We start from the raw sequence: 113057 nt of genomic DNA, 5'->3' as shown, positions 1-113057 counted from the left end.
AGACCGTAACCGACGAGCACTGGCTCAACGTCATCGACGTCAACTTGAACGGCACCTTCTGGTGCTGTCGCGCCTTCGGCAATCACATGCTGAAGGCGAAATCCGGCACCATCGTCAATGTCGGCTCGATGTCCGGCTTCATCGTCAACAAGCCGCAGGAACAGTGCTTCTACAACGCCTCCAAGGCCGCGGTGCATCACCTGACGAAATCGCTCGCCGCCGAATGGGGCGCGCGCGGGGTTCGCGTCAACGCCGTGGCGCCGACCTATATCGAGACGCCGCTGAACGCCTTCGTGAAGAACAGCCCCAGAATGTACGACGCCTGGATCGGTGGAACCCCGATGGCGCGGATGGGGCAGGTTGACGAGATCGCCTCCGTGGTGCTGTTCCTGGCGTCCGAGGCGGCGAGCCTGATGACCGGAAGCATCGTTCTGGTCGATGGCGGCTACACTTGCTGGTAGGCTTGCGCCCGGGGATCGTGCTCAACGGAAGATAGAGCGGTCATGCGGCAAGCCTATATCGGGGTGGACGTCGGCAGCACCAGCGCCCGGGCGGGCGTGTTCGACGAGTCGGGGAAGCTGCTCGGGTCGGCCCGGCATCCGATCCGGGTCTGGCACGAGCCCGGCGATATCGTGGAGCAATCGTCCGATGACATCTGGGCGGCCTGCGTCGCCTCCGTGCGCGGTGCGATGCGGGAGGCTGCGGTTGCCGCCGAACACGTCAAAGGCATCGGCTTCGACGCGACCTGTTCGCTGGTTGTGCTGGATGGGGAAGGCCGGCCGCTCACCGTCAGCCCGTCGGGCGATCCCGTACGCAATGTCGTGGTCTGGATGGACCACCGCGCGATGGACGAAACCGAATTCGTCAACGCGACCGGCGACAAGGTGCTGCGCTATGTCGGCGGCGCCATCTCGCCGGAGATGGAGATCCCGAAGATCCTCTGGCTGAAGCGGCATCTGCCCGCGACCTTCGAGGCCGCCGGGCATTTCTTCGATCTTGCCGACTATCTCTCATTCCGCGCGTCCGGCTCGCTGGCGCGCTCGACCTGCACGGTCACCTGCAAATGGACCTATGTCGCCGGCGAGGGCGGCTGGAGTGAATCCTTTTTCAAGCGGGTCGGGCTCGAGGCGCTCGCGGCCGACCGTTTTGGGCGGATCGGCAGCGAGATCGTGCCGCCCGGCTCGCCGCTCGGTCGCGGGCTGTCCGAGGATGCCGCGCGCGATCTCGGCCTGCTGCCGGGAACCGCGGTCGGTGCCCCCCTGATCGATGCCCATGCCGGCGGCGTCGGCGCGATCGGCGGCCGCGATGGCTCCGGCGCCGAGGTCGATGTCTGCCAACGGCTCGCCTACATCATGGGAACGTCGGCCTGCATCATGGCGACGACGGTCGATCCCTGCTTCGTGCCCGGCGTCTGGGGCCCGTATTTCGAAGGCATGGTGCCGGGCTTCTGGCTGAACGAGGGCGGCCAATCGGCGGCGGGCGCCGCGATCGATCACCTGCTCAAGTCGCATCCGGCGCATGCCGAGGTTGCGCTCGCGGCGAAGACCGACGGCGTCGACGTCATCGAATATCTCGAGAAGCGCATCCTGGCGCGCAGCGGCAATGCCGGTGCTGCGGCGCTGCTCGCGCGCAACGTTCACGTTCTGCCGGAATTCCTCGGCAACCGTTCGCCCTATGCCGATCCCGGCTCGCGTGCCGTGATCGCGGGGCTCGATCTCGACACCGACGTGGCGGCGCTGGAGCGGCTGTTCATCGCCGGCCTGTGCGGGCTGGCCTATGGCCTTGCCGACGTCATCGACGCCTTGCAGGCGCATGGCGTCAACGGCAAGACCATCGTGATCGGCGGCGGCGCGAGTCGCAGCCCCCTGGTGCGCCAGATCATGGCCGACACGACAGGCTACACGGTGGCACTGCCGCAGACCCAAGAACCCGTCTTGCTCGGCGCCGCGATGCTGGGCGCGGTCGCCAGCGGCGCGCACAACTCGATCAATGCGGCGATGGCCGGCATGTCGGCGCTTGGACGGTTGAGCGAGCCGACCAGGCCGGAGCTCGCCGAGTTCCACCGCAAGAAGCGCGGCGTGCACAAGCTGCTGCGAGAGCTTGACCGCGACAGCCGCGAGGCGATGAGGCGGGTGCCCGGCGAAGCGCCGACGTAAGGTTTGCCCCATGCTGCTGAGTTGCGGAGATGCGCTGATCGATTTCCTGCCGTCGAAGACGGCGGACGGACGTGAGGCCTTGACGCCCGCCGTCGGCGGCTCCTGCCTCAACATCGCGATCGGCAGCGCCCGGCTCGATGTTCCCACCGGCTTTGTCGGCGGCATCTCGACCGACACCTTCGGCAGGATGATCGCCGATCATGCCGCGGCGTCCGGCGTCGATCTTCGTCGCGCCACGCGGAGCAATCGCCAGGCCACGCTGGCCTTTGCGCGCGTCACCGGCACCGAGACGCAATACGCCTTCTATGACGCCGACACTGCGTCGCGGAACTGGACCTATCGGCGCGATGCGGTCGCGCTTGACGGCGTCACCTGCGTGCACACCGGCTCGACCACGCTGGTCCATGACAAGGGTGCGGCGGAGACGCTGGCCTTGATCGAGGATGCGCGGCCGAACGTGACGATCTCGCTCGATCCGAACTGCCGACCGAACCTCGTCAAGGACAAGGACGCCTATCGCGCGCGCATGCTGGCGTTCTGCGGCAATGCCGACATCGTAAAGATGTCCGACGTCGACTTCGCCTATCTGTTCGGTGACGAGGCCCATGCTGCGCGGGCCGAGACGCTGCTGTCGGGCGGCGCATCGCTCGTCGTCATTACGCGCGGCAATGATGGCGCTTGCGCCTGGCATCGCAAGGCAGGACCGATCGCGGCCGAAGCGCCGGTGGTCAACGTCGTCGATACGATCGGCGCCGGCGACAGCTTTCAGGCGGCGCTGCTCGCCGCGTTGCATCGGTTGGACCGGATCGCGCAGCCGCAGTTGCGCGACGTCTCCGCAGCCGAGCTGACCCGTGCGTTGTCCTTTGCCTGCAAATGCGCCGCTTTCACCTGCACGCGGCCCGGCGCCGATCCGCCGCGCAGCCGGGAGTTGCCGGCCGACTATTGGTAAGCCATGCAGGGCCTCAGCCGGCGCGGCCTCCCGCGCGATGCCGTCGCTTGACGCTTAGTCTCATTTTGCGTGCTGCGCCTGCGAAGGCAAATCTGCCCGGCGATGCGTGAAAGCGTCCGAAGCACCCGATATCGCTCGGATTTGATGCCAACCCGCGATCGCTGCATTTCGATCGTGCGAAGTCATGCTGCTTCGGCTTCGCATTGAGCGCATCGGTTGTCTTTGTGAAAGACCGCGCTAACATGGAATCCATCCATCGATACCTGTCTTCGTCCTTTTTTGATCGTCTATTGCAGCGCAACCAGGCCACGCAACGGGTTGCGGGCTCGCCAGGGCGACCGGGCCTCGAAGGGAAGTAGCAGACACGCATCCCTAATATTGCAACCAAGAAACAACGGGGGAAGATATGTATGTGAGAGGGATTGCGGCATTCGCCGCCGCGCTCGGCGTTGGCCTGTTGTCGGGCGCCGCCATCGCGCAGGAAGTCAAGCAGGAGAAGCAGTCGGTCCTCGGCAACGCCAATGTTTCTCCGGTGACCCAGGAGCAGCTCAACGCCGCCGACAAGAACACCAGGGACTTCCTGCTCACCAACGGCAACTATGCCCAGACGCGATTCTATCCGGGCAAGCAGATCAGCCGGGACAATGTGAAGGACCTGCACGTCGCATGGATCTTCCAGACCGACGTCAAGGAATCGCTTGAGACGTCTCCGATCGTCGTCGATGGCGTGATGTTTGTCACGACGTCGTTCAGCCATGTCTATGCGCTCGACGCCAAGACCGGTCAGCAGCTCTGGCACTACGCCCACAAGATGGGCCCGATCACGGTTTATTGCTGCGGTCCCAACAATCGCGGCGTCCAGGTGCTCGGCGACCGGGTCTATCTGGCGACGCTCGATTCCAAGCTGATGGCGCTGAACGCCAAGACCGGCGAGGTGGTCTGGACCACCAACATCGCCGATCCCGAGCTCGGCTACAGCGAGACGATGGCGCCGACCGTGGTCAAGGACAAGGTGCTGATCGGAACCAATGGCGGCGAGTACGGCATCCGCGGCTTCGTGCGCGCCTATGACGCCAAGACCGGCAAGCAGCTCTGGAATTTCCACACCATTCCGGAGAACTCCGTCGGTGTCTGGGCGACCAAGGATGCCACCGGCCGTGACATGCATCGCAATATCCAGGCCGAGAAGGACATGCTCGCCAAGATCGGCGATCCCTATGCCAAGCTCGGTGGCGGCGTGTGGCAGAACCCGTCGGTCGATCTCGCGACCAACCGGATCTACTTCGTCGTCGGCAACCCGTCGCCCGACCTCGACGGGTCGAACCGGCCCGGCGACAACCTCTACACCAATTCGCTGGTCTCGCTCGATCTCGACACCGGCAAGTATGTCTGCCACTTCCAGTACATCGCCCATGACGTCTGGGACCTCGACGCGGTCAGCCCGACGGTGCTGGTCAACGTCAAGGACAAGAGCGGCAAGACGATTCCCGGCGTCATCCATGCCGGCAAGACCGGGCACATCTATGTGCACGATCGCAAGGATTGCAGCCTGATCCGCTTCTCCGAGGCGATGGTGCCGCAGGAGAACATGTGGGTGCTGCCGACCAAGGAAGGCGCGCGCATGCTGCCCGGCGCCAATGGCGGCGTCGAATGGTCGCCGATCGCAACCGATCCGGGACAGGAGCTGGCCTACGCGATCAATCTGCACCAGCCGATGACCTACCACGTCGAAAGCTCGGCCTATCCGAACGGCAAGCTTTGGCTGGGCGGCGCCTTCAAGGTGATCCCGGGCGAGAAGCAGGCAGGCAACATCACCGCGGTGAACTACAACAACGGCAAGATCAAATGGCAGGTCAACACGCCCGAGCCGATGATCGGCGGCATCCTCGCCACCGCCGGCGGCCTGGTCTTCACCGGCGAGGGCAACGGCAAGTTCGCGGCCTACAATTCGTCGAACGGCAAGGAGCTGTGGAGCTTCCGCGCCGGCGCCGGCGTCAACGCGCCGCCGTCGAGCTACATGGTCGGCGGCAAGCAATATATCGTGGTCGGCGCGGGCGGTAACACCCAGCTCGACTACAAGCGTGGCAACAACATCATCGCCTTCACGCTCGACTGAGCCGGGCCTGATGCATCATCACGCGTGCAAACATTGACGGCGAGGCGGGACCGGTTCGGTCCCGCCTCTGTTTTGGTCGGATAAAAGGTCCAGCCACGTCATTGCGAGCGAAGCGAAGCAATCCATTGTGCCGCGTTTGTGGAAGCATGGATTGCTTCGTCGCTCCAGCGCAAAATTGCTTTGCAATTTTGTCGCGAGCTCCTCGCAATGACGGAGGTGGACCGATACTGCGCCTCAGGATGAGCCAATGTTCGGTAAATTGATGATTTGCGGCGTCGCGCTGTTGCTGATGGCAGCGCAGGCGCGCGCAGAGACGATTGAGGAAAAAGTACAGGTCTGCGCCGGCTGCCATGGCGAGAACGGCAAGCCCGTCGACAAGACCATTCCGACGATCTGGGGCCAGCAGGCCGGTTATCTCTACATCCAGCTGCGCGATTTCAAGCGCGGTGATCGCAAGAACGAGATCATGCAGCCGATCGCGGCGCAGTTCGAGCGCGACGATATGCTGGCGATCGCGGAATATTTTTCGCAGAAGCCGTGGCCTGACCTCGGCCAGCCGCGCGCGCCCAAGGACGTGGCGGAGAAGGCGGTCAGCGCCAGCCGCTCGGTCGGTTGCCCGGCTTGCCATCTCGATCGCTTCCAGGGCGACGGCACGGTGCCGCGGCTTGCCGGCATGGGACGGGATTATCTCGCCAAGACCATCGCCGATTTCCGCACCCGTGCGCGCGGCAACAATCCCGGCATGTCCGACCTGATGCTGGCAACGTCGCGCGACGACCTTGCCGCATTGGTGGACTATCTGGCGGGGCTGTGAGCGGCGGGCACTCGTCATGCCCAGGCTTGTCCCGGGCATCCGCGTCTTGGTATCCAGGCAAAAGAAGACGTGGATGGCCGGGACAAGCCCGGCCATGACGTCCGAGCAAGTCGCCTCAACGCGGCGTCAGCTCTTCGCGCAGCACTGAGAGGATGGTGAGATCGGCGGCGTGCTTGCCGGCCTTGTCGGCCAGCGCAGGGTCGGCGCCGTGCGCCAGCAGTGTCCTGGCAATCGCCGGATGATTGCCTTCGGCGGCGATCATCAGCGCGGTGCGGCCGCGCGCATCGCGGTCGTCGACCTTGGCGCCGCCTTCCAGCAGGTACGAGACGACCTCCAGTGCTTGCGCCTCCGGCACGGTCTCGTCAGGGCCGGCGGCCCACATCAGGAGCGTCAGATCGTTGGCGTAGCGCGCGTTGATGTCGATCTCGTGCGCGAGCAGCTGCTTGACGATGCCGAGCTGGCCGCCCGCCGCGGCGTAGACGACCGGCGGCTTGCCGGTGTCGTCTGCCTTGCGGCCGTCGGCGCCGTGCGCCAGCAGCATGCGCACCACCATGTCCCTGCCGGCATAGGCGGCGGCCGCGACCGGGGAGGCGCCGCTGCGTCCGGTGAGATTGACGTCGGCGCCGCGGTCGATCAGGCGCTGCACGATCGCGACATGGCCGCGCTCGGCGGCAAAATACAGCGCGGTCGATCCCGCGAGGTTGCGTGCATCGAGCGGCGCGCCGCGTGCCAGCAGCAGGTCGACCATGGCAAGATGGCCGGAGCGAGCGGCGTGGCTCAGCGGCCTTGCGCCCAGCCGGTCCCGCGCGTCGACCGAGGCGCCGTGATCGAGCAGCTCGGTGGCAAGGTTGATGCAATCGGCATTGGCGGCCGCAAATAGCGACAGCGAGATCTCGATCGCGCTGAGCTGGGCCTTGTCGGTTTCGTATTTGCGGATCAGCTCGCGGCATCGCGCCGGATCGAGCGCCGCGAGGCTGCCGTGCACGCTGCCGGCAACGATCAGCGCGGCGAGGGGGATGCGGCGATACAAGGCGTGGTCCTCCGTCATGCTGACAGCAGCGCCATTCGGTCGAGCGTCGCATGATCCTCCGTCGCTGCCAAGCCGCGCGGCCGGGAAGGGCCCGCCGCGCCGGCAGGCCATGCGCCGTCGCGGCTCCGTGGCCTTTCGCCATGCGTCCGAGCCGATGGACTTGCCGCTTGCAGCGCGGCACGATGCGGGCGTCGACCCTATCTGACGCGAGTCCTTGCCCAAATGAGCGACGATCTGTGTCTGCTGTCTGCCGTTGAGCTTCGTGGGCGCATCGCCCGCAAGGAGGTTTCGCCTGTCGAGGTTACGCGCGCGGTGCTCGCCCGTGCCGAGCGGCTGCAACCCGAATTGAACTGCTTCATCACGCTGTGCGGTGACGCGGCGATGGCGCAGGCGAAAGCTGCCGAGCGGCAAATCACGGCTGGCGAGCCGGCCGGTCTGCTCCACGGCATCCCCTTCACCGTGAAGGACATCGTCAACACCAAAGACGTCCGGACGACCTTCGGCGCGGTGCCGTACCGGGACAACGTGCCCGACAATGACGCCGTCGCGGTGGCCCGCCTCCGTGCCCAGGGCGGCATATTGATCGGCAAGACCACGACGCCGGAGTTCGGCAGCAAGTGCCTGACCGACTCGCCGCTGTTCGGGCGGACCCGCAATGCATGGAGTGCCGAGCGGTCCAGTGGCGGCTCCAGCGGCGGCGCGGCGGTGGCCGTCGCGAGCGGCATCGCGCCGCTGGCGGTTGCGACCGATGGCGGCGGCTCCACCCGGATTCCCGCCGCCTGCAACGGTGTGGTCGGAATCAAGCAGAGCAACGGGGTGATCCCGCATAGCCAGGTGCAGGACGCTTTCGGCAACCAGACCTATGTCACGCCGACCACGCGCACCGTTGCGGATACGGCGCTGATGATGCAGGCGATGGCGGGAGAGGATCCGTCGGACCCCTGGTCGATCGGGGTGCCGGTGCCTGACTATCTCGGGCTTGCCGCCCCGCGCGGCGACCTCAAGGGCCGGCGGGTGCTGTTCTGCGTGTCGCCGCCGCGGCGTCCGGTCACGTCCGATGTGGCTGACGCGTTCAAGGCAAGCCTCGACCGTCTGGCGAGCCTCGGCGCCGAGCTCGAAGAGTTTTCCGGCGACGGCTTTGACATCGAGCCGATCTGGCGTGCGATCAATCACACCGTCTGGCGCACCCGCTTCGAGAAGCTCGCGGCCGATCATCCGGATGATCTCAGCGCAACCTTCCTGAAGCAGCTCGCGCTGGCGGCCCAGGTCAGCGGTGTCGACTACCAGCGGGCGATGTTCGAGCGCACCGCGCTCTTCCGCCGGGTGCAGTCGCTGTTCGCGCGCGGCGATCTCCTGGCGATGCCGACCTTGACCCGGTCGGCGCTGCCGATCGACCAGGACCTGTTCGGCACGATCGAGATCGACGGCCGGAGTTTCGACAGCGTGCGGCCGCACTGGTTTCCCTGGACCATGCTGTTCAACATGACCGGGCATCCCGCCGTCAGCATCCCCGCAGGTTTCGGCCGCGACGGCCTGCCGATCGGACTGCACCTGGTCGGCCGCTTCCGGGCCGATGCCGAACTATTGCGCGTTGCAGCGTTGTTCGAGGCGGCGAGCGACTTGCTTGGTCGCTGGCCGGCCTGATGTTGTCGGCGCCGCCGGTCGCGGCGTCGCCGGTTTAGCCGGTCTGCCCGGTGCTCGCATTGGCGACGGCGCGCGCGACATTGGCGATCACCTCGTTGCACTTCTCGATGGGAGCACTTGCCCCGGTCAGGTAAGCCGTCACCACGATCGGCTTGCGGCCGGGCGGCCAGAACACGCCGATGTCGTTGTAGGTCCCGCGCTCGCCGGTGCCGGTCTTGTCGGCAACCCGCCAGTCGCGGGGCACGCCGGCACGCAGCCTTGCGTCGCCGGTTTTGTTTGCGACCATCCAATCGATCAGTTTCTGGCGCGAGGCCGCGGACAGGACATCGCCGAGCACGACGCGCTGCAAGTCCTTCAGCATCGCCACCGGGCTCGTGGTGTCGCGCGGATCGCCTGATACCGCCTCGTTCAGCGCCAGCTCCCAGCGATCGAGCCGGCTCACATTGTCGCCGATGGTGCGGAAGAAGCCGGTCAGGCCGGCTGGCCCGCCGATCTCGCGGAGGATCATGTTGCCCGCAGTGTTGTCGCTCCTTGTGATGGCGGCCTCGCAAAGCTCGGCAAGCGTCATGCCCGAGGCGACGTGCTCCTTGGTGACGGGCGAGTTGGCCAAGATATCCTTGGCCTCGAACCGGATTTGCTGATCGAGGCTGGATTCGCCGCGGTCGATCCGGTGCAGCACCGCGGCCGAGGCCAACGCCTTGAAGGTGCTGCACATCGGGAACCGCTCGTCGCCGCGCCGGCTCGCGCGCAATCCCGTCTCCATGTCGAGCGCGGCGACGCCGAGCCGGCCGCTGGTTGCCAGCTCGATGCGCGCAAACTCCTGCTGCAGCCGCTGCGCCGGCTCGCCTGGTCCTGCCGCTGCGCCTTGCCGCGGCAAAGTGCAGGACACCGCAAGGCCCAGCGCGCGCAATCCAAATGTCCGTCTCGTCAGCATGTCGAATCTCCCGTTGGCGGCGCGAACCTGCCGGGCGGCGTGACGGCGCACAAACAATCATTTATACAGCGAGACATGAGGAAAACTTGGTCATGACGCCGTGCGCCGGCATCTCCCGCTGAACGCGCTGCGCGCCTTCGAGGCCTCCGCGCGGCTGCTCAGCTTCACCCGCGCCGGGCTGGAGCTGCGCGTGACGCAGACTGCGATCAGCCATCAGGTCAAGCAGCTCGAGGATCTCCTGGGCACGAGCCTGTTCCGCCGGCTGCCGCGCGGGCTGGTGCTCACCGACGAGGGGCTGGTGCTGCTGCCGGTGCTGTCAGACGCGCTCGACCGGATCGGCGCCGCGATCGACCGCATCGAGGCCAAGGGCACGCGCGAGGTCGTGACCGTCGGCTGCGTCACGACGTTCGCGACCGGATGGCTCTTGCAAAGGGTCGACCGCTTCAAGCGCGCGCATCCCTATATCGATTTGCGTCTGCTCACCAACAACAACCGCGTCGACATCGCAGGCGACGGGCTCGATCTCGCGCTGCGCTTCGGCGACGGCTCGTGGCACGGCACCGAGGCGATCCATCTGTTGTCCGCACCGCTCTCGCCGGTGTGCTGCCCCGACGCGGCGGACCGGCTGCGCAAGCCGTCCGATCTCGCGCAGGAATTCCTGCTGCGGTCCTACCGCGCCGAGGAATGGCCGCTATGGTTTGCGGTCGCCGGCGCGCCGTGTCCGAAAATCCAGGGGCCGATCTTCGACAGTTCGGTCGCGATGGCCGAGGCCGCCGCGCGCGGCGTCGGCGTCGGGCTGGTGCCGATCGCGATGTTCGAAAATGAGCTGGCGACCGGCCGGCTCAAGCGTCCGTTCGCGGCCGAGGTCCCGGCGGGATCCTATTGGCTGACCTGGCTGAAGTCGCGCGAGGTGACGCCGGGCATGCGCGCGTTTCGCGACTGGCTGCTCGAGACGCTGCGGACGGAGGTGAATGAGGTGGAGGACGCCGTCGCGCCTGCACCGCGGCGGAAGATCAAGACAAAGGCCGGACCGAAGCCGCGGACCAAGACCAAGCGGCGTTAACGTCTGACGACGTGATTCAACTATCGTCGCCATTATTTCGGAATTATCGAATGATGCCGCTGATTTGCCCGACATGTCAAGTGCCGTGTCGGACGCCCGCAGCCGCCGGCTACTTTGCATGGGGTTGTTTTCGATATTTTAGGCGGTGCGCTCCCGCGCCGGCTGGCTATCGCATCTGGCGCGCGACCTACGCCAGATGGCACGCCACGGAATGCCCGTTCCTGCCTTCCAGCAACTCCGGCGCGCTCTGCCGGCAGCGCTCCTCGGCGATTGGACATCTCGTGTGGAAGTGGCAGCCCTTGGGCGGATTCATCGGGCTCGGCACGTCGCCCTTCAGGCGGATGCGGTCGCGCTTCGCCTTGGGATCCGGCACCGGCACCGCCGAGAGCAGTGCCTTAGTGTATGGGTGCTGCGGGTTGCAGTAGAGATCGCTGGCCTTGGCGAGCTCGACGATGCGGCCGAGATACATCACCGCGACCCGGTCGGAGATGTGCTCCACGACCGAGAGATCGTGGGCGACGAACAGATAGGTGAGGTTCAGCTCGGCCTGCAGATCCTCGAGCAGGTTGATGACCTGGGCCTGGATCGAGACGTCGAGCGCGGAGACCGGCTCGTCGCACACGATCAGCTTCGGCTCCAGCGTCAGCGCGCGGGCGATCGCGATGCGCTGGCGCTGGCCGCCGGAGAATTCGTGCGGGTAGCGGCGCATGTGCTCGGCCTTCAGCCCGACCTTGACCAGGAGGCTCGCGACGCGGTCCTCGCGCTCGCTGGCCGAGCTCACGAGGTTATGGATGATGAAGGGCTCGCCGAGGATCGCGCCGACCGTCATGCGCGGATTGAGCGAGGCGAACGGGTCCTGGAACACCAGCTGCATGTTGCGCCGCATGGCGCGCAGGTCGCCGCCGCCGAGGCCGGTGACGCTCCGGCCGTCGAACACGACCTCGCCCGAGGTCGGCTCGATCAGGCGCAGCACGCAGCGGCCGGTGGTCGACTTGCCGCAGCCGGATTCGCCGACGAGGCCGAGCGTCTCGCCGCGGTTGACCGAGAACGACACGCCGTCGACCGCATAGACCTGGCCGACCTCGCGCGAGAGCAGGCCGCCCAGCACCGGAAAATGCTTCTTCAGATTGGAAACGCGCAGCAGCGGCTCGGTCATGACGCGTCTCCGAGGTGGCAGGCCATGCGGTGGCCGGGCGCGATCTCGCGCAGCCGCGGCTCCTTTTCGGTGCAGATGCTCATGGCGTATTTGCAGCGGGCGGCAAAGCGGCAGCCGGGCGGCGGATTGATCAGGATCGGCACCGAGCCGCCGATCGCCTCCAGCCGCGTCTTGTGCGCGGCGTCGAGATCGATGCGCGGGATCGAGCGGATCAGGCCCTGAGTGTAGGGATGGCCGGGATTGCCGAACAGTTCGTCGACCGGCGCCTCCTCCACCACCTTGCCGGCGTACATCACGACGACGCGCTGCGCGGTCTCGGCGACGACGCCCATCGCGTGCGTGATCAGCATCACCGCCATGCCGAAGCGTTCCTTCATGTCCTGCAACAAGTCGAGGATCTGCGCCTGGATGGTGACGTCGAGCGCGGTGGTCGGCTCGTCCGCGATCACGAGCTTGGGACGGCACGCCAGCGCCATCGCGATCATCACGCGCTGGCGCATGCCGCCGGAGAACTGGTGCGGATAATGATGCACGCGGCCCGCGGCGTTGGGGATCTGCACCAGCTTCAGCATCTCGATGGTGCGCTCGAGCGCCTGCTTCTTGGTCACCGCCTCGTGGCGGCGCAGGCTCTCGGCGATCTGCTCGCCGATGGTCAGCACCGGATTGAGCGAGGTCATCGGCTCCTGGAAGATGAAGCCGATCTCCTTGGCCCTGATGTCATCGAGCTGGTGGCTGGTCAGCGGCACCAGGTCGCGGCCCTCGAAGATGATCTCGCCTTCGACGATCTTGCCCGGCGGCATGGCGATCAGCTTCAGGATCGACATCGCGGTGACGGTCTTGCCGCAGCCGGATTCGCCGACCACGCACAGCGTCTCGCCGCGGTTGATGCTGATGTCGACGCCGTCGACCGCCTGCAGGATGCCGTCGTCGGTGGTGAAATGGGTTTTCAGGCCCTTGATGTCGAGCAGCGCCATCAGATCACCTTGCGCGCGTCGAGCGCGTCGCGCAGCCCGTCGCCGATGAAGTTGATGGCGACCACCGCGATGAAGATCGCGCCGCCCGGAAACAGCGCCCAATGCGGGCCGATGTCGAGAAAGTCCTTGGCGTCATAGAGGATGCGGCCCCAGGTCGGCGTATCCGGCGGGAAGCCGAGGCCGAGGAACGACAGCGTCGATTCGGCGATGATGGCGGCGGCGACGTCGATCGTGCCGGCGATGATCACGGGTCCCAGCGCGTTGGGCAGGATGTGGCGCACCACCTGGCGCACCGGACTCGCGCCGAGCGCGCGCGCCGCCTCGACGAATTCCTTCTCGCGCAGCGACAGGAACTGGGCGCGCACCAGGCGCGCGACCGGCATCCAGCGCAAGCCGCCGATCACCAGCACGATCAGGATGAAGATGCCGCCCTCCGGGCCGAACATCGCCTTTAGCCCGTCGCGGAACAGATAGATCAGCATCAACAGCAGCGGCAATTGCGGCAGCGACAGGAACAAGTCGGTCAGCCACATCAGCGCGTAGCCGAGCGCGCCGCGCGACATGCCGGCGAGCGCGCCGATCAGCGTGCCGACGAACACCGAGACCAGCATCGCGGCGAGACCGACCGCGAGCGAGATGCGCCCGCCATAGATCATGCGGGCGAGCAGGTCCTGGCCGAGATCGTCGGTGCCGAACGGGTGCGCCAGCGAGGGGCCCTGCAGGCCAGCCACGACGTCCATGTCGCTGATCGAGACGCGCCAGACGAACGGGCCGATCACGACGGCCGCGATCAGCAGCAGCAGCAGCACGGCGCTGACCACGGCCGGCCGGTGCCGGCGGTAGCGCCGCCAGGTTTCGCGCCAGGGCGAATAGCCGCGCCGCTCAGCGGAAGGAGATGCGAGGGTCAAGCCAGCCATAGAGGACATCTGCGATCAGGTTGAACAGCACCACGAGACACGCGAAGACGAAGGTCACGGCCATCACGACCGGCGTGTCATTGGCGAGGATGGAGGAAATCAGCAGCGAGCCGATGCCGGGAATCCGGAAGATCTGCTCGGTGACGATGGCGCCGCCGAACACGGCAGGCATTTGCAGCGCAATGAGCGTGACGACCGGGATCATCGCGTTGCGCATCACGTGCTTGACGATCACCTTGGCCTGTCCGAGTCCCTTGGCGCGGGCGGTGGTGACATAGTCGAGCCGGATCACGTCGAGCATTGCCGAGCGCACGAAGCGGGTCATCGACGCCGCCTGGAACAGGCCGAGCACCATCACCGGCATGATCGCCTGCCGGATCATCTCCAGCAGCCAGGGAATGCCGCTGCCCGGCACGTCGGTGTAGACGAAGGGCAGCCAGTCCAGCTTCACCGAGAGCACCAGGATGAACAGGATGCCGGTGAAGAAGGTCGGCAGCGAGAAGCCGATGAAGGCGAAGGTGTTGGCGAGCTGGTCGAAGATCGAATACGGCCGGGTGGCGGCATAGACGCCGACCGGGATCGCGATCAACAGCGCCAGCAGCTGCGCCGAGCCGATCACGTAGAGCGTGGTCGGCAGCCGCTGCAGGATCAGCGTGTCGACATTGATCCGGCTGACAAAGGAGAAGCCCCAGTCGCCCTGCGCCATCGCCGCGAGCCAGTGCAGGTAGCGAAGATAGATTGGGTCGTCGAGGCCGAACTTGGCGCGCAACGCGGCCTGTACCTCGGGCGGCACGTTCGGATTGGTCGCGAGCTCGCTGAACGGATCGCCCGGCGCGAGCGCCAGCACGACGAACAGCACGAGCGAGATCCCGAGCAGGCTCGGGATCGCGATCATCAGGCGACGCAGGATATATTGACTCATCGAGAGATCATCTAACTGACGCTCGCACCTTGAGCACGTTGATCTTGCTTCCAGTCGAAAGGCGAGCTTCACCTCGCCCCGCGTGCGGGGAGAGGTCGGAATTCAAGCACGGCTTGAATTCCGGGTGAGGGGGAGTCTCCACGAACTCATCTTTCACGGTGTTTGCTGCGAAAGCCCCTCACCCCAACCCTCCAAGAGCGAGCTCCCGCTCGTCTCGACCCCGTAAGAACGGGGAGAGGGAGAAGATGCACCTACTCAAACTCCGAACCTGTCCCCGTGTCTCAGGTTTCACGATACCAGTCTTGCAGATTGTCGGTCTGGTTGGCCCAGCCGGAGAGCGCGGGCCGCACCGTGTTGGAGCAGGCTTCCACCGCGAGGCGGTGCATCACCGGGATCACCACCGTGTCCTGCCACATCAGATCGTTGCACTTGATGTAGAGCTCGGCCCGCTTGATCGGATCGGTCTCGGTATCGGCCGCCTCGATCGCGGCGTCGAAATCCTTGTTGACCCAGCGCGGGAAGTTCTGCCCTTGCCACTTGTTCTCCTTGGTCGCGACATTGCGCGACAGATAGCGGCGCATGTGCAGGCCCGGGTCGGGTTGTGTCATCGGGATCTGGAACATCTCGATGTCGGCGTAGAACTTGGAATAGGTGTCGGGGTTGGCGACGTCGGAGGAGAAGAACACCGAGGCCACCACCGACTTCAGCTCGACGTCGATGCCGGCCTTCTGGCAGGCCTGCTTGACGATCGCCTGGGTCTTCTGCCGCGGGCCGTTGATCGAGGTCTGGTACAGCAGCTTCAGCTTCTTGCCGTCCTTCTCGCGGATGCCGTCGGAGCCGACCTTCCAGCCGGCCTGTTCGAGCAGCGCGCTCGCCTTCTCGACCGAGAACTCCCATCTGGTGTTCTTGGAAACGAACTCCTCGGGGCCGTTGAGATAATTGGCGGTGGCGCGGCCGGCGCGGCCGTAGATCACCTTCTTGACGGAGTCGCGGTCGACCAGCAGCGCCAGCGCCTTGCGCACCGCCGGATCCGACAGGATCGGATGCTTGGTCTTGATCGACGAGCGTTCGCCGTCGACCTCGGTGTTCGGGTCGGTGAAGTTGATGGCGATGAATTCGATGTCGCCGCCGACGGCATAGAGCGTCTTGCCCTTGCCGCCCTTTTCCAGCCGCAGCAGCACCTCGTCCTCGACCTGGATGTTCCAGGCGAAATCATATTCGCCGGTCTGGATCACCGCGCGCGCCGCCGACACCGCATCGCCGCCGCCCTTCATTTCGATCGTGTCGAAATAGGGCCGGTTCGGCATGTGGTAATCGGGATTAATTTCGCCGCGCACCAGATCGCCCGGCTTGAACTCGACGAACTTGTAGGGGCTGGTGCCGACCGGCTTCAGATTGTTCGGCGCCTCGCGCGACTTGCTGCCCTTGTACTCCGCGAAGAGATGTTTTGGGATGATGCAGCCATAGGCGCCGACGAACGCATTGGCCCAGAACGGCGTCGGATCCTTGAACTTGATGCGGACCGTGAGGTCGTCGACCTTCTCCACGGTCATGCCGGAATAGGTCCCGCTCGAGACGGCTGCGGTCGCGGGGTCGGTGGCATATTCCCAGTTGAACACGACGTCGTCGGCGGTGAAGGGTTTGCCGTCATGCCATTTGACGCCGGGCTTGAGTTTCCAGACCACCGACTTGGCGTCTTTGGAAAGCCCGCCGTTCTGGATCGAGGGGATTTCGGCGGCGAGGATCGGGTTGAGATGGCCGTCGACGTCCCAGCTTGCCAGCGGTTCGTAGAACAGCCGCGAGCCGTCCTGGTCCTTGGTGCCGGTGGCGAAGTGCGGATTGAGCAGGGTGGGGCCCTGCCACCACAACAGCTTCAGCGGACCGCCGCCGCCGCGCTTGGTCGGCTTGTAGGGATTCGGGCTCTGCGCCATCGCGACGCCGCCGATCGCAAGGATCTGGTTGGCCATCGGCGCGGTGAGGCCGACGGCAATCATTCGCTTGACGAAGGCGCGGCGATCCATCCGCCCGTCCTTCACGTCGTCGATCATGCCACGCAGATTCCTGTCGAACATTGTCCCCTCGGTCCGGCTCAATTGGTTATTGCGGCTGGCCGTGGAACCGGCCGCCGTGTTGGCGGCAGGATGGCACACCGAATGACCGCGAAGGTCAACGCCTCCCGCCCTTCAGCGCCTAGGTCTTTTGGCTATCGCTTGTGCAGAACCTCCCCTTGCCGCACACCGGTTCAGCAGATCGGCGCCAAAGCACGCCCTTGCGCGCCGCGCAGTGCGGAAAATTTGTTCGTTATCCTTTGTTCCGAGATGCTTTTTTGCCACGCAGCAGCGTATTCGCGCGAACTGGCTGCCGGTTCGCGTGAAGAAAGCGCGTCAAACAAAAATCCAGAGCCCCGTTCCGGTCCAATCGGAGCGGGCCCTAGCCGGACCTCGTTGCCAAGAACAGGTCCGGCCCGCACACGCTGCTCTCAGGCGATCGACATGTTCAACGGCGGCGCAACATTCGCCGGCAGCGGACTGACATAGGGCGTTCTTGTGGTCCGCTTCTTGAGGTCGGCCTTGGCGGCCGCGATCAGCTCCGGCTCCATCAGCGCCTTGACGCCGAGGCCGGCCATCGCCTTGGCGGCCTGCACCATCGCCTTGTGCGCGGCCGGCGTCTTGCCCTGCGCCACAACCTGCCAGGTGTGGAACGGCGTGCCGATTGCAACCGTCGGTGCATGGACCTGCACGGTCGGCACCACCCAGCTGACGTCGCCGACGTCGGTCGAGCCGATCAGCGGATTGCGCTTGGCGTCGATCGGCACCAGGAAGTCGGCGAGCGGCCGGTCGGTCGGCTCCATGCCGATCGCGTAATAGACCGAGGCGATGTCCTTGTCGGTCAGGGTTGCGCGGATCCTGCCGGCGAAATCCTTGTCGGCATCGTCGAAATGCGGCGGGCCGAGCTCTTCCATGATCCGGTGCAGCGTCTGTTCCAGCGGCGTGTTGGGCAGGATGTTGGAGACCGCGGAGATGATCTTCATCTCCACCTTGGTCTCGGTCATCAGCGCCGCGCCCTGCGCGATCTTGTGCACGCGCTCGACCAGCTCGTTCATGCCGGGCAGGTCGCGGGCGCGGATCGAATAGCGCACCCGGGCATGGGCCTGCACCACGTTGGGCGCGATGCCACCGGTGTCGAGCAGCGCGTAGTGCACCCGCGCGTCGCTCGGCATGTGCTCGCGCATGTAGTTGACGCCGACATTCATCAATTCCACCGCATCGAGCGCGCTGCGGCCAAGATGAGGCGAGGCTGCCGCATGCGAGGTGCGCCCGGTGAAGATGAAATCGGCGCGGGTGTTGGCGAGCGACGGCGTCACCGCCACCTCCCAGAAGCTGTGCGGATGCCAGGTGATGGCGATGTCGGCGTCCTCGAACGCGCCACAGCGCACCATGAAGGCCTTTGCCGCGCCGCCTTCCTCGGCAGGACATCCGTAATAGCGCACGCGGCCCGGCACTTTGTTGGCCGCAAGCCAGTCCTTCACCGCGGTCGCGGCGAGCAGCGCGGAGGAGCCGAGCAGATTATGTCCGCAGCCATGGCCGTGGCCGCCGCTCTCGACCGGGCGATGCTCGGCGATTCCGGCCTCCTGGCTGAGACCGGGCAGGGCGTCATACTCGCCGAGGAAGGCGATCACCGGGCCGCCTTCGCCCCATTCGCCCATCACCGCGGTCGGGATGTCGGCGACGTTCTCGGTGATGCGAAAACCCTGATGGCGCAGTTCGGCCAGATGTTCGGCGGATGAGCGCGCCTCGGTGTAGCAGACCTCGGGCATCGCCCAGACCCGGTCGCTCAATTCGATGAAACGCGGCTTGATCGCGTCGACGCCGCGCCAAACATCACTACGGTTGTCCATTTGCTCCGATCCCTTAACGCTAGAGCATGATCCGGAAAAGTGTGAAGCGGTTTTCCGAAAAGATCATGCTCAGACAATGAGCCAAAGCGCGATGATCTCATCGCTCTTTGGGCAATCTGAAGCGCGAAACGCTAGCAGCTTGTCGCGACGCCGCCTAGCGCGCGCCGGAAGACCTGCTTTTCCGAATGTCACGTCTTGGTGTGCAGAAATGTTTCTGCGTCAGGCGGCGCTGAGCCGCTCCAGGCCTTTCCAGTCGAAGGCGATGCCGTGCCCCGGGCGATCCGGCGCGATCGCCATGCCCTGCTCCAGAACCAGCGGGTGCTCGATATAGCGGTCGAGGCCGAAGCCGTGCGCCTCGAGATACGACCGGTTCGGGCACGCCGCCAGCAGATGCACGGTGATGTCATGCGCGCCATGGCTGGTGACGGGAATATTGAAGGCCTCGGCGAGCCGGGCGATCTTCATGAAGCTGGTCACGCCGCCGCAATTGGTGACGTCGGGCTCGGCATAGGACAGCGCGCCGCCGGCGATATACGGCTTGAACTCCCACAGGCTGCGCAGGTTCTCGCCGGCCGCGATCGGCACGCCGCCGGCCTGCACGATGCGAGCGTGTCCCGCGACGTCGTCCGGAATCGTCGGCTCCTCGATCCAGGTCAGGTCGAAGGGTTGCAGGGCGCGCGCGGCGCGGATCGCTTCTTCGACGGTCCATTTCATGTTGGCGTCGGCCATCAGCGGAAACTCGTCGCCGAGATGGCCGCGCATCGCCTTCACGCGCGCCACGTCGGACGCAAGGCTCGGCCGGCCGACCTTCATCTTGATGGCGCGAAAGCCCTTGGCAAGATTGTCGTCGGTCTGCTTGAGCAGGCCATCGAGCGGCAGATCGAGGTCGATGCCGCCCGCATAGCAGGGCACGCGACGGTCGAAGCCGCCGAGCAGCCGCCACAGCGGCAGCGATGCCCGCCGCGCCTTGAGGTCCCACAACGCGATGTCGAGCGCGGACAGCGCCAGCACCGCCGGCCCGCCGCGGCCGCCATAATGCAGCGCCCACCACACCTTGTGCCAAAGCTGCTCGGTGTCGTCGGCCTCCATCCCGCGCGCGATCTCGGTGATTTCGCGGCCCAGGATATCGGCGATGGCGCCGCCATTGCGGCCGACCGTGTAGGTGTAGCCGGTGCCTTCCGCGCCGTCGGCATCGCGGGCGCGGATCGTGACGAGCTCGAACGCCTTGATCTCGCCATGCGTGCTGTCGCTCAGCACCACCGGGAGCGGGATCTTGTAGAATCCGATGCTGAGGTCCTTGAGGATGGCCACGCCGGAACTCCTTGTCATGGGACGAATGCAATGCGTGACACACGATCTCAAAAGCCCCGGCTGCCTGCAACCTTGCGCCTGCGAATGTCTGCCTTGAGCGATCGGCGTGCCTTCGGAGATGCAAAGCATATGACCGCCATGCAGATCGGCGGTCATAACGGACTGGGACCGTGCGGGTGTCGTGGCGACGAGCGATGCCGCGTGCTGGACGTCGACGCTGCGGCTGAGCGGGCTTCGACGCCCGCATTGCGGTCGCATTGGCTCCAATGAATGGCCATGGAAAAATCAGACGTCAGCCAAACTTCGCGCGTAGGTTTTATCGCTTGCTGACCTCGAAAAGGAATCGACCATGCGCAATCTCACAGCATTCGTCACTGTTGCCGCGCTCGTCCTCGGAACGCCCGCCTTGGTGCAAGCGCAAGGCACGCAACCCAATGCGCCGCCGCAGTCATCTGATCAGTCCACCGTCATCCGGAGCATACAGGTCGTCGACATCAAGGACCTCAAGCCCGAGATGCGATCGAAGATCGAGGATGCGATGGCAAAGACCAAGGAAGACGACATCCAGTCGCTTCGGAAGTCGATTGACGCGACACCGCAGGCGGTCTCCGCGCTCAAGGCCAAGGGCCTGACTTCGTCGCAGGTCGTCGCTATCAACATTGCCGATGGCGTGCTGACGATGTTCGCCAAAACAGCCTGACCAGGGTCAGCGAATGTCGGTATCGGTGGTTGGACCTCCCCGCGGCCACCGATGCCAACAACTCCCGCAGCCGGCGCTGCGGGAGTTTTCATTTCTGATAGGCGCGGCCCGTCCAATGGACCCTCACCGGGGAGAGCGATCAGTCAGGCTCGTTGGGCCTGGTACGTTCCGCGCGTTTCAATTCGCGATCGATCAGCGTGCAGACGCGCCGCCGCGCCAGCAGGTCGAGCCGCGCGCGCGTGGTGCCTTGCCTGGTCTTGCCGTTGATGTCGAACGACCAGGCCCAGAGGTCGGGTTCGATGTTGGTGAGTGTGTATTGAATGTCCCGATGACGACCGATCAGCTTCTTCATGCCGTTTCTTCTTGTTGGCTGAAGATTGCATAGCCAGATCGTGAAGGCGTCTGTATCCGGTCGAATACTGAGTCGGGTGTCCGCAGGGCGGAATTTTCCAAATCACTGATTTGGGGTCGCTGTGCAGTGGCTGCGTGCAACTGACGAGTGCGCACGAAGATTCGCAGTCGTCCTGGCGAAGGCCAGGACCCATTACCCCAAGTGCGCAATGTTGCGCGACGCTAGGGCCACGATCTCGTTCACTGTCAAATGCGGTGGTTATGGTCCTGGCTTTCGCCAGGACGACAATGACGAGTCCTGCCTGCAACATCCGCCGCAGCGTACGGGTCCCTGCTTTCGCAGGAACGACGGGTGGAGAAATCTCAGCTCAGCGTCACTACAACAGTCATCCCAGCCCTCACAAATTTATCACCCCGCGCCGCGCGGCATGGGCGACGGCGTCGGTGCGGCCGGTGGCGTCGAGCTTGTCGAGCAGCGAGCCGACATGAAACTTGGCGGTGTGGACGGAAATCCCGAGCCGCTGTGCGATCATCTTGTTGGACGCGCCTTCCGCCAGCAGCGCCAGCACGTCGAGCTCGCGCGGCGTCAGCTCGAAGTCGCCGCCCGCGGCCTCGCGGTTGCGTGCGACGACCGCAGCCGTGGCCTGTTCGCCCGGCGCGGCGAGCCGCAGGCCGGCGACGCTGCCGAGCAGGGTCGCCAGCCGGTCGGCGAGGACGGCGTCGTCGACCTCGAGCGCGATGACGATGTCGTTGGCCGGCTCACCGCTCACGTCTCGGGCCTCTCGCCGACTGTCACCTTGAAGTTCAGCGGCTCGCCGCCGCGATGCACGGTGAGCTCGACCACCGTGCCGACGCTCTGCGGTCCGAGGCCGCGCGACAGCGCGCGCACGCCGTACAGCTTCTCGCCATTCACGGCAATAATCACGTCGCCTTGCCGGATGCCGGCGGCGGCCGAGGGGCCGGCCTTGTCGACGTTCATCACCATCGCGCCGAGGCCGTCGTCGAGACGGACCGGCTGCAATCCGACGCCAAGATATCCGCGTGCGATGCGGCCGCTCTTCTCGAGCTGGCCTGCGACCCGCTCGATGGTCGTCGCCGGGATCGTCAGCACGCGGCGCGGGCCGAGCACGGCCATGCCGAACGGCTCGCCCGCGGCGTTCAGCGCGAGGCCACCCTGCTGGCTGTGCCGCAGCCGGACGTCGAGCTCGATCCGTGCATCGATTTCGCCGCCGCGCAGGCTGCGCCAGGCCGGGCCGGACAGTGCGACCATGCCGAGCCGCGCGGTCGGCGCGCCGCGGTCGGCGGCGACGATCACCGCGAGCGATCCCAGCGCGGGGTTCTCGGTCGAGAGCTTGACGGGGGCGACATCGCCTTCGACGTGCAGCAGCGCGACGTCGGTGGTGTGGTCGCGTCCGACGACGGTCGCTGGCCTGCGGCTGCCGTCGGCGAACTGGATTTCGATCTCGCCCTCGTCGGCCAGCGCTTCGTCGGCGGTGACGATCAAGCCCGCCTTCCAGACAAAGCCGGAGGCGCGCGCGCGATGCGAATGCACGGAGACGATAGCGGGCGCAGCGCGTGCAATGGTCTCTGCAAGGGCGGATGACAGCGATGACAGGATATTCGGTTCGGTCATGGGAAACTCCGTTGGCTTCCCTCAATCTGGGATGTCGCGGCTGACGGCGATACTGGCCGGATGGGCAGGGCGTGGCCGGGCCGCCCGGAACTGCCGCTCAGCTCAGCCGCTGCAGGGTCGCCTTCGGGCTCTCGCCGAACTTGGCGCGGTAGGCGCTCGCCATCCGGCTCAGATGGGTAAAGCCGAGGTCGAATGCAATATCGACGATGCGCTCGCCCGGCCGCGCCGTCTTGAGGCGGGCGTTGAGATGGGCGAGGCGGATGTCGAGCAGCATCTCGGACACGGTGGTGCCGAAGTGACGGCGGAAGCCGAGTTGCAGCGCGCGGATGCCGGTGCCCGCGATCTCCGCGAGCTCGGCGAGGTCCATCGGCTCGGTCGCGCGGCTCTCCAGATAGGCGCGCACGCGTTTCAAGGCGGCCGGCTGGGCCTCGGTGCGGCCGTTGAAGACATCGATCGCCGAACTCAGGCTGTGCCGCTGCTCGTTGAGCAGCACATTGAGAAACGACTCGCGCCAATCGGCCGCCGCGACCGCCGACAAAGCCTTGCGCGGCCCGAGCTGCTCGGCGGCCGTGACAAGCTGCTCGATCTTGGCCGAGAGCGTCTGCCCGAGTGGCCCGCTCAGCGCGACGGCCGGATCGAACTCGACCGGCCTCACCGCCACGCCGCCAAGCGCCGCGGCGCGATGCTCGACCAGCTTGCGGTCGAGCAGCAAGATCAGCTGAGCGCAGTCGCCGCGCCAGGTCATCTCGGTCGGAATGGTCGGCGACAGCAGCGAGGCCGTGTGCCGTGGTCCGGTGGTGAGCTCGCGCGCGGCGGTCCGCACCGCGGCCGAGCCGGACAGCGGCATCTGCAGCAGGAAGAAGCGGTCGAGGCAGCCGGGATTGATCGCGACCGATCCGCCATAGGCGACATAGTTGACGGAGAAGCCGTCGAAGTCGGCGCAATTGTGATGCGCGGAGAAATCGCTCGCGGAATGATCGACCGGCGTCAGATCGTGCGGACAGAAGATGCGGCCGATCGCTTCCGCCGCGTCGTCGACGCGCGCCGTCGCGACGCGTGCGAAATCCTTGAGCCTTGCGCTTGCCGGATTTGCGCTTGCCGAAACCTCGTTGCCAACAGCAGTCACGCCGGCCGTCCGGAGTTGTTTGAGGTCTAAAACATCAGGCAGCCTAGAGCATCCCGCGGCAAAGGGGAACGCCGTTTCGTCGTGCAATCTGCCTGATCGGCGGTCAGGACGATGCGACGGCATTGGGCAGCAGCTGGCCGGCGCAATGCTCCCGCATTGCAGCATGAAGGTGCCGGGTGTGGATTCGTTTATCGGCTAGACAGCCTCACCGGCCGGCGACAGGCTCCGTGCCGGCACTGCGCATCAAAACTGGAGAGGCTGACATGGGCACGCTCGAAAAAGGCATTACCCGAACCGGCACCGGCTACGGCGGCAAGACCTGGAATATCCTGGGCCAAATCTACTATCCGAAGGCGGTCACCGACTCGACCTTCGCGTTCGAAACCAACAGCGATCCCGGCCAGTTCGTGCCGGTGCACATCCACCCGACCCAGGACGAGTTCATCCTGGTGCAGGAAGGCGTGCTCGACCTCAAGCTCGACGGCGTCTGGGTGCAGGCCAAGGCCGGCGACCTCGTGCGCATGCCGCGCGGCATCCCGCACGGCTATTTCAACAAGTCGGACAAGCCGGCGCGGGCGCTGTTCTGGGTGTCGCCGATGCAGAAGCTCGAGGCGCTGTTCGAGAAGCTGCACAATCTGCAGGACCCCGCCGAGGTGGTGCGTATCTCCGCCGAGCACGAGGTGGACTTCCTGCCGCCGGAAGCCAACGACTAGAGCATTTTCCACATGATGTGGATCATCTGGTGTATCCAGCATGCCTAGAGTAGTTGGCACACATCTGCGGCGCAAACGACTTGACGAGTTTGCCGATGAGTTTGAGCAGGGCTTGGACCGTGCGGGTGGCGCCTTTGCGCAGCGCAGCTTTCAACCGGGAGAAGGCCTGTTCGATCGGATTGAGGTCGGGCGAGTAGGCCGGCAGATAACGCACGCGGGCGCCGACAGCCTCGATCGCCTCGCGGACACCGGCGATCTTGTGAGTGCGCAAGTTGTCCATGAAGACGATGTCGCCCTTGCGCAAGGTCGGCGCCAGGACTTGCTCGACATAAGCCAGGAACGAGGGCCCATCCATTGCACCGTCGATGACATAGGGCGCCGTGAGGCCATCGATGCGCAGCGCGGCGACAAGCGTCAGCGTCTTCCAGTGACCATGGGGCACGCCAGAGACGAGGCGCTCACCGCGAGGAGAGCGCCCATAGTGCCGGACCATCTTCGTCGTGACCGCAGTCTCGTCGATAAAGATGAGGCGCGGTGCACGCAGCTTGGGCTGCTCGGCTTTCAGCGCGGCACGCTCGGCAGCGACGTCAGGTCGATCCTGCTCGGCGGCGTGCAGTGTTTTTTTTGAAGGTGATGCTGTGACGGTCGAAGAAACGCCAGATCGAACCGATGCCGGCCTTTTGCTTTCTCTGAGAGCGCAGACGCGCGCGGATCTCCTCGAGCGTCAGGTCCGGCTCCGCGGCGATCAGCTCGATCAGCCACTGCTTGTGCTGCTCCAACGGCGAGCGGCTGTGCCCGGTGCCGGGCTTGGCCTCAACGTTTCCGGTCTTCCTCCAACGATCCATCCATCGGATCGTAGTCGAAGCGCCGAGATTGAGAATGCGCGCAGCCTCACGTGCGCTTTCGCCGGACTCAACAAGCTCAACCGCACGCACCCTGAGGTCCTTGGAGTATCCCTTCGCCATCGCATGCCCCGCATGTTGTCGCGGGCAACACCGAATCTGATTTGCGTGCCCGTGGGAATCCCCTTTGACTGTTCCGATTCACCTCAACTGGAAACCGCTCTAGCCCGGCGGTCAAACAGACAATACGCACACGAGGCGGCAATCGCCGGAGCTGGACTCAGGCGATGACGGGGACGCGTGCGCTTAACGAAATTGGACCTGTTCATTCAATTCGGAGCGGTTTCATGGTCAAGCAGAAGCATGTGTGCGTCATCGGCGCCGGCATTTCCGGGCTCGCCGCCGGCAAGGCCTTTGCCGGTCGCGGCCACAAGGTGACCATCATCGAGCGCAGCGGCGATCTCGGCGGCGTTTGGGAGCCGGCGCGCTCCTATCCCGACGTGCAGACCCAGAGCCCGAAGGAGCTCTATCGCTACACCGACAAGGCGATGCCGGAGTCCTATCCGGAATGGCCGAAGGGTCCGCAGGTTCATGCCTACTTGCGCGACTATGCCCGCAGCCACGGGCTCGACGGCGCGATGCGGTTCGACACCAAGGTCGAGACCATGACGCGTCGCACTGACGGCAGGCCGGGCTGGACGCTGGCGCTGCGCTCGACCGACGGCGCCACCGGCCACGAGGATTTCGACTTCGTCGCGGTCTGCACCGGGCAATTCAACGAGCCGCAGGCCCTGCCGCTGGCCGGCGAGGACGGCTTCAAGGCGCAGGGCGGGCAGATCCTGCATTCATCGCAATACGGCGATCCAACGCTTGCCAAGGGCCGCAAGGTGGTGGTGCTCGGCGGCTCCAAATCGGCGACCGACATCGCGGTGAATGCGGTCAATTCCGGCGCCAGCGAAGTCACCATCGTGTTTCGCGAGCCGGTCTGGCGGATTCCCTATTTCGTCGGCGGCCTCGTCAACTTCAAGCGCATCCTCTACATCCGCGCCCAGGAGGAGATGTTTGCCAGCTGGGGCATCGGGCCGATGGCGCGCCTCGCGCATGTCGTGGCAAAGCCGTTCGTGTGGGCGAACTGGCGCGGGCTCGAGAGCATGCTGAAGATGCAGCTCAAGCTGAAGCAATGCGGCATGGTGCCGAAGGAGCGGATCGAGGACGGCGTCAACTGCTCGGTGCCGATCGCAACCCCCGGCTTCTATCCGATGGTCGCCGACGGCCGGATCAAGGCGGTGCGCGGTACCTTCGACCATTACGACGGCAAGACCATCGTGATGAGCGGCGGCCAGCGCGTCGCGGCCGACGTCGCGGTGCTCGCGATCGGCTACAAGCTCGGCGTGCCGTTCCTGCCCGAGGAGTATCAGAGCAAGCTGGTCGAGCCCGACGGGCAGTACCGGCTCTACCGGCTGATCGCCAATCCCGATCTGCCCGACATGGGCTTCGTCGGCTTCAATTCGAGCTTCTGCACCGTGCTGTGCGCCGATCTCGCTGCGAACTGGCTGGTGCGCTACGCCGACGGCCAGCTGGCGCGGCAGCCGAGCGCGGCCGAGATGCACGACAACATCGCGATGATGCTGAACTTCAAGCGCGTTGAGCGTCCGGCAGCGGGCGTCTATGGCGGATTGTGCGTCGCGCCGTACCACTTCAAGCATTTCGACGAGCTGCTGGCGGACATCGGCACCAAGGCGTCGCGCCGCAACCCGCTCGTCGAAAAGTTCACGCCGCCGGACGCCGACGCCTATGCCCGCTTCCTCGCGACTGCGCCAGCATACAGAGCGGTGGCGTAGAGCATCACGGGATGGGGGCGAGCAGCAAGGGCGCTGCGCTCCCTCTCCCCGTTCTTACGGGGAGAGGGTTGGGGTGAGGGGCCGTCCCCGCATCTGCGGTGATGGCTGCGTTTGTGGAGACTCCCCCTCACCCGGAACGCATCTAATGATGCGTTCCGACCTCTCCCCGCACGCGGGGCGAGGTGAAACGGAGGCCGCTAATCGCGGCCGGCGTCGAGGAAGGCCTGCGCCAGCCGCTCGGGGTTGGAGAAGCACAGCTCGTGGCTGCCCGGCACCTGGACCAGGCGGAACAGCCCGAGCTTCTCCGACAATCGCGGATGCCAGGGCAGGCTGTGCGGCATCGCGGTGTCCTCCGTGCAATTCACGTAGGATTTCGCGATTGGCATCTCGGCGGGATTGCTGCGCAGCGCGATCTTGTCCTGGAAGGTCTTCAACGGGTGCGGGTTGAGCTTGTCATAGGCGCGCTGCGCCGTCTCGAGATCGGCGTCGTTGATGAAGGCCTCGCGCCAGATCGGGAACGGCAGCACCACCGAGCCGTCGCCCCGCTCGGCATGAATGGCGTCGAACAGGCCGCGATAGTGCGGCGGCACCATGTCGTTGAGGCATTCGCCATTGTTCGGGACAAAGGCGTTCCAGTAGACGAGGCGGCGGATGCGGTTAGCGGCGGCGTCGGCAACGCCGGTGATGACCATGCCGCCATAGCTGTGGCCGACCAGGACGATGTCCTTGAGGTCATGCTCGGCGAGATAATCCACGATCGACTGGATCGCCTCGGCGAGGCCGGAGTCCTTCCGGTCGCCGGGACGGTTGCCCCTGATGGTCGGGGTGTGGACGGCATGGCCGGCCTTGCGGATGGCGGCCGCAACCGGCTCAAACTCGGCGCCGGTATGCCAGGCGCCATGGACGAGAACATAGGTCGACATGTTGTACCTCCCTGTCTGGATTGCCGCGTCCGGACGGCCCGGGATACGCGCAGGTTTCATCCGCTTCCTGATGGATATTGACCTGGATATTGACCTGGACCCGCGGAACGCGCTTGGCTGTGAGCGAACCGGACTGGGCTCGGAGTGAACTGATGCAGCAAATCGCCGCCGCGGATCGCTCGCGCAGGCTGAGCTGGAATACCGCGGACACGAGGCCCGGCGAGCAGTTCGCGTATTACCGCGAGGCGATCTGCCAGGCCTTCATGAACCTGACGCCGGAGCCGCCGGCGACGCCGGGCTTCCTCGCCCGCGTCGAGACCGTTGGGCTCGGGGATGGCGCGGTCAACCGGGTCAGCTTCCCGGAGCATGTCGTGCGGCGCTCCGCTGCCGACATCGCCGCGTCCAGCCGGCGCTGCTACTACCTCAATCTGAAGCTTGCCGGCCGCTGCCGCATCCAGCAGGCGGGACGCGAGATCAGCCTGTCGCCGGGGCAGGTCGGAATCTTCGACAGCGGCCAGCGCTTCGCGCTGCTGCACGACCGCGGCCCGGCGCTGCAGGTCGCCTCGTTCTGGGTGCCGGCCGAGGCGCTCGATGAACGGCTGCCGTCGGCGCCCGAGGTCGCGCCGGCGCGGGTTTCGGATGATCCCTTCGTCGGCCATCTCATCGCCGAGACGGCGCAGGTTCTGAACACATCCGCCCTCCGTGCTTCGGATGCGGACAACGCGCGGCTGTTTGGCGTGCTGCTCGATCTGGTCGCGCTCAGCCTGTCGCGCAGTGGTCGCGCAGGCGTCGGGGAGAGCGCAAGCCTTGCCGATGCGACCTGGCTTGCGCTGCGCCGTGCCGTGGACCGCAGGCTGCGCGAGCCCGGCCTCGGCGTTGCCGCCATTGCGGCTGCGATCGGCATCAGCGAGCGCTATGTCCACAAACTGTTCGAGCGCGCCGGCACGACATTCGCCAGCCATGTGATGGACCGCCGTCTCGACGGCGCCGCGCGCGATCTGAGGGATCCCGCGCTCGCCGGGCGCGCGATCGGCGACATCGCGTTCGACTGGGGCTTCTCCGACCTGTCGCATTTCACGCGGCGCTTCAGGCACCGCTTCGGCTGCACGCCGCGCGACTGGCGCCGCGGCTGACCAACGCTTCGGAAATCGCCATGACGCAGCCGTTCACCTACCAGGTCAGCCCGATGCGGGTCGTGTTTGGGGTCGGCACCGTCGCGCAGCTGGCGGACGAGCTCGACCGGCTCGGCATCAATCGCGCGCTGGTGCTGGCGAGCCGGCGGCAGCAGGCCGAGCTCGGCGATCTTGCTGACCTGACCGGCGGCCGTGTGGCCGGATTGTTCGACGGTGCAGTGGTGCACACGCCGGTCGCGGTGACCGAACATGCGATGGAGATCGTCCGCGAGCTCAAGCCGGACGGCGTGGTTGCGATCGGCGCCGGTGCCGCGACCGGCCTCAGCAAGGCGATTGCGCTGCGCACTGACCTGCCGCAACTGATCGTGCCGACCAGTTATGCCGGCTCCGAGATGACGCCGGTGCTCGGCGAGACCGTCGACGGCGTCAAGACCACGCAATCATCGCCCAAGATCCTGCCCGAGACCGTGATCTACGACGTCAACCTGACGATCTCGATGCCGGCAAAATTCTCCGCGATCTCCGGCCTCAACGCGATCGCGCACGCGGCCGAGGCGCTGTACGCGCGGGACGGCAACCCGATCACCTGGCTGATGGCGGAAGAGGCGATTGCGAAGCTTGCCTCGTCGCTGCCCAACGTGATTGCGCGTCCGCGCGATCTCGAGGCACGCGCGGACGCGCTCTATGGTGCCTGGCTGTCCGCCGTCTGTCTCGGCACCGTCGGCATGGCGCTGCATCACAAGCTCTGCCACACCGTCGGCGCGCTGTTCGACCTGCCGCATGCCGAGACCCATGCGGTGCTGCTGCCGCATACCATCGCCTACAACACGCCGGCCGCACGCGAGGCGATCGGCCGTGCCGCGAACGCGCTTGGGGCGGCCAGCGCCGCCGATGGCCTGTTCGATCTGTCGGCAAGGCTCGGCGCGCCGCGCTCGCTCGCCGAGATCGGCATGCCCGAGGACGGCATCGCAAAGGCGGCCGCGCTCGCCACCAAAAATCCTTACTGGAATCCGCGGCCGATCGAGGAGAGCGGCATCCGCGACCTGCTGAAGCGCGCGTGGTCCGGCGCGCGCCCGCAGGCCGGATAGATCAGACGCCGATCGCGTTGCGCGCGATCACGTCGCGATAGAACGCCGCGCTCAATTTCGGCACCCGGGCCTGGGTCTCGAAATCCACCCGGTAGAGGCCAAAGCGCTTCTCGTAGCCGAAGATCCATTCGAAATTGTCCATCAGGCTCCACAGGAAATAGCCGTGGACCGGGACCCCGTCGGCGGTCGCGCGCTGCAATTGGGCGAGATAGTTGCGCAGGAACATGATGCGGTCGAGATCGTAGATCTGCCCGTCCGGATGCACCTTGTCCTCACCGGACGTGCCGTTCTCGCTGATATAGATGCTCTTGATGTTCCACAGCTTGGCGGCGATCCGCGGCGCCCAATAGATCGTCTCCGGCGCGATCCGCAGCCATTCCGAGCTCATGTGCGGGAAGGAAGCCGGCATCGGCAGCGGCTTCCAGCCGGGGGCATGCTCGGTGGCAAGGATGTAGCATTGCGGCGCGTAGATGTTCAGCCCGACGAAATCATTGGGCTGCGAGATGATCTTCAGCTCATCCGCGGTGAATTTGGGCGCGTCCGCGCCGGCATATTGCAGGAATCCCTCGGTGTACCTGCCTTCGAGGACGACACCGAGAAAACCTGCATTGAGCTCGCGGGTCGCGGTCTCGGTGGCGCGGATGTTCTCCGGCGTGTTGAAGGCGGGCACGCAGGCGGTGATGTTCTCGGCCGGCCCGACCCGCGTGCCGGCACGGCCTTTGGCGCGGATCGCCTGCACTGCAAGGCCATGCGCAAGCGCCACATGATGGCGCGCCTGGTTCACCTCGCCCGCCGGCAGCTTCAGCCCCGGGGCGTCGACGCCGAGCGCATAGCCGAAGGGGAGGAAACGTCCGACCTCGTTGAGGGTGAAGACGTTCTTCACGCGGTCGGTCAGTCGCTGCGCCACATAGCCGGCATAGTCGCCGAACGCCTTCGAGGTGTCGCGGGAGCGCCAGCCGCCGACGCGGTCCTGCAACGCCTGCGGCAGGTCCCAGTGATAGAGCGTGGCGTAGGGCTCGATGCCGTTCGCCAGCAGCTCGTCGACCAGACGGTTGTAGAAGTCGAGGCCCTTCGGGTTCGGCGTGCCGGTGCCGTCGGGAAATACCCGAGGCCAGGCGATCGAAAACCGATACGCCTTGGCGCCGAGATCCTTGATGAGGCGAACGTCCTCCTTGTAGCGGTGATAGTGGTCGTTGGCGCGGTCGCCGGTCGAGCCGTCCTCGATCTTGCCCGATGTGTGGGTGAAAGTGTCCCAGATCGATGGGCCGCGGCCGTCCTCATTGACCGCGCCCTCGACCTGGTAGGACGAGGTTGCGGTGCCCCAGACGAAGCCCGTGGGAAAGTTCGTGCCGTCCGGCCGCGACGCGCGGTTTGCAGCCTCGGCAGGGCCGGTCAAACCGAGCGCCGAGAGGCCTGCAAGGCCCGCAAACTGCCGGCGCGAGAACTTTCCGAACATTGCTGTCTCCCGTCGCCGAACGTTGCGGCTGGAATGCGGGCCGTAGGTTAACCTTCCATCCCGCCGTTGAGCAACAAGGGTCGGTGGGCCAAAGCGCCGTGGCGAACGGCGCACCAATCAATGCGAACCATTGTGATGTCAATGTCGCGGAGTTGTCAGTTTTGTGGCGACATTTTCTCTACTAGATTGCCTGCTACGTCATTCCGCAATGACATCCGAATATCCCCGAGATTCCCGTGAGCTGCGCGCGATGAACAAGCCTGCAACCCATGTCCGAACGGCGCTGCTGCGTTGTCTTGCCACTGCGATCGGCTTGGCTTTGGCGATGGCCGCAAGCGCGCATGCCGAGCAGACATTTTCGTTCGACCGCACGCCCGGAAAGCTGCCGAAGACGGTCGTCCCGTTGCATTACGCGATCGAGCTGACGCCTGATATCACGGGCCTCGCTCTGCCGGGCGTCGAGACCGTCGACATCGAGGTACGCGAGGCGACCGCGCAGCTGACGCTGAACGCGGTCAACACGACATTCGCAGAGGTCACGATCGATGACGGCGCGCAGCACGCGGAGGTCGCGACCGACGCCGCCGCGCAGACCGCAACGCTGACCTTCGCCAGGCCGCTTGCGGCCGGCCGCCACAAGCTGCGTATCGCCTTCACGGCGCAGATCAACAAATTCGGCACCGGCCTGTTCTCGGTCGACTACCCGACCAGGACCGGGATCAAGCGGATGATCTCCAGCAAGCTGGAGCCGGCCGATGCGAGGCGGATCTTCCCGTGCTGGGACGAGCCGTCGTTCAAGCCGAGCTTCGCGCTGACCGTCGTCATTCCGCGCAATCTGCTCGCGGTCGGCAACATGCCCGTGACCAGCGAAGAGCCGGTCGCCGGCGATCTCAAAAAGGTTGCGTTCGCGCCGACGCCGAAGATGTCGAGCTATCTGTTCGTGCTCACGGTTGGCGAGCTCGAGCGCGTCACAGCGGATGCCGGCGGCGTCACGGTCGGCGTGGTGACGACGGAGGGCAAGGGCGGGCAGGGCCGGTTCGCGCTCGACAGCGCGGTGAAGCTGCTCGCCTATTACAACGACTATTTCGGCGTCAAATATCCGCTGCCGAAGCTGGACCTGATCGCAGTTCCGGGCGGGTTCGGCGGCGCGATGGAGAATTGGGGCGGCATCACCTTCTTCGAGAGCCGGCTGCTGTTCGATCCCGCGACGTCCGCCGAGACCGCGCGGCGTGGCATCTTCGCCATCATCGCGCACGAGATGGCGCATATGTGGTTCGGCGATCTCGTCACCATGGCGTGGTGGGACAATCTCTGGCTCAACGAGGGCTTTGCCAGCTGGATGGCAACCAAGGCGTCGGAGCAGTTCTATCCAGAGTGGCAGGGCTGGCTGAACGGCTACGGCGCGAAGCAGTTCGCCATGGCGCTCGATGCGCGGCGCACCTCGCATCCCGTGCAGCAGCCGATTGCCGATCACAGCGAAGCGGTGACGGCGTTCGACGCCATCACCTACGGCAAGGGGCAGGCGTTGATCCGCATGCTCGAGACCTATCTCGGCGAACCGGCGTTCCGCGACGGCATCCGCAAATACATGGCTGCGCATGCCTACAGCAACGCGACAACAGCTGATCTCTGGCAGGCGCTCGAGAGTAGCGGCGGCAAGACCATCACCGGTATCGCCGCCTCGTTCACCGAGCAGGACGGCGTGCCGCTGGTCGTGGCCGAGGCGGCCTGCGATGGCATGGCGCAACGTCTGACCCTGCGGCAGGATCGCTTCGTGATCGCGCCGGCCAACAATCCGCCGCTGCCGGCCCGCAACTGGCAGATCCCCGTTGCGGTCGGACCGGCGCATGGCAAACCGTTCGACGAGATATTGTTGAAGGGGAGCACCAATATCACGGCCGGCGCCTGCGGCGATGCGATCAAGGTCAACCTCGGCGACGTCGGCTACTTCAGAGTCGAGTACGGCCCGAAGAACCGTGCGGCGTTGCTGAACGCATTCCCGCAAATGCAGGTCACGGACCGTCTCAATGTCGTCACCGACAGCTGGGCGCTGGTGCAGGCGGGCCGCGCGGAGGCGCCGTCCTATCTCGCGCTGCTCGATGCGCTCGATGCCGGTGACCAACGCGCGGTGTGGGACCAGGTGATCTCGACATTCGCGGCGCTGAACCGGCTGTCGCGCGGCCGCACCGAGCGGCCGGTGATCCAGGCCTATGCCCGCGCCAAGCTGCGCCCGGTGTTCGATCGGGTCGGATGGGACGGCGCCGGTTCAGGCGACGATGACACTGCGTTGTTGCGTGCAAGCCTGATCTCGACGCTTGGCGATCTCGGGGATGCAGCTATTGTGGCGGAAGCGAAGCGGCGCTTTGCGGGATTCGTCGATGATCCCAATTCGCTTCCGACCGCATTGCGCGATGCCGTCACGCATGTTGTCGGTGTGACCGCCGATCGGGCGACCTACGGCCAGCTGCTGGCGCTAGCGCGCAACAGCACGGCGACCAATGAACGGCTGCGCTATTATCTCGCGGCGGCAAGCGCCCGCGATGCCGAATTGGCGCGGGCGACGCTGGCGTTGACGCTGACCAACGAATTGCCCGACACGATCGTGACGGGGATGATCAACGCGGTTGCGTCTTCAGGCGAGCAGCCGCAGCTCGCCTGGGACTTCGTCCGGACTAATTTCGATACGTTGCTGGCAAGGCAGGGGCCGAACTTCCGCGACCAGTTCGTGCCGAACTTCATGACCAATTTTACCGATGAGGACCATGCGGCGGAACTGGCCGCGTTTGCTCCGTCGCAATCGACCACCGGCGGACGGGTGATGGTGGCGCGATCCGTGCAGGCGATCGCGATCTCGGCCGATCTCGCCGCGCGCGTGCTGCCCGCCGCCGACGGCTGGATCAGGGCGCGCAAACCGTGAGATCGCGAAGCAGTTTCCGGCGGCGCGCGATGCGGCTATGCTCCGTGCGCGGCATGCAATCAACGATGCGAGGCTGAGATGGTCAAAGGTTCCGATTTGCTGGTCGCGGCCCTCGAGAATGAGGGCGTGGAGCGGGTATTCGGCGTCCCCGGCGAGGAGAACCTCGACGTGGTCGAGAGCCTGCGCAAATCCTCGATCAAACTGATCGTGACCCGCCACGAGCAGGCCGCGGCGTTCATGGCGGCGACCTATGGCCGGCTGACCGGAAGGCCCGGCGTCTGCATGACGACGCTTGGCCCCGGCGCGCTCAACCTCACGACAGGCGCCGCCTATGCGCTGCTCGGCGCGATGCCGATGGTGATGCTGACCGGCCAGAAGGGCATCCTGAGCAGCCGGCAGGCCAAGTTCCAGATCGTCGACATCGTCAACACGTTCCGTCCGCTGACCAAGCTGTCGCTGCAGATCGTCAGCGGCGCGACCATTCCGACGCTGGTTCGCGACGCCTTCCGAATTGCGACGCAGGAACGGCCGGGGCCGGTGCTGCTCGAACTGCCGGAAGATATCGCAGGCGAGGAGACTGCGCCGGTCGAAATGATACCGCCGCATCCGATCGAGATTCCGATCGCGCACGCGGCTGCGCTCGATCGCGCCGCCGACATGATCCTGAAGGCGCAGCGCCCGCTGATCATGCTTGGTGCTGCGGCATCGCGTCCGCGTTCGACTGCCGGGATCGGCGATTTCGTGCGGCGCACGAAAATCCCGTTCATTACCACGCAGATGGGCAAGGGCACCGTGTCCGGCGGCACCAATCAGTATATGGGGACCGCCGCGCTGAGCGAGCGCGACTACGTGCACGAGGCGATCGACCGCGCTGACCTCATCATCGCGATCGGTCACGACACGGTCGAGAAGCCGCCCTTCATCATGGGCCCGAAGGGACCGCAGGTGATCCATGTCAGCTACATGCCGGCAACGGTCGAGCAGGTCTATTTCCCGCAATGCGAGGTGATCGGCGATGTCGGTCCGAGCCTCGAATTGCTGGCCGATCGGGTCGAGGGGAAGCTGCCGCATGCCAGCGCGCTGCTCAGCCTGCGCCAAAGCATTCTGGCCAAAATCACCGATCGCGCCACCGAGGGCCGCTGGCCGCCGACGCCGCAGCGCATCGTGCACGATGTGCGGCAGGTCATTCCCGAGGACGGCATCGTCGCGCTCGACAACGGCATGTACAAGATCTGGTTCGCGCGCAATTACCGCACGCTGCTCGCGAACTCGCTGCTGCTCGACAACGCGCTCGCGACCATGGGCGCCGGCCTGCCGTCGGCGATGATGGCGGCGATGCTGTATCCGAACAACCGCGTGCTCTCGGTCTGTGGCGATGGCGGCTTCATGATGAACTCGCAGGAGCTCGAGACCGCCGTCCGCCTCAAGCTCAATCTGGTGATCCTGATCCTGGAGGATTCCGCCTACGGCATGATCCGTTGGAAGCAGGCGGTCGACAATTTCCCGGATTTCGGCCTGACCTTCGGCAACCCGGATTTCGTCAAATACGCCGAAAGCTACGGCGCCAAGGGTTCGCGGATCGCGAGCACGGATGCGATCGTTCCGACCCTGGAACGGGCGTTTTCCGGCGGCGGCGTGCATCTTGTCGTGGTGCCGATCGACTATACCGAGAACAAGCGGGTGCTGGTCGACGAATTGCGCGAGAAGGTGCAGCAGATCGATGTGTCGTAGAGCATGATCCGGACCCGAAGGGCCGCGTTAGCGCAAAGTGCGAAGCGGCTTTCCTCGCGACAAACGCAAAGCGTTTGCGCGGAGATCATGCTCAAACAAGACGCTGAAGCATTGCTGCGGTGGGCAAGGAACGAAAAGCCCTCGGCTTGATTGAACGTAAGCCGCCATGGTAGCACGCCACTGCATCACCATTGCGCAGATGGTCGGCGATACCAGATCTGAGAGGTCACGTGACTGCACCAAATCCTGCCGCCGGCAAACCCATCGATCCCGCCGCGCTCGCCAATGTGCCGCGGCTGGTCACGGCCTATTTTGCCGGCAAGCCCGACGCCGGCGATCCCGCCCAGCGGGTTGCGTTCGGCACCTCGGGCCATCGCGGCTCGTCGCTGAAGAATTCCTTCAACGAGGACCATATCCTCGCCACCACGCAGGCGATCTGCGATTACCGGCGCGAGAAGGGTCTCACCGGGCCGCTGTTCATCGGCATCGACACCCATGCGCTGGCTGAGCCGGCGCTGGCCAGCGCGGTCGAGGTGTTCGCGGCCAACGGCGTCGAGATCATGATCGACGCGCAGGGCGGCTACACCCCGACGCCGGTGATCTCGCATGCGATTCTGAGCTACAACAAGGGCCGTAGCGCGGGCCTCGCCGACGGCGTCGTCATCACGCCGTCACACAACCCGCCGGAGGACGGCGGCTACAAGTACAATCCACCGCATGGTGGTCCGGCCGACACCGACGTCACCGCCGTGGTCGAGAAGAACGCCAACCGCTACATCGAGGCCGGCCTCAAGGGCGTCGCGCGGCTGTCCTATGATCGCGCGCGCAAGGCGGCGACCACGCATCTGCACGATTATATCACGCCCTATGTCGCCGATCTCGGCAACACCGTCGATCTCGCGCTGATCAAGTCTGCCGGCGTCAAGATCGGCATCGACCCGCTCGGCGGCGCGGCGGTGCACTACTGGCAGCCGATCATCGCGCGCTATGGCATCAACGCGTCAGTCGTCAACGAGGCGGTCGATCCGACCTTCCGCTTCATGACCGCGGACTGGGACGGCAAGATCCGGATGGACTGCTCGTCGCCTTATGCGATGGCGAGCCTGATCGGGATGCGCGACCGTTTCGACGTCGCTTTCGCCAACGACACCGACGCCGACCGCCACGGCATCGTGACCCGCTCGAACGGGCTGATGAACCCGAACCACTTCCTTGCCACCGCGATCGCCTATCTGTTCGCGCACCGGCCGCAATGGAGCAAGGACGCCGCGATCGGCAAGACCATCGTGTCGAGCTCGATCATCGATCGCGTGGCGAAGAAGCTGGGCCGCAAGCTGGTCGAGACGCCGGTCGGCTTCAAATGGTTCGTCGACGGGCTCGGCAGCGGCGGCTTCGGCTTTGCCGGCGAGGAGAGCGCGGGCGCTTCGTTCCTGAAGCGCGACGGCTCGGTGTGGACCACCGACAAGGACGGCATCATCCTCGGCCTCTTGGCAGCCGAGATCATCGCCAGGACCGGCCGCGATCCGAGCGAATTGTTCGGCGAGCTGACCGCCGAACTCGGCGTTCCCTATTACGAGCGCATCGATGTGGCGGCGACGCCGAAGCAGAAGAACGCGCTGAAGGCGCTCGGGCCCGAGCAGCTCAACATGACGCAGCTCGCCGGCGATGCCGTGCGCGCGGTCAGGACCAAGGCGCCGGGCAACGACCAGCCGTTCGGCGGCATCAAGGTCGAGAGCGAGGCGGGCTGGTTCGCCGCGCGTCCCTCCGGCACCGAGGATGTCTACAAGATCTACGCCGAGAGCTTCCGCGGGCCGGATCATCTGAAGCAGATCCAGGGCGATGCGCAGGCCGCGATCGCCAAGGTGTTCTGAAAGGCGCGGGCCGGGCAGAATTCATGCGAATATTGTTGACCGGCTCCTCCGGCTGGCTCGGCCGTTTCCTCGCGCCGCGGCTTCGACAGGCCGGCCATGATGTGGTCGGTCTCGACGTCGTCCCGGGCGAGGCGACCGATGTCACAGGCTCGGTAGCCGAACGATCGGTGGTCGAGCGTGTGTTCGCGGATTACGGCATCGAGGCCGTGATCCATGGCGGCGCGCTGCACAAGCCCGACATCGCGCGGTTCGCGCCGCAGGCCTTTGTCGACGTCAACGTCACAGGCACGCTCAATTTGCTGCAGGCAGCAGTGGCTGCCGGCCACGACCGTTTCGTCTTCACCTCGACGACCTCGCTGATGATTTCGCAGGCGATCCGCGACGAGGAAGGCCATGCTGCGGTGTGGCTCGACGAGACGACAGGACCGCTTGAGCCGCGCAACATCTACGGCGTGACAAAACTCGCCGCTGAAGGGCTGTGCCGCCTGTATAGCCGCGAGCACGGGCTGAACTGCGCGGTGCTGCGCACCAGCCGCTTCTTCCCGGAGGATGACGACACCATCCGTGACATCCATGGCGAGAACATGAAGGCGACCGAGCTGCTGTACCGCCGCCTCACGGTCGAGGACGCCGCCGATGCCCATGTCGTGGCGCTCGACAAGATCCGCGGCTTCGAGGTCTTTGTGATCAGCGCGCCGACGCCGTTCAAGCGTGGCGATGTCGCCGACCTGAAGACGGACGCGGCCGGGGTCATCGCGCGCACATTCCCCGATGCGCCGGCGCTGTTCGCGCGGCGTGGCTGGCGCCTGCCGAAATCGATCGGCCGGATCTACGATGCCGGCAAGGCCGAACGGCTGCTCGGCTTCCGCGCCGGCACGGATTTCGCAGCGGTGCTCGGCGCCTTGCGCAGCGGCGTGCCGCTTCCCTTTGCGCACGATCCCGATTATGTCTCGCCGTCAACGAGGCTCGCAAATGGCTGATTTCCACGGCGTCTTTCCGTACCTGGTGTCCCCGGTCGACCCTGCCGGCCATGTCCGCACCGAGGTGCTGGGCCGGCTCTGCGACGATCTGGTCAAGGCCGGCGTCCACGGCCTGACGCCGCTCGGCTCGACCGGCGAATTCGCCTACCTCAACAATGCGCAGCGCATGCAGGTGGTGGCGACCACGATCGAGGCCGCGCAGGGCCGCGTGCCGGTGGTCGCCGGCGTCGCCTCGACCTCGACGGCGGATGCGGTGGCGCAGGCCAAGGCCTACCAGAAGCGCGGCGCGACCGGCATTCTCGCGATCATGGAGGCGTATTTTCCGGTCGGTGATGCGCAGGTGGAAGCCTATTTCCGCGCCATCGCCGACGCCGTCGACATTCCGGTCGTGATCTATACCAATCCGAATTTCCAGCGCTCCGACCTCACGCTTGACGTCATCGCGCGGCTCGCCGGGCATCCGCGCATCGGTTACATCAAGGACGCGTCGACCAACACCGGGCGGCTGCTGTCGATCATGAACCGTTGCGGCGACAGCCTGAAAGTGTTCTCGGCCTCCGCCCATATTCCGGCCGCGGTGATGCTGATCGGCGGCCATGGCTGGATGGCGGGCCCGGCCTGCATCATCCCGCGGCAAAGCGTCGAGCTCTACAATCTGTGCCGCCGCACCCGCTGGGATGAGGCGATGGCCCTGCAGCGCAAGCTGTGGCGCATCAACGAGGCGTTTGCCCGCTTCAACCTCGCCGCCTGCATCAAGGCCGGGCTCGCGAGCCAGGGCTACGACGTCGGCGATCCCGTGCCGCCGCAGGCGCCGCTCACGGCCGAGCAGCGCAAGGTGGTCGAGGCGGCGTTGCGCGATCTGGCCTGAAGCCGTCGGGGACTGCGCGGCAAAATGCCGGGCAATCCGCCTTGGCCATGCCGGAAACCTCCGCTTGGTCAGCGCGTTTGTTGCGTGGAGCACAGCAATGAATCGGCGTACCGTCCTTGTACTGGCCGTGATCGCGGCCATTCTGCTGATATTCGCGGCCGGCAGCATCCGTCAGGCGCCGTGGAGCGGCCCGGCTGCCCGCGCGGTCGCCGAGCGCGGCGCGCTGTCGGATGCCGAAAAGGCCAATGTCGAGATCTTCGAGAAGGTCTCGCCGTCGGTCGTGCAGGTGGTGACGCAAACCGCCGCCAATCCGCTGAGCGAGGAGCAGGAGGGCGGCGCGGCGTCGGGCACCGGCATTGTTTGGGACAATGACGGCCACGTCGTCACCAACAATCACGTGGTGCAGAACGCAAGCCAGGTCGCGATCCGCTTTGCCTCCGGCGAAGCGGTGCGCGCCGAAATCGTCGGCACGGCGCCGAACTACGACCTGGCGGTGCTGCGCATCCGCAGCGCGCGCAAGCTGCCGCCGTCACTGGCGCTCGGCAGCTCGGCCGATCTCAAGGTCGGCCAGTTTGCCTATGCGATCGGCAACCCGTTCGGGCTCGATCAATCGATGTCCAGCGGCATCATCAGCGCGCTCAAGCGCCGGCTGCCGACCTCGAGCGGGCGCGAGATCTCCAATGTGATCCAGACCGACACCGCGATCAATCCGGGCAATTCGGGCGGCCCGTTGCTCGATTCCGCCGGCCGGCTGATCGGCGTGACCACGGCGATCCTGTCGCCGTCGGGCTCGAATGCCGGCATCGGCTTTGCGATCCCGGTCGACATCGTCAATCGCGTGGTGCCCGAGCTGATCCGCAACGGCCGCGTGCCGACGCCGGGGATCGGCATCGTGACCGCGAATGAGGCGGTCGCCACGCGTATCGGTGCCGAAGGATTGATCGTGGTGCGCACGACACCGGGGTCGCCGGCCGAGCGCGCCGGGATACGCGGGGTCGACATGTCGACCGGTGAGCTCGGCGACGTGATCACCGCGGTCGACGGCAAGCCGGTGCACCGGCTCTCCGATCTGGCCGACCAGCTCGAGCAGATCGGGGTCGGCAAGAAAGTGCGGCTCAGCGTGAACCGCGACGGCTCGGCGCGCGATGTCGAGGTCGCCATCGTCGATATCGGCCGGGCGCAATGATGTCGTCACTGGCCTGACGCGTGCCACCGGATTGTGCTTCCGCGCGCCGCGCGACGACACGCCTGTCCTCTGGCCGGCGCTGTGGTTGTCAGGCCGCCAAAATCCGCTAAAACCGCCGCCAAATTCTCTGGAAATTCTTGGAAGCTCGAAGGACCCTCTGATGAACATTCTTCCCGGCAATATGCGTTTTGGTGCGGGCCAGCCAGTCAAGCGTCTGGAAGACCAGCGGCTGGTCACCGGGAAGGGGCATTTCATCGACGACAAGCCGCAGGACGGCGCGCTCTGGCTGCACGTGCTGCGCTCGCCGCACGCCCACGCCAACATCAAGGCGATCGACGCCAGGGCGGCGCTGGAGATGCCGGGCGTCAAGGCCGTCTATACCGGCGCCGACCTCGTCAAGGACGATATCGGCACGCTGCCGACGCTTGCGATCTTCAAGCGGCCCGACGGCTCGCCGATGACCGTGCCGCCACGGCGCCTGCTGGCGCATGATGTGGTGCGTTACGCGGGCGAGGGCGTCGCGGCTGTGGTCGCGACCTCGCGGGTGCTGGCGCAGACCGCGGCCGAGGCGATCGAGATCGATTACGAGGTGCTGCCCTCGGTGGTTGATCCGGTCGAGGCGATCAAGCCCGGTGCGCCGGCGGTCTGGCCGGAGGCGCCCGACAACATCGTGGCCGCGATGAGCTATGGCGATGCCGCCAAGGTCGAGGAAGCCTTCGCCAACGCCGCGCACAAGGTGTCGCTCGACCTGGTCAGCCAGCGCCTGGTGCCGTCGGCGATGGAGCCGCGCTCGACCATTGCCGAGATCGAGAAGAAGACCGGCCGGCTGATTCTGCACGTGCAGTCGCAGACTCCGGGTTCGACCCGCGACCTCTTGGCGGAATCGATCCTGAAGCGGCCGAAGGACAGCGTGCGCGTGCTGGTCGGCGACATCGGCGGCGGCTTCGGCCAGAAGACCAGCCTGTATCCGGAAGACGGCATCGTCGCCTACGCCGCGACCAAGCTGAACGAGAAGATCCGCTGGCGCGGCGACCGCACCGACGAGTTCGTCGGCGGCACCCATGGCCGAGACCTGACCTCGACCGGCGAGTTCGCGCTCGATGCCAAGGGCCGCGTGCTGGCCTACCGGGTGCGCTCGATCGGCGGCACCGGGGCCTATTCGTCGGGCACCGCCAACATCATTCCGCTGGTGCTCGGCCCGTTCGTGCAGACCGGCGTCTACGACCTGCCGCTGGTGCATTTCGAGGTGAAGTCGGTGATGACCCACACCGCGCCGGTCGGCGCCTATCGCGGCGCCGGCAGGCCCGAGGCGGTGTTCATCGTCGAGCGGCTGTTCGACGCCGCCGCGCGCCAGATCGGCATGGACCCGCGCACCATCCGTAAGGTCAACTACATCAAGCCGGCGCAGCTGCCCTACACCAATGCAGTCGGGCAGGTGTACGATTCCGGTGCCTTCGCGCACATGCTGGAGCGCGCGTCTGATTTGGCCGACTGGAACGGCTTTGCCGCACGCAAGAAGGCGGCGAAGAAGAAGGGCCTGCTCTACGGCCGCGGTCTCACCAGCTACATCGAATGGACCGGCGGCCGCGCCCACACCGAGAACGTCTCGCTGCACGCGACCGCCGAAGGCCGCGTCATCCTGCACTCCGGCACGATGGCGATGGGGCAGGGCCTCGCCACCACCTACACCCAGATGATCGCTGATACGCTCGGCATCGCGATGGACAAGATCGACGTGATCCAGGGCGACACGGACCTCGCCACGGGCTTCGGCAGCGTCGGCTCGCGTTCGCTGTTCGTCGGCGGCACCGCGGTTGCGGTCTCCACCAACGACATGATCAGCAAGGCGCGCGACAAGGCCTCCAATTTGCTGGAAGCCTCCGTTGAGGACATCGAGTATCGCGACGGCTTCCTCACCGTGGTCGGCACCGACAGGCGCATCAGCCTGTTCGAGATCGCGGCGAAGGAAAACGGCGCAAAGCTCTCGGTCGAGAGCGAGGGCAATGTCGACGGGCCGAGCTGGCCGAACGGCACGCATATCTGCGAGGTCGAGATCGATCCGGAGACCGGCGTCACGCGGGTGGTGCGCTACACCACGGTCGACGACGTCGGCGTCGCCGTCAATCCGATGCTGGTGACGGGGCAGGTGCATGGCGGCGTTGTCCAGGGCATTGGCCAAGCACTCTACGAGGGCGTGGCCTATAGCGAGGAAGGCCAGCTGCTGACCGCGAGCTATCAGGACTATTGCATCCCGCGCGCGGACGACATTCCGCCGATCACGGTGACGCTCGATGGCTCCGCGCCGTGCAAGACCAACCCGCTAGGCGCCAAGGGCTGCGGCGAGTCCGGCGCGATCGGCGGGCCGCCCTGCATCACCAACGGCGTGATGGATGCGCTGAGCGAGGTCGGGATCACCCAGCTGAACACGCCGCTGACGCCGTCGAAGATCTGGCAGGCGATCCGCGACGCGAAGGTGGGGGCGGCATAGGCCGCGCTTTCTCCTCCACCGTCATTCCGGGGCGCGCGTTGGCGCGAACCCGGAATCTCGCGCTACAACATCGAGGTTCCCCGGTGCGCAATTGCGCACCTGAGGTTCATCGCTCTGCGATGCCCCGGAACGACGGTGCCCTATAACCCCAACACCATCTTCGCGATGATGTCGCGCTGGATCTCGGATGATCCGCCGAAGATCGTATAGGCGCGGCCGTTGAGATATTCCGGCACCACCGGCAGCAGTTCTTCGGGGATCGCCGGCTCGTGGTTGAGCCGGTAGAACGGACGCGCCGGCTCGACGGCAAGCCCGTCCTGGCCGATCACGTCGACGCCGAGCCGCGTCACCGCCTGGCGGATCTCGCTGACCCTGAGCTTGATCAGCGACGACACCGCGCCCGGATTCTGCCCGGTCTGCAGCGCCGACAGCACCCTGAGCTCGGTCATCTCGAGCGCGTCGATATCGACCTCGACCTCCGACATCCGGATCGCAATATCGGGATCCTCGATGGCGCGGCCGGTGACCTCGGAGTCAGCGAGATCGGTGATCGTCTTCAGCGCCTCGCGCAGCTTGGCCGACGCGATGCCGGAGCCGCGCTCGAATTCGAGCAGATACTTGCCGTAGGTCCAGCCCTTGCCTTCCTCGCCGACGCGGTTGGCGACGGGCACGCGGACGTCGTCGAAGAACACCTGGTTGACCTCGTGGTCGCCGCCGATGGTCAGGATCGGGCGCGTGGTGATGCCCGGCGTCTTCATGTCGATCAGGATGAAGCTGATGCCGTCCTGCTGCCGCTCGCCGTCATTGGTGCGCACCAGCGCGAACATGCGGTTGGCGTGATGCGCATGCGTGGTCCAGATCTTGGTGCCGTTGATGATGTAGTCGTCGCCGTCGCGCACCGCGCGGGTCTTCAGCGAGGCGAGGTCGGAGCCCGAGCCCGGCTCGGAATAGCCCTGGCACCAGTAATCCTCGCCGGAGAGAATTCGCGGGAGGTAAAAGTTCTGCTGCTCGGGCGAGCCGAACCCGATGATGACGGGGCCGACCATCTTCACGCCCATCACGTTGACATTGGGCACGCCGGCGCGCGCGCATTCGGCCTCGAAGATCCAGCGCTGTGCCGGTGTCCAGTCCGGTCCGCCATGCTCCACCGGCCAGCCCGGCGCACCCCAGCCCTTCTTGTGAAGCGCGCGCTGCCAGGCCATGCCGATGTCGGGATCGGAGAACACCGACGGCGTCAGCGCGGTGGCGCGCTTCATCTCCGGCGTCAGGCTGCCGGCAATGAAATCGCGGACTTCCTGCTCGAAAGCGCGTTCCTCGGCACTGAAGGTGAGATCCATGGTGCGCTCTCCGTTAGGCGTGGGCGCGGCCGCTGAGCGCGGCGTGGCGGCGATAATGATGGGCGCTGTTGCCGAACAGCGTATCGAAGGCGAGCAGCCGCTTGAAATAGGCGCCGATGTCGAGCTCCTCGGTGACGCCCATCGCGCCGTGCAGCTGCACCGCCTGTTCGGCGACGAAGCGCGCGCATTTGCCGATCTTCGCTTTGGCGCCGGACGCCGCACGGCTGCGGGCCACGGGCTCGGCATTGGCCATCAGCGCGGCGCGCAACGCCATCGAGCGCGCCTCGTCGACCTGCATCGCCACGTCGGCGAGGCGATGGCGGATCACCTGGTTGGCCGATAGCGGCCGGCCGAACTGCTTGCGGATCTTGGTATATTCGAGCGTGGTGTCGAGCAGCGTCTGCATGATGCCGACCGCCTCGGCGCCGAGCGCGGCCATCGCGCGGTCGACCACGGTTTCGATCGCGGGTAGCGCATCGCTGCCGTCGCCGAGCAGCGCATCGGCGGGCAATTGCACATCCCTGAGATCGAGATTGCAGCCGCGCCCGCCGCCGAGCCGCGCGTAGTCGCGCAGCGTGAGCCCGGGCGTTTTCGCCGGCACCAGGAACAGGCCAAGCTTGCCGGATGCACCATTGGCGTTGGCGATACGGGCCGAGACGATGATCTGGTCGGCTGAAGCGCCGTCGAGTACGGCGATCTTGCTGCCGTTCAGGCGCCACCCGTCGGCGGTCTTGCTGGCCGTGGTGTCGACATGAGCGAGATCGAAGCGCGCGGCGCGCTCGGAATGCGCGAAGGTGAGCGTAAGCTTGCCCTCGGCAACATCAGGCAGGATCGCCTGCTTCTGCGTCTCGGTGCCGCATTCGGCAACCAGCGCGGCGCCGATCACGACCGTGGAGAGGAAGGGCTCGGACACCAGCCCGCGGCCGAACGCTTCCATCAACAGTCCGACCTCGATCGCGCCGCCGCCGAGCCCGCCATGGGCTTCGCTGATCGGCAGCGCCAGCCAGCCGAGCTCGGCGAACTGTTTCCAGATCGCGGGCGAATAGCCCAGCGGATCGTTCGCCGCTTTCTTGCGATGATCCGGGGTAAAAGTTTCCGCCACGAAGCGGTCGGCACTTTCGCGCAGCAGGCGCTGCTCGTCGCTGAGGGTGAGGTCCATCTGGCTTGCTACACGTTGGCGGTTTTCTTGACGGAGGGATGCAGACCCGCGGGGTCCACCACCATGCCGAATTCCTGAAGGTTGTGGGCGTGGCAGAGCTGATGCAGCGCGAAGGCCTGATCGATCGCGGCAGGCTGCCCCATGATGTCGATCGAGCGGTTCACCGCCTCCTTGGAAAGCTTCAGCGCAAAGGCGGGCTTGGCGGCGATCCGCCGTGCCAGCGCCAGCGTGAACGACGAGAGATCGCCGCGCGGCACCACGTGATTGACCATGCCGAGGCGATGCGCCTCGTCGGCACTCCAGACATCGGCGGTGAACAGCATCTCCTTGGCCTTGCGCGCGCCGAGCTCCCAGGGATGCACGAACCACTCGACGCCGCAGACGCCCATCGTCACGACGGGGTCGCAGAACTCGGCATCGTTGCTGGCAACGATCAGGTCGCAGGCCCAGGCCAGCATCAGTCCGCCGGCGATGCACTTGCCGTGCACCTCGGCGATCGTCGGCTTTGCCAGATTGCGCCAGCGCCTTGTGATCTGCAGGTAGATCTCCTGCTCGCGCGCGAAGCGGCCATGGGCGTTCGGCTCGGCGAAGCCGCCCCAATTTCCGACTGGCGGGAAATCGACCCCGGCCTGGTTCTTGGCCCCTGGCCTGAGATCGTGACCGGCCGAGAAATGCGGGCCGTTGCCGGCGAGGATGATGACCTTGACCGCGTCGTCCTGCACCGCTCGGTCGAAGGCGGCGTTGAGGTCGTAGGTCATTTGCAGGTTCTGGGCGTTGCGGGCCTCGGGGCGGTTCATCACGATCCGCGCAATCGCGGGCTCGGGCCGTTCGACAACAATCGTCTCGAATTGTTCAGACGCCAATGGATCCTCCCGCGATCGATTTTTTCGCCATGATGAACGGCGCGGGCAAGGATAGGCAAGCGTCATCATCCGCAAAAGAAGCCGCGAAATCCGCCGCACGGGATTATCCGGCGAAAATCTGTTACGCTGACGCAGAATCCACCCGGGGAGGACCATCTTCATGCGCAAGCTTTGGACCGTGCTCGCAGCGCTGGCGACATTGAGCCTGACCAACTGCGGCTACAACGCGATCCAGACCAGTGACGAGCAGGTCAAGTCGAGCTGGTCGGAGGTGGTGAACCAGTACCAGCGGCGCGCCGATCTCGTGCCCAACCTGGTCAACTCCGTGAAGGGCTTTGCGCAGCAGGAGAAGGACGTGCTGCTCGGCGTCACCAACGCGCGCGCCAAGGTCGGCAGCATCCAGGCAACGCCGGAGGTGCTCAACGACCCGGCCGCGTTCCAGAAGTTCACGCAGGCGCAGGGCGAACTGACCAGCGCGCTGTCGCGGCTGCTGGTCGTCACCGAAAACTATCCGCAGCTGAAATCGGACGCGCTGTTCCGCGACCTGATGGCGCAGCTCGAGGGCACCGAGAACCGCATCACGGTGGCGCGCAATCGCTACATCAAGGCAGTGCAGGACTACAACGTCGGCATCCGCACCTTCCCGAACAATCTGACAGCGATGGCGTTCGGCTACAAGGAGAAGCCCAACTTCACGGTCGACAATGAAAAGGAAATATCGACCGCGCCGAAGGTCGATTTCAATAATCCGTCACCGGCTCCCGCGCCGTCGAAATAGCGCCGGCGCGCGCGCATCGCGATGACCGCCGCACGCGTCATCCTGCTCGCCTTCCTGCTGGGCTTCGTGTGCCCGGCATGGGCCGAGGTCGCAGTGCCTCCGCTCACCGGCCGCGTCGTCGACCAGACCGGGACGCTGTCGGCGAGCGATGTCGCCTCGCTCACCGACCGGCTGAAGGATCTGGAAGCCCGCAAGGGCAGCCAGATCGCGGTCTTGATCGTGCCGAGCACGGGCGAGGAAACCATCGAGCAGTTCTCGATCCGCGTGGCCGAGGCCTGGAAGATCGGGCGCAAGAAGGTCGACGACGGTGCGCTCCTAGTCGTCGCCAAGAACGACCGGCACTTGCGCATCGAGGTCGGCTATGGCCTCGAAGGCGTGCTGAGCGATGCCGTCACCCATCGCATCATCGACGAAGACATCACGCCGAAATTCAAGGCCGGCGATTTCGCTGGCGGCATCTCGGCCGGCGTCGACCGGATGATCCGCCTGATCAATGGCGAGCAATTGCCGGCGCCGGAGCCCGAGCATTGGCAAGGGCCGAACCTGGTCGACTTCGCCAATCCGGTGACGATCTTTATCGTCATCATCGTGGCCGGCGTGTTGCGCGGGATACTGGGGCGGTTGTTGGGCTCGGTCGCGACCGGCGGTGTCGTCGGCGTCTTCACCTGGATGGTAGCCGGCTCGCTCGCCACGGCGCTGGTGGTCGGCCTGTTCGCCGCCGTCGCGGCGCTGATCTTCGGCGGATTGAACTTCGGCGGTCCGACGGCAGGCTCGGGACCGTACCGGCGCGGCGGCGGGTATTCCGGCGGCGGGGGCTGGAGCAGCGGCTCGAGCTCGAGCGATAGCGGCGGCTTCAGCGGCGGAGGCGGCAGCTTCGGCGGCGGCGGCGCCTCGGGGAGCTGGTAGGCATGGGCATCAAGCGCATCGGCAAGCATCTGCTCGAGCACCGCTGGCGGGTGCGGCGTGATTTTCCGCCGCGCGTGCTCGACGCCATCGAGCGGGCGATCAAGGCCGGTGAGGCCACTCATTCCGGCCAGATCCGTTTCGTCGTCGAGGGCGCGCTCGACGGCGTGCCGCTGTTCCGCAATCAGCCTGCGCGGGAGCGCGCGCTCGACGTGTTCTCGCATTTGCGGATCTGGGACACCGATCACAACAATGGCGTCCTGATCTATCTGTTGCTCGCCGACCGCGACGTCGAGATCGTCGCCGACCGCGGCATCGACGCGAAGGTCGGCCATGCCGGCTGGGAGGCGATCTGCCGCACGATGGAAACGGATTTCCGGGCCGGCCGGTTCGAGCAGGGCGTGATCAAGGGGATCGAGGCGGTGTCGCGCGAGCTGGCAAAGCATTTCCCGCCACCGGCCGGCCCGAACGAGCTGCCGGACAAGCCGGTGGTGATTTAGGGACTGAGTGGTCGGGTGCTCTTCATCCTCCCCTGGAGGGGGAGGATCGACGCGAATGCAATGAGCGGCGAGGTGGGGTGAAGGTCTCTCCGCGTGAACGCTACCCGAGGGGAGAGATCACCCCACCTCGGTTCGCATTGCGCTACGCTTCATGCGAACCGATCCTCCCCCTCGAGGGGAGGATAAGACGACCGCCTTTTACGCCTTCACCGATGCCCGCGCGCCGACGCGGTTGAACCAGGCGACGATGTTGGCGTTCGACTGGTCCAGCGGCTGGCCGACCTGGTTGCCGAAATCGAGCCAGCAATAGAGCAGCATGTCGGCGAGCGTGAAGCGCTTGCCGCAGATGTAGTCGCGGCCGTCGGCCATCTGGTCGTCAAGCCATTTGATGCGGTTGGCGGCGATCATCTTCAGGCCGGGCGAGGCTTCGGGCGCAACGGGAATGCGCTTCTCGAAGAATTTCAGCGCTTCGCCGAAGCGGTAGCCGTTGGCGAGCGGCTCGGCGATGTTGAGATCGACGCGGCGCGTCCACATCCGGCATTCCGCGCGCTCTTCCGGCGTGGTGCCGATCATCGCGGGCGAGGGGTGCTTCTCCTCGAGATATTCGCAGATCGCCGTGATCTCGGAGAGGTAGTTGCCGCAGTCGAGCTCGAGCGCCGGCATCTGGCCGTGCGGATTGCGTTTCAGGTGTTCCGTCTCGCGGTTCTCGCCCTTGCGCAGGTCGACGGCCTGTTTGGGTATCTCGATGCCCTTCTCCGCCATGAACATGCGCACGATGCGCGGATTGGGTCCGATCGAGTCGTAAAGCTTCATGATCCTCGCTCCCTGTTTCTTCAACGTTGTTGTTGCCGCTGTTGAACAGGCCGGGCGCGGATTTGTCAAATGTGAAGGCGCTCGGTCGCCCGAACGTCATTGCGACCCGTTGGCTCGCAACGACGGGGAGTCACTGAGCTCAATCGTCGAGCTTGTTGAGGTCGCGCACCGACTGCATGATCGGCTCGAAATTCGAGCGCGCATCGAGTGCATCGAACAGTTGCGCGGTGTCCTCGAGCAGGCCGTGCGAGCGCTGCAGCGCGATCCGCACATCGTCCTGTGGCGTGTCGGACAGCCGGCCATGTCCCGACAGCAGGATCTTCGAGTTGAGGCCCTTCAGCCGCTCCAGCGACTGGATATAGTCGGCGATCGAGCCGGAGCCGAACACGCCGCCCATCACGCCGCCGGGCATCAGCGTGTCGGCGGCGAACAGCAGGCCCTTGTCCTGGTCGAACAGCGTGATGCAGGCCGAGGTGTGGCCGGGCGTGTACATCACGTTGAGGCGGAAATTGCCGAGGTCGATCAGGTTGCCTTCCTCGAGCCAGATGTCGATATCGATCGGCACGTTCGGCTCGTTGAACATCTTGCGCAGCATCGAGAAATCGTCGCGCAGCATGATCTTGTTGGCGGCGAGCCGGTGCGCGGCGACGTAGGCGCTGCCGTGGAAATGGTACGCCGCGCCGATGTGGTCGAGATGCTCATGGCTCAGCACCACCATGTCGACCATCTCGGGCGTCACCCCGAGATGGTTGAGACAGGCGACGAGCGACGGATAATTGCTCGACAGTCCGACGTCGATCATGATGGTCCGTTTGCTGCCGCGCACCAGATAGGCGTTCGCCGCACGGTTCTTGAAGCGGATCTGATAGACGTCGTCGGCGGCCTGGATCAGCGTTGCGACCTCGGCGTCGAACAGCGTCTTGAACGGGCTTGGCTTGCGGTCGCTCATGGGGTTGCCGCCGTCCGGTAAGTGACCGCGTTGGATGCGCGCAGGCGCTTCGAGAGCGCATCCATCACCATCAGCGCGAACGCCGGCTGCTGGCTGACCAGATAGACGAAGCGGGCGTGGTTGATCCGCATCACCCGCGTTGCGGGCGCGGAGGCGATGGCGGTCGCCGAGCGCGCCGAGCCGTCGATCACGGCCATCTCGCCGAAGAACTCGCCCTTGCCGAGGCTGACGATAACAGTCTTGTTTCCGCGATCGATCTTGGCGATGTCGACCTTGCCGTCGAGCACGACAAACAGCTCGCGGCCGGTCGAGCCTTCCTCAAAGATGACGTCATCGACACCAAATTCCTTGATGCATTTCTCGATCGTCATGGCGCTCTCCTGCCTTCTGGCTGGAAGATGACGGTATGTTAATCGGGAAAGCGCCGCGCGCAAACGGAAGCGGCGCAGATTGCCGCAGGGCAGCATCGCCTAAATCCGGCCCGGAAAACTCCCTAAAATTTAGGTAATGGCGGAGCGGGGTAACCATTTCGCAAGCAATAAAAGTCACCGAATTGTCAACCTAGTCTGGAGACTTTGAACGTGAGTGAGCAGCAGAGCGAGCCGGTCAGCGGTCAAACCGGCGCCGAAATGGCGGCGAAAAGCGAGCCCGTGATGGCCGCGACCGGTGTCGAAGCTCCCCGGCTTGCGCCCGAGCAGGAAGAGACGTCGCCAAAGGCGGACGCGCCCCGGATGGACGCGCCCAAGGTTGAACCCTCGAAGGTTGAACCCTCAAAGGTTGAACCGCCCAAGATCGAGTCCATGATCGAGCCGAAGGTCGAGGCCAAGGTCGAGCCGACCAATATGGACGTGCCCAGGGTCGCGACCGGCAAGCGGGAAGAGCCGCATTTTCCGGGCAAGCTGATGATCATGGCGCCGGGTGACCGCACCTGGGACCATGAGGCGACCGCATCCAGGCCAGGCGCCGAACAGGCGGCCAAGGCGGCAGGCAAGCCGGCCGGCACGCGCCGGATCGGCGCGATGGCCGCGGTGATCGCGCTGGCGACCGTGGCCGGCGCCATCGGCGGTGCGCTCGCGACCGCGGGGCTCGGCCATCTCGCCGCCCCCGCTGCTGCCTCCGTCAGGGATGTGGCTGCCAAGGACGCCGCCGCCAACAAGGAGGCGGCCGATGCCGCGCTCGCCCGGATCGAATCCGAGGTCGCCGCGCTGAAGGCCAGCGTCGAGCAGACCGCCAAGGCCGGCCAGGCCCAGTTCAGCAAGACCAATGACCGGATCGAGAAGGTCGAGAAGGCCCAGGCCGACCCGATGGCCAAGCTCAACAAGCTCAGCGAGGCGGTCGACAAGCTCCGCGCCGCGCCGCAGACCACCGTCGCCGCGGCGACGCCCGCCCGCGAGGTCACGGGCTCGATCACCCCGGCGACTGCCGCGGCGGCGCCGGCCGCCCCCAGGCCAGAGGTCGGCCGCCTGCCGGTGGTCGACGGCTGGTCGCTGCGCGACGTCGGCAATGGCGGCGCGCTGATCGAAGGCCGCGGCGGCATCTACGAGGTTTACGCGGGCGACCCCGTCCCCGGTCTCGGCCGCGTCGATGCCATCCGCAAGCAGGACGGCCGTTGGGTGGTCGTCACCAGCAAGGGCCTGATCGTTTCGCGCTGATCTCCGCAACCCGACAACACCAAGGCGCTTCACCACGATGTGAAGCGCCTTTTTTTCTTGAATAGGGTTTGCCGCGCGGTGTTAGTGGGGGCATGAGCCGCGCGCTGAAATGCCTTCTGGTGATGTCCGTTCTGCTCTGCGGCGCCGCGCCTGGACGTGCCGCCGAGGATCGCGCGCTCGAGCGCGGCGCGGCGGTTATCGATCCCGCCATTCTGCGCGAGCTCGATCACGGCCGCTTCAACCTCGGCCGGATGCTCGCGCCGAAGCGTTCCGCCGACACGCCGCTGTCCAGCCGTGATCTGTTCGGGCTCGCCGCGATGGTTCCGGTGCGCGAGGCGCTGGATCGCGAGTTCGATCGCTATGTCGCAAAGCATAAAGCAAGCCTGCCGAATGAGAGCATCGGCATCGGCGACGGCTTCGCGTTTCAGCTGTTCGATCGCGCGCTACTTGAATCCTCCGACGTCCGCTTCGTGCTGTCAGGCATCGTCAACCGCATGGACCGCGCCTATGTGGCGCCGAAAGATTGCGGCGAGATCCGGTTGATCTACCGGCTGACCCGTACCGATGTGTCGCCGATCGGCGAGAAGGCGGTGTCGCAGCGGCTGCCGATGACGCTGAACCTCGTGCTGAAGGCGAAAGGCGACGGCAACGACGCATCGCTCGGCTGCCGCGAAATCGCGCGGCGCTGGCTCGCGACCGGCAGCGCGCCGCCGGCGATGGAGAAGTTGCTCGGCAAGGATGGTCCGCTCGACCTGATCGATGCGCGCAATATCGATCGTATCGAGACCAATCTGCAGATCGCGCACGCGCCGAAATCCGCGGTGCGCGATTTCCGCACCGACTATCTGCTCAAAGTGTTCGATTATGACGGCGTGGCAAAACGGTTTGCCGAAGCGCCGCTGGAGAACCAGATCGATCGCGACCGTATTCTGGCGGACGGGGCACTGAGGCGCGACTTCAAGGCGTGGTTGCTCGATCCCAAACATCTTGCCGAGCTCGATCGCGGCACCTTGCTGATCCCCGATCGCTTCCTCGCGACCGTAGCGGTCGCGCCGACGCCGACTGGTTTCGATGTCAGCGAGCTGGAGCCCGAATTCGGCATGGTGCAGGGTGAGGGCACGGCCGGCAATGCGGTGTTCTCCGATGGTGACGTCGTCGGCGCCCTGCAGAAGGCTGCGGCCGACGGAACGAAGCTGCAAAACATCCAGTCGCTGGCCGGCTTCGAGCGGCGCCTCAACGATGTCACCTGCGCGGGCTGTCACCAGACCCGCGGCATCGGCGGCTTCCATTTCCCCGGCGTCGACTGGATGGCGGCAAAGCCGTCGAACTCCACCGTGGTGCCGGCCTCGCCGCATTTCTTCGGCGACCAGCCTCGCCGCCGCGATATCCTCGCAAGCTTCCGCGACGGCAAGGCGCCGGACTTTTCGCGCGGCTTCTCCAACCGGCCGCAGCAGCGCGGCAGCGCGGAACTTGCCGGCACCGAATACAGCGACGGCTGGGGCGCGCATTGCTATCTGCCGGGCGCGAGGCCCGCCGAGACCGACCGCAGCTTCCGCGGCTGGACCTGCGCCGACGGCCTTGCCTGCCAGGTTGCCGGGAAGGCCTCGCGCATCGGCATGTGCTTCGTGAAGGGCCGGTGATTTCCGCCGGAACCGAAGCCGCTGCGCGTCATTATTCGATGCTACATTCCACGTTGCGACCATGCCCCGAACAGCCCAGCCTTGAGCGGAGACCGGCCGATGAGTGCTCCCGAGGACGACAAGCAGCGCGACCGCGAGATCGCGGCCAACGAGGCCGAGCGTCAGGCGGTCAGCGCCGTCCGCGTCAGCAGCTGGGCGATCGGGCTCGCGGTCATCCTCGGCATCATCGTTGTGGTCCTGGTCTGGGCCTGGATGAAAAGATAGCTTTCTAGGCGTTGGATGCCTGCGATGGAATGCTCGCTGACCTAGTAGATGGGGTAACGGGCCGGCCGCCCGCTCGCTACGGCGCAATTTGGAAGCGCGCTCGCGAGCGGCCTGTTGGTTGGAAGGCGGTCGTCCCTCAAACTGATGGTGTTCAACGGAGTCGGGCAAGCCCGCTCCAAGCATCATTAAGGGACGACCATGTACCACTATGCAGGAATTGACGTGTCTTTGGAATGCTCGAGCGTTTGCCTTGTCGATGGGACAGGCAAGATTTTGCGCGAGACGAAGGTTGCGAGCGAGCCGGCGGCGCTGATCGCCTGGTTCCGGTCGCTGGGTCTGGTACTGGAACGGATCGGGCTGGAGGCAGGCCCCTTGTCGCAATGGCTGTATGCGGGTCTGCGAGACGCAGGGCTTGCGGTCGAGCTGCTGGAAACGCGGCACGTTCGCGAAGCCTTCAAGTCGATGCCGGTGAAGACGGACCGCAACGATGCCCGCCGGATCGCGCAGTTGATGCGGCTCGGCTGGTTCCGGCCGGTGCACTGCAAGTCGGTCGCGGCGCAGGAGACCCGCGCCATCCTGACGGCGCGCAAGCTGCTGCAATCCAAGCTTCGCGATGTCGAGAACAGCCTGCGCGGCATACTTCGCGGTTTTGGCCTGAAGGTCGGTGCGACCACCGAGCGCACGTTCGCCGGACGCATCCGCGAGCTCGTGACCGGCCATCCCGGACTGGAGTTGGTCGCGGCGGCGCTGCTCCAAGCCCATGCGGTGCTGCTGCGGGAGTTCAAGAGCCTGGACAAGCACACCCAGAAGCTCGCCAGGACGCATCCATCCGCCAAGCTCCTGATGACAACGCCGTCCGTTGGTCCGATCGTGGCGCTCACCTATGCCGCGGCGATCGACGACCCGAAGCGCTTCCGCTCCTCGAAGGCCACGGGAGCCCACTTTGGGCTCACCCCGAAGAAGTACCAGTCCGGTGAGACCGACTACACCGGCCGCATCAGCAAGATCGGGGATGCCTCCGTGCGCGAGGCACTCTACCAGGCAGCTCACGTCATGCTGACCAAGCCGGTCAAGAATTGCTCGGCATTGAAGAGCTGGGCGATGCGGATCGCCCGGCGCGCAGGCATGCGCAAGGCCAAGGTAGCGCTGGCTCGCAAGCTCGCCGTGATCCTGCATCGCATGCTCGCCGACACCAAACCGTTCAACCCGATGACCAAGGCCATCTAGCCAGGAGCAGCAATCGGTTCCGGGCGGGCCACGACACCAGGCTCTCCCCGAGCGAAGTCCCTCCGCTGGGACGATGGATCCGGTCAGGCCGCCATCCGGGAAGTGGCTCACGACCACGCAATCCGTAGATTGGCCGGCCGGCTCCTCAATGCACCCCATCAGGCGACGGCCTTCGCGCCGATCCCGTACAGAAGCAAGTGCCCGGCGAGTGGATGACGCGAAAAGGGATTGACTAACCAAGGCCCGTTACAGAAGCCCGGATGGAGCGAAGCGAAATCCGGGATTGCGTGATCCGATTGCGAGACTTGTCCCGGATTTCGCTTCGCTCCATCCGGGCTACTCACGAAGGTGGTTAGTTCGCTACGCCACCGCGCCCGACGCGCGCAGCTTCTGGATCGTGGCCTCGTCGTAGCCGGCCTGGCGCAGGATCTCGTCGGAATGCTCGCCGACCTCGGGCGGTTTGCGCGGCTGCACCTTCCTCGCGCCGTCGATGAAGATCGGGCTGTTGACGGTCAGCATGGTGTCGTTCTCGAAGCGCACCAGCACCTCGTTCTCGATCATCTGCTTGTCGTTCGGGATGTCGTCGAGGATGCCGACGACGCCGAACACGAGACCGTTGCCGTCGAGGATCTTGCGCCATTCGGCGAGGTCCTTGCCGGCGAACACCTCGTCGAAGATCTTGATCAGCTCGACCGAGCGCGCATGGCGGTCCGCCTTGGTGGCGAAGCGCGGATCGGCGACGAGATCCTCGCGGCCCATGCAGCGCGCCAGCGTTGGCCATTGCCGGTCTTCGTTGAGCAGCGACAGGATCAGCCAGCGGCCGTCCTTGCACTTATAGTGGTTGGTGACCGCGTTCAGCGCCTCCTCGCGCGGCTTGCGCTTCTTGAACTTGGCGCCGGCGAGCTTGGCCTGCGCCAGCACGCCATTGGCCCAGACGCCGTTGGCCATCAGATTGGTCGAGACGTGCGAGCCCTTGCCGGTCTTCTCGCGCTGGAACAGCGCGGTGACGATCGCGCCGTAGAACGCCATCGCGCAGGGGTGATCGCCCATGCCGGCGACGGAACGGGCCGGCGTGGTCTCCTCGTCGGCGCGCACGAGATCCATTAGGCCGGAGCGGGCCCAATAGGCGTTGGAGTCGAAGCCGGGCTTGTTGGCCTCTTCGCCCTTCTCGCCATAGCCGGTGAAGGACGCGTAGATCAGCCGGTCGTTGAGATGGGCAAGATGGTCGTAGGTGATGCCGAGCTTTGCGCGCACCTGCGGCGGCATGTTGGTGATGAACACGTCGGCCTCGGCGACGAGCTTGTACAGCACCTGCTGCGCGTCAGGCTTGGTGAGGTCGAGCGCGAGGCTCTTCTTGTTGCGGGCCTCCAGCATCCACGCGAAATTGTGCTCGCTCGATGGATAGCCGGGCAGATTGGGCAGATTGCGATAGGGATCGCCGGCGCCGGGCGGCTCGATCTTGATGACGTCGGCGCCGAAGTCGGACAGCACGGTGGCGGCCGCGGGTGCCGCGATGAAGCTCGCGCAGTCCAGGACCTTGAGCCCGTCAAAAATGCCTTTTTCCATCGTGCCGTCGCTCCCGTGGCGCTTGTTGGTGTTTTTCCGGTAGCTGGAATTATCGCAAGCAATGATCCCGATCGGACCGCCATTTGACCCATCTGGGGGGCACGATGCAACCAAGTCATTCCGGACCTGGCGCCCATGCACCATGCCGGAATGACATGTCGGTGATGAGTATTACTCCACCCCCGCCATCAGCGCCGCATTGCCGCCCGCGGCGGCGGTGTTGATGGTGATCGTCTGCTCGGTGGCGAAGCGCGCGAGGTAATGCGGGCCGCCGGCCTTGGGGCCGGTGCCGGACAGGCCGCTGCCGCCGAACGGCTGCACGCCGACCACCGCGCCGATCATGTTGCGGTTGACATAGATATTGCCGACCTGGAGGCGGTCGATCACGTGCTCGATCGTGTCGTCGATGCGGGAATGGATGCCGAGCGTCAGCCCGAACCCGGTCGCCTCGATCGCACTCAGCACCTCGCCGAGCTTGTCGGCGCGGTAGCGCACCACATGCAGGATCGGGCCGAACACCTCTTCCTTCAATTGCCCGGCCGCCGACAGTTCGAAGATGTGCGGCGCGACGAAATTGCCTGATGGCGCCTCGCCGGCGAGATGCACGCGCGCCTCCTGCTTCATTTGCGCGATATGCGCATCGAGCCGCTGCTTGGCGTCGGCATCGATCACCGGTCCGATATGCGTCGACGGTTCGGAGGGATCGCCGATCTTCAATTCGCGCGCGGCGCCCGCGATCATCTCGATCATGCGGTCGGCGACGTCGTCCTGCACGAACAGCAGCCGCAGCGCCGAGCAGCGCTGGCCGGCGGAGCGGAACGCCGAGGTCACGACGTCATCCGCGACCTGCTCGGGCAGCGCGGTGGCGTCGACGATCATGGCATTGATGCCGCCGGTTTCGGCGATCAGCGGCACGATCGGGCCGTCCTTGGCGGCGAGCGTGCGGTTGATCGACCGCGCGACCTCCGTCGAGCCGGTGAAGACGACCCCGGCGATGGTGGGATGCGCCACCAGCGCGGCGCCGACCGCGCCGTCGCCCTGGATCAGATGCAGCGCCGATGGCGGCACGCCGGCCTGATGCAGCATGGCAACGGCTTCGGCTGCGATGCGCGGCGTCTGCTCGGCCGGCTTTGCGATCACCGCATTGCCCGCCATCAATGCCGCCGTCACCTGGCCGAGGAAGATCGCGAGCGGGAAATTCCACGGCGAGATCGCGACGAACGCGCCGCGGCCGTACAGCTCCAGCACATTGCTTTCGCCGGTCGGGCCCGGCATCGTCTCGCCTTCGCCGAACAGCTTTTGCCCCAGCGCGGCATAGTAGCGGCAGAAGTCGATCGCCTCGCGCACTTCCGATACCGCATCATCGAGCGTCTTGCCGCCCTCGCTTTGCAGCAGAGCGAGGAAGTGGGCGCGGCGCTGCTCGAGCAGCTCCGCGGCCTTGTCCAGGATCGCCGCACGCTTTATGGCCGGCGTGGCGTTCCAGGCCTTGAAGCCGCGGCGCGCCGCGGCAACGGCGGCATTCGCCTGCTCGGTGGTTGATGGCGTGACGGAAGGCGAAGCCTTCCGTTCGGCCGCGATCGCCGACGTCAGCGCGCCGAGCGCCTTGCGTTCGCCGAATTCGATGCCGTGCGAGTTCTCGCGCTGCGGCCAATAAAGCTCGGCCGGCAACGGAATCGCGGAGTGCGACGCCTTGTCGTCGGTGCCGACGATCTCGGCCGGGCGGCGCAGCAGGTCCACGATGGACACGCGATTGTCGGCGGCCAGCGCCACGAAGGACGAGTTGGCGCCGTTCTCGAGCAGCCGCCGCACCAGATAGGCGAGCAGGTCGCGGTGGCTGCCGACCGGCGCATAGGTGCGGTGGGCGATCTCGGGCCTGTCCTCGCCGAGCTGGGCGTAGAGCGCTTCGCCCATGCCGTGCAGCCGCTGGAATTCGAAGCTTGAGGGATCGTCGGCGAGTTCGAGGATGGTTGCGACCGTCAGCGCGTTGTGGGTGGCGAATTGCGGAAACAGCCGAGGCCGCAGCGCCAGCAGCTTGCGCGCGCAGGCGACGTAGTTCAGGTCGGTCATCGCCTTGCGGGTGAACACCGGATAGCCATCGAGCCCGCGCTCCTGCGCGCGCTTGATCTCGGTGTCCCAATAGGCGCCCTTGACCAGGCGCACCATCATCCTGCGATCCAGCGCGCGCGTCAGCGCATCGACATAGTCGATGACGTCGGCGGCGCGCTTCTGATAGGCCTGGATCGCGAGGCCAAAGCCGCTCCAGCCGGCGAGCGAAGGGTCGGCGAATGCGGCGGCGATGACGTCGAGCGACAGCTCCAGCCGGTCGGCCTCCTCGGCATCGACGGTGAAGTTGAGGTCGAACGCCTTGGCGCGGCGCGCGAGATCGACCAGTTGCGGCACCAGCTCGGTCATCACCCGCGCGTGGCTCACCGCCTCGAAGCGTGGATGCAGCGCGGAGAGTTTCACCGAGATGCCGGGCCGGTCGGGCAGGGGCTGATCGCCGGCCGCCTTGCCGATCGCCTCGATCGCGCGGGCGTAGGATTCGAAATAGCGATGGGCATCGTCGGCGGTGCGCGCACCCTCGCCGAGCATGTCGAACGAATAGCGCGAGCCGCGCGCCGTGTGCGATTGCGCGCGCGACAGCGCCGCCTCGATGGTCTCGCCGAGCACGAAATGGCTGCCCATCAGCCGCATCGCCTGCCGTGTCGCGGCGCGCACCGCCGGCGCACCGAGTCGCTTCGTCAGCCGCCCGATCGTGCCCTGCGGCGTCTCGCCGGGCTGGATCACGCGCGCCGACATGCCGAGCGCCCAGGCCGAGGCGTTGACCAGGAACGCGCTCGATCTGGTCTCGTGGTTGACGAAGTCGCCCTGACCGAGCTTGTCCTCGATGAACTGGTCGGCGGTACGCGCGTCCGGCACCCGCAGCAGCGCCTCCGCCAGCACCATCAGCGCCAGCCCTTCCTTGGTCGACAGCGCGAACTCCCGCAACATGTCCTCGACCCCGCCGAGCGGATCGTCATTGGCCCGGATCGCCTCGATCAGGCGCGTCGCGGTGCGGTCGATCCGTGCCTCCGCCTCCGCGCCGAGCGTCGCGTCCTGGCGCAGGCGGGCGGCGATGGCGCTGTCGTCTGGCGCATACGGCGCGCTGAACGGGGGCGGGAGCGGCAACGGGTCTGGCATGGCGGTTCCTTGAGATTGTGTGGGAACACGTACGCGCTAGCGAACCGTAGTTCGATAGACAAATTAGCAGATTTGCCTTAGAAAATCAGGATCAATTCGAGAATTACCATAGATATGACAGAAATCGACAAGACTGACCGCAAAATCCTCTCGATCCTGCAAGGGGATGGCCGGATTGCCAATGTGGAGTTGGCGGAAAGGATCGGCCTGTCGCCGACCTCGGTCGGCGAACGGTTGAAGCGGCTGCAGCGCGACGGCTTCGTCGAGGGCTATGGCGCCCGGCTCAATCCGCACCGGCTCGGGCTTGGCCTGCTGGTGTTTGTCGAGGTGCTGCTCGACAAGACCACGCCCGATGTATTCGAGAAGTTCGCCAGGGCGGTCCAGACCGCGCCGGAAGTGCTCGAGTGTCACATGGTGGCCGGCGGCTTCGACTATCTGGTCAAGGCGCGGGTCGCCAACATGACCGCCTATCGCAGGTTTCTCGGCGAGACCCTGCTGGCGCTGCCGGGCGTGCGGGAAACGCGAACCTACGCGGTGATGGAGGAAGTCAAGCGCGACGCGCCGCTGCCGGTCTGATCCACAGCCATGCGCCGGATGTCTTGGCATCGCGACACGCCCGCGATAATCCTTTGGTCGAGTTGGGGCGGTGGTTCATGAAAGACGCTGATCAGCCGATACGAATGAAGCGGGCCGGATTTGCCGGCGCGCTTGCTGTGCTCATGCTGTCGTTGCCGTCGGCCATGCCGGCCCGCGCGGCCGAGCTCAGCTCCGGCATCCTGCAGCTCTACACCTCGGTCTCGATCTATCCGCCGTCGGCGACGGGGATGACCGTCTGTTACGGCTTCGTCTGCCGGCGTCGCGAGATGCTCGACTTCAGCGCAGCCGACCGGGCGGCTCTGGCCAAGATCATGGCCACGGGCCGCGCCAATGCCGCCGCCGAACGCGCGGCCGTGCAAAAGGCCGTGATCTGGTTCGACCGGCGCATGGGGCCGATCCTCGGCACCGACAAGCGCGTGGCGAAAGCGGATTTCCGCGCCAACGACGACAAACACAATTATGATTGCTGGGACACGACGCGGAACACGACCAGCCTGATGCTGGTGATGCAGGCGTGGAACCTGTTCAGGTTTCATGACGTTGGGGATCCCCACTACCGCGGATTTTCGTTGGTGCAAACGCCGCACAACACCGCCGTTCTCGTCGAGCGCGCGACCAAGGTGGAATGGGCGGTCGATCTCTGGCCCCGCGGCTATCTGCAACCGCCTGATGTCATGACCGTCGCCAAATGGGTGACGGAAGATTGAACGGCTGAGCGTCGCAGCTGCGCGTTCCGCGCTGTTCCATCCTCATTGATCGCAGGGATAGCGTTCCGCGCGACGCTGGGAACCGAATGCCAGGATTCGAACAATAGCTTCGCACGATATGGTTCCAAAAAATACGTTCAGGGCCGATCACCATAAGAACCAAGTGACGCGTTAACACCGGCAGCATTCGGTCAACCCGAGGCTACCATATGCGTTCACGTTCGATCTGCATTGATGCCGCCACCCGCGGCGTTCGTTTCCCACAGCTGCTGGCGCTTGCGCTGCTACTTTGGCCCGTGCTCGCCGGTCCGGCCCGCGCGGGCGATGTCGAGGATTGCAGCGGGCCGCCGACGGACAAGGCCGAGGCGGCGTGCTCGGGCATCATCAACGATACCGCACGCTCCACGGAGGACCGCACCAAGGCCTTCACCGGCCGCTCGCGATTTGGCATCGCGCGCGGCAAGATCGATCAGGCCCTCAGCGATGCCGATGCAGCGGTGCAGCTGAATGGACAATTCGTGCCGGCGCTGATCGCGCGCGGCTATGTCCAGCAACGCAAGGGCAGCTTGGATCAGGCCCGCGCCGATTTCGATCGCGCGATCGAGCTCGAGCCGAAGAACCCGTTCGGCTTCCTGGCGCGCGGCAATCTGCGCGCCGACCAGCACGCCTGGAGCGATGCGATCTCGGATTACGACCAGGCGATCACGTTGCGGCAGGATCTTCCCGCTGCCCGTGTCGGGCGCGCGCGGGCCTATGTCGAAACCGGACAGCCCGATGCGGCGGTGGCCGACGCCAACACCGCGATTGCCGTCAACGCCGGCACGCCGAATGCATTCTACTGGCGGGGTCAGGCCCATCGCCGCAAGGGCGACATGGATAAAGCGATCGAGGATTTCTCGCGTGCGATCGCGCAGGCGCCGCAGGCCGAGCGCAACGCCTATTTCGCCCGTGCCCAGCTCTACAGCGCCAAGGGTGACTATGCCCGCGCGATTGCCGACTTCGACCGGTTGTTGGCGGTGCTTCCCGACAACAAGGAGATACAGCAGCAGCGCCAGCAGGCGGTCACGATGCAGGCCGAACTCGCCAAGGCAGCAGGCGGCGCCGCGCCGCCGCAGGCCGCACCGGCTCCAGGCGCGCCGCCGGCGCGGCCAGCCGGGCCGGCGGCGGGTAACCAGCAGGTCGAGCAGGCCAAGCAGCTCGTCGCACAGGGCAACTACGCGGGCGCCGTTGCCAATCTCACCCAGGTGCTGGGCGGCGATCCCCGCAACGAGGCTGCGCTGCGCCTGCGTGCACTGGCCTATTCAAAGCTCGGCCGGTCGGCGGACGCGCGCAACGATCTAAATGCCCTGCTCAAGGTCAAGCCGGACGATCCGCAGCTGCTGGCGGCCCGCGCGCTCAATGCCGCCGGCACGCGGCAGTTCGATCAAGCGATGGCCGACGCCGGCCGTGCCATCACGCTCGATCAGAACAATTCGTTGGCTTATCTGGCGCGTGGCCTCGTCAAGGCCGGCACCGGCAAGGTGCAGGACGCGCTCGCCGACTACGATCATTCGATCTCGCTCAATCCCAAGGAGACGCTCGCTTTCACCGAACGTGGGCTCGCCCATATCGGCCTCAATCAGCTCGACAAGGCGCTGCTGGATTTCGATCAGGCCCTGGCGCTGGTGCCGACCAATCTGATCGCCAAATCGTGGCGCGGCCTCGCGTTGATGCTCAAGGGCCGCGCAGATGAGGGACTGGTCGATATCGACGCTGTGCTGGAGCGAAGCCCGAACAATCCGACGGCACAGCTCGGCCGCGGGCTCGCGATGCTGACTTCCTCCCAGTACGACCGCGCCATCGCCGCCTTCGACCAGATCATCACGCGGGCGCCCAACGATGCCTTCCCGCATGTGCTGCGCGCCCGGGCCTATCTCGGGCTGAAGAAGCCGGACAACGCGATGAAGGATCTCAACTTCATCCTCTCTGCGCGGCCCGATTATCAGCCGGCGCTGACATTGCGCGGCATCACCTGGTCGGCGTTGCGCAACTACGACAAGGCGGTCGAGGATCTCGACCGGGCGATCGCGCAGAAGGAGACGGTTGAGGGCCTGTTCGCCCGCGCCAAGGCGCATGAGGCGCTCAACCATGTCGACAAGGCGACCGAGGACTTCCGCAAGGCCACGCAGCTCACCCCGTCAAGCGTGTTCGACGTGCTGGCGCAGGCCGAGTCGAAGCGCAAGGTTCAGCAGCTGTCGAAGCGGGTGCCGTGCGGCAACGGCCAGAGCGGCACGTGCCTGTGATGCTGCAATGCGCAGCCGCGCGCTTCCCGGCGCAAAAGGCAGTCGTCGGCGCGCGAGCGGTGGCCGCCGAAATAGTTCAACGCCATATAGTTCAACGCCATGGCGCGCGGGCATCGTGCCCGCCCCGCCGAACGTCACGTTGTCTGGTGTGTGGATCGGCCCCCACTCCCGGATGGCGTCCGAGAGTGCGCCGCCGGATCTGGCGCTGTGACGCTAGACCTTGAGATTTTCGGCTGACGTCTTGCCGCGATTTGCAATCTCTTCGTATTCAACCGACTGACCTTCGTTGAGGGTCTGAAGGCCAGCCTTCTGAACTGCTGAAATATGAACGAAAATGTCCTTGCCGCCCGATGCGGGCTGGATGAATCCATAACCCTTGGTCGGGTTGAACCACTTCACTGTACCTTTGGGCATTCCAGTCGTCTCCGCGGAATCAATCGAAAACAGACCAGTCGGTCCCCGCAAAAACCGGCTTGTCCGCAACGACAGGATAGCAGTTTGAAAAAAGCTGGGTAGATCAAACGACGGTGTGTTTTTGACCGGAAACAACCCGCTTTGCGGGGGTTTTACGCCGGATTGCCCGTTTCGTGGTCAATTGATGCGCTGCAAAAACGGATCGGTTCCGGTGTACCGAACTGGATCGATCGTCCCGCGCGCTGCCTTTTCGGCCGGCGCGCGGGGATCGACCGGCGGCGTCTCAATAGGTCGCGGAGAGGTATTCGACGATCTTGCCGACGTCGGCTTCGTCGATCGGCGCACCGTAGACCTTGATCATCTTGGTCACCTCGGCTTGCCAAAAATCCTTCTTGAACTTCTCGCCCTGCGGTTGGTTCTTGATGTAGTCGGCCGAGTGGCAGGCGGTGCAGTTGTTTTGCACCACCTCGAGGTTGGGACCTGGCTTGAAGGCCGCGGTTTCCTCGGGGACCGTGTAGTTCACGGGCGCGGCGATGGCGGCGCCGATCGACAGCGCGGCGATCGCGGCGAGGGATGGAAGCAGCTTGCTGGTCATGATGCTTCTCCTCACGCTGCGGTGACGCGCACGGTTTCGACGACGTTGCGCAGATAGCCGGCCGGATTCCACAACGGATCCATCGGCTGGGTGTCGCCGGCATTGTTGGTGGCGCGCACCTTCAGCTCTGCGGGACCGGCCGCGAGCTTCACCGGCAACTTCCATTCGCGGAAGGCGTATTTGCCGAGGTCCTTGCCGAGCTTGGCCGGCGTCCAGCTCTTGCCGCCGTCGGTCGAGACCATCACCTCCTTGATGCCTTTACCGCCGTCGAAGGCAATGCCGCGCAGCATGGTGCGGCCGGCCTTCAGCTTGGCGCCGTCGGCAACGCTGGTGATGAACGAGCGCACCGTGAAGCGATTGATCGGGATCGTCGCCTTCGGTGCGGTGCCGGGCTCGACCGCATTGTTCGGCGTATCCGGTATCCGGTAGGCGGACTTCATCCAGAAGCCCTCGAACACGTTGTCGATCACGGTGATCTCGTTGAGGTGCTTCACCCAATAGGTGCCGTAATAGCCGGGCACCACGAGGCGGAGCGGGAAGCCGTTGAGGAAGGGCAGGTCCTCGCCGTTCATGCCCCAGGCCAGCATCACCTCGCCGTCGCGTGCGTGGTCGATGTCGAGTGCCTTGACGAAATCCGGCGTCTTGTCGCTGACCGGACCATCCATGCCGTTGAAGGTGACCTGCTTGGCTCCGGCCTGCGCGCCGGCCATGTCGAGCACGGTCTTCAGCGGCACGCCGTGCCAGCGCGCGCAGCCCATCGCGCCGTTGCCGAGCTGGCCGCCGGCGACGCGCGGACTGAAGAAGCCGCGGCTGTTGCCGGAGCACTGGTTGACGGCAACGATATCGGTCGCCTTCAGCTTCCTGATGTCCTTCAGCGACAGCTTCAGCGGCTTGTCGACCTTGCCCTTGACCTCCAGCGTGAACTTGTCCGGATCGAGATTGTAGGGGAGGTCTGCCAGATGATAGCGCACGAAGAACGCATTGCTCGGCGTGATCGGGCCGTCGTTGAAGACCGCAAACGGCGTTTCCAGCTGCGGCGGGCGGGCGGTCAGGCCGATCATCGGGCGCTTTTGCGGGTAGCGCACCAGCGGGCGCTCGCCATTGCCAAAGGGCAGCGTCACGGTGTCGAGGGCGAATGCACCCCTTGATCCCAGCCCCGTCACCAAAGCGGCCAATCCGGCGCGCTTCATCAAGTCTCGTCGATCGAGCATTCCGCTTCCTCCGAAGCCGTTCTGTCGTGAGCCGGTCATCACCAGGCCCAGATTGCCTTGCGCGCCTTCGCATCGCGGAATGCGCGCTGTCCAAATGTCGCACCGGGGAACGGCAAGTCAATTGAGCTTTCGCAGCGTTGCGTCGCAACAACGAAAAGCCCCGGTCGCGTGGACGAACGGGGCGTTTCCATCCAAGTAGAACGTTCGATCAGTAGCAGACGTTCACGGTGCGATAGCGATAGCCATAGGGCGTCAGCACCAGGCGGGTGGCGTAGCAGCCGGAGTCGACGAAGCCGACGGCAATGCCCGGGCCACCCCAGAAGTGATGGTGATGCGGATGCCAGAAGAACGGCTTGGCGGAAGCTGCGGTCGGCGCCAGCGCGGCGGCGCCGAGGGTTGCGGCAGTGGCGAGAGCGAGCGTGACTTTGCGAAACATGGTCTTCTCCTTCAGGTGCGCGTTGAGCTCTGTCGCGGCGCGGTTGCAGTGTTACCCATCGCCAGTCAGTCGCATCCGGCACCGGGCACGTTCGAGCATCTCTGCTGAACGCACCGGCGGGTGTGCGGCAGGTCACATTGGGCTGAAGCGGAGATGAACCGGTCAGGCCGCGACGGCACGCCGGTCGTCGACCAGCGTCGACAGGAGCTGCGTCTTTTCGACCGTGCGCACGGTCATCGGCTCGTTGCGGCCGCGGATCGCGACCTCCTGCGCCGGCAGGGCATCGTCGGCCAGCCCGGCGGTGATGCGCACCTCGTCCGAGATGATCGCCTCGCAGGCCAGCGCCTTGGTCATGTCCTGCAGCCGTGCCGCGACGTTGACGGCATCGCCGAGCGCCGTGAACACCATGTGGTCGCGATAGCCGATATCGCCGACGATCACCTCGCCGCCATGGATGCCGATGCCGAAGCGGATCGGCTCGCGCAGATCGTGGCTCAGGAATTGATTCAGCTCGTCGATATGGGTTGCGATCAGCGCCGCCGCGCGCAACGCCTGGCGGCAGGCCACCTGCCGGTCGGTGGCAAGCCCGAACAGCGCCAGCATGCCGTCGCCGATGAACTGGTTGGGCCGCCCGCCGGCCTCCAGCACCGCCTGCGACACCGCGCCGAGGAAGCGGTTGACGATGAACACGGTGTCGAACGGCAGCCGCTTCTCGGCAAGCTGCGTCGAGCCGCGCATGTCGACGAACATGCTGACCAGATAGCGCTCCTGGCCGACCCGTGCCGGATTGGCGGCGTGCGCGTTGGCCGATGTCGTGCTCGGCAGGAACAGCTGGAAGAAATTCAGGTCGGCGGTCGGCCGCAACTGGCAGGCCAGCCGGATCGACGGATCGTCATTGCCGACCCGGTGCAGCACGAAGGCTTCGCGCGGCGAGGGCTCGGGCAATCCGGCGTGGTCGCCGATGATACGGATGCGGCAGGTCGAGCAGCGTGCGCGGCCGCCGCAGACGCTCGCATGCGGCACGTTGTAGCGCAGGCTTGCTTCCAGCACGCTCAATCCCTTCGGTACCCGCAGCGTGCGGCCGTTGCCGTAGGACAGCGCGATCATGCCGCCGCGGCGCTCCAGCAGGGCCCGCGCGCCGCGCGCCAGCAGCACGAGGCCGAGCAGGCCGAGATAGCCGATGGTCAGGCCGTCGGTGATCTTCTCGAGCGTGCTCCCCTGCGCCGCCGTGCCGAGCTTCTGCACCGAGAGCTCCTCGCGCCGCCAGTCGGGGTCTTGATAATCCGCGACCGTGGCGCGGCCGCCCTGGTAGATGCCGAGCATCGCCAGGGTCGGGATCAGCACGGCTCCGGCGAGCAGGAACGGCGCGGCGCGCTTGAAGAACGGACGCAGCCGCAGCCAGAAATACAGGCCGATGCAGCCATGCACCCAGGCGATCACCAGCACCGCCAGCATCTGCCACAGCCGGTTCGGCGAGGCGATGAAGAAGGTGTACAGCTCCTGGGGGTAGAGCTTCTCGTGCCCGTACAGGGTCTGGCCGAGCCGTACGCCGACGACGTGGGCGACGATCAGCATCGGGATGCTGAGGCCGAGCGTCAGCTGCAGCGGCTCGATCGCCTTCCAGTGGAACTCGCGGCGCTGATAGAGTGCCCAGATGCCGAGCCCGGTATGCACCAGGCAGGCGCTGTAGAACACGATCGCGACCGGCAGGAACTGCCAGAACTCGGTGTGGTAGTAGACCCCGATCGCCAGCGCCTGCGTCGAGATATTGCCGAGCGCGTGGTTGAGGAAATGGCTGGTCAGGTAGGCGAACATGATCGCCCCCGTGACGATGCGGACCTGCCGCAGGCCGATACCGCGGGCCATGTCCTGCAAGTGCTCGCGCGAGGGGGAGGCCATGTGATTCATGATCGGCAAGTCTAGTGGTTAATTCCCGCGCTGAACACCACCGCGGGTCCGGACCAGCCGTGAGAGCGGGCCGCGCGGCACGTTGACACTCCGTTAAGAGTCGAACAAAAAGCGCGCCGTGACGATAGCCCAAGCCGAACCTGGAGCCGATAACAACAGCGTTAAGCCGGCCCGTTCGCGCGCGCCGGACTGGCGGGGCGTCATCGCCGTGATCGTTGCCATGACCGCGATGCGGTTGGTCTACGCCCATGCGCTCGATCTGCGCACCGACGAGGCCTATTACTGGACCTGGTCGAAGGAAAACGTGCTGTCGTTCCTCGACCATCCCCCGATGGTCGCCTGGTTCATCCGCTTCGGCACCGCGATCCTCGGCGACACCAATCTCGGCGTCCGCCTCGGCGGCATCGTCGCGATGCCGGCCACCCAGCTCCTGCTCGCCGACATCGTCCGCCGCGTGACGGCCAACAACGTCCGCGCCGTGATGCTGGCGCTGCTGCTGCCGGAGGCGGCGCTGTATTACGGCCTCTTGATGGCAAAGGTCGCGCCGGATACGGCGCTGATCCCGTTTTCGGTGGCGATGCTGTGGTCGCTGGTGCGGCTTGCGCAAAGCGGTGACGGGCGCTGGTGGCTCGCCGCGGGGCTGTTTGCCGGGCTGGCGCTGCTGTCGAAATTCACCGCGATCATGTTCGCGCCGGCGGTGCTCGCCTTTGCGCTGGTGCCGGATTGGCGCTGGCGCTGGCTGCGCAGCCCGTATCCGTATCTTGCCGCGCTGATCGCGATCGTTGTGTTCTCGCCGGTGCTGATCTGGAATGCCGAGCACGACTGGGCCTCGTTCCGCTTCCAGGCGGTGCGCGCCACCGCCGAGCGCGCCTTCACGCTGCGCACCGTCGGCGAATTCGTCGGCATGCAGTTCGGCCTGGTCGGCTTCGTGCTGCTGCCGGTGACGCTGTTCGGCACCGCGCTGACGGCATGGCGCGGCTATCGCAAGCGCGAGCCGGTTGCGATCCTGCTGGCGACCGCGGTCTTGGCGCCGTCCATCTACTTCCTCTGGAAGTCCTTGACGCTGCGGGTCGGCGACACCTGGCCGATGTTTTTGTGGCCAGCCGGATTTGCGGCGGTCGCGATCAACGTCACGCGGATGCCGTTCGAGGGCTGGTCGGTCGGGCTCGTCAAATCGACGGTGTATTGGGCGCGGACCGCGATCACATCAGGCATCGTGTTCGTCGTCTGCGTCTTCCTCTACTACATGTTCGCGCCGTGGAATCTGATCGGCCGCACCGATCCGATCGGCACCGAGGCGGGCTACGATGTGGTGGCTGCGCGCACGCTGGCGCAGGTTGAGGCGACCGGCGCGACCTGGGTCGCGACCACGGATTATCGCACCTATGCGATGCTGCGCTGGTTGCTGCGCGGGAAGGTGACGGTCATCGAAATCAACGAACGCGGCCGCTTCCAGGGCTTTGCCGATCCCGGCATGAGCAAGATCCGCGATCACGCCGGCATTTATGTCGGGCGCGAGCCCGAGAACAATCTGCCGCTGTGGAGCGAGACATCAGCGGTGCGCCAGCCGCTGGAGCGCGTGACGCGCAGCTGGCGCGGCATGGTGATGGACACCTATGCGCTGGAGAAGATCAGCGGCTGGACCCCCGATCTGTCGCCGCCGCCGGACACCACCTTCTTCCGCTGGCGCGTGCTGGCCTCCTCCTTCTCCCCGCTTGCGGGGACGAGACGATCAGAGCTCGCTCTGCGAAGGTCGGGATGAGGGGGAGTCTCCACGGGGACGGCGAGAGTTGGTCTCGCGGAGACTCCCCCTCACCCGAAATTTGCGCTTCGCGAAAATTCCGGCCTCTCCCCGCAAGCGGGGCGAGGCAAGCACCTCATTCCTCTTCCTCGCGCTTGCGGATCAGGTCTTTCGCGAGATCGGTCAGCGCCGGGCGCGGCAGGGCGTTGAAGGGAAGCGGGCGGGTGACATCGATCGCGGCGAGGCCGAGCCGGGCGGTCAACAGGCCGTTGAGCATGCCTTCGCCGAGGCGTTGTGACAGTTTTGCAGCGATGCCGTGACCGAGCATCTGCTGGATCAGGCTGTCGCTGGCCGCCATGCCGCCGGTGATCGCGAGATGCGCGATGACGTGGCGCAGCAGGCGGATCATGCCGAGCGCGCCGGGCCGGCCGCCATAGAGCCGCGCCAGCTGCCGGATCATCCGCAAGCTCGCCACGAACACGAACAGCACGTCGAACAGCGCGCGCGGGCTGACCGCGGTGACGACCGAGACGCGCTGCGCGGCGGTCGATACGAGCCGTCGCGCTTCCTCATCGAGCGGTGTCATCAGCTCGCGCTCGGCGAGGCGGATCATGTCGGCGCCGTCGATGATGTCGTCGGTGTGGCTCTGCAGCGCGCTGCGGGCGCGAGCGAGCTGCGGGGTCTGGTGCGCGAGCTTGAGCAAATCGGCAACGATCGCGCGGCTCGCTGCCCGGTCGTCGCTGATCAGCACCTCGGCGGCGCGCAGATGCAGCTTCTCGATCGTCGCAAGCCTTGCCAGGCCGACGAGCTCGCGCGTGGTCACGACGGCGAGCGCAACCGCGGCGATGACGGCGAGTCCCAGCCCGAGGACGCCGAGGCCTTCATTGCGTGCGAACAGGTCCTCGACCAGGTTGAGGACGCCAAGCCCGGTGCCGAGCACCACGAGGCCCGCGACCGCGCTCCAGAACAGCGTGCCCCAGCGGAAGCCGCGGCGCGCCGGCACCAGCGGCGTATCGACCGGGACCGGGAGCTGCGCGGGCTCGGCCTCGGGCACGATCTGGATCGTGCCGCGGGTGAGGCGGCTGCCGTCATCCGGATCCATCACGACCACGCCGGGATCGTCGAGCTTGAACGTCGCCGGCCGCCGCGGGGGCGTCTTCTCGTTCATTGCAGTTTGTCTCCGATCAGGAACTGGAGGGCGCGGTCAAGGCGGATGTGAGGCAGCACCGGCTCTGCATCGCCGTTTCGTTCCAGCTTTGGCGGACGGAAGCGCAGGAAGCGGTAGTCTACGGCCTCGGTGTCCGAGCTTGAGAGGCCGCGGAAACCGCCGTTGAACAGCTCCTCCGGATTATCGGGCAGGTCGCCCGGAAAGGTCGCAACTTCCGTCTCGCCGTCGAGCCGCTCGCCATTGGCGACCTCGCCCGGCGCCGGCGTGCCGAGGATCGACGGCAGCCGGTCGCGCCCGCGCTGGACCTGCGCCTCGCGCGTGGCGCGCACCGCGGCGAGCGCGACGACGTCGATATCGGCGCCGGCATATTCGGCGCGCTCGGCGGCCTTGGCCACGATCCGCCGCAGCACGGCCTCCAGCCGGTCGTGGCTCTGGTGGTGCAGATGGTCGGCCTTGGTGGCCGCGAACAGGATGCGGTCGATGCGCGGCCGGAACAGCGCGCTCAGGATCGTGCTGCGGCCGATCCGGAAGCAGTCGAGAATGCCGGCGAGTGCGGCCTCGAGATCGTGCAGCGCCTCGGGGCCGGCATTGAATGCGGCGAGCGCATCGGCCAGCACGATCTGGCGGTCGAGCCGCGCGAAATGGTCGCGGAAGAACGGCCGCACCACGACGTCCTTGTAGGCTTCAAAGCGCCGCCGCATCATCGCCCATAGCGAGCCGTCACCCGCGCGGCCGCCTGCGGGCACGTCGAGCGGCGCAAAGGTGAGTGCCGGCGTGTCGGCGAGATTGCCGGGCATCAGGAAGCGGCCGGGCGGCAACAGGCTCATCGCGAAGCGCTCGTCGCGGCAGGCGCGCAGATAGTCGGTGAACAGGCGTGCTTCGGTGAGCGCGGCCTGCTCGTCCTCTTTGGCTTCGGGCTTCAGCGTCGCGAGATGCGCGTGCCAGGACGCCGCGAGTTTTGCGCGCAGCGGCTCGCGCGACAGCGCAAGGCTCTCCGCCGACCATTGCTCGTAGCTCTTGTTGAGCAGCGGCAGGTCGAGCAGCCACTCGCCGGGATAGTCGACGATATCGAGGGTCAGCGTGCGGTCCGCGCCATTTTGCCGCTGATACTCGATCACGAGACGGAGCTCGGAGATGTCGGTGGTCGAGCTCGGCCAGCGTCGCTCCTCGACCAATGTCCGGACATGGTTCTCATAGGCGAAGCGCGGCACCGCATCGTCGGGCTGCGGGGCGAGATAGGCGCGCGCGATCCGCCCCGAGGCATAGGCCTCGAACACCGGGAAGCGGCCGCCGCGGGTCAGGCCGTGCACCAGCGCGGTGATGAACACGGTCTTGCCGGCGCGCGACAGGCCGGTGACGCCGAGCCGCACCGTCGGGTTGAAGAAGCCCTCGCCATAGTCGAGCAGCGCCCGCGCCGAGAGACGGGCTTCCTCGACGATATCAGTGAAGCTGGGGGCCATGGAGGGTTAACGAAAACCCGGCAGGAGGGACCAAAAGGGGCGGGCGATCACCCGCAAGGTGGCGATTATCGGGCCAAAATCAAGCTTCACATTTCCGGCGCCTTTGCAGGCGAGGGGTTGTCGGGGGGCAGGGGAATTGAATGCGTCAGACCACCCGCGCTACCCATCGTCCATCGGCCCACGGGAAAGCCTGCATGACGGTCTTCCGCCTGAAGCAACTTGCCTCGACCTCGATCCACGCGGCCGGCGCCGCGCTGTGGAACTACGACCGTGCCGAGCTGATCGCCGACGGCGTCGTCCATCTCGTCGGCGTCGCTTTCGGGCTGGTCGCCGCCACCGCGCTGATCGTGCTGACCGCGGTCTATGCCGGCCCGTTCGACATCGCCGTGGTGTCGGTCTATGTCGCCGGCCTGCTCGCGATGCTGGTGTTGTCGGCGACCTATAATCTGTGGCCGGTGTCGCGCGCCAAATGGGTGCTGCGGCGCTTCGATCATTCCGCGATCTATCTGCTGATCGCCGCGACTTACACGCCGTTCATCGTGGAACTGAAGGACAGCACCTTCGCGATCGCGCTGCTGGTCGGGGTGTGGTGCGTGGCGATCGTCGGGATCTGGCTCAAGCTGCGCTATCCCGGCCGCTTCGACCGACTCTCGATCGGGCTTTATCTCGCGATGGGCTGGAGCGGCATCATGCTCTACGACCGCGTCGTGAAGGCACTGCCGGCGATGGCGCTCGGCTTCGTGCTGGCCGGCGGCATCCTCTACAGCCTGGGCGTGATCTTCCACTCCTGGCGGCGGCTGCGCTTCCAGAACGCGATCTGGCACTGCTTCGTGCTGCTCGGGGCCGCCTGCCACTACACGGCCGTGTTCGACGTCGTGTTGGCGAGCTGAGCGGTCCGCCAGCGTTACGCACAGGGCCGGGCCGGCCTCGCGAAAAGATCATGCATCGGCAAAAGATGGGATATCATGATCCCTCTGTTTGAACATGAGACCGGCTCTCCGGATCATGCGCTGAAATCAAGATATCGGGAGGATGGCCATGCAGGTGGCAGGTAAGGTTGTGGTGGTCACCGGCGGTGGCAATGGCATCGGCAAGGCGCTGTGCGAGGCGTTCCATGCCGCGGGCGCATCGAAGGTCGTGGTCGTCGACCTCGATCATGGCGCGGCCGAGAAGGTCGCGGCCACGGTCGGTGGTGCCGCCTTCAAATGCGACGTCGGGCAGGAGAAGAACATCCTGCATGTGATCGACGAGACCGAGCGCATGTTCGGCCCGATCGCGCTGTTCTGCTCCAATGCCGGCATCGGCGGCGGCTTCGATCCGCTGTCGGTGAACGCCGGCGGCACCTCGGACGAGCCGTGGTCGCGGAGCTGGGCGATCCATGTGATGGCGCATGTCTATGCCGCGCGGCATCTGGTGCCGCGCATGAAGACGCGCGGCGGCGGCTATTTCCTCAACACGATCTCGGCCGCGGGCCTCTTGTCGCAGGTCGGCAGCCCGGCCTATTCGACCACCAAGCACGCCGCGGTCGGCTTTGCGGAAAACCTCGCGATCTCGCACCGCGCCGACAACATCAAGGTCTCGATCCTCTGCCCGCAGGGCGTCGACACCAACATGCTGCGCTCGATCCCGAAGGGCCCGCAATCCGGCGACGGCGATCTTTCCGCCGAGCAGGTGGCGCAGGATGCACTCAAGGGCATCGAGCAGGAGACCTTCCTGATCCTGCCGCATCCGCAGGTGCTCGGCTACATGCGCAAGAAGACCGAGAATTACGACCGCTGGATCGGCGGCATGGCCAAGATCCAGGCCAAGATGCGGGAAGCGCACGGGAAGTGAGACCTGTAGCCCGGATGGTGCGAAACGTAATCCGGGTCGAACGTGCGCGCGTGAATCCCGGATTTCGCTGCGCTTCATCCGAGCTACGATATCGGCCGCGCAACTGAGGCGCCTCACTCCTTTGCGATCTGTGCGATCCTGTCGCGCAGATAGGCATCCATCAAATCGGGTGCCGAGGCGCCGAACATCCTGATGCGGCCGGTGTGCAATAGCAGCAGGAGGCCGGTCGCATGCGCGAAGCAGTCCACCATCACCGTGTTCGCCTTCGACCTGGAGGCGCCGAGCGCCTCTGCGGCTTCGGCGATCGGATGCAGCGCCGCCTCCAGCGCGGCGTTCAGCGCGTGATCGCGGTCATGGCCGAGCCCGGCCGGCTTCATGCCGCCGCGGAACAAGTAGAAGCCGAGATCGAGGTCGCGCGGGTTCTCCGCGTAATAGCGGAAGAAGCCCATGCCTGCTGCGTGCAGCTTCTGCTTGGCGCCGCGCGTCGTCGCGACCGCCGCACTGACGGCTTCGCCGAGCGAGGCCAGCGATTGCCGCAGCACCTCGGCGTAGATCGCCTCCTTGGAATCGAAATGGAAATACAGCGCCGCCGGCGTGTAGCCGGCCCGCGTCGCGATCGCACGCAGGCTCGCGCCCTCGAGGCCTTCCTCCGCGAACACGCTGCGCGCCGCGTCGAGGATCAGCTCCCGCTTGTGGCGGCTGACCGCTTCCTTCCTGCTCTCGCGCATCTGCATGGCCCGGCAAATCCGTTCTTGACTCAATTCTAACAGCGTTAGATAATTTAACAGTGTTAGAATAAATGAGCAAGGGAGAAGCGCCATGCTGATGACGGCTGCGGACTACCGGGAATCCCTGCGCCGCTACAAACCGCGTGTGTTCATCAACGGCGCGGCCGTTGCGAGCGTCGCGGACGAGCCGTTGCTGGCGCCCGGCGTGGCAGGCGTCGGCGTGACCTATGATTTCGCGCTACAGCCCGAGCATGTGCCGATCATGACGGCGCGGCAGGGTACCTCGGGCAAGACCGTCAACCGCATGCTCCACATCGATCGGAGCTCGCAGGACCTGCTCGACAAGCTCGAGGCGGTGCGGCTGGTGTGCAGGACGTCGGGCTGCGCGCAGCGCTACCTGACCCATGATGCGCTGAACGGTCTCTTTCAGGCGACCAGGCTGACCGACGATCGCCACGGCACCGATTACAGCCAGCGCTTCCTCAACTATCTGCACGAGGTTCAGGACCAGGATCTGACGCTCGGCATCGCCATGACCGATGCGAAGGGCGACCGCTCCAAGCGTCCCGGCCTGCAGGCCAATGCGGACGTCTACGTCCATATCAAGGAGCGCCGGCCCGACGGCATCGTGATCCGCGGCACCAAGGCGATCGTGACCGGCGCGCCTTACATGCACGAATTCCTTGTCATGCCGTGCCGCACCCATGTGCCTGTCGACAAGGATTTTGCCGTCTGTTGCGCCGTGCCGGTCGATGCGCCCGGCGTCACCATCGTCGCGCGTCCGGCCGGCCGGCCCGGCGATGCCGCGGCGAAATTCTCGGCGAAGTACGGTCAGTCGGTCGGCGTCGTGATGTTCGACGACGTGTTCGTGCCGCATGACCGCGTGTTCCTCGCCGGCGAGACCGAGGAGGGCGGCTTCCTCACCACCTCCTACGCGACGCATCACCGGCATTCCTGCATCGGCGCCCGCGCCGGCTTCGGCGATCTCCTTATCGGCGCCGGCGCGCTGATGATCGAGGCCAACGGGCTCGATGCCGAGAAGCATGCGCATATCCGCGAGGCGATGGTCGAGCTGATCACCATCACCGAGAGTTTCTATGCCTGCGGCGTCGCCTCCTCGGTCTACTGCACGAAGGATCCGGCGGGCTCGGTGATGCCGGATGCGGTGTTCTCCAACATCGGCAAGCTGCTGCTGGCGACCAAGATCTACGACATGCACCGCGTCGCGCATTACGTCTCCGGCGGGCTGATCGTCGCGCTGCCGGGTCCCGACGAGGATCACAATCCGGAAACGCGCGCCTCGCTTGCCGCTGTCATGGGCGGACGTCCCGATATCCCGGCCGAGCAGCGCGCCGAGGTGGCGCGGCTGATCGAGGACCTCACCGTCTCGCACGAAGCCGGCTGGTATTCAGTGATCTCGTTGCACGGCGGCGGCTCGCCGGAGGCGATGAAGCGCGAGATCTGGCGCAACTATCCGGTGATGGAGAAGGCCGAGCTGGTCGAGAATTTGCTCGGCCGCGACCTCGTCGACCAGGGACAACGGGTGTCGAAGCAGCCCGGACGCTGCTGCGCCTCCGGCTGCGAGGTGCCGACGCCGTCAGCGGCGCCCATGCTCGGCGATCCAATGCCCTCGTAATAAGGTTGCGAATATATGTCCAGTCGTCATTGCGAGGAGCGGCAGCGACGAAGCAATCCATATCTCCACTTGCCGAAAGATGGATTGCTTCGCTTCGCTCGCAATGACGTGGCGAGATTGCCGCTCAGCTCTTCTGCGTGTAGAGCAGCGGCACCGCGGAATCGACCATCACCTCGATCAGGCTGGTGCCTTGATGCGACAGCGCGCGCTGGTAGGCGCCGGCGAGCTCGGCTGATTTCGTCACCCGCACGGCGTCGCAGCCCAGGCCTTCGGCGAGCTTGACGAAATCGATGCCGGGCAGATCGAGGCCCGGCACGTTGCGCACCTGCATCACCTGGCTGAACGAGCGCATCGCGCCGTAGCCGGAATTGTTCAGCACGACGACCGTCAGCGGCAGCTTGCGCTGCGCCGATGTCCACAGCGCCTGGATCGAATACATCGCCGAGCCGTCGCCGATCAGGCAAACCGTGCGTCCCTGACGTCGACCGAGCGCCATGCCGACCGCTGCCGGCAGGCTGTAGCCGAGGCCGCCGCTCGCCATGGTGTAGAAGCTGTCCTGGCCGTGCATCGGCATCGCCTTCTGCATCAGCGGGCGATGCGACGGTATTTCCTCGACCAGCGCATCATACGGCCCCATCGCGGCCGAGAGCGCATGCAGCGCGTATTCGGCAGGGATCGGGTCGCCGGCGGCCGGAGCCGGCGGCAGGACACGGCCAGTCGGCGCGGTGCGTTTCGTCTCAAGCAGCATCTCGAGCAGCGCTGTCAGCGCGGGCTTCATGGTCGCGACGATGCTGTGGCCGGTCGGCGTCATCGCGGCGGCGTCCGGATCGTCGGTGATCTGGAAGATCGTGGTCGAACCGTCGAAGATCGCGGCATGGCCCTCGACATGGAAGGTGAAGACCGGCGCGCCGACCACGACGACGAGATCGTGATCGCGCAGCGCATCGGAGAGCTGGCCCGGCGCGGCATGCAGGAAGCCGGCAAACTGCGGATGCCGTTCGGGGAACGAGCAGCGCGCCGAGAACGGGCTGGCCCAGACCGAGGCTTTTGATTTCTCGGCGACCTTCACCATGAGATCGACTGCCTCGGCCCGATCGACGGCCGGGCCGACGACGAGGGCAGGGCGCTTGGCCTCGCCGAGCGCGGCCCCCAATGCCTGCATCGCCGACAGGTCGGGGCCGATCTCGCGGCTGACTTGGCGCGCGTCGAGCGGCTGCGTCGCATGCGCCCAGTCGTCGATCGGCACCGAGACGAAGGTCGGCCCGCAGGGCGGCTGCATCGCGACATAATAGGCGCGCGCGATCGCGGCAGGCACGTCCTCGGCGCGCGCCGGCTCGACCGCGAATTTCACGTAAGGCCGCGGGAATTCCGAGGCCCGCTCGGCATAGAGGAAGGCCTGCAGCGGCATGATCGAGCGCGCCTGCTGGCCCGCGGTGATCACCAGCGGGGTCTGGTTGCGATAGGCGTTGTAGATGTTGCCGAGCGCGTTGCCGACGCCGGCCGCCGAATGCAGATTGACGAAACCGGCATTGCGCGTCGCCAGCGCGTAGCCGTCGGCCATGCCGACGACGGATGCCTCCTGCAGGCCGAGCACGTAGTCGATGTCGTCGGGCCAGTCGCTCAGGAACGGCAGCTCGGTCGAGCCGGGATTGCCGAACACCTTCTTGATGCCCCATGCGCGAAGCAGGCCGAAGGTGGCATCCTTGACGGTGACAGTCTTGCCTTTGCTGGCGGCGGGTTTGCGCGAGGACATCGGGCGGCTCCCATTTCTGTCTTGTTACGTTCCGTCATTGCGGGCGGCAAAAGCGGAAAGGCAATCCACCTGTCGATGGATTGCCTGACGATGTCAAGCCGCTGCGCGCATAGTTGCCGCGGCAACGGCTGCAAATTTGCGTAGGCGGCTATCCCGTCATCCTGAGGAGCGCGCTTGCGCGCGTCTCGAAGGATCGACGGCCACGGCGGGGCCGTTCATCCTTCGAGACGCGCTACGCGCTCCTCAGGATGACCGGGTGACTACCTAATTGGCCTTCTGCAGCGCAGCGGTCTGCTTGGCGAGCTGCTTGTCGAAATCCTGCTCCAGCCCGGCCACGTAGGTGGCATTTTCGCCCGGCTTGACGAACGGGTTCGGCGCGCCGTCCTTCATCTGCGCCCGCTTGGCCTGCATGGCGTAGACCTCCGGATGCGGCCCGAGCAGCACGTCGACCTTCATCGCCTTGACCTTGGTGAAGGTCGAGCGGTAGTCGTCGACGATGCCGGGATAGGTCGGACGGCCGACCAGCCGGTTCAGCGCCACCGTTCCGCTGCAGAAGAACAGCACGTTGCGCGCCTGGCTGCCATCCTTGACCGTGATCTCCCAGCTGGTGCAGCCGGGCGAATGGCCGGGGGTGGTGTGCGCGGTCAGCGTGACATCGCCGAGCGTCACCTTGTCGCCTTCCTTGACGGTGCGGTCGACCTTCACCGGCGTAAAGGCGAGATCGGCGTTGTTCTCGTCGCCCGGATAATAGCCGCCCTCGAGCAGGGGCTTGTCGCGCTCGCCGGCGATCAGTTGCGCGCCGGTCTCCTTCTTGATCTCGGCAAAGCCGCCGGTGTGGTCGAGATGGGCGTGGGTGTTGAGGATGATCTTGATGTCGCCCTCCTTGAAGCCGAGCTTGGCGATGTTGTCCTTGATCATGCCGGTCGACTGCTGCATCGCCGTGTCCATCAGGATCAGCCCTTGCGACGTCTTGATGATGTAGACCGCGATCCCGTCAGTGCCCACGTAGTAGATATTGTCGATGAGCTGGAACGGCTCGAACGGCGCGGTCCATTTCTTCATGACAACAGCCACGAAGTCCTTGAGCGTCTGTGCCTGCGCACCGGTTGCGATCAGCGTGAGCGCGCACAGCGCGGCTGCGATCGTCCTCATGGTTGCCTCCCTGTTTGTTGTTGTTCGTGCACGGGCGGCACTATGCGTGCTGGCGACGCCGGCCGCAAGCTGCGGACGGCAAGCCGCAGGGCTGACGGCCGTCCGTCCGGCGCATTCCTGTTCTGCGTTCAGCTCGCGTATTGCGCGATGCCGTGACCGAACGACCAGTTCTCCTTGGCGACCTCGACGAGGTTGATGACAACATCGTCCGGCCGTCCCTGCAGCTGGCTCTGATAGTCGTCCACGATCCGCTTGTAGAACGCCTTCTTCATCTCGACGGTACGCCCGGCATTCATGGTGATCTGGATGAAGATGAGATCGTCGCTGTAGGTATTGCCGAGATAGTTGTCGGCGTAGTTCAGGTCGCCACGGTCGTGCTCGGTGATGACCTGAAACTTGTCATTCTCGGGCACGTTGATCACCTCGCGCATCGCCTTGTAGACGATCTCGCCCAGCGTCTTGCGATATTCGGCGGACTTGCCGCGCTTCAGGTCGATGCGAACGAATGGCATGGTGGTCTCCTGTGTTGTGCGAGGCTCGGCCGGATCGGCCCCGTGTGATCGAGACGCTGCGGCGGTGCGAAGGCTCTCGCGTCGTCCGCTTGCGCCGGCGGCGTCGGGGAATTCAGCGGGTCGCCTTGAAGGCCTCCCAGCGCGCATCTCGCTCTTTTTGGTATTTGGGAGTTCGCTCGCCCACCATGTCGGCGCGATGAACCGGCTCGCCGCAGGACTCGCAGACCGGACCGAGCCCGGCCGGCTTGCCGCAGACGCGATGGGTGTAGTTCATTGCGCGGCCTTCCCGCGGTGACTTGCACCAGGTCTCGCCCCAGGCGCGCAGCGCCATCAGCACCGGAAAGAACGCGTCGCCCTTCTCGGTGAGGTGATATTCGTGGCGCAACGGGCGTTTGTTGTAGACGCGCCGCGTCAGCAGGCCGTCCGCTTCCAGCTTTTTCAGCCGTGCCGTGATCATCTGCGGCGTGCCGCCGGACTGCGCCTGAATCTCCTCGAAGCGATGATTGCGCGCGAACAGTTCGCGCAGAACCAGTACTGTCCAGCGGTCGCCCACGACGGTTTCGGCGCGAGCGACAGGACAGAGCGTTTGGTCAGCCGTGTTGTCCTTCATTTTCGTCATCACGTTTTCTTCATCAGGCTTGAGACTATGATTTTCATAGTAATATGACCCGACATCATCGCAAATGCAATGGGCCGTCGATGGCCCGATCTGTCATCGCCAAGGAGTGAGCCATGACCACCGAACCGGGGCCGACAGCGGCCAAAGTCGATTTGAAGCTCGAGGTCGTCGTCATCCCCGTCTCGGATGTCGATCGCGCCAAGCGCTTCTATCAGGACCTGGGCTGGCGGCTTGATGCCGACTTCGTCAGGCCCGACGGCTCGCGCGCCGTGCAGCTAACGCCGCCGGGTTCGCCGACGTCGATCCATCTCGGCTCGGGACCCGCGCTGCCGCGCTTCCTGATCGTCAATGATATCGAAGCGGCGCGCGCCGAGCTGATCGCGCGTGGCGCCGATGTCAGCGAGGTGTTTCACCGCGGCGCGGAAGGCCGCATCAAGGGGCCGGACCCGGAGCGGCCGAGTTACGGGTCGCTCGCCACGTTCAACGATCCCGACGGAAACGTCTGGCTGCTGCAGCAGGTGACGCAACGCCTGCCCGGGCGATTCGACGGCAACAGTACGAATTTCTCCTCATCGGCTGATCTTGCTGCCGCGCTGCGCCGCGCGGCTATGGCCCATGGCGAGCACGAGAAGCGAACCGGCGGCCACGATGCGAACTGGCCCGATTGGTACGCCGAGTACATGGTCCGCGAACAGGCCGGCAAGCCGCTGCCCGAGTGAACGGAGCTCGTCATTGAAGCAAATCCAACCGGCCGCCTGATAGCCAAGGAGCGATCGATGTCCCAGATCACCTATCCACGCGAGCGGACCGCGCTGCTCCTCGTCGATCCTTACAATGATTTCCTCTCTGAGGGCGGCATGGTCTTTCCGCGCATCAAGCCTATCGCCGACGAGGTCGGGCTGCTCGACAATCTGCGCCAGCTCGACGGCGCGGTCCGGGCCGCCGGCATCCAGGTGGTGATCGTCCCGCACCGTCGCTGGGAGCCGGGCGATTATGAGGATTGGGATCATCCCAATCCGACTCAACGCTTGATCATGCAGCGCCATAGCTTTGCGCGCGGCGAATGGGGCGGGGAATGGCATCCGGACCTTGCGCCCAAGCCTGGCGACCTGATCGCCCAAGAGCATTGGGGGCAGAGCGGGTTCGCCAACACCAATCTCGATTTCCTGCTGGAGCAGAAGGGCGTCACGCATGTGATCGTGGTCGGGCTGCTGGCCAACACCTGCATCGAATCGACCGCCCGCTTCGCAATGGAGCTCGGCTACCACGTGACGCTGGTGCGCGATGCCACCGCCGCCTTCTCGCACGACATGATGCACGCCGCTCACGAGCTGAATGGCCCGACCTACGCCCATTCCATCCTGACAACCAAGGAGGCGATCGCGGCGTTGCCGGCGGCCTCTCATTCCAAGGAGACTGTCAAATGAGCGCGCCATCGAAGACGCCCGTTGCAATTGCGATAAGCCAATCGACCCAGGAAGCGATCGACCAGGACCGGCGCAGGCTGCTGACGGGCGCGGCGTTGGGCCTGGCTGCTGCCGGTGCTGCCAGCCTGTTCCCCGCGCATCCCGCCGCAGCGGCCACCAGCGATGCGATCCGCCCGTTCCGCGTCGACATTCCCGAGGAAGACCTTGTCGATCTTCGCCGCCGTTTGGCCGCAACCCGATGGTCCGACAAGGAAACCGTCAATGACGACTCCCAGGGCGTCCCGCAGGCGATGCTGCGCGATCTCGTCCGCTACTGGCAGACCGACTACGACTGGCGGAAGGTGGAGGCGCGGCTCAACGCCCTGCCGCAGTTCATCACCGAAATCGACGGGGTGGACATTCACTTCATTCACGTCCGCTCGAAACATGACAATGCGCTGCCGCTGATCGTCACGCATGGCTGGCCGGGTTCGGTCATCGAGCAGATGAAGATCATCGACCCGCTGACCAATCCCACCGCGCATGGCGGCAGTGCGTCGGACGCGTTCCATCTCGTGATCCCGTCGATGCCGGGCTACGGCTTCTCCGGCAAGCCGACCACGGTCGGCTGGGATCCCCAGCGCATCGCACGGGCCTGGGTGCAATTGATGAAACGGCTCGGTTACAGCAAGTTCGTGGCGCAGGGCGGTGACTGGGGTTCGCCGGTCTCCAATGAGATGGCCAAGCTTGGTGCGCCGGAGCTGCTCGGCATCCACGTCAATCTGCCCGGTGTCGTTCCGCCCGAGGTCTTCAAGGCGGTCATCACCGGCGGCCCTGCGCCGGACAATATGTCGGCGGAGGAGCAGCACGCCTTCGACCAGATCAAGCTTCAATTCGCGAAACGGCGGGCCTACGCGCAGATCATGGGCACGCGCCCGCAGACGCTTGCGGCCTTTGCGGATTCGCCGGCCGGCCTCGCCGCCTGGCTGCTCGATCACGGCGACGGCTATGCCCAGCCGGCCTCCGCGATGCAATCAGCTGTGCTCGGGCGCGAGGTCAACGGGCATTCCGCCGGCGCACTGACCCGCGACGACGTGCTCGACAACATCACGCTCTACTGGCTGACCAACACGGCGATCTCTTCGGGCCGCCTGTACTGGGAAAACAAGACCAACCTTTATCTGCCTGCCAATGTCGCGATCCCCGCCGCGGTGACCGCATTTCCCGGCGAGAGCTTCGTGGCGCCGCGGAGCTGGGCGGAGAAGGCCTATCACAAGCTGATCTACTTCCATCAGGCTGAAGCCGGCGGCCACTTCGCCGCATGGGAGCAGCCCGACATCTTCAGCAGGGAAATTCGCGACGCGTTTCGGCCGCTCCGCAGCTGATCTGAACGTGCAAAAGAACCGAAGGCGGATTCGTCATGTCGAAACTTGCACCGATCGCCACCGTCGAGGTGGCGCCGGAGAAGCGCGATCACGCGCTGTCGCTGCTGTCAGCGCATGGCGCCCGGTCGCTCAGGGATGAACCGGGCACACTGAATTTTGAGATCCTGGTGCCGCGCGAGGATGCCGCCAAGCTCTTGATCTACGAGGTCTATCAGGATGACGCCGCGTTCGAGGCGCACCGCAATGCGCGGTCGATCGCGCAGTTCCGCGAGGAGAGCGCAGGGCTCGGCATCAAGATATCAGCGATGCGGTGCACGCCTGCCGCCTAGGGAGCTGCCGCGAGCGGCGTCACGCCTTGAGGCAGGCGCCGCGCTCGGACAAAACCTTCTCGGCCTTCGGCGTCAGCTCGTAGAGGTCGCCGTCCTTGGCGACGTATCCCTCCCTGATGAGCCGGTCGACTTCGCCTTGCACGTCGTCAGCGAAGGCAATGGATTGGGCGATGTCGCAGAGAACCGCGACCTGTTCATCTCTAAGCATGGCGTCCTCCGTCAGGGCGGGGAACGCGCAAGCCGGCATTCGGTTCCAAGGGGCCGGATGATACACCCGGCTTTCACCCGGTGAGCTGTGGCTCCGGGTGTTGCATCTTACCCATGCCGCGCATCGAGTACCGGCGCGTAGCCACCGCCGTCCCGACGAACATGAGCACAGCGCGGGCCGCGGAAGTGGGCGGGTATGACGAGGCGGCCGCTGTCCGCAGCCTCTGCCAGGATCTTCGTCCTCGTCTCGCGCGCGAGCTGCGGGTCGGCACAGGATGATGTCGACAGATCGGGCTGGAAGATCTGCACCGGATTGTGCACGGCATCGCCGCAAAAGATCGCGCGATGTTGTGCGTAGTCTACCATCAGCCCCATCTGGCCGCTGGTGTGGCCCGGCAGCGGGACCAGCCGCAGGCCCGGTCCCAACTGATGGCCATCGTCGACCAGATCGACACGGCCTGCCTCGACGATCGGGATGACGCTCTGCTCCAGGGCGCGGGCGTGGATCGGCGGGGCACGCCCGGCATCATGCTGTGTCATCCAGTCGGCAAGCTCGCGGCGGCCGAACAGATACCGCGCGTTAGGAAAGGTCGGCTGCCAGCGGCCGTTGTCCTGGCGCGTATTCCAGCCGACGTGATCGACATGCAGATGGGTGCAGAATACGACGTCGATGCCGGCCGGGTCGATGCCGCTCGCGCGCAGCCGATCAAGGAAGCCGCTGCCGCGCCGCCGATGCCAGGCCGGAATCTCGGGGATGTCCTTGTGCTCGCCGATGCAAGCGTCGATCAGCAGCGTTCGGCCGCCGGTTCGCACCACAAAACTCTGGATCGCGTGTTTCGCGACGCCCCGGGCGAGGTCGATGAACACCGGCTCCAGCGTGGCACGATGCGCTTCGATCAAGCCGCGATCGTATCCGGGCAGGAATTCGGCGAGCGGAAGGCCGAAATCGTCGTCGTCGACGATGACGTCGACGGTTGCGTCGCCGATCGCAAATCGCATGACCGCTCCTTCCCGGAGAACCGTGCATCCCAACGCGCGGTCACTATGCAGGGTGGCGCCGTCGATCGCAAGTTGGTGAACGGCTATCAGGCCATGCCGCGCAGCAGGCCGATCAGGTGGCCGCACTCATCGTCGGTGCCGACCGTGATGCGCAAAAAGTCCTCGATCCGCGGCTTCTGGAAATGCCGCACCAGCACGCCGCGCTCGCGCAACCTCGCGGCGAGATCGGCGCCGCGATGGCTGGGATGGCGGGCGAACACGAAATTCGCCTGCGACGGCAGCACCTCGAACCCCAGCTCAATGAGGCTGCGGACCAGCGCCTCTCTGCTCCTGATGATGCGTTGCCGCGTCTCCTCGAACCACGCCTCGTCCTCGATGGCGGCGACCGCGCCGGCGATCGCGAAGCAGTCCAGCGGATAGGAGTTGAAGCTGTCCTTGACGCGCTCCAGCGCCTCGATCAGCGGGCGTTGGCCGATGGCGAAGCCGACGCGCAAGCCGGCCAGCGCGCGCGATTTGGAGAGCGTCTGGATGACGAGCAGATTGTCGCGGCGCGCGACCAGCGGCACGGCGCTCTCGGCGCCGAAGTCGACATAGGCCTCGTCGACCACCACGAGCCGGTCGGGATGCTCGGCGAGCAGCGCCTCGATCGCGGCGCGCGGCAGCGCGGTGCCGGTCGGTGCGTTGGGGTTGCACAGCAGGATTGCGCTGCCGGGCCGCCGGTAGTCGGCAAGCTGCACGCGCATCGCGGCGTCGAGCGGCACTTGCTCGCAGCTGACGCCATAGAGGCGGCAATAGACCGGGTAGAAGCTGTAGGTGATGTCGGGAAACAGCAGCGGCGCGTCGTGCTTCAGCAGCGCCGGGAAAGCGTGGGCCAGCACCTCGTCCGAGCCATTGCCGACGAACACCTCGTCCGCCGTGACGCCGTAACGCCTCGCGATCGCCTCGCGCAGCGCGGTTGCGCGCGGATCAGGATAGAGCCGCAGGCGATCCGTGTTCGCTGTGATCGCCGCCACCGCGCGCGGCGACGGCGGGTAGGGGTTTTCGTTGGTATTGAGCTTGATGAGGCCGTCGATCTTCGGCTGCTCGCCGGGCACGTATGGCGACAGATTGTGGACGACCGAACTCCAGAAGCGACTCATGATCTGCGATCCAGGGATGAACGCGATCACAATAAGGAATACGAGGCGCTGATGAAAGCGCCTCTTTATTCCCTCGCGTTATGACAGGCGTCGTGCTCGCGCGTTACCAGGTCGCCGTGCCCTTCATGGTCGGCTGGCCCTCGGCATTCGCGGTCCACAGCTCCATGCCGCCGTCCTTGTCGCTGGCATTGATCGAGAACTCGCTGCCCTCGAACAGCGGCTGCACGCCGCGATAGGCGAGCTTCTTCGGCGGCTTGCCGCCGCGCAGCTTGGCGGCGAACTCGACGATGAAGGAAGCCTGCAGCGGGCCGTGGAAGATCAGGCCAGGATAGCCCTCGACCTTGGTGACGTAGTCGCGGTCGTAATGAATGCGATGGCCGTTGAAAGTCAGCGCCGAATAGCGGAACAAGAGCACCGGGTCGGAGACGTGGCTCTCGCGATGCTGCGCGACCGGTGGAGGCGGCGGCTCCTTGGCGGGCGCAGCGCCCTGCGTGCTCGTCATCTCGCGATAGACGATGTCTTGCCGCTCGCGCACCGCAAGCCCGCGCGAGGTCGTTACCTCGTGATTGACCGAGACGAAGCACAGCGTGCCGGTCGAGCCCGATTTGACCGTGACGTCGACGATCTTCGAGGTGCGTTTGGCCTCATCGCCGATGCGCAAGCTGTCGAAGAATTCGAGCTCGCCGCCGGCCCACATCCGGCGCGGCAGCGGCACCGGCGGCAGGAAGCCGCCGCGGGTCGGGTGGCCGTCGGGGCCGAGCTGCGACATCGGAAACACCGGCTGCGCCAGGCACCAATGCGTGGTCCACGGCGCGGCGTCACCGGCCTTCGGCTCGCCGATCTCCTGGAACAGCGTCGCGCGCAGCCCCATCACGAGATATTTGGTGACGACGTCGGAGGCCTCCGTGGTCTTGCCGATCCATTGGCGGAGATGATCGAGGTCGAGTTTGTCGCTCATGATTGTGTTGCCCGGGCAGGAGGGATTTCAGGAACGTCTGGTGCGCTCGCCGATCGCGGGCACCTTGCCGTAGTGCCTGTCCTCGCCGACCACGATCGCGGCCGGCGCCGGATAGCTGACCTTGCCGTTCGGCGTGTCGACCTCGACGCGGCGCAGATGCGGATGTTTCGCGAGGTCGTCCATGCTGTTGACCTCGGCAAAGGCGATGTCGGCCTCGGCAAGCTTCGCCAGCAACTCCTCGCGCGTCAGCTTGCCGAAGCTGTCGCTGACGATCTGGTCGGTAACGGCGCGGTTGCGCACGCGCTCGACCATATTGGCAAAGCGCGGATCGTCGGGCAGGCCGGGCTGGCCCAGCACCTTGGCGCACAGCGTCTTCCACTCGCGCTCGCTCTGGATCGAGATCAGGATCTCCTTGCCGTCCTTCGAGCGGAACACGCCGTAGGGCGCGATCGAGGGATGGGCGAGGCCGATCCGCTTTGGCGACTTGCCGTCCTCGGCATTGAGCAGCGGCACGGTGAGCCAGTCGGCCATCACGTCGAACATCGAGATCCGGATGTCGGCACCGTCTCCGGTGCGACCGCGGCCGATCAGCGCCTCGAGGATCGCGGCATGCGCGGTGGCGCCGGTTGCGACATCGACGATCGACATGCCGACGCGCGAGGCGCCTTCCGGGCCGCCGGTGATCGAGGCAAGGCCGCTCTCGGCCTGGATCAACAGGTCATAGGCCTTGCGGTCGGCATAGGGGCCAGTGTCGCCATAGCCCGTGATCGTGCACATGATCAGCTTCGGATAATCCTTGCGCAGCCGCTCGCGCGAGAAGCCGAGCTTGTCCATCGAGCCCGGTTTGAGGTTCTGCAGCAGCACGTCGGCACCGGCGATCAGCTCTTCCAGCTGCGCGCGGCCTTCCTTGGTGGCGAGGTCGACCACGGCGGAATCCTTGCCGCGGTTGAGCCAGACGAAATAGCTGCTCTGGCCCTTCGCCGCGGCGTCGTAGCCGCGGGCGAAATCGCCCTCGGGCCGCTCGATCTTGATGACATGGGCGCCGGCGTCGGCGAGGCGTGACGAGCAGAACGGCGCGGCAACCGCCTGTTCGACGGCGATGACGGTCAATCCCTCAAGCGGCAGCATGATCAAGCAACTCAGTAGGAGCGGGGCATGCCGAGCACGTGCTCGGCGACGTAGGACAGGATCAGATTGGTCGAGATCGGCGCCACCTGATAGAGCCGGGTCTCGCGGAACTTGCGCTCGACGTCGTATTCCTCGGCAAAGCCGAAGCCGCCATGGGTCTGCACGCAGGCGTTGGCCGCTTCCCAGGACGCGTCGGCCGCCAGCATCTTGGCCATGTTGGCCTCGGCGCCGCAGTCGAGACCGGCTTCATATTTGCGGGTGGCTTCCTTCACCATCAATTCGGCCGCGCGCATCGAGGCATAGGCCTTGGCGACCGGGAACTGGATGCCTTGATTCTGCCCGATCGGCCGCCCGAACACGCTGCGCTCCTTGGCGTAGTTGGTCGCCTTGGCGATGAACCACTTCGCGTCGCCGACGCACTCGGCGGCGATCAGGATGCGCTCGGCATTCATGCCGGAGAGGATGTAGCGAAAACCCTTGCCTTCCTCGCCGATCAGATTCTCCGCCGGCACCTTCATGTCGGTGAAGAACACTTCGGTCGTGGCGTGGTTCATCATGGTGCGGATCGGGCGGATCTCCAGCCCCTTGCCCTTCACCTCGCGCATATCGACGATAAACACCGAGAGACCGTCGGTGCGCTTCTTCGACTGCTCCTTCGGCGTGGTGCGCGCCAGCAGGACCATCAGGTCGGAATATTCGGCGCGGCTGGTCCAGATCTTCTGGCCGTTGACGACGTAATGGTCGCCCTCGCGGCGCGCGAAGGTTTTCAGCGACGAGGTATCGGTGCCGCTGGTCGGCTCGGTGACGCCGAACGCCTGCAGCCGCAACTCGCCGGTCGCGACCTTCGGCAGATACTTGGCCTTTTGCGCGTCATTGCCGTGCCGCAGCACGGTGCCCATCGTGTACATCTGAGCGTGGCAGCCGCCACCATTGCAGCCGGCGCGCTGGATCTCTTCCAGGATCGCCGCCGCCGCCGACAGCTTCAGGCCGGCGCCGCCATATTCCTCGGGGATCAGCACCGAGAGATAGCCGGCCTCCGTCAGCGCATCGACGAACTCTTTCGGATAGGCCATCTGGCGATCGAGCTTGCGCCAGTATTCGCCTGGAAACTGCGCGCAGAGTTTTGCCACCGCATCGCGGATGTCGGAATGGTCGTCGATGTGTTGTTCGTGTGCGGTCATTGTTTCGTCTTGCCGAGAGGTTGCGCCAGAGCGTGTTCGAGCGAGGTGGAAATCGGTTCGCGTGAAGAAAACGCCCGCAGTTGTGGGGCCCCGGTAAACTCCCTATGCTGTTTTGTTATAGCGTATGAACCTGCCTTCCAGGATTGGCAAGTATGGATTTCCGCCAGCTTAGGACCTTTGCGTGTGTCGCGGAACTCGGGAGCCTGAGCAAGGCATCCGATACCTTGCGGGTCGCGCAGCCGGCGCTGAGCCGGCAGATCAAGCTGCTGGAACACGAACTGCGCACCGAATTGTTCACGCGCAACGGTCGCGGCATGGTGCTGACCGATGCCGGCCGGCTGCTGCTGGCGCGCACCAGCGGTATCGTGCGGCAGATCGACCAGATCCGCGACGACATCCAGTCCGCCGGCGGTGCACCGTCCGGGCGCGTCGTGCTCGGGCTGGTGCCGACGGTGAGTTGCGTGCTGTCGGCGCGGCTGGCGCGGCGCACGGTGGAGCGCTATCCCGGCATCTCGCTCTGCATCGTCGAGAGCTACAGCGGCCATCTGATCGAGTGGCTGCATCGCGGCGAGATGGACCTTGCCGTGATCTATGGCCCGTCGGTCGATCTGCATCTGGCGGTGCAGAGCCTCGGCCGCGACAGCATCGTCGCGGTCGGCCCGCGCGGCAGCGGGCTGAAGCCGAAGAAGCAAGTCGACTTCGGCTGGCTGATGCGCCAGCGCCTGGTGCTGCCAAGTCATTCGCACGGCCTCCGTGCGCTGCTCGAACATGCCGCGGCCAAGAAGAAGATCGATCTCGACGTCAAGCTCGAGGCGGATTCGTTTCGCGTGCTGACCAGCCTGGTCGAGGAGGGGCTCGGATATACCTTGCTGCCGCCGTCCTCGGTGCGCGCCGAGGTGGCGGAGGGTCGGCTCGAGACCGCCGCCATCGCGCGGCCGGCGCCGCGGCGCGAGCTGACCCTGGCCTCGCCGGTCGAGCATCCCGGCTCAAACGCGATGACGCTGATCGCGAAGCTGTTTGCGCGATGAGGTCGCTGCGCTGCGCGCCGAGGGGCTCTGGGATATCCAGCTCGCCTGAGTTCCGTCATTGCGAGGAGCGATAGCGACGAAGCAATCCATCCGTCCGCGAATGCTGCGCGATGGATTGCTTCGCTTCGCTCGCAATGACGGGGTCGCACGCATTCTGCTCTCAGCTCACCTTGAAGCCGAGATGGCCGCGGAAGCGGTTCTTCAGGTAGGTGCCGTCGCGCGGCGGCAGCGCGCGCTCGACCTCGCCGGCGGCGATGCGGATGCGCGCCAGCCGCGGGCCGCCGCCGAGATCGCGCAGGCTGGTGCGGAATTTCTCAATACCGGCCATGTCGGCGATCTCACAGACATTGCCGATGCCCGCGCCATCAGCGATCACCTCGAGCCTGGCGCCGAGGCCGGAGTGACTCGGCTGCATGCCCGTCTCGCCGAAATGGCCGTTGTCGAGCACCGCGATCGAGAGATTGCCGGGCTGCTTGGTCGCGATCGTCAGCAGGCTGCCGATCCCCATCAGCTGCTCGCCGTCGCCGGTGATCACGAGCACCGGGCGCTTCGGCTGCGCCAGCGCGAGGCCGAGCCCGACCATCGCCGCGCCGCCCATCGCGCCCCACAGATAGAAATTGCCGGGATGCTCGCCGGCGTCGAACACGTCGTAGGAGGAGGAGCCGAGCCCGGAGATCACGAGCAGCTCGCCGCGGTCGGCAAGCAGCGCATTCACGGCGGCGCGGCGATCGAGAGTGCCTGTTGATGCCGACATCAGTGCGTCTCCCTGGTCCACTTCTTGCGGCCGATCATCCGCTGCGAGATCAGCACCGCGACCTGCTGGTCGCCGTCATAGGCGAGCGAGGCGGCGGCCGAGATCACCTCCTCGGCATCATCGGGGTTCTCCAGCCGCAGCACGGTGGTGCCCATGATCTCGAACGCCTGCGGCGTCGCCCGGCCCATCGGGATCTGCCAGGGATTGAATTCGGCCCATTCGCCGCGCATCGTCACCAAGGTGAGCAGCGGGAAACGGCAGCTCGCCATCAGTGACAGCATGTTGACGCAATTGCCGACGCCGCTCGATTGCATCAACAGCACCGCGCGATCGCCGCCGAGCCAGGCGCCGGCCGAAAGGGCCACGCCCTCTTCCTCTGTCGTCAGCACCGTGGTCTTGATGTCGGTATCGGCGTGCGACAGCTTGATCAGCTTGGAATGTCCCGCATCGGGAACGTAGGACACCTGTGCCACGCCAAAGCTCTTCAGCGTGCGGTAGATCGCAACCGGCCAGTCCCGGCTGGTCGCGCTGTCCTGGTGAACGGCAATCTGGTCCATCATGGCCTCGGCGGTGGCGTTTTCGAACGAACCGGTACCGGTTCGCGAAGAAAAACGCGTCAATACAAGGGACGCGCATGGGCGCGTCCTCACACCGCTGGCTTTAAGCCAGGTCAGGGGTTTATTCTCTTCGCATCTGGCTCGCCCAGCTATGCCGGAATTTTATAGGGCCCAAGGTTTTGCAGGGCCGACGCAAGCGAAATGGCGGCCGGAGCCGGCTGCGTCCTTTGGTCGGGTCGAACGACAGCCCCATTACGGCCTAAAACGACGCTCTATGCTAGAAGACGCCGGTTGGCGGCAGCGCCAGGCTTCATTTTCAAGGCTTCATTTCGACATATCGATATATCCGTCGCATTTTCAGGGATCAGGGCATGATTGTCCGAGATCGGTTTCGCGGCCTCTTCCCAAAGTATTTTCTCGCACTGTTTCTGGCCGTCGCGCTTCCGCTCGTGATCAACGGGTCGATCGAAGCCTGGTTCGGTTACCGCGATCAGCGCGCAAGGCTGGACCAGTTGCTCGGTGTTCAGGCGGCTTCCGCGGCCGCTGAAATTCATAACTTCATCTCCGACATTGCAAGCCAGCTCGGCTGGCTGGTCCAGCTTCCCTGGACCGACGAGGTCGATGAGGGACGCCGAACCGATGCGTTGCGTCTGTTTCGTCAAGCGCCGGCCGTCGTCAGCCTGACACTCATCGACAACAATGGGTTGGAGCGTCTCTACGTCTCACGGGTCGGCCTCAATCGAATTGAAAGTCGTATCGACCGATCGGCTGAACCTGCGCTGGTCGGCGCCCACGCACGCCAGGTTTGGTTCAGCGATGTCAGCTACAACAGAGGCTCAGAGCCGTATTTGACTATTGCGCTCGTGGGTAACCGATCCGCGGTCGGCGCAGTCATCGCCGAAGTCAATCTCAAGCTGATCTGGGATGTCGTATCGGCGATCAAGGTGGGAGAGACGGGCCTCGCCTTCGTGCTGGACCGGCCGGGCCGCCTCATTGCCCATCCCGACATCAGCCTCGTCCTCCGGGGGCTGGAAGAAACAACCTCCCAGCCGTTTCGCACCATACGCGACGCGATCGGCCCGGGAGCGGGCTTTGCAACGGGCCGCGACGGACAGGGACGTCCGGTTGCTGCCCGCGCGGCTCCGGTGGCGGGTCCCGATTGGACCGTCGTCGTGGCGCAGCCGCTCTCCGAGGCTTACGCCCCGATCTATGCCGCGTTGCGACGGACCACAGTGCTTCTCGCAGGCAGCACCGTATTTGCAGGGCTGCTCGCCTATGCATTCGCGCACCGGATGACCGAGCCGATCAGGCTGCTCGAGGAGGGGACGGAGCGGATCGGCGCCGGATCGTTCGAGCACCGCATTTCGATCCAGACCGGGGACGAATTTCAGCGCCTGGCAAGCAGCTTCAACAGGATGGCCGGCGAGCTCGCGCTGGCGCAGCAGCACCAGGAGCGGATCGCGAAGCTCAAGCGGTTTCTCGCGCCTCAAGTCGCCGATCTCGTCGATCGTGCCGGCGATGACAGCGTGCTGGATGGCCGCCGCACCGACGTCGTCGTTGTGTTCTGTGACTTGCGCGGGTTCACCGCGTTTTCCGCGGGCGTCGCTCCCGAGGAAGTCATGAGCGTGCTGTCCGAATATTATGAGGTTCTGGGCAGGGTCATTGCGCGGTTCGAAGCAACCCTCATCAGCTTCTCGGGAGACGGGTTGATGGTGCTGGTGAACGCACCCGTGCCGGTCGAGGAGCCGGCGCTGAGAGCCGTCGACCTTGCGACCGAAATGCAGAAGCACGTGCAAGGCTTGATCGGCGGCTGGCGGTCGCGGGGCTACCAGGTTGGCTTTGGAATAGGGCTTGCCAGTGGATCGGCGACGGTTGGGCGGATCGGCTACGAAGACCGGCTCGATTACACGGCCATCGGCAGTGTCGTGAATCTCGCCGCCCGCCTGTGCGCATCTGCCGCAGATCGGGAAATCCTGATGGACGCAGGGACCGCCGCAAGCGTCAGAGGCAAGCGCTCCCTGGAGGATATCGGGAGTCGCCAAATCAAGGGCTTCGATGACGCCATTCCGGTGTTCGGAATATCTTCTTGATGTGTGTTGGCCGATGCCGGCCGGAGCGGTTCGGTGCAGTCCATTGGCGACTGGTTTCGGATCGTGGGATATACTTCCGCCGACGGCGAACGCCAGCGGGTCGATAGAGCATGAGTTGCGCTCATTCTCGTGCAGCAGCATCCCACGGACGCGGCAGCCGGCGCGAGGTCCTGTTGTTGATGGCTGCCGCCGCGGCCTGGACCACATCCTCGCGGGCGCAGAAGCCGTCGATGCCTGTGATCGGCTATCTTTGTCCGGAATCGCCGGAGTTGTTTGGCAGCCGGCTGAAGGCTTTCCACCAGGGACTTCGTGAAGCCGGCTTTGTCGAGGGCCGCGACGTTGCGATCGAATATCGATGGGCCAATGGGCAATATGCCCGGTTACCTGCACTGGCCGGCGAATTGATCGCGCGCGACGTCGATGTGGTGGTTGCGCCCGGCGGCGCCCCCGTCGCGCTTGCCGCCAAAGCTGCCGGCGTCACCAAGACGATCGTTTTCGAGATGGGCGGCGACCCCGTTCAGCTGGGTGTGGTGGACAGCCTGTCGCGGCCGGGAGGCAACATCACGGGAATCTCGAGCCTGAGCGTCGACGTGTCGCCGAAGCGGCTCGAGTTGATGCACGAACTTCTGCCGGCGGCGAAAACGTTGGGGGTCGTGACCAACCCGACAAGTCCAACCGCCAGCTCGCAACTGCAGAAGCTTCAGGCCGCTGCCGAAACTTTAGGGGTCCATCTGCAGATATCGAGGGCAAGCAAGGAAGAGGAGTTCGAAGCCGTATTTGCTTCCGTAGAGAGAGATTCGACAAACGCGCTTGTTTTCACCTCCGATCCCTATTTTGCATTTCGCAGCCGGCGATTGGCCGATCTCGCACTGAAGTATCGTGTTCCCGCAATTACGCAGACCCGGGATTTCCCGACAGCCGGAGGCTTGATGAGCTATGGCGGAGATTTCGTGCAGTCGCATCGACGCGCGGGCGTCTATGCCGGCCGGGTTCTGAAGGGTGAGAAGCCTGCCGATCTTCCGGTCCAGCTGGTCACCAAGGTCGAGTTCGTCATCAACCTGAAGACCGCCAAGCTGCTCGGCCACGAGTTCTCTGCTTCAGTCGTCAGCGGCGCAGACGAAGTGATCGAGTGACTAATTCGTTCAAGAACCCGGTAGTCCGGCCGGCACGGACTGAACGGTCCGGCCGGACCGTGACATCGCGTGCGCTCACGTGCTCAACTGCCGGGCTGTAGAAACGCGCCGTATTGCTTGCTCGTGGCGACCGCGGCGGCCGCCTGTCCGATGACACGCATTGCCGCCATCATCGGCCACGGCCCAAGGCTCACCCTGCGAACACCGGCGCGGGCGAGCTCCCCGATTTCGGGCACGCCCTGCGTCACCATGATGTTGACGGGCAGGGGCGTCAGCTGAACCAACCTCTCGATCAGCATGAGGTCGGTGAGCCCCGGTACAAAAATTCCATCAGCGCCGGCATCGGCATAGACCTTCGCACGTCGCGCCGCCTCATCCAGACATTGCTCGGGCGAGCCGAACTTCAGCAGAAACGGATCGGTTCGCGCATTGATGAAGAGGTGAACGCCGAGTCTCTGCGCGGCGTCCCGCACCGCCCTGATCTTCGCGGCATGCTGCTCCGGAGTGGCGAGCTGCCGCTTTCCGCCAACAAGCCCGTCCTCGATATTGATGCCGATCGCGCCGGCCTTCAGGATCCTTGCCGCCGAATGCGCGGCGGCATCCGGCGTGTCGCCATAACCCGCCTCCAGATCGATCGACACCGGAACCGTCACCGACGCGGTCATCCGCGAGACCAGGCCTTCCACGATGTCGAGCGGGGCATTTTCGCCGTCGGCGTAGCCGAGCGCGGATGCGACCGCGCCGCTGCTGGTCGCCACCGCCGGCGAGGCCTTCGCGATCGCCTTGGCGGTGGCGACGTCCCAGGCGTTGAACAGGACGAGCGGATCGCCCTGCTTGTGAAGTCGGTGAAACGCTTCGGCGTAGTGCTGCTGTGTCGTGGCGTCCATTGCGCGCACTCCTGGTCAGAGAATTCGAAGGATGGTGTGGCTGACGCGGCCGCAGGTGGTGGCGTCCGTTCAGTCGGCGGCGTGCGTTGTGAACCAGTCCATGATCAGACCTGTGACCTCGGCCTCACGCTCGAGGTGCAGGAAGTGGCCGACATCGGGCAGGACGATGCGCCGATGTGGTCCCTTGAAGAGCGGCTCTTCCTTGATCGAATACCGCGCCGTCGGATCGTTGCCGCCATAGATTGTCAGCGTCGGTGTATGCATGTCGTTGATCGGTAGCCGGCCCGCAACTCCCGCATCGACCAGGCCATTGTAGTATTTCAGCGCCGCCTTCATGGTGCCGGGAGAGCTGAGCGTCTCCTTGACCGAACGGAGATGCTCGTCGTTCTGCAGGGTCGGCGACCACAGCTTCCAAAGGTAGTCGACGAAGGGAAGTCCCTCGATGTTGACCGCCGAGTGAGCGCCAGGCACCGTGAAGAAATAGACATGGAAAACCGATCGAACGGCATCGGGATCGCTCCGGAGGCTTGTGATTGTGATCGGGTGCGCGGTGTTCATGACCACCGCGGCCTTGATCGCCGACGGCGCCGTAGCTAGCGCCTGGAAGGTTGACGTACCGCCCCAATCCATGCCGACGACGTAGGCCCGTCCGTCTTCGCTCAGCGCCGCGATCAACGCTTCGAGATCCTGGCCCAGCGCGATCGGATCGAAAATGCCGTCGGCCGGAATCTCCGTCGGCGCATAGCCGCGCAGGAACGGCGCGACCGCGCGATAGCCGGAATCCGCGAACACCTGCAGCTGCTTTCGGTACGACCAGGCATTGTCGGGAAAGCCGTGCATGAACATGACGAGCGGTCCGCTGCCTTGTTCGAGATAGGCAAATCGCACGCCGTTGGCCTGCACGTATTTCAGGGCGGGTTCGCTGCCGGCGGCGTCACGCGTTGCCAGTGCGGTGCTTCGGGTCGTCATCGCTGCTCTCCATTTGTGTCGTCGTTGCGCTCCCGGGCAAATATGTGCGCAGCGCACATATATGGTCAAGTTGTTTTTTGTGCGCAGCGCACATATTATTCCCGGCATGGAACACGGAATCGCTAATCTGCTGGGCGCGCTGTCGCTCGCTGTCATGGATCGTATCGAGCAAGGCGCGCGCGAGGTCGTCGGTCGCGGCGGCGAAACGCCCGCGGCGCTGATCGTCATCGGCTATGGCCAGGGCATGACCAACGACAAGCTGAGGCGGATCCTTGGCCTGTCGCACTCCGGAACGGTCCGCCTGGTCGATCGGCTGGTTTCGGATCGGCTTGTCGAACGCCGGGCGGGCAAGGACGGCCGCGAAGTCGCCTTGCACCTGACGGCATCGGGCGCTGCGTCCCGGAATGAACTGCTGGCGTCGCGGATTTCAGCCGTGACGTCGCTGCTCGACGTGCTGTCGGTCGCTGAGCGGAAGCAGCTCGCAACGCTGATCCGCGAGCTGCTGGCAAGGCAGGACACATCCGAGATGGATCGCTTCACGATCTGCCGGATGTGCGACGACCGGGTCTGCACCAATTGCCCGTTGCCGACCAGCAAGGGTCAGCACGCGCGCTAGAGAGGTTACTTTGAATCGAGCGGCCAACTCCGCTCACCTCGCCCCGCGTGCGGGGAGAGGTCGGAACGCATCGCTAGATGCGTTCCGGGTGAGGGGGAGTTTCCGCAAACACAGCTATCACCGCTTATGCGGAGAGTGCCCCTCACCCCAACGCTCTCCCCGTAAGAACGGGGAGAGGGAGCGCGGTGCCACCGCGGCCGCTATTCGACCTCATCTCCTCACGCTCCAGCAGCTTGCCGTCAGCGCGCGTTCTTGCCCGCCATGAACACGTACATGTCCCAGAAAGTCTCGGGATGATCGACCTCGAAGCGGTGCCACTGATCGAGATTGGTCTCGTCGGCCGTGCCCTGAAACTGCTTGCGGAATCGGTCGAGGACCGCCGGATCGTCAAACGGCTCGAACCCCTCGAACGACAGGCCATGCTCGTTCAGGAATGCCGCGATCGCCGGAATCGTCAGGCGGTGTTCCATGACGTTGAACAGCAGATCGCGGCAGCCGCTCATGCTGTAGAAATCCTTGGCGCCGATCAGCGGCTTCCATTTGTCGGCTTCGCGGAAGATGTCCTGCCGGCAACGTCTGATGTCGCCGGCGGTGGCGCGATAATTGCGCGCCGCGATGCGATCGCGGGCCTCGACGATGACGCGGCGCGCCAGATCGCTGTAGAGCCCGATGCGCATCGTGCCGCCCGGCCGCAGCAGCGAGACCAGCACGCGCCAGCCGGCCAAGGGGTCGGCAAGATGATGCAGCACGCCGACCGACTCGATGCTGTCGAAGGTGCGATCGATCGAGGCCAATTCCAGGATGTCCGCTTGCGCATACTCGATGTTGCGCAAGCCGAGCTCCCGCGTCTTGCGGCGCGCATAGGCAAGGCTGGTCCTGCTGATGTCGACCGCGAGCAGGCGGGCGTTGGGATAGACCTGCGCGATCTGGATCGCGTGCGAGCCGGTGCCGCAGCCGGCAATCAGGATATCCCGTTCGGCTCGCTGGTCCGCGGTTGCGACGGTCCTTCCCCGCGCCCGATCGGCCGCGAAGGCCGTCAACGGGTTGACGGTCCAGCGCGGATAGGGATTTTCCTCGTATTGGCGCATCACCTCGACGGATATGTCGTTCGTGATCGGAGTGAGCGCTGCAATAGCGCTGCGCTCTTCGATCTCCTCGCGCGGCTCGCGAAGCTGCACCCGCAACAGGCCGGCGACGGCCGCGGGCCAATCCCGGCGCAGCAGCGCGTCCGCCGTCGGCAAGGCATGAAGCGGGAAGTAAGCGGCGACAGCGGCGAGCGTGAGCGGCGCGATCGCAGCGCCTGATGCCAGGTCCTGCAGCAACCGGTCGCGCAGCGCGCCCGCGTCTTCGCTCTCCGCCCCGGTCTGCGCATAGACATGTTCGTTGATGAAGCATTGCCGGGCGAGCGCGCAGGCAAAGGCTACGATATCGTCGTCGACGTCATCCTGATCCGGCTTGCTCGCGAGCCGCAACAGCTCGGCCCGCGCATATCCGAACAGCACCTCAAGCCGCATGCTCGCCAGCGTGGTGGTTTCCATCGCGCAGCGCAGGAACAGGTCGTTCGCGAGCGGGGCGACACCCTCGCTGCCGAACAATTCGACGCTTGTGACCGGTAGCGGCCACTTGCTTGCAATCCGCCCGGCATAGGTGGTGACGGTCGGGCTCTGCAGGATGAAGCCGACCGCCTTCGCGTCCATGCCGAGCGCCAGCGCCTTGCTGAAATGCGCGGCCGCCTTGCTGCGATTGCCCATTGCCTGGTAGGAGTTGCCGGCGTTGTAATGGCAGGCGGCATTGACCTCGTCCGAGGCAATCGCCTTGGTGAACATCTTTGCTGCAGCCCGGTGATCGCCGGCAGCCTGCGCCATCAGGCCGAGAAGATTGAGGCTCTGCACATGGCCAGGATCGCGCGCGAGAAGCTGCCGGCAGATCTCCTGCGCTTCGTTGAAGCGTCGCATCCCGTAGAAGCGGCTGGCCTCAGCGGCGAGGCCGCCAATGCTGACACCCGTGGAACCGAAGGCAGGTGCGTTTTTGCTGGACGCGTCCCGTTGCTTCCCGGCCGCACGCCGCTCTTTTCGGTTCATGTTCCGTCAACTGGCCCGAGCTGCAAGACGCGGTGCATCAACTACCACGCCCGGGAAGACATAGGGCCGATCGTCTTTGTGGCCAAGGACAATCTGGCTTCAGCCCGGGATCCGCACCGGCAGGTTCTCGATGCCGCGGACGAAGCTGGAATAGACCCGCTTCGGCTCACCGACCACCTCGATGCGGTCGAAGCGCTTCAGCATCTCTTCCCAGACGATCCGAAGCTGCAGCTCGGCGAGCCGCATGCCGACGCAGCGGTGGATGCCGAAGCCGAACGACAGGTGGATGCGCGGCCGCGGGCGGTCGATGATGAACTCGTTCGGACGATCGATCACCTCGTCGTCGCGGTTGCCGGAGACATACCACATCACGACGCGGTCGCCCTTCCTGATCGTCTTGCCGCCGATCTCGGTGTCGACAAGCGCGGTGCGCCGCATATGCGCCAGCGGCGTCTGCCAGCGGATCACCTCCGGCACCATGGTGTCGATCAGTGCGGGATTCTCCTTCAGCTTCCTGAACTGGTCGGGATGCTCGTGCAGCGCCAGCACCGAGCCGCTCATGGTGTTGCGCGTGGTGTCGTTGCCGCCGACGATGAGCAGGATGATGTTGCCCATCAGATTGTCGGGGTCCATGTGCCGCGTGGCGTCGCTATGCGCCATCATCGACAAAAGGTCGTTGCGCGGCGGGGCGTTGACGCGCTCGTTCCAGAGCTTCGAGAAATAGGCGTAGCACTCGTCCATCTCCTGCCGCCGCTGCTCCGGCGAGTTGACGATGCCGCTCTTCGGCAGCGCGGTGGAGACGTCGGACCAGCGCGTCAGCTTGCGCCGCTCCTCCCAGGGGAAGTCGAACAGCGTCGCCAGCATCTGGGTGGTCAATTCGATCGAGACGCGCTCGACGAAGTTGAAGGTCTCGTTGCGCGGCAGATTGTCGAGCACGCTGGCCGAGCGCTGCCGGATCAGCTTTGCAAGCTCGTCGAGATGCGTGGGTGTGAACATCGGCGACACGGTCTTGCGCTGATGGGCGTGCCTCGGCTGGTCCATCGCGATGAAGCTCGGATAGTCGTAGCCGGGCGGCACATCGCGGATCGAGATGCCGCCGAGCGTGGAGTCCGAGGAGAAGATGCCGTGGCTGGTGTCGACATGCATGATGTCGTTGTACTTCACCACCGACCAATACGGTTCGATCGGCGCATTGGTGCAGTAGTGCACCGGCTCTTCCTTGCGCAGCCGCTCGAACCACGGCCACAGCGTGTCGTTCTGGAACAGCTTTGGCGCGCCGGGATGAAAATCCTTGAGCGGTGTCGAATACGCTTCCTCGCGGGCCTGGCGCAGCAACTCGGCCCGGTCGGCACGGATGGCGGTCTGGACGTTCATGTTTCTTGATCCCGGTTGGCTCGCGACGCGTCAGGCGGCGATGCGCACTGGCAGCGTCTCGTAGCCCTTGATGAAGCTGGAATACACCCGCTGCGGCTCCTCCACCACCTCGATGGTGTCGAAGCGCTTGAGGATCTCCTCCCAGATGATCTTGAGCTGCAGCTCGGCGAGCCGTAGGCCGACGCAGCGGTGGATGCCGAAGCCGAACGAGATGTGGGTGCGCGGCCGGGCGCGGTCGATCAGGAACTCGTAGGGCTTCTCGATCGCTTCCTCGTCGCGGTTGCCCGAGACGTACCACATCACCACCTTGTCGCCCTTCTTGATCTGGCGTCCGCGGAACTCGTAGTCGGCGAGCGCGGTGCGCCGCATATGGGCGAGCGGCGTCTGCCAGCGGATCACCTCGGGCACGAAGCTGTCGATCAGCGCCGGGTTCTCCCGCAGCTTGCGGTACTGCTCCGGATGCTTGCTCAGCGCATAGATGCTGCCGGACAGCGTGTTGCGCGTGGTATCGTTGCCGCCGACGATCAGCAGGATCAGATTGCCGAGGAAGTTCTTCGGGTCCATGTTCCGCGTGGCGTCGCTGTGCGCCATCATCGAGAGTAGATCGCTCTTCGGCGGCTGGCTCGCGCGCTCCATCCACAGCCTTGCGAAATAGCTCGCGCATTCCATCAGCTCGGCCTGCCGCTCGTCTTCGGTGGCGACGAGGCCGCCGGCGCCGGGCAGGGTGGTCGCGACGTCGGACCAGCGCGTCAGCTTGCGGCGGTCTTCCCAGGGGAAGTCGAACAGCACCGCGAGCATCTGGGTCGTCAGCTCGATCGAGACCTTGTCGACCCAGTCGAACACCTCGCCGCGCGGCAGATTGTCGAGGCACTCGGTCGAGCGCTTGCGGATGTTGGTGGCGAGCTCGTCGAGGTGCGTCGGCGTGAACATCGGCGCCACGGTCTTGCGCTGCGCCGAATGGCGCGGCTGGTCCATCGCGATGAAGCTTTCGCGGCGAAGATCCGGCGGCACGTCGCGGATGGTGATGCCGCCGAGCGAGGCGGCCGAGGAGAACACCGAGTGGTTGGTCTCGATGTCCATGATGTCGTTGTAGCGGGTGATCGACCAGTACGGACCGAACATCGAGTCCTTGCAGTAGTGCACCGGGTCCTCGCGGCGCAGCCGGTCGAAATACGGCCAGAAGGTATCGGTCTTGAACAGCTCGGGATTGCCGGGATCGTAGTCCGAAAGCGCAAGCGAATTGGCGCGTTCGCGTGCGGCGTCCAGATTCGTGTTGTCGACGAGATCGATGGTCCCGTGCATGAGCGGCTCCTCAACCGTTTGAGCTGCCGGGGCATGGCCGGCGCGGCATGTTTTACCGAATTACATTCTCATTCCGCGGTTTGCGCAAGGGCTCTCGACGCGCATTTGGCCGCATTGATGTCAGGCCAAAGCGGCCGAATCCGGGCTTTTCCGGTGGGGAAGGGACCGCGGCCGCGACCACGCCCGTTTGAAACGGCGTTTGATTTGGCCGGGCGGCGGCGTGCGAACGGTGCCGGCGCCGTTTATTGACTGCCGGTCTTCTCGCCGGCGGGCTTTTCGCAGGGGTAGGTGTCCTGCATCCCCCACAGCAGCAGGAGAGCGATCACCATCTCACCTTTCGCCGACCGCTTGTCGGCGGACTTGAGCATGATCTCTTCGGTCTGCTCGCTGCTCAGTGCGAGGTCGTCGGGCATGCAGAACAACAATTGGCCGCCATGCCGTTTCAGCCAGGCATTGGACGCCATCAGGCCGCCCCTGACGCCGTCGAGGTACATGTGATTGAAGATACGCAAATTCTCACTCTTTGGATTGCGATAGGAATCCAGCCGCACGTCGACGGCAGCGGCCGGAGCTGCCGTGAGCGCCAGAAGGCATGCCGACAAGATCCATCTGGTCATCGCTGCGATTTCCTCGCTTTGCGGCGGCGGCTTCGCCTCCATCGCCTGATCGTTAAGTATGTCATTGCCGCCCTGGGGTTCGACGCCGGCCGTTGATCGAGGACTGCGCGCTTTCCGGCATTGCCGTTAAGGCATGGCCAACCGCATCCCGCCAAAAATCGGCCGACGATCTCGACCTTGTGTGAAACCTGGATCACACTCGCGACGACAAATCTGTGCTTTTGATACCCAGAGATTGTCCCGCCAGGAGCCATCCCGTGAACGACATGAGCTGGACCCCGCTGGGTCCGCCGCAGCCGCCTCCGCAACCGGCCCCGCCGCCGATGCCGGTGGCGTTTTCAGGGAACCGGAAGGAGTTCTTTCGCCTGGTCGCGCGCGGCGCCGGGCTCGAACTGGTCACGGTCGGCTTCTACCGGTTCTGGCTCACCACCGACATCCGCCGTCATCTGTGGTCGAACAGCCAGATCGATGGCGACGCGCCGGAATATACCGGCCGCGGCAAGGAGCTCCTGATCGGCTTCCTGGTCGCGCTCGCGATCCTGGTGCCGATCTATCTCGGCTATTTCCTGATCGGCATCGAGGCGGAGCATTTCAAGGCGTTCGCCTCGCTGCCGCTGGTCGCCTTCTTCTATTTGTTCGGCCAGTTCGCGATCTATCGCGCGCGGCGTTACCGCCTGACCCGCACGGTGTGGCGCGGCGTCCGCTTCTGGATGAGCGGCTCGGGCTGGGTCTATGCGCTCAAGGCCTCGCTCTGGGGCGTGCTGGTCGTGATCACGCTCGGTCTCGCGCTGCCGTGGCGCGAGGCCGCGCTCGAACGCTACAAGATGCGGCACTCCTATTACGGCGACCTTCAAGGCTCGTTCGACGGCCGCGGCTGGGAGTTCTTCGCGCGGGGCTGGTGGCTCTGGGTCCTGATGCCGTTCGCGCTCTACAGCACGATCTTCGCCCCGTTCGCCTATGCCGCGTTCAAGGCGGTCGAGTGGCGCTGGTGGCTGTCGGGAATCCGCTTCGGCGACGTGAGGCTGGAATCCACGCTCCGCCGCGGCGCGCTGATCGGCCTGTACTGGAAGGTGATCGGCTGGGTCGTGCTGCTCGGCACGGTGTTCGCGGCCTATCTCGCGCTCTGCACCTTGCTGGTCGCCAGCATGGACGGCTCCTCGATCGCGGACTTCTTCAGGACCGAGGCGTTCGCCAAGAGCATTCCGCTGATCGTGCTGCTCGGCATCGGCTATCTCGCGTTTGCGCTGGCGCTGAACGTGGTGTTGCGCGTCTATCTGATGCGCGATCTCTGGGTTCGGGTGCTGTCCTCGACCATCGTGCACAACATCCAGGCGGCCGCCAACGTCACCGCGCGCGGCGAGCTCGCCAACGCGCTCGGCGAAGGCTTTGCCGATGGCCTCGACGTCGGGGGCTTCTAGCTCCATGGAATCCGATTCCGGTCAGACCAATTCCGCGGCGCCGGCTCCCGGCGGCGTTTTCTTCGACGGCCTGTCGAACCGGCGGCGCATCGTCGCACTCAGACTGTCCGACGCACTGGAGATCCGCGAAGACGGCGCACTGCTCGCGCGCTGGGTGTTTCACGACATCCGCCGCGCCGACAGCCCGTCCGGCCTGTTGCGGCTGAGCTGCCTGACCGCACCGCCTCTGGCGCGGCTCGACATCCGCGACGCCGGGCTGATCGCCGCGCTGGTCGCGCGCTGCGACACGCTCGAGGCGGATTTGCCGAACCGCAGGGGCGTCGCCGCGATCGTCGGCTGGTCGCTCGCGGCCGCGGTGTCGATCGTGCTGGTGGTGCTGTTCGGCGTGCCGCTCGCCGCCGAGCGGTTGACGCCGCTGGTGCCCGACTCGTTCGAGCGTCGCATCGGCGATGTCGCGGAGGCGCAGGTCAAGGTGCTGTTCGACGGCAAGCCGTGCAGCAATCCGGCCGGCCAGGCGGCGTTCGCGAAGCTGGTCGGCAAGTTGCGGCAGTCCGCAGGCTTCGATACGTCGGTGCAGTCGGGCGTGCTGGCGACGTCGGTGCCGAACGCCTTCGCGCTGCCCGGCGGCAAGGTCTATCTGTTCGACGGACTCTTGGAAAAAGCCGAGAACCCCGACGAGATCGCCGGCGTGCTGGCGCATGAGCTCGGCCATCTCCGGCACCGCGACAGCATGCGCGAATTGATCCACAACGGCGGCACCTCGTTCCTGATCGGGCTGTTGTTCGGTGACGTCACCGGCTCCGGCGCGCTGATCTTCGCCTCGCGCTCGCTGGTGACGTCGTCCTATTCGCGCGACGCCGAGACCAACGCCGACAGCTTCGCGATCGAGACCATGCACAAGCTCGGCCGTCCGGCCAAGCCGATGGGCGAACTGATGTTCCGCGTCACCGGCAAGGAGGGCGGCAAGGGGCTCTCGCTCGTCTCCAGCCATCCCTTGACCGAGGACCGCCTCGCGCGCATGGACAAGGCCGATGCCGCCAGCCGCCCCGATGGTCCGCCGCTGCTGTCATCGGCCGAATGGCAGGCGCTGAAGGGCATCTGCAGCGGCGCCGGCAAGGTGTGATGGCGCAGCCGCCGACGCTCCCTCGCTACTTCACCAGCCTGAACTTGCCGCCTTCGACCTTGATCAGGAACGCCGAACGCTCGTCATAGCCGTTGTGATCGGTCGGGCTCATGGTCGAGAGGCCGTTGTTCAGGTAGACGTCCTTGCCGCGCTCGAGCTCGTCGCGCAGCGCGGCGCGGAATTCCGCCGTGCCGGGCTTTGCGGTCTTCAGCGCATTCGCCGCCGCCCGCTTGAACAGCGTGACGGCGTCCCACAGATGCGCGCCGAAGATGTTCGGCTTCTGCCCGTTGGCCTTCTCGTAGGACGACACGAACTCGTCACGCACCTGGCGGAACGGATCGTTCGCCGGCAGATCGTCGGCGATGGTGAAGGCTTCGCCGGTGAAGATCGCGCCCTCGACATTGGCGCCGCCGAGCTTGATGAACTCCTCCGAGGCCACGCCATGGGTCTGGAAGATCTTGCCGGCATAGCCGCGGCTGCGCAGCGCCTCCTGCGGCAGTACGGCGGGCGTGCCGGCGGAGGCGATGAACACCGCTTCCGGATTGGTCGCGATCACCTTGAGCGCCTGGCCCATCGCGCTGGTGTCGGCCCGCGCATAGACCTCATGCGTCGTCACGGTGAGGCCGAGCTGCGGGGCGAGCCGCGACACCTCCTTGTAGTAGCCTTCGCCATAGCCGTCGGAGACGCCGATATAGCCGAGCGTCTTGATGCCGGACTTGGCGATGTATTTCAGGATCGCCGCCGCCATCAGGTCGTCATTGGGCACCACCTTGAACGCCCAGCGGCGGCGGTCGTCCATCGGCTGCACGATCGCGGTCGCCGCCGCGAGCGAGATGATCGGCGTCTTGCTCTCCACGGCGACGTCGAGCATCGGCATGGTCACCGGGGTGAGCGAGGAGCCGATCAGGATATCGACGCCGTCCTGGATCACGAGGCGCCGCGCATTCTGCGTGCCCTTGGTCGGATCGGACTCGTCGTCGAGCGCGATATAGGTGACCTTCTCGCCGCCGATCTCCTTCGGCAGCGCGGCGATGGTGCGCATCTGCGGCTGGCCGAGCGCCGAGCCCGGTCCGGATCCGGACACCACGACGCCGACCTTGATGTCGGCACGCGCGCCCGGCGCAATCAGGATCGCGCTCGCAAATGTCAACAGTCCGGCCATGGCCAGCTTCATTGCAACTCCTCCCAGCAGGTTCTTTTTATCTGCGGCCGATGATAGCCGACCGCCGTCCGGTCGCGCATCATATTGATTCCGCCCGATCCGTCTGTCCCCCTGATTGGGGACACCGGACTGCGCTCGGGCAAGGTTCGCGCGCTCTGCGGCCCGAGGCCTCAAATTGTCCGCGATCGGTTGGGTCGACTGCGCCCGGCCAAATTTCTGACCCAGCTTCGGTTCGGTCCTGAAACTTCGCGTTTACCACTCCCTTAAAGGCCGCGGGAACCAGTTTCCCTAATCGGGCGGCAACGTCTCGCTGTTATTGAAGGATCAGAAAAGGGAGTACGAACATGTCCAGTATTGTTCGGATCCTCGTCTTGATCGCATGTGCACATGCGGGATCCGTGGTTGCGGAAGTGCAGTTGGACGGCGCGCGGTCATCGCCGGCGGTCCACGTCCATGATTGAGCCTCATCCGATTGCGTCCGAGCACGCGCGCGCCATCTGCGAAGAGATTGGCGAACGGCTGCGCCATGCCCTGCGCGGCGATTACGCCGATCTGCCGCCAAGGCTGCGCGAACTGGTCAACGAGCTCGCTCTGCAGGAGTGTGAAGCGCCGTCGCTGGTGCCCACGATGGCTGACATGACGAGACCGCTGGTCGCCGCGGCCTAAGCCGAGCGTCTGCGTCACACGTTCTTCGCGACCTTCCGTGTCCGCGTCGGACCGGCGCCGGCGATCGTCGGCTTGATATTCCACACCGCGCGCACGCTTGCGAAGGCATGGGCGATCACCGGCTCCTGGCGGCGGGCGGCGAGGCTGGCGAAGGAGAGATCGCAGGTCAGCTTCACCTTGTCGGCGACCACGAACTGATGCGGCCGCGCCATCCGCGGCGCCAGCACGTTGTCGCGTGCGAGGCTGAGGCAGAGACCGGATTCGACGAAGTCGATCATCGCCTCTTCCTGGTCGGTGTAGCCGATCCGCTTCGGCAATGCACCGAGTGGGCGGAAGATGTCGTCGAGCAGCCGCCGGTGGCCGGAGTGCGGCGGTGTCGCGAGCCAGGGCAGCTCGGCGAGCTCGGCCCAGCCCTTGCCCATCACCCGATCGCGCCAGGCGATCGGTGCGATCACCCGGTAGTCGTAGCAAAGCAGCGGGGCGAGCTGGTAGCGGCCATCGACGATGGTCCGTTCGGTGAAGCTGTGATGGACGAGTTGGTCCTGCGGCGTGGCGTCGACATAGTAGCCGACGTCGAGTTCGCCGCGGCCGATCTGCGCCAGCACGTCGTCGCTCACGCCATGACGCAGGAAGACTTCGGTGCGCTGCGAGGACATCGCAAGGCTGCGCACGAACGGCCCGAGCCGGGTGAATTCGGGGTCGAGGATGGTGCCGACGCGCAGCGTGCCGCGCTGTGCCTCGTTCAGCGAGTCCGCCATCGCCTTGAAGTCGGACGCGGCCGCCACCGCCCGGTGCGCCAGCGGCAGCAGCGCGGCGCCGGCCTCGGTCAGGGTGAATCCGGCAGGTGTGCGGTTGAACAGCTGCAGCCCGGTGCTTTCCTCGAGTGCCTTCAGCTGCAGGCTGACCGCGGGCTGGGTCAGCTTCAGCATCGCCGCTGCGCGCGATACCGTGCCTTCACGGGCAACCGTGATGAAGCAACGCAAGGCCTGGGTACGGGGAAGCTCGATCATCGCACGTGCTTATAGCACACTTTTTTGGCGCGCATCCGACCTGCGCCGTGCATTGTCATGCGATTATAATACAACCAATGCGAGAATTCAGGACCGCCGCCACGCAACCATGCCTTCGTGCGCGCGGTTCAACAATGACTGTCTCTGGAATACTGGATCGCCCGGTCAAAGCCGGGCGAGGACTACGCAATGACGCTACGTTACCTCGCGCGAGAACCATCCTCGTCGTCCTGGCGAAAGCCAGGACCCATTACCCCAAATGTCAATTGTTGCGCGATGCTGTGGCCGCGATCTCGTTCATCATCAAGTGCGGTGGTCCTGGCTTTCGCCAGGACGACGATTGGGGAGATCGCGCGCTCATTCCATCACCGTCATGCTGAGGAGGCCGCGCAGCGGCCGTCTCGAACCACGACGGCCTGACTGTGGCCGTGTATCCTTCGAGATGCGCGAGTGCGCCTCAGGATGAGGGGACCTGGACTGCTTTCCGACTTCATCGTCGTCCCGGCGAAGGCCGGGACCCATTGCCACCGAAGTTCATTGTTGCGCGATGTCGGAACGACGAGTCCCATCCACAACACCCGCTGCGGCGTATGGGTCCCGGCCTTCGCCGGGACGACGGCTGTGAATGCCGCGAGCGTGTGCGCCGATCGACGGAGGCCGCCACCCTCACTCCAGATGGTTCACCTTCGCCACCCAGGCGCGGACGTCGGCGAGGACGGCGGGCAGCACGGCCTTGACCTCCTGCACGGTCATGCCGGGCTTGATGCGGGGGTCGTAGAGCAGGTTGAGCAGATATTGGTCGTAGACGTCGAAATAGCCCATCGAGACGTTGTCGTTGAACATGGTCCAGGGCACGGTGGCGGTGTCGTTGATCGGGCCGAGCGACTGCAACAGCTCCTCATAGGCGCAGTCGAGGAAGACGAAATCGCCGTTGTCGACGGTGAGGATCACGTCGGAATGCTCGATTTCGTAGTTCTCGTTCTTGCGGAAGCCGGACAGGCATTGCGGGTCGAGCGAGGAGCGGATCTCCCTGGCGCGCTCCTGGCCGTAGAAAGTCGCGATCGTGCGGTACAGCTCGCGGTCGCGCACCAGCTTGACCACGACATTGGCCGCTTCGTTGTTCTCGGTTATCGCGATGTCGAGATGCTGCACCTTGCTGCGGATGTCGGCGACGACCCTGGCGAGCTGGACCTTGCGGTCGGCGCGGCTGCCGTCGGCGAACACGCGCACCGGACTGTCGTACTTGCGGATTCGGTCGACCCGCCCGGCGAGATGATATTCGGCGCCGAACGCGGTTTTCAGAAAGCCCTCCACGATCTCGGCGTCGGTGAAGACCTTCTTCTCGTTGCGCTGGCGCGCGGCGATCGCCGGTACCTCGGTGGCGGCCGCGGGCAGCGCGGCATCAGCGAGGCAAGCGGCGAGCGTTGCGGCAAGAAGGACGAGGATCGAAGGACGGTGCTGGGGCATTGTGACAACGCTGCCGCAAGGTTTGCGGCAGCGCAAGGAGGGATCAAGGCGGCGGGATCAGCGATCTTGCCGAATGGCGGCGCCTGGTTCCGTTGAAATCGACGCGATCAGTTGTTCTTCACCACCACGGTGGTGCCGACCGAGACCCGACCATAGAGATCGGTGACGTCGTCGTTGGTCATGCGGAAGCAGCCCGACGAGACGGCCTGGCCGATCGTCTCCGGCTCGTTCGAGCCGTGGATGCGGTAGAGCGTCGAGCCGAGATACATCGCGCGCGCGCCGAGCGGATTCTCGATGCCGCCGTTCATGTGGCGCGGCAGATCGGGGCGGCGGCGCAGCATCTGCGACGGCGGCGTCCACGACGGCCATTCCTTCTTTGCGGAGATGCGGTGGACACCGCTCCAGCGGAAGCCGTCGCGGCCGACGCCGATGCCGTAGCGCAGCGCCTGGCCGTTCGCCAGCACCAGATAGAGCCGGCGCTCGGCGGTGTTCACCACGATGGTGCCGGGGGCGTAGTTGGTCGGGTAGTTGACGGTGGTGCGCGGGATCGGGCTTGCGCCGCCGCCGCCGAAGAAGCTCGGGGCTTCGGACTGATAGCCGCGAGAGTCGAAGAACTGGGCGTGGGCCTGGCCGGCACCTGCCAGGATCGTGAGCGCGGCAAACATCAAGGCAATCGGGCGCATGGTCGTCGTCCTCGCGAACAATCAAATATGCAGTCAGAGAGGCCACAATTGCCGGCGTTTCGCAAGCGACGAAGCCGTGACCTCAGGCATTTTCGAACAACACGGTTTAAAAAGGCAACAGATCGGAAGCGATACCTGCATTGTCCGGCCAAGCCTTTGACGACGCGGCTGAAGAATGGTTGATCTGGAGCGTTTTCGAGCGAAGTGGGTACCGGTTCGCGTCAAGAAAGCGCGACCAAACAAAAGCTGGAGCGTTTTCAAGCGAAGTGGGCACCGGGTCGCGTGAAGAAAATGCGACCAAACAAAAGGATACGAGCATGATCCGATTCAATCGGATCGGATCATACTCTGAGCGACCTCAAGAACATCTCGAAACGGGAGCGAGAGCATGAATGGTGCGGAAAGTCTGGTGCGGACATTGGTCGCAGGCGGCGTGGATGTCTGCTTTACCAATCCCGGCACCTCGGAGATGCATTTCGTCGCGGCGCTGGACAAGGTCCCGGGCATGCGCTGCGTGCTCGGTCTGTTCGAAGGCGTGGTGACCGGTGCGGCCGACGGTTATTTCCGCATGAAGGGAACGCCGGCCTCGACGCTGCTGCATCTCGGGCCCGGCCTCGCCAACGGCCTTGCCAATCTGCACAACGCCAAGAAGGCGCATTCCGGCATCGTCAACATCGTCGGTCAGCATGCCACGTACCACATCGGCTACAACGCGCCGCTGACATCCGACATCGAGGGCCTGGCGCGGCCGATGTCGTCCTGGGTGCGCACCTCGCCGGATGCCAAGTCGGTCGCCGCCGACGGCGCGGCTGCGATCGCCGCCGCCAGGAGCGCGCCGCCGCAGATCGCGACCCTGATCCTGCCGGCCGACACCGCCTGGAACGAAGCCGACGGCATCGCCGAGGTGCCCGTGGACACGCAGCGTCCGAGCTATTCGCCGCAGGCGGTCGATGCCGCGGCGAAAATCCTGCATGGCGATGCCGCGCATACGCTGCTGCTCGTCACCGGCAGCGCGCTGACCGAGCACGGGCTGGCGCTCGCCGAGCGCATCGCCGGCAAGACCGGCTGCACGGTGATGGGCCAGACCTATCACCCGCGCATGGCGCGCGGCCGCGGCCGCTTCTCGATCAACCGCATTCCCTATGTGATCGAGCAGGCGTTGCCGATCCTGAAGAAATTCCGTCACATCGTGCTGGTCGAGGCCAACGATCCCGTGGCGTTCTTCGCCTATCCGAACAAGCCGAGCATGCTGAAGGCGGAAGGCTGCGAGGTGCATCGCATGACCGCCTGGGGCGAGAATTCGGTCGCGGCGCTCGAGGCGCTCGCGGGCGCGCTGCATGCGACCGCGCAGGACGTCAAGCCGCAGCAATTGCAGGAACTGGTCAAGCCGACCGGTGCGCTCGACCACGCCACGATCGCGCAGGCGATTGCGTGCGCGATCCCCGAGCACGCCATCATGGTCGATGAATCCGTCACCACGGGCCGCGGCTTCTTCCCGCCGACGGCGGCGGCCGCGCCGCATGACTGGCTGCAGAACATGGGCGGCTCGATCGGCTTCTCGACGCCGGTGGCAACCGGCGCGGCGGTCGCCTGTCCGGACCGCAAGGTGATCTGCATGGTCGGCGACGGCAGCGCGATGTACACGATCCAGTCGCTGTGGACCCAGGCGCGCGAAGGGCTCAACGTCGTGACCATCGTGTTCGCCAACCGCATCTATCAGATCCTGCGCGGCGAGTTCGACGGCGTCGGCGCCGGCGAGCCGGGCAAGCGGGCGCAGGACATGCTGAAGATCGATCGGCCGACGCTCGACTTCGTCGCACTCGCCAGGGGCATGGGGGTACCGGGCAGGGCGGTGACGACCGCCGACGAGTTCAACAAGGCGCTCGCGGAAGCCGTCGCGGAGCCGGGACCGCGGCTGATCGAAGTGCATATGTAGAGGCGTAGCTGAAAGGCCGCGGCGGCGGCCCAGTCCAGTCGGAGGCGTCGATGCAGACCGAGCTGAACAAGGTGATCGCCGCCGTGGAGGAATTCTATGCGCAGGAGATGTTCCTGCTGGAGCGCGATCTCGGCGAGC

The 113057-nt window shown here is 65.5% G+C and carries 100 protein-coding genes (2 of these 100 only partly in view); 46 read left to right on the top strand and 54 right to left on the bottom strand.

Annotated elements, in window-relative coordinates:
* The 5 genes from ACVMB1_RS24370 to ACVMB1_RS24350 form a co-directional block, all read left to right on the top strand.
* Positions 1 to 461, top strand: partial view of an SDR family NAD(P)-dependent oxidoreductase gene (locus ACVMB1_RS24370; protein ID WP_057019317.1) — the 3' portion only. Its footprint begins 313 nt before the window's first position; only the last 461 of its 774 coding nucleotides appear in the window; its start codon lies beyond the left edge, outside the window; it ends in the stop codon at positions 459 to 461.
* A 42-nt stretch (positions 462 to 503) separates the two neighbouring features.
* Complete coding sequence (locus ACVMB1_RS24365; protein WP_076830633.1) at positions 504 to 2156, top strand: FGGY-family carbohydrate kinase; 1653 nt, start codon at positions 504 to 506, stop codon at positions 2154 to 2156.
* 10 nt (positions 2157 to 2166) lie between these two features.
* On the top strand, positions 2167 to 3105 hold the full coding sequence (locus tag ACVMB1_RS24360; RefSeq protein ID WP_076830636.1) for a carbohydrate kinase family protein: 939 nt from the start codon (positions 2167 to 2169) through the stop codon (positions 3103 to 3105).
* Positions 3106 to 3511: 406 nt separating this feature from the next.
* Positions 3512 to 5221 (top strand): pyrroloquinoline quinone-dependent dehydrogenase, encoded by a 1710-nt coding sequence (locus ACVMB1_RS24355; protein ID WP_076830639.1) that lies wholly within the window; start codon positions 3512 to 3514, stop codon positions 5219 to 5221.
* A 247-nt stretch (positions 5222 to 5468) separates the two neighbouring features.
* Positions 5469 to 6035 (top strand): c-type cytochrome, encoded by a 567-nt coding sequence (locus ACVMB1_RS24350; protein WP_244558909.1) that lies wholly within the window; start codon positions 5469 to 5471, stop codon positions 6033 to 6035.
* A 115-nt stretch (positions 6036 to 6150) separates the two neighbouring features.
* On the opposite strand, the gene ACVMB1_RS24345 is transcribed toward ACVMB1_RS24350, so the two are convergent.
* Positions 6151 to 7065 (bottom strand): ankyrin repeat domain-containing protein, encoded by a 915-nt coding sequence (locus tag ACVMB1_RS24345; RefSeq protein WP_158074220.1) that lies wholly within the window; start codon positions 7063 to 7065, stop codon positions 6151 to 6153.
* A 222-nt stretch (positions 7066 to 7287) separates the two neighbouring features.
* Between ACVMB1_RS24345 and ACVMB1_RS24340 the strand changes: the two genes are divergently transcribed.
* Entirely contained in the window at positions 7288 to 8709 is a 1422-nt protein-coding gene (locus tag ACVMB1_RS24340) for an amidase (protein ID WP_076830648.1), read from the top strand.
* Positions 8710 to 8743: 34 nt separating this feature from the next.
* On the opposite strand, the gene bla is transcribed toward ACVMB1_RS24340, so the two are convergent.
* Positions 8744 to 9643: a class A beta-lactamase gene (gene bla, locus ACVMB1_RS24335; protein WP_076830651.1), complete on the bottom strand. Its 900-nt coding sequence runs from the start codon at positions 9641 to 9643 to the stop codon at positions 8744 to 8746.
* A 100-nt stretch (positions 9644 to 9743) separates the two neighbouring features.
* On the opposite strand from bla, the gene ACVMB1_RS24330 reads away from it, so the two are divergent.
* Entirely contained in the window at positions 9744 to 10706 is a 963-nt protein-coding gene (locus ACVMB1_RS24330; protein WP_076830654.1) for a LysR family transcriptional regulator, read from the top strand.
* A 187-nt stretch (positions 10707 to 10893) separates the two neighbouring features.
* Here the strand turns inward: ACVMB1_RS24330 and ACVMB1_RS24325 are convergent, their stop codons facing one another.
* The 7 genes from ACVMB1_RS24325 to ACVMB1_RS24295 all read right to left on the bottom strand — a co-directional run bounded on the left by ACVMB1_RS24325 (position 10894) and on the right by ACVMB1_RS24295 (position 19902).
* Positions 10894 to 11862 (bottom strand): ABC transporter ATP-binding protein, encoded by a 969-nt coding sequence (locus tag ACVMB1_RS24325; RefSeq protein ID WP_076830657.1) that lies wholly within the window; start codon positions 11860 to 11862, stop codon positions 10894 to 10896.
* Entirely contained in the window at positions 11859 to 12839 is a 981-nt protein-coding gene (locus ACVMB1_RS24320; protein WP_141340051.1) for an ABC transporter ATP-binding protein, read from the bottom strand. Before ACVMB1_RS24320 ends, ACVMB1_RS24325 begins: the two co-directional genes overlap by 4 nt.
* Positions 12836 to 13753, bottom strand: coding sequence for an ABC transporter permease (locus ACVMB1_RS24315; protein ID WP_028334911.1), 918 nt, complete (start codon positions 13751 to 13753; stop codon positions 12836 to 12838). The genes ACVMB1_RS24320 and ACVMB1_RS24315 overlap by 4 nt, the downstream gene beginning before the upstream one ends.
* Complete coding sequence (locus ACVMB1_RS24310; RefSeq protein WP_076830660.1) at positions 13719 to 14675, bottom strand: ABC transporter permease; 957 nt, start codon at positions 14673 to 14675, stop codon at positions 13719 to 13721. The genes ACVMB1_RS24315 and ACVMB1_RS24310 overlap by 35 nt, the downstream gene beginning before the upstream one ends.
* A gap of 281 nt (positions 14676 to 14956) precedes the next feature.
* The gene (locus ACVMB1_RS24305) at positions 14957 to 16747 is read right to left on the bottom strand and encodes a peptide ABC transporter substrate-binding protein (RefSeq protein ID WP_057019238.1); all 1791 of its coding nucleotides are present in this window, start codon (positions 16745 to 16747) and stop codon (positions 14957 to 14959) included.
* A gap of 407 nt (positions 16748 to 17154) precedes the next feature.
* Positions 17155 to 18573: a M20 family metallopeptidase gene (locus ACVMB1_RS24300; RefSeq protein WP_141340047.1), complete on the bottom strand. Its 1419-nt coding sequence runs from the start codon at positions 18571 to 18573 to the stop codon at positions 17155 to 17157.
* A gap of 219 nt (positions 18574 to 18792) precedes the next feature.
* Positions 18793 to 19902 carry a mandelate racemase/muconate lactonizing enzyme family protein gene (locus tag ACVMB1_RS24295; protein ID WP_141340048.1) on the bottom strand — a complete coding sequence of 370 codons (1110 nt, stop codon included), beginning with the start codon at positions 19900 to 19902 and terminating at the stop codon, positions 18793 to 18795.
* A 331-nt stretch (positions 19903 to 20233) separates the two neighbouring features.
* Between ACVMB1_RS24295 and ACVMB1_RS24290 the strand changes: the two genes are divergently transcribed.
* Positions 20234 to 20584 (top strand): hypothetical protein, encoded by a 351-nt coding sequence (locus tag ACVMB1_RS24290; RefSeq protein ID WP_057019241.1) that lies wholly within the window; start codon positions 20234 to 20236, stop codon positions 20582 to 20584.
* A 139-nt stretch (positions 20585 to 20723) separates the two neighbouring features.
* On the opposite strand, the gene ACVMB1_RS24285 is transcribed toward ACVMB1_RS24290, so the two are convergent.
* The 4 genes from ACVMB1_RS24285 to ACVMB1_RS24270 all read right to left on the bottom strand — a co-directional run bounded on the left by ACVMB1_RS24285 (position 20724) and on the right by ACVMB1_RS24270 (position 23694).
* Positions 20724 to 20936, bottom strand: coding sequence for a hypothetical protein (locus ACVMB1_RS24285; protein WP_057019242.1), 213 nt, complete (start codon positions 20934 to 20936; stop codon positions 20724 to 20726).
* A gap of 397 nt (positions 20937 to 21333) precedes the next feature.
* Positions 21334 to 21705, bottom strand: a complete 372-nt coding sequence (locus tag ACVMB1_RS24280; protein ID WP_057019243.1) for a response regulator transcription factor — start codon at positions 21703 to 21705, stop codon at positions 21334 to 21336.
* A complete protein-coding gene (locus ACVMB1_RS24275) occupies positions 21702 to 22568 on the bottom strand; it encodes a S1C family serine protease (protein ID WP_076830668.1) in 867 nt (288 codons plus the stop codon). Before ACVMB1_RS24275 ends, ACVMB1_RS24280 begins: the two co-directional genes overlap by 4 nt.
* Before the next feature lie 97 nt (positions 22569 to 22665).
* The gene (locus ACVMB1_RS24270; RefSeq protein ID WP_076830671.1) at positions 22666 to 23694 is read right to left on the bottom strand and encodes an AraC family transcriptional regulator; all 1029 of its coding nucleotides are present in this window, start codon (positions 23692 to 23694) and stop codon (positions 22666 to 22668) included.
* A 263-nt stretch (positions 23695 to 23957) separates the two neighbouring features.
* Between ACVMB1_RS24270 and ACVMB1_RS24265 the strand changes: the two genes are divergently transcribed.
* Positions 23958 to 24407, top strand: coding sequence for a cupin domain-containing protein (locus tag ACVMB1_RS24265; RefSeq protein ID WP_057019245.1), 450 nt, complete (start codon positions 23958 to 23960; stop codon positions 24405 to 24407).
* Between the two features lie 22 nt (positions 24408 to 24429).
* On the opposite strand, the gene ACVMB1_RS24260 is transcribed toward ACVMB1_RS24265, so the two are convergent.
* Positions 24430 to 25372 (bottom strand): IS630 family transposase gene (locus ACVMB1_RS24260; protein WP_456835514.1). Its coding sequence is split into 2 segments (ribosomal slippage): positions 24430 to 25032 and positions 25034 to 25372, totalling 942 coding nucleotides; the frame shifts between segments, so codons are not numbered across the junction.
* Between the two features lie 224 nt (positions 25373 to 25596).
* Here ACVMB1_RS24260 and ACVMB1_RS24255 point away from each other — a divergent pair.
* Entirely contained in the window at positions 25597 to 27090 is a 1494-nt protein-coding gene (locus ACVMB1_RS24255) for a flavin-containing monooxygenase (protein ID WP_076830680.1), read from the top strand.
* A gap of 197 nt (positions 27091 to 27287) precedes the next feature.
* Here ACVMB1_RS24255 and ACVMB1_RS24250 read toward each other — a convergent pair whose 3' ends face one another.
* Positions 27288 to 28013, bottom strand: coding sequence for an alpha/beta hydrolase (locus ACVMB1_RS24250; RefSeq protein ID WP_076830681.1), 726 nt, complete (start codon positions 28011 to 28013; stop codon positions 27288 to 27290).
* 152 nt (positions 28014 to 28165) lie between these two features.
* On the opposite strand from ACVMB1_RS24250, the gene ACVMB1_RS24245 reads away from it, so the two are divergent.
* Together ACVMB1_RS24245 and ACVMB1_RS24240 are read left to right on the top strand one after the other, a co-directional pair.
* On the top strand, positions 28166 to 29146 hold the full coding sequence (locus ACVMB1_RS24245; RefSeq protein ID WP_076830683.1) for a helix-turn-helix domain-containing protein: 981 nt from the start codon (positions 28166 to 28168) through the stop codon (positions 29144 to 29146).
* Between the two features lie 20 nt (positions 29147 to 29166).
* A complete protein-coding gene (locus tag ACVMB1_RS24240) occupies positions 29167 to 30234 on the top strand; it encodes a maleylacetate reductase (RefSeq protein WP_076830686.1) in 1068 nt (355 codons plus the stop codon).
* Position 30235: 1 nt separating this feature from the next.
* Here the strand turns inward: ACVMB1_RS24240 and ACVMB1_RS24235 are convergent, their stop codons facing one another.
* Positions 30236 to 31690, bottom strand: coding sequence for a GH1 family beta-glucosidase (locus ACVMB1_RS24235; RefSeq protein WP_076830688.1), 1455 nt, complete (start codon positions 31688 to 31690; stop codon positions 30236 to 30238).
* A 250-nt stretch (positions 31691 to 31940) separates the two neighbouring features.
* On the opposite strand from ACVMB1_RS24235, the gene ACVMB1_RS24230 reads away from it, so the two are divergent.
* The 7 genes from ACVMB1_RS24230 (at position 31941) to ACVMB1_RS24200 (ending at position 43731) form a co-directional block, all read left to right on the top strand.
* Positions 31941 to 34607 (top strand): M1 family metallopeptidase, encoded by a 2667-nt coding sequence (locus ACVMB1_RS24230; protein WP_076830691.1) that lies wholly within the window; start codon positions 31941 to 31943, stop codon positions 34605 to 34607.
* A 78-nt stretch (positions 34608 to 34685) separates the two neighbouring features.
* Positions 34686 to 36338, top strand: coding sequence for an acetolactate synthase large subunit (locus ACVMB1_RS24225; protein WP_076830695.1), 1653 nt, complete (start codon positions 34686 to 34688; stop codon positions 36336 to 36338).
* 230 nt (positions 36339 to 36568) lie between these two features.
* Positions 36569 to 38209 carry a phosphoglucomutase (alpha-D-glucose-1,6-bisphosphate-dependent) gene (gene pgm / locus ACVMB1_RS24220; protein ID WP_076830698.1) on the top strand — a complete coding sequence of 547 codons (1641 nt, stop codon included), beginning with the start codon at positions 36569 to 36571 and terminating at the stop codon, positions 38207 to 38209.
* A 23-nt stretch (positions 38210 to 38232) separates the two neighbouring features.
* Positions 38233 to 39189, top strand: coding sequence for an NAD-dependent epimerase/dehydratase family protein (locus tag ACVMB1_RS24215; RefSeq protein ID WP_456849285.1), 957 nt, complete (start codon positions 38233 to 38235; stop codon positions 39187 to 39189).
* Complete coding sequence (locus ACVMB1_RS24210; RefSeq protein WP_057019254.1) at positions 39182 to 40057, top strand: dihydrodipicolinate synthase family protein; 876 nt, start codon at positions 39182 to 39184, stop codon at positions 40055 to 40057. Before ACVMB1_RS24215 ends, ACVMB1_RS24210 begins: the two co-directional genes overlap by 8 nt.
* A gap of 97 nt (positions 40058 to 40154) precedes the next feature.
* A complete protein-coding gene (locus tag ACVMB1_RS24205; protein WP_076830790.1) occupies positions 40155 to 41243 on the top strand; it encodes a S1C family serine protease in 1089 nt (362 codons plus the stop codon).
* Between the two features lie 160 nt (positions 41244 to 41403).
* On the top strand, positions 41404 to 43731 hold the full coding sequence (locus tag ACVMB1_RS24200) for a xanthine dehydrogenase family protein molybdopterin-binding subunit (protein ID WP_076830703.1): 2328 nt from the start codon (positions 41404 to 41406) through the stop codon (positions 43729 to 43731).
* Positions 43732 to 43871: 140 nt separating this feature from the next.
* Here the strand turns inward: ACVMB1_RS24200 and ACVMB1_RS24195 are convergent, their stop codons facing one another.
* From ACVMB1_RS24195 to ACVMB1_RS24185, 3 genes are read right to left on the bottom strand one after another with little or no spacing between them, the layout of a single operon-like run.
* A complete protein-coding gene (locus tag ACVMB1_RS24195) occupies positions 43872 to 45068 on the bottom strand; it encodes an acyl-CoA dehydrogenase family protein (RefSeq protein ID WP_141342655.1) in 1197 nt (398 codons plus the stop codon).
* A gap of 13 nt (positions 45069 to 45081) precedes the next feature.
* Positions 45082 to 46227: an acyl-CoA dehydrogenase family protein gene (locus ACVMB1_RS24190; protein ID WP_076830709.1), complete on the bottom strand. Its 1146-nt coding sequence runs from the start codon at positions 46225 to 46227 to the stop codon at positions 45082 to 45084.
* Positions 46228 to 46235: 8 nt separating this feature from the next.
* Entirely contained in the window at positions 46236 to 47090 is an 855-nt protein-coding gene (locus ACVMB1_RS24185; RefSeq protein ID WP_038386235.1) for an enoyl-CoA hydratase, read from the bottom strand.
* Positions 47091 to 47250: 160 nt separating this feature from the next.
* Between ACVMB1_RS24185 and ACVMB1_RS24180 the strand changes: the two genes are divergently transcribed.
* From ACVMB1_RS24180 to ACVMB1_RS24170, 3 genes are read left to right on the top strand one after another with little or no spacing between them, the layout of a single operon-like run.
* Positions 47251 to 47868, top strand: a complete 618-nt coding sequence (locus ACVMB1_RS24180) for a LemA family protein (protein WP_028334935.1) — start codon at positions 47251 to 47253, stop codon at positions 47866 to 47868.
* Between the two features lie 21 nt (positions 47869 to 47889).
* Positions 47890 to 48774, top strand: a complete 885-nt coding sequence (locus tag ACVMB1_RS24175) for a TPM domain-containing protein (protein WP_076830712.1) — start codon at positions 47890 to 47892, stop codon at positions 48772 to 48774.
* Between the two features lie 2 nt (positions 48775 to 48776).
* Complete coding sequence (locus tag ACVMB1_RS24170; RefSeq protein WP_057019261.1) at positions 48777 to 49271, top strand: TPM domain-containing protein; 495 nt, start codon at positions 48777 to 48779, stop codon at positions 49269 to 49271.
* 198 nt (positions 49272 to 49469) lie between these two features.
* Here the strand turns inward: ACVMB1_RS24170 and ACVMB1_RS24165 are convergent, their stop codons facing one another.
* The 3 genes from ACVMB1_RS24165 to ACVMB1_RS24155 form a co-directional block, all read right to left on the bottom strand.
* The gene (locus ACVMB1_RS24165) at positions 49470 to 50084 is read right to left on the bottom strand and encodes a glutathione S-transferase family protein (protein WP_076830713.1); all 615 of its coding nucleotides are present in this window, start codon (positions 50082 to 50084) and stop codon (positions 49470 to 49472) included.
* 139 nt (positions 50085 to 50223) lie between these two features.
* Complete coding sequence (locus ACVMB1_RS24160; protein ID WP_057019263.1) at positions 50224 to 51033, bottom strand: MBL fold metallo-hydrolase; 810 nt, start codon at positions 51031 to 51033, stop codon at positions 50224 to 50226.
* The gene (locus ACVMB1_RS24155; protein ID WP_018273297.1) at positions 51030 to 51404 is read right to left on the bottom strand and encodes a Crp/Fnr family transcriptional regulator; all 375 of its coding nucleotides are present in this window, start codon (positions 51402 to 51404) and stop codon (positions 51030 to 51032) included. Before ACVMB1_RS24155 ends, ACVMB1_RS24160 begins: the two co-directional genes overlap by 4 nt.
* A gap of 204 nt (positions 51405 to 51608) precedes the next feature.
* Here ACVMB1_RS24155 and ACVMB1_RS24150 point away from each other — a divergent pair, with 204 nt between their 5' ends.
* From ACVMB1_RS24150 to ACVMB1_RS24135, 4 genes are all read left to right on the top strand, one after another.
* The gene (locus ACVMB1_RS24150; RefSeq protein WP_076830716.1) at positions 51609 to 52685 is read left to right on the top strand and encodes a hypothetical protein; all 1077 of its coding nucleotides are present in this window, start codon (positions 51609 to 51611) and stop codon (positions 52683 to 52685) included.
* Between the two features lie 92 nt (positions 52686 to 52777).
* Positions 52778 to 54325 carry a hypothetical protein gene (locus ACVMB1_RS24145; protein ID WP_076830718.1) on the top strand — a complete coding sequence of 516 codons (1548 nt, stop codon included), beginning with the start codon at positions 52778 to 52780 and terminating at the stop codon, positions 54323 to 54325.
* A 99-nt stretch (positions 54326 to 54424) separates the two neighbouring features.
* Positions 54425 to 54589, top strand: coding sequence for a hypothetical protein (locus tag ACVMB1_RS24140; protein WP_168855758.1), 165 nt, complete (start codon positions 54425 to 54427; stop codon positions 54587 to 54589).
* Positions 54590 to 54787: 198 nt separating this feature from the next.
* Positions 54788 to 55816, top strand: coding sequence for an IS110 family RNA-guided transposase (locus ACVMB1_RS24135; protein WP_057016162.1), 1029 nt, complete (start codon positions 54788 to 54790; stop codon positions 55814 to 55816).
* Between the two features lie 360 nt (positions 55817 to 56176).
* On the opposite strand, the gene ACVMB1_RS24130 is transcribed toward ACVMB1_RS24135, so the two are convergent.
* Together ACVMB1_RS24130 and putA are read right to left on the bottom strand one after the other, a co-directional pair.
* On the bottom strand, positions 56177 to 57382 hold the full coding sequence (locus ACVMB1_RS24130; protein WP_057019265.1) for a CaiB/BaiF CoA transferase family protein: 1206 nt from the start codon (positions 57380 to 57382) through the stop codon (positions 56177 to 56179).
* A gap of 171 nt (positions 57383 to 57553) precedes the next feature.
* Positions 57554 to 60562 carry a bifunctional proline dehydrogenase/L-glutamate gamma-semialdehyde dehydrogenase PutA gene (gene putA, locus ACVMB1_RS24125; RefSeq protein WP_076830721.1) on the bottom strand — a complete coding sequence of 1003 codons (3009 nt, stop codon included), beginning with the start codon at positions 60560 to 60562 and terminating at the stop codon, positions 57554 to 57556.
* A gap of 114 nt (positions 60563 to 60676) precedes the next feature.
* On the opposite strand from putA, the gene ACVMB1_RS24120 reads away from it, so the two are divergent.
* From ACVMB1_RS24120 to ACVMB1_RS24110, 3 genes are all read left to right on the top strand, one after another.
* The gene (locus ACVMB1_RS24120) at positions 60677 to 61138 is read left to right on the top strand and encodes an Lrp/AsnC ligand binding domain-containing protein (RefSeq protein ID WP_038386239.1); all 462 of its coding nucleotides are present in this window, start codon (positions 60677 to 60679) and stop codon (positions 61136 to 61138) included.
* Positions 61139 to 61242: 104 nt separating this feature from the next.
* Positions 61243 to 61866: a hypothetical protein gene (locus tag ACVMB1_RS24115; protein ID WP_057019267.1), complete on the top strand. Its 624-nt coding sequence runs from the start codon at positions 61243 to 61245 to the stop codon at positions 61864 to 61866.
* 209 nt (positions 61867 to 62075) lie between these two features.
* A complete protein-coding gene (locus ACVMB1_RS24110) occupies positions 62076 to 64148 on the top strand; it encodes a tetratricopeptide repeat protein (RefSeq protein WP_253589444.1) in 2073 nt (690 codons plus the stop codon).
* Positions 64149 to 64361: 213 nt separating this feature from the next.
* Here the strand turns inward: ACVMB1_RS24110 and ACVMB1_RS24105 are convergent, their stop codons facing one another.
* From ACVMB1_RS24105 to ACVMB1_RS24085, 5 genes are all read right to left on the bottom strand, one after another.
* Positions 64362 to 64562 (bottom strand): cold-shock protein, encoded by a 201-nt coding sequence (locus ACVMB1_RS24105; protein WP_057019268.1) that lies wholly within the window; start codon positions 64560 to 64562, stop codon positions 64362 to 64364.
* A gap of 283 nt (positions 64563 to 64845) precedes the next feature.
* Positions 64846 to 65157, bottom strand: a complete 312-nt coding sequence (sorB, locus tag ACVMB1_RS24100; protein ID WP_076830727.1) for a SorB family sulfite dehydrogenase c-type cytochrome subunit — start codon at positions 65155 to 65157, stop codon at positions 64846 to 64848.
* An 11-nt stretch (positions 65158 to 65168) separates the two neighbouring features.
* The gene (gene sorA, locus ACVMB1_RS24095; RefSeq protein WP_456849283.1) at positions 65169 to 66368 is read right to left on the bottom strand and encodes a SorA family sulfite dehydrogenase catalytic subunit; all 1200 of its coding nucleotides are present in this window, start codon (positions 66366 to 66368) and stop codon (positions 65169 to 65171) included.
* 208 nt (positions 66369 to 66576) lie between these two features.
* Complete coding sequence (locus ACVMB1_RS24090) at positions 66577 to 66804, bottom strand: hypothetical protein (protein WP_028342505.1); 228 nt, start codon at positions 66802 to 66804, stop codon at positions 66577 to 66579.
* 162 nt (positions 66805 to 66966) lie between these two features.
* The gene (locus ACVMB1_RS24085; protein ID WP_371852162.1) at positions 66967 to 68712 is read right to left on the bottom strand and encodes an adenylate/guanylate cyclase domain-containing protein; all 1746 of its coding nucleotides are present in this window, start codon (positions 68710 to 68712) and stop codon (positions 66967 to 66969) included.
* 220 nt (positions 68713 to 68932) lie between these two features.
* On the opposite strand from ACVMB1_RS24085, the gene ACVMB1_RS24080 reads away from it, so the two are divergent.
* Positions 68933 to 70474, top strand: a complete 1542-nt coding sequence (locus ACVMB1_RS24080; RefSeq protein WP_076830730.1) for a glycosyltransferase family 39 protein — start codon at positions 68933 to 68935, stop codon at positions 70472 to 70474.
* Between the two features lie 115 nt (positions 70475 to 70589).
* Here the strand turns inward: ACVMB1_RS24080 and ACVMB1_RS24075 are convergent, their stop codons facing one another.
* Together ACVMB1_RS24075 and ACVMB1_RS24070 are read right to left on the bottom strand one after the other, a co-directional pair.
* The gene (locus ACVMB1_RS24075; protein WP_057019271.1) at positions 70590 to 71621 is read right to left on the bottom strand and encodes a YcjF family protein; all 1032 of its coding nucleotides are present in this window, start codon (positions 71619 to 71621) and stop codon (positions 70590 to 70592) included.
* Entirely contained in the window at positions 71618 to 73081 is a 1464-nt protein-coding gene (locus tag ACVMB1_RS24070; protein ID WP_076830732.1) for a YcjX family GTP-binding protein, read from the bottom strand. The genes ACVMB1_RS24075 and ACVMB1_RS24070 overlap by 4 nt, the downstream gene beginning before the upstream one ends.
* 194 nt (positions 73082 to 73275) lie before the next feature.
* On the opposite strand from ACVMB1_RS24070, the gene trhA reads away from it, so the two are divergent.
* On the top strand, positions 73276 to 73971 hold the full coding sequence (gene trhA / locus ACVMB1_RS24065) for a PAQR family membrane homeostasis protein TrhA (RefSeq protein WP_057019273.1): 696 nt from the start codon (positions 73276 to 73278) through the stop codon (positions 73969 to 73971).
* 148 nt (positions 73972 to 74119) lie between these two features.
* The gene (locus ACVMB1_RS24060) at positions 74120 to 74914 is read left to right on the top strand and encodes an SDR family oxidoreductase (RefSeq protein ID WP_076830800.1); all 795 of its coding nucleotides are present in this window, start codon (positions 74120 to 74122) and stop codon (positions 74912 to 74914) included.
* A gap of 113 nt (positions 74915 to 75027) precedes the next feature.
* Here ACVMB1_RS24060 and ACVMB1_RS24055 read toward each other — a convergent pair whose 3' ends face one another.
* Positions 75028 to 75642 carry a TetR/AcrR family transcriptional regulator gene (locus ACVMB1_RS24055; RefSeq protein WP_229190944.1) on the bottom strand — a complete coding sequence of 205 codons (615 nt, stop codon included), beginning with the start codon at positions 75640 to 75642 and terminating at the stop codon, positions 75028 to 75030.
* Between the two features lie 91 nt (positions 75643 to 75733).
* Between ACVMB1_RS24055 and ACVMB1_RS24050 the strand changes: the two genes are divergently transcribed.
* Positions 75734 to 77278, top strand: coding sequence for a 4-hydroxyphenylacetate 3-hydroxylase family protein (locus ACVMB1_RS24050; protein ID WP_057019275.1), 1545 nt, complete (start codon positions 75734 to 75736; stop codon positions 77276 to 77278).
* Between the two features lie 124 nt (positions 77279 to 77402).
* On the opposite strand, the gene mdlC is transcribed toward ACVMB1_RS24050, so the two are convergent.
* The 4 genes from mdlC to ACVMB1_RS24030 all read right to left on the bottom strand — a co-directional run bounded on the left by mdlC (position 77403) and on the right by ACVMB1_RS24030 (position 81305).
* Positions 77403 to 79031 (bottom strand): benzoylformate decarboxylase, encoded by a 1629-nt coding sequence (gene mdlC, locus ACVMB1_RS24045; RefSeq protein ID WP_076830735.1) that lies wholly within the window; start codon positions 79029 to 79031, stop codon positions 77403 to 77405.
* Between the two features lie 264 nt (positions 79032 to 79295).
* A complete protein-coding gene (gene blaBJP, locus ACVMB1_RS24040; RefSeq protein WP_076830738.1) occupies positions 79296 to 80183 on the bottom strand; it encodes a BJP family subclass B3 metallo-beta-lactamase in 888 nt (295 codons plus the stop codon).
* Positions 80184 to 80311: 128 nt separating this feature from the next.
* Positions 80312 to 80695: a tautomerase family protein gene (locus ACVMB1_RS24035; RefSeq protein WP_016848571.1), complete on the bottom strand. Its 384-nt coding sequence runs from the start codon at positions 80693 to 80695 to the stop codon at positions 80312 to 80314.
* Positions 80696 to 80807: 112 nt separating this feature from the next.
* On the bottom strand, positions 80808 to 81305 hold the full coding sequence (locus tag ACVMB1_RS24030) for a winged helix-turn-helix transcriptional regulator (RefSeq protein ID WP_141341155.1): 498 nt from the start codon (positions 81303 to 81305) through the stop codon (positions 80808 to 80810).
* A gap of 122 nt (positions 81306 to 81427) precedes the next feature.
* Here ACVMB1_RS24030 and ACVMB1_RS24025 point away from each other — a divergent pair, with 122 nt between their 5' ends.
* From ACVMB1_RS24025 to ACVMB1_RS24010, 4 genes are read left to right on the top strand one after another with little or no spacing between them, the layout of a single operon-like run.
* Positions 81428 to 82033 carry a VOC family protein gene (locus ACVMB1_RS24025; protein WP_076830743.1) on the top strand — a complete coding sequence of 202 codons (606 nt, stop codon included), beginning with the start codon at positions 81428 to 81430 and terminating at the stop codon, positions 82031 to 82033.
* A 57-nt stretch (positions 82034 to 82090) separates the two neighbouring features.
* The gene (locus ACVMB1_RS24020; RefSeq protein WP_076830745.1) at positions 82091 to 82741 is read left to right on the top strand and encodes an isochorismatase family cysteine hydrolase; all 651 of its coding nucleotides are present in this window, start codon (positions 82091 to 82093) and stop codon (positions 82739 to 82741) included.
* The gene (locus ACVMB1_RS24015; RefSeq protein WP_076830748.1) at positions 82738 to 84105 is read left to right on the top strand and encodes an epoxide hydrolase family protein; all 1368 of its coding nucleotides are present in this window, start codon (positions 82738 to 82740) and stop codon (positions 84103 to 84105) included. Before ACVMB1_RS24020 ends, ACVMB1_RS24015 begins: the two co-directional genes overlap by 4 nt.
* 35 nt (positions 84106 to 84140) lie before the next feature.
* A complete protein-coding gene (locus tag ACVMB1_RS24010; protein WP_057019283.1) occupies positions 84141 to 84434 on the top strand; it encodes a putative quinol monooxygenase in 294 nt (97 codons plus the stop codon).
* 19 nt (positions 84435 to 84453) lie between these two features.
* Here ACVMB1_RS24010 and ACVMB1_RS24005 read toward each other — a convergent pair whose 3' ends face one another.
* From ACVMB1_RS24005 to ACVMB1_RS23980, 6 genes are all read right to left on the bottom strand, one after another.
* Positions 84454 to 84642, bottom strand: coding sequence for a Rossmann-fold NAD(P)-binding domain-containing protein (locus tag ACVMB1_RS24005; protein ID WP_038386258.1), 189 nt, complete (start codon positions 84640 to 84642; stop codon positions 84454 to 84456).
* A gap of 107 nt (positions 84643 to 84749) precedes the next feature.
* A complete protein-coding gene (locus ACVMB1_RS24000; protein ID WP_076830751.1) occupies positions 84750 to 85640 on the bottom strand; it encodes an MBL fold metallo-hydrolase in 891 nt (296 codons plus the stop codon).
* Positions 85641 to 85726: 86 nt separating this feature from the next.
* Positions 85727 to 86779, bottom strand: a complete 1053-nt coding sequence (gene hisC / locus ACVMB1_RS23995) for a histidinol-phosphate transaminase (protein ID WP_076830803.1) — start codon at positions 86777 to 86779, stop codon at positions 85727 to 85729.
* A 103-nt stretch (positions 86780 to 86882) separates the two neighbouring features.
* Complete coding sequence (locus ACVMB1_RS23990; RefSeq protein WP_057019285.1) at positions 86883 to 87737, bottom strand: FAS1-like dehydratase domain-containing protein; 855 nt, start codon at positions 87735 to 87737, stop codon at positions 86883 to 86885.
* Positions 87738 to 87764: 27 nt separating this feature from the next.
* Positions 87765 to 88865 carry a CaiB/BaiF CoA transferase family protein gene (locus tag ACVMB1_RS23985; protein ID WP_057019286.1) on the bottom strand — a complete coding sequence of 367 codons (1101 nt, stop codon included), beginning with the start codon at positions 88863 to 88865 and terminating at the stop codon, positions 87765 to 87767.
* 11 nt (positions 88866 to 88876) lie between these two features.
* The gene (locus ACVMB1_RS23980; RefSeq protein ID WP_076830754.1) at positions 88877 to 90046 is read right to left on the bottom strand and encodes an acyl-CoA dehydrogenase family protein; all 1170 of its coding nucleotides are present in this window, start codon (positions 90044 to 90046) and stop codon (positions 88877 to 88879) included.
* A gap of 152 nt (positions 90047 to 90198) precedes the next feature.
* Here ACVMB1_RS23980 and ACVMB1_RS23975 point away from each other — a divergent pair, with 152 nt between their 5' ends.
* Positions 90199 to 91074: a LysR substrate-binding domain-containing protein gene (locus ACVMB1_RS23975; protein WP_456849281.1), complete on the top strand. Its 876-nt coding sequence runs from the start codon at positions 90199 to 90201 to the stop codon at positions 91072 to 91074.
* Between the two features lie 160 nt (positions 91075 to 91234).
* Here the strand turns inward: ACVMB1_RS23975 and ACVMB1_RS23970 are convergent, their stop codons facing one another.
* On the bottom strand, positions 91235 to 91828 hold the full coding sequence (locus tag ACVMB1_RS23970) for a thiamine pyrophosphate-dependent enzyme (protein ID WP_076830756.1): 594 nt from the start codon (positions 91826 to 91828) through the stop codon (positions 91235 to 91237).
* Positions 91828 to 92388, bottom strand: a complete 561-nt coding sequence (locus ACVMB1_RS23965) for a thiamine pyrophosphate-binding protein (protein WP_141341151.1) — start codon at positions 92386 to 92388, stop codon at positions 91828 to 91830. The genes ACVMB1_RS23970 and ACVMB1_RS23965 overlap by 1 nt, the downstream gene beginning before the upstream one ends.
* Positions 92389 to 92756: 368 nt before the next feature.
* On the opposite strand from ACVMB1_RS23965, the gene ACVMB1_RS23960 reads away from it, so the two are divergent.
* Complete coding sequence (locus tag ACVMB1_RS23960) at positions 92757 to 94475, top strand: adenylate/guanylate cyclase domain-containing protein (RefSeq protein WP_141341152.1); 1719 nt, start codon at positions 92757 to 92759, stop codon at positions 94473 to 94475.
* A 179-nt stretch (positions 94476 to 94654) separates the two neighbouring features.
* Positions 94655 to 95608, top strand: a complete 954-nt coding sequence (locus tag ACVMB1_RS23955) for an ABC transporter substrate-binding protein (protein ID WP_057019326.1) — start codon at positions 94655 to 94657, stop codon at positions 95606 to 95608.
* Positions 95609 to 95691: 83 nt separating this feature from the next.
* Here ACVMB1_RS23955 and ACVMB1_RS23950 read toward each other — a convergent pair whose 3' ends face one another.
* Together ACVMB1_RS23950 and ACVMB1_RS23945 are read right to left on the bottom strand one after the other, a co-directional pair.
* Positions 95692 to 96495 carry an isocitrate lyase/PEP mutase family protein gene (locus ACVMB1_RS23950; RefSeq protein WP_076830759.1) on the bottom strand — a complete coding sequence of 268 codons (804 nt, stop codon included), beginning with the start codon at positions 96493 to 96495 and terminating at the stop codon, positions 95692 to 95694.
* A 69-nt stretch (positions 96496 to 96564) separates the two neighbouring features.
* Positions 96565 to 97464, bottom strand: a complete 900-nt coding sequence (locus ACVMB1_RS23945) for an alpha/beta fold hydrolase (protein ID WP_456849279.1) — start codon at positions 97462 to 97464, stop codon at positions 96565 to 96567.
* Here ACVMB1_RS23945 and ACVMB1_RS23940 point away from each other — a divergent pair.
* Positions 97448 to 98080, top strand: coding sequence for a MarR family winged helix-turn-helix transcriptional regulator (locus ACVMB1_RS23940; protein ID WP_244558910.1), 633 nt, complete (start codon positions 97448 to 97450; stop codon positions 98078 to 98080). The two genes, ACVMB1_RS23945 and ACVMB1_RS23940, sit on opposite strands and share 17 nt — an antisense overlap.
* 239 nt (positions 98081 to 98319) lie before the next feature.
* Here the strand turns inward: ACVMB1_RS23940 and ACVMB1_RS23935 are convergent, their stop codons facing one another.
* The 4 genes from ACVMB1_RS23935 to ACVMB1_RS23920 all read right to left on the bottom strand — a co-directional run bounded on the left by ACVMB1_RS23935 (position 98320) and on the right by ACVMB1_RS23920 (position 103454).
* Positions 98320 to 100035 (bottom strand): class I SAM-dependent methyltransferase, encoded by a 1716-nt coding sequence (locus ACVMB1_RS23935; protein WP_076830811.1) that lies wholly within the window; start codon positions 100033 to 100035, stop codon positions 98320 to 98322.
* A 225-nt stretch (positions 100036 to 100260) separates the two neighbouring features.
* Positions 100261 to 101535: a cytochrome P450 gene (locus ACVMB1_RS23930; RefSeq protein WP_076830764.1), complete on the bottom strand. Its 1275-nt coding sequence runs from the start codon at positions 101533 to 101535 to the stop codon at positions 100261 to 100263.
* A 30-nt stretch (positions 101536 to 101565) separates the two neighbouring features.
* On the bottom strand, positions 101566 to 102837 hold the full coding sequence (locus ACVMB1_RS23925; protein WP_076830768.1) for a cytochrome P450: 1272 nt from the start codon (positions 102835 to 102837) through the stop codon (positions 101566 to 101568).
* Between the two features lie 242 nt (positions 102838 to 103079).
* On the bottom strand, positions 103080 to 103454 hold the full coding sequence (locus ACVMB1_RS23920) for a hypothetical protein (RefSeq protein WP_076830813.1): 375 nt from the start codon (positions 103452 to 103454) through the stop codon (positions 103080 to 103082).
* A 266-nt stretch (positions 103455 to 103720) separates the two neighbouring features.
* On the opposite strand from ACVMB1_RS23920, the gene ACVMB1_RS23915 reads away from it, so the two are divergent.
* Both ACVMB1_RS23915 and ACVMB1_RS23910 read left to right on the top strand, forming a co-directional pair.
* Positions 103721 to 104872, top strand: coding sequence for a DUF898 family protein (locus ACVMB1_RS23915; protein WP_141341156.1), 1152 nt, complete (start codon positions 103721 to 103723; stop codon positions 104870 to 104872).
* 4 nt (positions 104873 to 104876) lie between these two features.
* Positions 104877 to 105995: a M48 family metallopeptidase gene (locus tag ACVMB1_RS23910; RefSeq protein WP_057019297.1), complete on the top strand. Its 1119-nt coding sequence runs from the start codon at positions 104877 to 104879 to the stop codon at positions 105993 to 105995.
* A 25-nt stretch (positions 105996 to 106020) separates the two neighbouring features.
* Here ACVMB1_RS23910 and ACVMB1_RS23905 read toward each other — a convergent pair whose 3' ends face one another.
* The gene (locus ACVMB1_RS23905) at positions 106021 to 107169 is read right to left on the bottom strand and encodes an ABC transporter substrate-binding protein (RefSeq protein ID WP_057019298.1); all 1149 of its coding nucleotides are present in this window, start codon (positions 107167 to 107169) and stop codon (positions 106021 to 106023) included.
* 441 nt (positions 107170 to 107610) lie between these two features.
* On the opposite strand from ACVMB1_RS23905, the gene ACVMB1_RS23900 reads away from it, so the two are divergent.
* The gene (locus tag ACVMB1_RS23900) at positions 107611 to 107823 is read left to right on the top strand and encodes a hypothetical protein (RefSeq protein ID WP_057019299.1); all 213 of its coding nucleotides are present in this window, start codon (positions 107611 to 107613) and stop codon (positions 107821 to 107823) included.
* Between the two features lie 14 nt (positions 107824 to 107837).
* On the opposite strand, the gene ACVMB1_RS23895 is transcribed toward ACVMB1_RS23900, so the two are convergent.
* The 3 genes from ACVMB1_RS23895 to ACVMB1_RS23885 all read right to left on the bottom strand — a co-directional run bounded on the left by ACVMB1_RS23895 (position 107838) and on the right by ACVMB1_RS23885 (position 110983).
* Positions 107838 to 108833, bottom strand: a complete 996-nt coding sequence (locus ACVMB1_RS23895) for a LysR family transcriptional regulator (RefSeq protein ID WP_057019300.1) — start codon at positions 108831 to 108833, stop codon at positions 107838 to 107840.
* A gap of 666 nt (positions 108834 to 109499) precedes the next feature.
* Positions 109500 to 110300 (bottom strand): DUF2927 domain-containing protein, encoded by an 801-nt coding sequence (locus ACVMB1_RS23890; RefSeq protein ID WP_057019301.1) that lies wholly within the window; start codon positions 110298 to 110300, stop codon positions 109500 to 109502.
* A gap of 107 nt (positions 110301 to 110407) precedes the next feature.
* Positions 110408 to 110983 carry a L,D-transpeptidase gene (locus tag ACVMB1_RS23885; protein WP_038378145.1) on the bottom strand — a complete coding sequence of 192 codons (576 nt, stop codon included), beginning with the start codon at positions 110981 to 110983 and terminating at the stop codon, positions 110408 to 110410.
* 388 nt (positions 110984 to 111371) lie between these two features.
* Between ACVMB1_RS23885 and ACVMB1_RS23880 the strand changes: the two genes are divergently transcribed.
* Together ACVMB1_RS23880 and ACVMB1_RS23875 are read left to right on the top strand one after the other, a co-directional pair.
* Positions 111372 to 112919, top strand: coding sequence for an acetolactate synthase large subunit (locus ACVMB1_RS23880; RefSeq protein WP_057019302.1), 1548 nt, complete (start codon positions 111372 to 111374; stop codon positions 112917 to 112919).
* 50 nt (positions 112920 to 112969) lie between these two features.
* On the top strand, positions 112970 to 113057 hold the beginning of the coding sequence (locus ACVMB1_RS23875; protein WP_076830771.1) for a hypothetical protein. The gene runs 449 nt beyond the window's last position; only the first 88 of its 537 coding nucleotides appear in the window; the start codon lies at positions 112970 to 112972; its stop codon lies beyond the right edge, outside the window.

The organism is Bradyrhizobium sp. USDA 4504 (assembly GCF_054063995.1).
This window is presented reverse-complemented; position numbering and strand designations above follow the sequence as displayed.

Excerpts from the sequence above, each read along its gene's own strand:
- ACVMB1_RS24050 (WP_057019275.1), top strand. The coding sequence starts at position 75,734 with ATGCTGATGACGGCTGCGGACTACCGGGAATCCCTGCGCCGCTACAAA.
- ACVMB1_RS24200 (WP_076830703.1), top strand. The coding sequence starts at position 41,404 with ATGAACATTCTTCCCGGCAATATGCGTTTTGGTGCGGGCCAGCCAGTC.
- ACVMB1_RS24140 (WP_168855758.1), top strand. The coding sequence starts at position 54,425 with ATGAGTGCTCCCGAGGACGACAAGCAGCGCGACCGCGAGATCGCGGCC.
- ACVMB1_RS24340 (WP_076830648.1), top strand. The coding sequence starts at position 7,288 with ATGAGCGACGATCTGTGTCTGCTGTCTGCCGTTGAGCTTCGTGGGCGC.
- ACVMB1_RS23965 (WP_141341151.1), bottom strand. The coding sequence starts at position 92,388 with ATGATGGACCAGATTGCCGTTCACCAGGACAGCGCGACCAGCCGGGAC.
- ACVMB1_RS24265 (WP_057019245.1), top strand. The coding sequence starts at position 23,958 with ATGGGCACGCTCGAAAAAGGCATTACCCGAACCGGCACCGGCTACGGC.
- ACVMB1_RS23935 (WP_076830811.1), bottom strand. The coding sequence starts at position 100,035 with ATGCGACGCTTCAACGAAGCGCAGGAGATCTGCCGGCAGCTTCTCGCG.
- ACVMB1_RS24255 (WP_076830680.1), top strand. The coding sequence starts at position 25,597 with ATGGTCAAGCAGAAGCATGTGTGCGTCATCGGCGCCGGCATTTCCGGG.
- ACVMB1_RS24160 (WP_057019263.1), bottom strand. The coding sequence starts at position 51,033 with ATGAGCGACCGCAAGCCAAGCCCGTTCAAGACGCTGTTCGACGCCGAG.
- hisC (WP_076830803.1), bottom strand. The coding sequence starts at position 86,779 with ATGAGTCGCTTCTGGAGTTCGGTCGTCCACAATCTGTCGCCATACGTG.
- ACVMB1_RS24085 (WP_371852162.1), bottom strand. The coding sequence starts at position 68,712 with ATGAATCACATGGCCTCCCCCTCGCGCGAGCACTTGCAGGACATGGCC.
- ACVMB1_RS24000 (WP_076830751.1), bottom strand. The coding sequence starts at position 85,640 with ATGCGATTTGCGATCGGCGACGCAACCGTCGACGTCATCGTCGACGAC.
- ACVMB1_RS23975 (WP_456849281.1), top strand. The coding sequence starts at position 90,199 with ATGGATTTCCGCCAGCTTAGGACCTTTGCGTGTGTCGCGGAACTCGGG.
- ACVMB1_RS24075 (WP_057019271.1), bottom strand. The coding sequence starts at position 71,621 with ATGAACGAGAAGACGCCCCCGCGGCGGCCGGCGACGTTCAAGCTCGAC.
- ACVMB1_RS23955 (WP_057019326.1), top strand. The coding sequence starts at position 94,655 with ATGGCTGCCGCCGCGGCCTGGACCACATCCTCGCGGGCGCAGAAGCCG.
- ACVMB1_RS24165 (WP_076830713.1), bottom strand. The coding sequence starts at position 50,084 with ATGAAGCTTTACGACTCGATCGGACCCAATCCGCGCATCGTGCGCATG.
- ACVMB1_RS24020 (WP_076830745.1), top strand. The coding sequence starts at position 82,091 with ATGTCCCAGATCACCTATCCACGCGAGCGGACCGCGCTGCTCCTCGTC.
- ACVMB1_RS24010 (WP_057019283.1), top strand. The coding sequence starts at position 84,141 with ATGTCGAAACTTGCACCGATCGCCACCGTCGAGGTGGCGCCGGAGAAG.
- ACVMB1_RS24215 (WP_456849285.1), top strand. The coding sequence starts at position 38,233 with ATGCGAATATTGTTGACCGGCTCCTCCGGCTGGCTCGGCCGTTTCCTC.
- ACVMB1_RS23900 (WP_057019299.1), top strand. The coding sequence starts at position 107,611 with ATGATTGAGCCTCATCCGATTGCGTCCGAGCACGCGCGCGCCATCTGC.
- ACVMB1_RS24060 (WP_076830800.1), top strand. The coding sequence starts at position 74,120 with ATGCAGGTGGCAGGTAAGGTTGTGGTGGTCACCGGCGGTGGCAATGGC.
- ACVMB1_RS24055 (WP_229190944.1), bottom strand. The coding sequence starts at position 75,642 with ATGCGCGAGAGCAGGAAGGAAGCGGTCAGCCGCCACAAGCGGGAGCTG.
- ACVMB1_RS24015 (WP_076830748.1), top strand. The coding sequence starts at position 82,738 with ATGAGCGCGCCATCGAAGACGCCCGTTGCAATTGCGATAAGCCAATCG.
- ACVMB1_RS23925 (WP_076830768.1), bottom strand. The coding sequence starts at position 102,837 with ATGCACGGGACCATCGATCTCGTCGACAACACGAATCTGGACGCCGCA.
- ACVMB1_RS24180 (WP_028334935.1), top strand. The coding sequence starts at position 47,251 with ATGCGCAAGCTTTGGACCGTGCTCGCAGCGCTGGCGACATTGAGCCTG.
- ACVMB1_RS24285 (WP_057019242.1), bottom strand. The coding sequence starts at position 20,936 with ATGAAGAAGCTGATCGGTCGTCATCGGGACATTCAATACACACTCACC.
- ACVMB1_RS24120 (WP_038386239.1), top strand. The coding sequence starts at position 60,677 with ATGACAGAAATCGACAAGACTGACCGCAAAATCCTCTCGATCCTGCAA.
- ACVMB1_RS24070 (WP_076830732.1), bottom strand. The coding sequence starts at position 73,081 with ATGGCCCCCAGCTTCACTGATATCGTCGAGGAAGCCCGTCTCTCGGCG.
- ACVMB1_RS24090 (WP_028342505.1), bottom strand. The coding sequence starts at position 66,804 with ATGTTTCGCAAAGTCACGCTCGCTCTCGCCACTGCCGCAACCCTCGGC.
- ACVMB1_RS24035 (WP_016848571.1), bottom strand. The coding sequence starts at position 80,695 with ATGCCATTCGTTCGCATCGACCTGAAGCGCGGCAAGTCCGCCGAATAT.
- ACVMB1_RS24205 (WP_076830790.1), top strand. The coding sequence starts at position 40,155 with ATGAATCGGCGTACCGTCCTTGTACTGGCCGTGATCGCGGCCATTCTG.
- ACVMB1_RS23920 (WP_076830813.1), bottom strand. The coding sequence starts at position 103,454 with ATGACCAGATGGATCTTGTCGGCATGCCTTCTGGCGCTCACGGCAGCT.
- ACVMB1_RS24245 (WP_076830683.1), top strand. The coding sequence starts at position 28,166 with ATGCAGCAAATCGCCGCCGCGGATCGCTCGCGCAGGCTGAGCTGGAAT.
- ACVMB1_RS24005 (WP_038386258.1), bottom strand. The coding sequence starts at position 84,642 with ATGCTTAGAGATGAACAGGTCGCGGTTCTCTGCGACATCGCCCAATCC.
- ACVMB1_RS23930 (WP_076830764.1), bottom strand. The coding sequence starts at position 101,535 with ATGAACGTCCAGACCGCCATCCGTGCCGACCGGGCCGAGTTGCTGCGC.
- ACVMB1_RS24145 (WP_076830718.1), top strand. The coding sequence starts at position 52,778 with ATGAGCCGCGCGCTGAAATGCCTTCTGGTGATGTCCGTTCTGCTCTGC.
- ACVMB1_RS24170 (WP_057019261.1), top strand. The coding sequence starts at position 48,777 with ATGGGCATCAAGCGCATCGGCAAGCATCTGCTCGAGCACCGCTGGCGG.
- ACVMB1_RS24130 (WP_057019265.1), bottom strand. The coding sequence starts at position 57,382 with ATGGAAAAAGGCATTTTTGACGGGCTCAAGGTCCTGGACTGCGCGAGC.
- ACVMB1_RS23950 (WP_076830759.1), bottom strand. The coding sequence starts at position 96,495 with ATGGACGCCACGACACAGCAGCACTACGCCGAAGCGTTTCACCGACTT.
- ACVMB1_RS23895 (WP_057019300.1), bottom strand. The coding sequence starts at position 108,833 with ATGATCGAGCTTCCCCGTACCCAGGCCTTGCGTTGCTTCATCACGGTT.
- ACVMB1_RS23910 (WP_057019297.1), top strand. The coding sequence starts at position 104,877 with ATGGAATCCGATTCCGGTCAGACCAATTCCGCGGCGCCGGCTCCCGGC.
- ACVMB1_RS24190 (WP_076830709.1), bottom strand. The coding sequence starts at position 46,227 with ATGGACCTCACCCTCAGCGACGAGCAGCGCCTGCTGCGCGAAAGTGCC.
- ACVMB1_RS23880 (WP_057019302.1), top strand. The coding sequence starts at position 111,372 with ATGAATGGTGCGGAAAGTCTGGTGCGGACATTGGTCGCAGGCGGCGTG.
- ACVMB1_RS24290 (WP_057019241.1), top strand. The coding sequence starts at position 20,234 with ATGCGCAATCTCACAGCATTCGTCACTGTTGCCGCGCTCGTCCTCGGA.
- sorB (WP_076830727.1), bottom strand. The coding sequence starts at position 65,157 with ATGACCAGCAAGCTGCTTCCATCCCTCGCCGCGATCGCCGCGCTGTCG.
- blaBJP (WP_076830738.1), bottom strand. The coding sequence starts at position 80,183 with ATGAGGACGATCGCAGCCGCGCTGTGCGCGCTCACGCTGATCGCAACC.
- ACVMB1_RS24025 (WP_076830743.1), top strand. The coding sequence starts at position 81,428 with ATGACCACCGAACCGGGGCCGACAGCGGCCAAAGTCGATTTGAAGCTC.
- ACVMB1_RS24365 (WP_076830633.1), top strand. The coding sequence starts at position 504 with ATGCGGCAAGCCTATATCGGGGTGGACGTCGGCAGCACCAGCGCCCGG.
- ACVMB1_RS24135 (WP_057016162.1), top strand. The coding sequence starts at position 54,788 with ATGTACCACTATGCAGGAATTGACGTGTCTTTGGAATGCTCGAGCGTT.
- ACVMB1_RS24355 (WP_076830639.1), top strand. The coding sequence starts at position 3,512 with ATGTATGTGAGAGGGATTGCGGCATTCGCCGCCGCGCTCGGCGTTGGC.
- ACVMB1_RS24360 (WP_076830636.1), top strand. The coding sequence starts at position 2,167 with ATGCTGCTGAGTTGCGGAGATGCGCTGATCGATTTCCTGCCGTCGAAG.
- ACVMB1_RS23980 (WP_076830754.1), bottom strand. The coding sequence starts at position 90,046 with ATGACCGCACACGAACAACACATCGACGACCATTCCGACATCCGCGAT.
- ACVMB1_RS24305 (WP_057019238.1), bottom strand. The coding sequence starts at position 16,747 with ATGTTCGACAGGAATCTGCGTGGCATGATCGACGACGTGAAGGACGGG.
- ACVMB1_RS23970 (WP_076830756.1), bottom strand. The coding sequence starts at position 91,828 with ATGTCGGCATCAACAGGCACTCTCGATCGCCGCGCCGCCGTGAATGCG.
- ACVMB1_RS24235 (WP_076830688.1), bottom strand. The coding sequence starts at position 31,690 with ATGTTCGGAAAGTTCTCGCGCCGGCAGTTTGCGGGCCTTGCAGGCCTC.
- putA (WP_076830721.1), bottom strand. The coding sequence starts at position 60,562 with ATGCCAGACCCGTTGCCGCTCCCGCCCCCGTTCAGCGCGCCGTATGCG.
- ACVMB1_RS24115 (WP_057019267.1), top strand. The coding sequence starts at position 61,243 with ATGAAGCGGGCCGGATTTGCCGGCGCGCTTGCTGTGCTCATGCTGTCG.
- ACVMB1_RS23945 (WP_456849279.1), bottom strand. The coding sequence starts at position 97,464 with ATGACGACCCGAAGCACCGCACTGGCAACGCGTGACGCCGCCGGCAGC.
- ACVMB1_RS24300 (WP_141340047.1), bottom strand. The coding sequence starts at position 18,573 with ATGGACAACCGTAGTGATGTTTGGCGCGGCGTCGACGCGATCAAGCCG.
- ACVMB1_RS24225 (WP_076830695.1), top strand. The coding sequence starts at position 34,686 with ATGGTCAAAGGTTCCGATTTGCTGGTCGCGGCCCTCGAGAATGAGGGC.
- ACVMB1_RS24210 (WP_057019254.1), top strand. The coding sequence starts at position 39,182 with ATGGCTGATTTCCACGGCGTCTTTCCGTACCTGGTGTCCCCGGTCGAC.
- ACVMB1_RS24310 (WP_076830660.1), bottom strand. The coding sequence starts at position 14,675 with ATGAGTCAATATATCCTGCGTCGCCTGATGATCGCGATCCCGAGCCTG.
- ACVMB1_RS24110 (WP_253589444.1), top strand. The coding sequence starts at position 62,076 with ATGCGTTCACGTTCGATCTGCATTGATGCCGCCACCCGCGGCGTTCGT.
- ACVMB1_RS23885 (WP_038378145.1), bottom strand. The coding sequence starts at position 110,983 with ATGCGCCCGATTGCCTTGATGTTTGCCGCGCTCACGATCCTGGCAGGT.
- ACVMB1_RS24250 (WP_076830681.1), bottom strand. The coding sequence starts at position 28,013 with ATGTCGACCTATGTTCTCGTCCATGGCGCCTGGCATACCGGCGCCGAG.
- ACVMB1_RS23890 (WP_057019301.1), bottom strand. The coding sequence starts at position 110,300 with ATGCCCCAGCACCGTCCTTCGATCCTCGTCCTTCTTGCCGCAACGCTC.
- ACVMB1_RS24275 (WP_076830668.1), bottom strand. The coding sequence starts at position 22,568 with ATGACCGAACCGAATATCCTGTCATCGCTGTCATCCGCCCTTGCAGAG.
- ACVMB1_RS24295 (WP_141340048.1), bottom strand. The coding sequence starts at position 19,902 with ATGACAAGGAGTTCCGGCGTGGCCATCCTCAAGGACCTCAGCATCGGA.
- ACVMB1_RS23905 (WP_057019298.1), bottom strand. The coding sequence starts at position 107,169 with ATGAAGCTGGCCATGGCCGGACTGTTGACATTTGCGAGCGCGATCCTG.
- ACVMB1_RS23990 (WP_057019285.1), bottom strand. The coding sequence starts at position 87,737 with ATGAGCGACAAACTCGACCTCGATCATCTCCGCCAATGGATCGGCAAG.
- ACVMB1_RS24195 (WP_141342655.1), bottom strand. The coding sequence starts at position 45,068 with ATGGATCTCACCTTCAGTGCCGAGGAACGCGCTTTCGAGCAGGAAGTC.
- ACVMB1_RS24105 (WP_057019268.1), bottom strand. The coding sequence starts at position 64,562 with ATGCCCAAAGGTACAGTGAAGTGGTTCAACCCGACCAAGGGTTATGGA.
- sorA (WP_456849283.1), bottom strand. The coding sequence starts at position 66,368 with ATGCTCGATCGACGAGACTTGATGAAGCGCGCCGGATTGGCCGCTTTG.
- trhA (WP_057019273.1), top strand. The coding sequence starts at position 73,276 with ATGACGGTCTTCCGCCTGAAGCAACTTGCCTCGACCTCGATCCACGCG.
- mdlC (WP_076830735.1), bottom strand. The coding sequence starts at position 79,031 with ATGTCCTCGCGCAAACCCGCCGCCAGCAAAGGCAAGACTGTCACCGTC.
- ACVMB1_RS24240 (WP_076830686.1), top strand. The coding sequence starts at position 29,167 with ATGACGCAGCCGTTCACCTACCAGGTCAGCCCGATGCGGGTCGTGTTT.
- ACVMB1_RS23985 (WP_057019286.1), bottom strand. The coding sequence starts at position 88,865 with ATGCTGCCGCTTGAGGGATTGACCGTCATCGCCGTCGAACAGGCGGTT.
- ACVMB1_RS24230 (WP_076830691.1), top strand. The coding sequence starts at position 31,941 with ATGAACAAGCCTGCAACCCATGTCCGAACGGCGCTGCTGCGTTGTCTT.
- ACVMB1_RS23960 (WP_141341152.1), top strand. The coding sequence starts at position 92,757 with ATGATTGTCCGAGATCGGTTTCGCGGCCTCTTCCCAAAGTATTTTCTC.
- ACVMB1_RS24155 (WP_018273297.1), bottom strand. The coding sequence starts at position 51,404 with ATGACGATCGAGAAATGCATCAAGGAATTTGGTGTCGATGACGTCATC.
- ACVMB1_RS24350 (WP_244558909.1), top strand. The coding sequence starts at position 5,469 with ATGTTCGGTAAATTGATGATTTGCGGCGTCGCGCTGTTGCTGATGGCA.
- ACVMB1_RS24315 (WP_028334911.1), bottom strand. The coding sequence starts at position 13,753 with ATGGCTGGCTTGACCCTCGCATCTCCTTCCGCTGAGCGGCGCGGCTAT.
- ACVMB1_RS24325 (WP_076830657.1), bottom strand. The coding sequence starts at position 11,862 with ATGACCGAGCCGCTGCTGCGCGTTTCCAATCTGAAGAAGCATTTTCCG.
- ACVMB1_RS24080 (WP_076830730.1), top strand. The coding sequence starts at position 68,933 with ATGACCGCGATGCGGTTGGTCTACGCCCATGCGCTCGATCTGCGCACC.
- ACVMB1_RS24175 (WP_076830712.1), top strand. The coding sequence starts at position 47,890 with ATGACCGCCGCACGCGTCATCCTGCTCGCCTTCCTGCTGGGCTTCGTG.
- bla (WP_076830651.1), bottom strand. The coding sequence starts at position 9,643 with ATGCTGACGAGACGGACATTTGGATTGCGCGCGCTGGGCCTTGCGGTG.
- ACVMB1_RS24030 (WP_141341155.1), bottom strand. The coding sequence starts at position 81,305 with ATGAAGGACAACACGGCTGACCAAACGCTCTGTCCTGTCGCTCGCGCC.
- ACVMB1_RS23915 (WP_141341156.1), top strand. The coding sequence starts at position 103,721 with ATGAGCTGGACCCCGCTGGGTCCGCCGCAGCCGCCTCCGCAACCGGCC.